Raw genomic sequence first — 85,158 nt, 5'->3', positions numbered from 1 at the left:
CTAAATGGCCAAAGCCCAGCCATTTAGGCTTTAAGGTCACTTACACTCCGATTTCTAAGCGCTCCTGCTCACGCTCACACAAAACTAGCGGTGCACTCCTAGTTCTGAGTACACCGCTTTTGAGGGAATCCCTTTTTCAGGGAGTTTTGAGCAACTAAGAAAAATTTGCTTACGAGGCATCATTTTAGCGGACCAATCTGGTAGCAGACTTGGTGTAGCGCTAAAAAATACCGAGAAAGTCGTGAGATAATTTTCACGATGATGTCAAGAGTTGAGCATGCCTTTAAGTGATGATGCGAACGTTTAAGGGGTTCCCTTTGGTTAACTTTCGGTGTACGATAGAACTCGTGACAAAATCTAGGAGTAGGTATCTGCGCGTTAAGTGCTGCTGGAACGGAATGTGAACGACAGACGAAGACGAAAGTCGCGGTGCAGATGCCGCATTCGCCTGATATTTAGGCGTCTCCGCAAAAAAGGAGATTGCAGCTTATGCAAGTTTTATCGTTTAGTAGTCCCAAGCTTTCCACTCGAAACATCGTGTATATGGCCATGTTGATGGCGATGCAGATTGTTTTGGGTCGTTTTTCTTTTGGTACACCATGGTTGAAGATTAGTCCGGCATTTTTCGCCACCATTTTGATGGGGTATTATTTCGGACCATGGCTGGCCGCGGGCGCCGCTGCCTTGAATGACCAGTTGTCGATTATGGTCTTCAATCCAGGCGCCAATTTTCCCGGGTTCACGTTTAGTGCCGCAATTGCTGCAATGATTTACGGCATGTTCTTCCACGGCAAGAAGGTAACGGTTATGCGGACGTTACTTGGTGTCGGGTTGGTGTTGCTGATCAGTAATGTCATTTTGACAACGCTGTGGCTGAACATGATGGGGACGCCTTGGCAGGGAATTATTTGGCCACGAACGATTAAGAACGTGGTCATGTTACCGATCCAGACGGCACTGTCTTATGGGACGTTAAAAGCCGTCGAACGGATTCGGCCGCATCTTTAATTGACGATTGTCTTTTAAAAAACGGTTAGATAAGCAGTGGCAAGTTTCTCGGTCATCTTCTAGGTGACTGAGAAGGTTGCTGCTGCTTTTTTGAGAGCGTGAACTGGCGCGGTTAGAAGTCGGAGTGTAAGTGGCCTTGGGCGTGATGGCCGGGCTTTGGCCATTGCGACCAAGGTCCTTACACGCAGACTTCTGCGCCAGAGAACGCGTTTTCTATGAGAGCCATCTGATTCGTCTGACTGGTCACTCACCGGATTAATTGCTAAAATAGGCGAATCAAAGTTTCTGGAAAGGAAGGCGGACGATGGATCTTTTATTGCTTGGTCTGGTCGCGGTCGCATTGGCCGGAACCGGTTTATGGGCGTGGTCCTTGGAGCGTAAAATTGTCGCTATGCAGCTGACGACGCACAAGATGATGTACCCGAATCAGGTACGTACTGGCCGGAAAACGTATGTCCGCAACTTATATCGTGAAAATGCTTTGGCGCAGCAGATCCGCCGTGTCGGACTGACAGGCAGTTGGATCAGCGGCTTAGCGTTCGCTTTTGCGATTGGGAATCAGTTTTACAACGAACTGAGTCACTTGCCGCTTATTAGGCGATTATATATTTTTACGGCAGATTATTTAACCACGCGCAATCAAGCGTTGTGGGTACTGGCCATCAGTGCGGTCGTTGCCGGGTTTGCCTGGATGTGGCTGGCAAAATGGTTGCACGATCAGCTGCTTGCTGCCAACAAGGCGACCGGGATCCAAAGTGCCGCGGACTTGTACTGGACGCCGGAAAATATCATTCATCAACGCTTATGGCTTAAGATTCTTTTACAGATTCTTTTAATGATTGGTAGCATTCTCATTTTGCTTGCGGCGTTGAACGGGGAACTGCCTAATCCCGGCGAAGCGTGGTTATCCTTGTAGTTGAGGGTCATGCTTGGGGTTCGTTTGGTTCGATGAGAGGCGGGCTGCTTAGCGGCCTGTATGCAGCCGCACGAATATACCACTCACGCTCTAAGGCCATTTGTGATAAACTATTGCCATGATTGTATCGCCGAAGGGAGGCCTGAATTATGCGATTATTAGCACTTGATACCTCAAATGAGGCGATGTCGGTTGCCGTGTTGGACAATGATCGGTTATTGGCGCAGACGACCATTAATCATGAGCGGACTCATAGTGAACAGTTATTACCGACCATTGATGATTTGGTTGCGGCAAGTGGCCTGCAACCTGAAGATCTTGATAAAATTATTGTTGCGGACGGTCCGGGTTCCTACACGGGCATCCGCATTGCCGTGACTACCGGAAAAACTCTGGCATACACGCTGAACATCGCATTGGTCGGTGTCTCCAGTCTAGAAGTGTTAGCGGCTAATATCACGGACACAAAAGCCATGATTGTGCCGATTATGAATGCGCGGCGCAACAATGTCTTCACAGGTGTTTACCAGTGGGACAAAGGCCAACTGATCAATGTGGTCACGGATCGTCACGTTCCGCTGACGCTTTTACTCACCGAGTTGACAACGTTGCGGCAGCCGGTCATCTTTGTCGGATCCGATGCAGCGATGTTTCGCGGACAGATTATCGAGGCATTGGGCGGTTTGGCTCATTTTGCCCCAGATTGGTTAAATCTGCCGCAAGCGTTACGACTGGGTCAGCTAGGCAAAGATTTACCACCGGTTTCTGTCTATGATTTTGTGCCGCGCTATTTACGCTTAACGGAAGCCGAAAACAACTGGCTTAAGGCGCATCCCGGCAAAGGACATGATGTTTATGTTGAGAAAGTTTAGGTCGTGGTTTGACCGCACGACGCCTGATGAACTGCAGTTTGAACCGCGGACGATCACTGTCCGGAATAAGGAATATTTATTACGACGCATGACGGAGGCTGATGTTGACGCAGCGTTGGCAATCGAGCGGCGGATTTATCACGATACGCCGTGGGATCGCTATGCGTTTTTCTCTGAATTACGCAAAGTGCGCCATTCGTTGTATCTTGCCGTTGAAGATGCCGGCCAGATGGTTGCGTTGATTGGCACGTGGTTTACAATGAGTGAGGCTCACGTTACCAATATTGCCGTTGATCCAGCTTACCAGCATATGGGGCTGGGTCGCTTTTTGATGCAGTTTATGATTGGCCGGGCCATTGAATACGGCAGTGAAAAGGTCACGCTTGAGGTTAGAACAAATAATGACATTGCCAAGCAGCTTTATCACTCGCTCGGTTTTCAAGATGGCAAAGTAAAAAAAGGTTATTATGTCAGCAATCATGATGATGCACTGGATATGTATCGGCCTTTGCCGTAACGTTCGGAACCATCATGTTTGTAGAGGAGAACAATGTGGCAGCAAGGGAATTGATCTTAGCATTTGAAAGCAGCTGCGACGAAACCAGTGTGGCTGTCGTTGAAAATGGTAACAAAATTTTATCGAATATTATCGCGACGCAAATCAAGAGCCACCAGCGTTTTGGCGGCGTCGTTCCGGAAGTCGCCAGTCGGCACCATGTCGAACAGATTACGCTGGTAACAGACGCAGCCCTGAAAGAAGCTGGGGTGACCTATACCGACTTAACGGCCGTAGCAGTCACATACGGCCCGGGTCTGGTTGGCGCACTGCTGATCGGTGTGACAGCTGCCAAAACGATTGCTTATGCCCATCACTTACCGCTCATTCCGGTCAATCATATGGCTGGGCATATTTACGCCGCCCGCTTTGTTAAGCCGCTAACCTATCCATTGTTGGCGTTGGCGGTTTCCGGTGGCCATACCGAGCTGGTTTACATGAAAGCCGCCGGTGAGTTCGAGATTATTGGTGATACCCGGGATGATGCCGCTGGTGAAGCCTATGACAAAGTGGGACGGATTCTGGGCATCCCATATCCGGCAGGGAAAGAAGTCGATCGTTTGGCACACTTGGGTCACGATACCTTCCATTTTCCGCGTGCCATGGATAAAGAGGATAATCTGGACTTCAGTTTCAGTGGCTTGAAGTCCGCTGTGATCAATACGGTGCATCATGCCGATCAAATCGGTGAAACGCTTAGTCGCGAAGATCTTGCGGCCAGTTTCCAGGCTGCGGTGGTGGATGTGCTGGTTCACAAAACCCAGAAAGCCCTGACAAACTATCCGGTTAAACAACTGATCGTGGCTGGCGGGGTAGCAGCCAATCAGGGGCTTAAAGAAGCCATGAACGAAGCGCTGGCAGTGCATTTTCCGGATGTGGACGTAATCGTTCCGCCGTTGCGCTTAACCGGCGATAACGGTGCCATGATTGGGGCAGCCGCGCATATTGAATTAGCCAAGCGCCATCTTGCCTCCGAGAATCTTAATGCGGATCCAGGCTTGAGCTTTGCCCATGCTTAGGGTCACGAGCAAACTATTAGCACTTTCGTTGACGCGGGTTCGTTGATTTAGTTAAACTTAACTTATCGATAAGTTTGTTAACGAAAGGATGATTCCCATGGCTGAAAAAACAATTATGTTAGTGTGCTCCGCCGGTATGTCCACTTCAATGTTGGTGCAGCGAATGAAAAAAGCAGCTGCAGCAGACGGTATGGACGTTGATGTTTTTGCCACTGCAGCGGCAGATGCCGACAATAAACTGGCATCGGAGCCAGTTTCGGTACTGATGCTCGGCCCACAAGTCCGTTTCATGGAAAGTCAGTTCAAAGCCAAAGCCGACGCTAAAAAAATTCCGATGGCCGTTATTGACATGAAAGCCTATGGGATGATGGACGGCGAGAAAGTTTTACAGCAAGCAATCGGGTTGCTGGATCAAAAGGTTTAAGTAAATGAATATAACAGTGTCTTGTCAAAAAACACGACAGGGCCGTCATTCTGTATGGACGTTCATGGTTTAGTGAATTCCAAACAATTCGAAAAAGCTTGGGCAATAAGTTCCAGGCCGTGCCAAACTCCACAATCTCCGGCCAGCTGGGGATGGAACGCTGTGGGCACGACTTTGAACCCGCAAAAACCGCGGTTTCAAAGCTCGGCCTTGTTGTAGGCGGGGCAAAGACCGCCCCACCAACAACAATTCCACGGCTGATCCCCATCTGGCCTACGATTGCTCCGCTTTGGCACTAATAGCTTAATAACCTTAATGAATTACCCTTGAGATAATAAAAGGTGAGCACTCCAAGCAATGGATGCTCACCTTTTTATATTGCCGCCATAAGTTACGATGCCACCTACTTGTCAGCAGTTTCCATGTCTTCAAGCTGAATGCTTTTTTCTTCCCAAGCATTCTCAACGTCCGTGGTTTGTTTTTGAACTTCTTCGAGCTTGGTTTGCAGCTTTTGCATTTTGACATAGTCGCTCAAAACATCGGGGGCGGTCATTTCTTTTTGGATCGTGGTCGCTTGGTCGCCAAGCTTCTGCAGTTGTGCCTCTAAGTCAGCAACTTCCCGCTGTAACTTACGGGTTGCGCGGGCATCTTCTTTGGACTGTTGATACGAGGTGGCGCCCGCGGTTTCGGTTTTGGCGGTTGGCTGTTCAGCAGCCGCAGCTTCGGCCTCTGCCTTGGTCTCGGCCAGCTTTTCCTGATAATAGTCCCAGTTGCCGAGGTAAGTGGTGCTGCCGGTCGGGGCGATCGCAATGACGTTGGTTGCCAGTTCGTTGATGAAGTAACGGTCATGGGACACGAACAAAACGGTGCCATTAAAATCTTTTAATGCCTGCTCAAGGACTTCCTTACTGTTGATGTCCAAGTGGTTGGTCGGTTCGTCAAGCACCAGAAAATTATCATGTTTGAGCGCTAACTTGGTCAACTCCAGCCGCGCTTTTTGCCCGCCGGATAAGGCACTGACCGGTTTTTGAATATCGTCTGGGCCGAACAAAAAGGCAGCCAGAACGGAACGGACGTCTTTTTCCGGCATCATTGGGTGCTCATCCCAGATTTCGTCAATCACGGTATTTTTGGGATTGAGTTGTTGGATTTCCTGGTCGTAGTAGCCGACATCAACGTTAGCGCCGAATTTTGCCGATCCAGCCAGAAACGGGATTTTGCCTAAAATACTTTTGAGTAAAGTCGATTTACCGACCCCGTTTGGTCCGATAATGGCAATCCGATCGAATTTATTGACTTGAAAATCGATAGGACCGGCCATCGGGTGATCCGCTTCATAACCCACCGTTGCCTGGTTGACTTTGAGCACCTCATTACCGCTTGGGCGCTTGGGTGTGAAGCTAAAATGCACGCTTTTGTCGTCACCGGTTGGTTTCTCCAGAACGTCCATTTTTTCCAATTGCTTGCGGCGCGCCTGGGCCTGCTTGGTGGTGCTGGCGCGGACAATATTCTTATCCACGAAATCCTGGAGCTTGGCGATTTCTTCTTGCTGCTTGGTGTACGCTTTCCAAGCCTGCGCCTGGCGCTCAGCCTTTTGCTTGAGATATCCGCTGTAATTGGTTTTGTAATGGGTCGCGTGGTGGTGATCCAGTTCGTAAATTTCGGTGACCACATGATCAAGAAAATATTGATCGTGGCTGACCGTTAAAATGGCGCCGGGGTAAGTTTTGAGATAGCCTTCCAACCAGCTGAGTGTTTCGATATCAAGGTGGTTGGTTGGCTCGTCGAGGATGATCAGGTCATGCTTTTCCAGCAGGAGCTTGGCCAAAGCCAGACGGGAACGTTCGCCGCCGGACAAGGTGCCGACCGGCTTGTCGTAAGTGTCTTCACCGAATTGGAAGCCATGGAGGACGGAGCGGATTTCGGCTTCATAGCCATAACCGTTTTGCTCGTTAAAATCGTGTTGCAACTGATCGTACTGTTTCATGGTTGCGGCAAACGCCGGCTTGTCCGCAATAAGTTTGGGATCACCCAGCTTAGCCTCTAAAGTATGGATTTGTCGCGCCATTGCTTGCAGCGGGGCGAAGACCGTCAACATTTCTTTGAAAATCGTTTTATCCGAATCAAGGCCGGAGTTTTGGGCCAAATAGCCAATGGATAGATTTTTCATGGTCGTCACCTGACCGCTATCCGGAGGCGCGATCCCGGTCAGGATTTCCAGCAGGGTGGTTTTACCAATCCCGTTGGGGCCAACAAGACCGATGCGCGCGCCGTCTTGGACTTCAAGATTCACATTGGCAAATAATTCGTTGCCGTTGAAGCTGCGGCTAACTTGTTGTGCCTGCAAAATGATCACAGGAATACCTTCTTTCACAATAATCGTTAAGACCTAATATACCATAGTTTTGTTCATGGGCGTGCGTTCCCTGATGATGCATTCGCACAATAAAATATGTTTGTGAAGATGTATCCGCTTGCGTTCAGGCCATAAACCAGCTAATATTAGCAGAAGATACTATGTTGGACAGTTCACATGTTCTGCATGGGAATACTTCTACAGGAGGCTTGCTTACATGGCGGAAACAATCATCCCCAAAGCAACGGCGAAACGCCTACCCGTGTACTACCGATATTTGAATTTCTTGGCGAATTCCGGGACAACCAAGATCAGTTCAACTGAACTGTCGGACGCGGTGAAAGTTGACTCGGCAACGATTCGGCGTGATTTTTCTTATTTCGGTGCACTGGGCAAACGCGGCTACGGCTATGACGTCAACGATTTGCTGAAATTCTTTAAAAAGATTCTGAATCAGGATCGGCTAACTAATGTCGGTCTGGTTGGTGTCGGCAATCTTGGCCATGCCTTGTTGAATTATAATTTTCGACAGGCTAACAACATTCGGATTAGTGCCGGATTCGATATCAACCCTGATTTAGCCGGAACCATTCAAAGTGGGGTACCAATTTATCCCATGGATGAAATGATTAAGCAAATTAAAGATCAGCAGATTGAAATCGTGATTTTGACGGTGCCAATTGATGCCGCCCAGCATATCACCGATGATTTGGTTAAAGCCGGGATTAAGGGGATCATGAACTTCACCCCGATTCGCATTTCGGTGCCTAGCTACGTGCGGGTACAAAATGTCGATTTGGCAACGGAACTACAGACCTTGATTTACTTCCTGGAACATTATGGGCCAACGCTCAACGAACCGGAAGCTTAACTGAAAAAAAGAAAATGCGTCGCCCATGACAGATGGACGGCGTTTTTTCTTGCGTTGTTGAGTGTACTATGTATAATAGTACACGTAGTACGAAAGGGGGCGCCGGAATGGCAACCGAGTCATATACTCATTTGGCGTACTATGAACGCTTGGTGTTGCAGATTAAGACCCGGATTCTACAAGGCATTATGCAGCCGGGCGATAAACTGCCATCGGTGCGGGAAATGGCGAAGCAAGAACAGCTGAATCCCAATACCGTCGCCAAAGCCTACAAGCAACTGGAGGCGGACGGCGTGATTTACGTTGAACCTGGGCGCGGCACATTTGTGGCTGAACCATTAAAACATGCGAATTCAAAAGCAGTGGCGGCGTTCCGCCCAAAGTTTGATGCAATTGTCGTGGAAGCACAAAGCCTGGGCATCAGTTTAGCGACATTGCAAGCATGGTTGGCTGAAAAGGAGGAGCATCGTGTATGAGTTTAATCGTGACTAAATTGCAAAAAAGAATCGCCAATCAGGAAGTCCTGCGCGATATCACGTTTTCGCTGGATCGCGGCCAGGTTGTCGGATTGGTCGGCCCAAATGGTATCGGCAAAACCACGATTTTTCGTACCGTCACCCGCCAGTATATCGCTGACGGCGGGACGGTCACGTTGGATCGGCATGATCTGACAAACGAATCACCGCAACAAGCAGCCATTTTTTACTTAGATCAGCAACATTTATTCTTTCGCAAGTATGCATTGGCCAAAATTGCGACAACGTATGCCTTGCTTTACCCTTCATTCGATCAAGCAGCGTTTCTGCACCTGATTAAAAAATTCGGGTTAACCGGTGGCCAACGGTTTCAGGGGCTATCCAAAGGGTATCAGGCGCTGGTCATGGTGGCGATGGCTTTGGCGAGCCAATCCCCGTATGTTTTTCTCGATGAACCATTCGACGGGCTGGATGTCTTGATTCGTGAGCGCATTGTCAACTTGGTGGTGGATGCGGTAGCCGATGGTCAGCGGACTTTTCTGATTGCGTCCCACAATCTCGCCGAATTAGACGGTTTATCCGATCGTGTTTTATTCGTCAAAGATGGCCGCATCAGCCGCGATCTTACGTTGGAAAATGTCCGTCAGCAAGCGGTGAAACTGCAGCTGGTATTCCGAACCAAGGAAATTCCGGCGGTGATCAAACAGCATGGCCGCATTTTAAACATCCGTGGGCGCGTCATTGAAGTCGTTTTTCCTGATTTCACACCAGATGTGCAAGCGGCACTGCAAGCTGAGCAGCCGGTTTTGAACGAAAGCCTGCCATTGTCGTTGTCGGATTTGTTTAAAGTTGAATTTCGAAAAAAACATGCGGAGGTGGGCTAGATGGGTGATCATCAGTTGTTGAAACTTGTTCGGATGAGGCATAAGGCGCTTGTTCGTGTGATGTTTGTTTTTGTTGTGTTATTAGCGCTGCTTAATACGGGTGAGTCGTTAAACACATATCACGAGCAACAAAAAAATACTATGACGTTCACACAGTTTATTGAGGAGAAAAAAAGAGCGGCTAAATATCATGATACAAGCCTTGTAAATGAAAGTTATGCAACTTACCTTAAGGAACAGCGTTATTTTGTTATGCCGCAACGCGATAAGCTTTATTCGTCTTTAGTGGTCGGACAAATCATAACGATCATCCATTATGCAATCCCATTACTGCTCGGATTAGCTATGGCTGGGATGGATCAGGCAAGCAGTTTTAATGTGGCCATGTTTAAAAGCCGATTTAAGCGAAGACAATTTTTTGCTGCCCGTTACTGGTATGGGCTGACGTGTTTACTCGGAACTACAACACTTGGCATCGGCATTCTTCTGCTTGGTATTTTCGCTGGCGTGCCGACCGAGTATGTTGGCATTAGCGGCTTGAATATTTTGGGCTTATTGATGATGAATCTGGCCATTGACAGCTTTTTGTTCACCGTTGGCATTGGCGTTGGCAGTATTTTTTCCACGTTGTTCGGCATGTTTGTCTTTGGGCTTTTTGGCGGGTGGCTTGGTGCCAGTGCGATTCAACGGTTCATGGTTTATAACGCTGTGAACCACCGTTCTTATTGGTCACTTTTACCGCGTGGCGATCAGTTATTCCTGCTCTTGTTTATACTGGCGTTAACGATTAGCGTGGCTGGGTACTGGCTCACTCGCTGGCTATTTGACCGGATTTCACTGGAAAACGAGGGCGACATCCTATTGTTGCCAAAACTCCGCTGGGTCATTTTTGTCTATGCCTTGATTGTTGTCCCTTTCAATTTTGGCGATTGGCTGTTCCAAAATGAATTGTTGTCCTACAGTGTCTCCATTATCGGTGTTCTCGCGCTCGGTCTCTGGTGGCTGCATCGCGAGCGTGCGCAAGAACAGCTGATGGTTCGATAGTTCTGAGCAGAGTTCTATGCCACTAAAAAACCGCCGCCGACGTCATAAGTCGGCAGGCGGTTTTTACTTGCAAGGAGGTTAACGATCATACGGTGTGAAGATAATGTAATTTTGATCGGTCGTCGCCTTGAAATCAAACTGGGTGTTCTTGGCATTTTGTTTGGTTTCTTCGTTGCTGATGGTTTCGGTTTGCAGGCCCAGTGCTTTGCGCAGCTTATCGGAAACCCGCTGCATTTCGGCATCTGAGGCGATTTGATAAGCACCGTCACCGACCCATGCATTAACCCCTTTGAGATGATCGGTTGTGATGGTTTTGGCAGCGCCGCGATAGTTCATGAAAATGCTTTGCATATCGGCAAAACTCAGATTAGTGGCAATGTTTTTGGAAATCGTATCCATGAGTTTAGTGAAGTTGCCAAGCGATCCGACAGAAACGGCTTTTTTCAAAATTGCTTTGATGACTTGTTGCTGGCGCTTTTGCCGGCCATAGTCGCCTTCCGGATCAGCGTGGCGCATCCGTGAGTAGGCAAGTGCCATGTTGCCATTTAAATGCATGCGGCCCTTTTTGAATTTCTGGTTGCCAGTGTATGGATCCTGGAATGAAAACGGAACATCAACGTCAATCCCACCGACCGCATTGACGACTTTTTCCAGCGCGCCCATGTTGATCGTCAGATAATAAGAAATCGGCACATTCACAAGTTTAGAGACTGTGTTGATGGCCATATCAGAACCGCCGACATTGTATGCAGCGTTGATTTTCTGCATATTGAACTCTTTGGTGCCAATCAATTCAGCAGCCGTATCGCGGGGGATGCTGACCATGGTGGTTTTGTTGGTCTTCGGATTGACGACGGCCACAATCATGGTATCGGAGTTGCCCTTTTCAACGCGTCCTTCAGCACCGGTGTCGACCCCGAGCAGGAGTACTGCAAATGGCTTCTTTTGGGCGATGTCCGTGCTGACGTGTTTGGTGGCATGGTATGTATTATCGATGGCATATTTTGCCTGGCTATAGAGGCGCAGGGCATAGGCGCCAACCGTAAACAGGCCGACAATGACGATTAAGCCGATGAGGCGTCCCCAGCGAAAACGTTTAGGCGGTTGACGGTGGCGGTGATTTGAACCGGTCTCCATTTTTAAACGGCTCCTTTATAAAAACATTATTTCCATTATAGAAGATTGAATGCGCCAACGAGATTAATATTCGATTACGTTTACAGCGCGTGGGCAATGTAATATAGCCAGACCACCCATAGTGCACCGACATGGGCGATGATGGCAGTGCTGATGGCGCCGGTGTGACGGTAATCATAGGCCAGAACCAATCCGACCAAGGTCGCGCTGAGCCAGTGGCCGCCTGGTTGAGTCACGGCAAATAACAGACTGGCGATCAAAGCGCCACCGAAAACGCCAGTGACATTAACCAGATTACCGAACAATACTTTACGAAAAGCCAGCTCCTCCAGAACGGGAATGGCGAGGCCGATTGCCAAAAAGTACCAGGGATTGGTGGTCATACTGGAAAGCTGCTGATGAATTTGGCTATTGGTTTGCGGCATTTTAAAAAGGATCATTTCAAGCCATGAGCCGACTAACTGAGCAGCCAAGACGCCGGCAATGCCGATGACACCCCAGAAAACGCGCTGTTGTGGTGCGAGGACGCCAGGGGCTTCAATCGCGTTGGCAATGACCAGTTGCCGTTCGCTATACGCCGCAGTAATCATTGCGATGACACTGATTAAGGTCACAATACCAAGGCTGAGCCGCCCAACCGGCATGAATTGGAAAATCAAAAGGTTAGCGATAAACGTGACGAGGTAAGCACCGACAACGGAAAAGGCATGTTTTTGCAGTGACATATAAGGGACTCCTTTGAAAAAATATCCAAAATTAGTATAACATTCCCGGGTTTTGGGGTTGCATTCACCCGGAAAACTCGTTATAGTTACTTTTGTAGTTAGCACTTAGACATAGCGAGTGCTAAATCAAAAAATGTAATGTGGAGGGATTGCCTTGTTAAAACCATTAGGAGATCGCGTGATTGTCGAGGTCGTTGAAGAAGAGGAACAGACTGTTGGCGGCATTGTCTTAGCCAATAATGCCAAGCAAAAGCCGCAAACCGGCAAAGTTGTCGCAGTAGGTGAAGGCGCCTTGACACCGGAAGGCAAGCGTCTGCCAATGGCTGTCAAAGTTGGTGATACTGTATTATACGACAAATACGCCGGCTCTGAAGTAAAGTATGAAGGTCAAGACTACCTCGTACTGCACGAAAAAGACATTATGGCAATTGCGTAAAAAATAATCGATCAATTTTGAGGTGAATAAAAACAATGGCAAAAGAAATTAAATTCTCTGAGGATGCACGTACCGCTATGCTGCGTGGCGTGGATCAGTTAGCAAACACGGTAAAAACAACTTTAGGACCAAAAGGCCGCAACGTTGTTTTGGATAAGAGCTATGGCGCACCGGAAATCACCAACGACGGTGTTACGATCGCCAAGTCAATTGACTTAGAAGACCATTACGAAAACATGGGCGCTAAGTTGGTAGCGGAAGTTGCATCCAAGACAAACGATATCGCCGGTGATGGTACCACAACCGCAACGGTTCTGGCACAAAGCATCATTCGTGAAGGTATGAAGAACGTAACTGCCGGTGCTAACCCAGTTGGCATTCGGACTGGTATCGAAAAGGCGACCAAGGCAGCGGTTGATGAACTGCACAAGATCAGCCACAAGGTTAACGGCAAGAAGGAAATCGCCCAGGTTGCTTCGGTTTCATCTTCCAATGAAGAAGTCGGCAATCTGATTGCGGACGCCATGGAAAAAGTTGGCCATGATGGTGTTATTACCATCGAAGAAAGCAAAGGGATCGACACTGAACTTTCCGTTGTTGAAGGGATGCAGTTTGATCGCGGCTATCTGAGTCAATACATGGTAACCGACAATGATAAAATGGAAGCTGATCTGGACGATCCATATATCCTGATTACCGATAAGAAGATTTCCAACATTCAGGATATCCTTCCACTATTGCAGGAAATCGTTCAACAAGGTAAGGCACTGTTAATCATTGCTGACGATGTTGCCGGCGAAGCATTGCCAACCCTGGTTCTTAACAAGATTCGTGGTACCTTCAATGTTGTTGCAGTTAAGGCCCCTGGCTTTGGCGATCGGCGCAAGGCACAACTGGAAGACATTGCAACCTTGACCGGTGGCACCGTGATCAGTTCCGATCTTGGCTTGGATCTGAAGGATACCAAGATTGAACAATTGGGTCGTGCCGGCAAAGTTACCGTTACCAAGGACAACACCACGATTGTTGATGGCGCAGGTTCCAAGGATGCCATTGCTGAACGGGTTAACATCATCAAGAAGCAAATTGACGACACAACCAGCGACTTCGATCGTGAGAAGTTGCAAGAACGTCTGGCTAAGTTAGCCGGCGGGGTTGCGGTTGTCAAGGTCGGTGCTGCAACCGAAACCGAATTGAAGGAACGTAAGTATCGGATCGAAGATGCTTTGAACGCGACCCGTGCTGCCGTTGAAGAAGGTTACGTTGCCGGCGGTGGTACTGCCTTGGTTGACGTCATCCCTGCAGTCGCTGCTTTGAAAGAAGAAGGCGACGTTCAGACCGGGATCAACATTGTTCTGCGTGCCCTTGAAGAACCTGTTCGCCAGATTGCCGAAAACGCTGGCCGCGAAGGTTCTGTCATCGTTGAACAATTGAAGAAGGAAAAGCAAGGCATTGGTTACAATGCTTCAACCGGTGAATGGGAAGACATGGCTAAGTCAGGTATCATCGACCCAACCAAGGTTACCCGTTCCGCATTGCAAAATGCTGCATCAGTTGCTGCTTTGATGCTGACCACTGAAGCGGTTGTTGCTGACAAGCCAGAACCAAAGGATAACAACGCGGGTGCTGCAGGTGCAAACCCAGCAGCTGGTGGCATGGGCGGCATGATGTAATTTCGTCCTATCCTTAAAAAGAAGAACACAAATAAAACACCAGCGAACTTTGCTGGTGTTTTTTATATGTGAGCGTGAGCCAGCCGATTTCTGGGCTAGCGAACGTATGATGGCACGTCTTTTGTACCCTTCAAACTCGTGCCAAGCGTTATCATAGGCATTGACCACCTTTCCTTGTTAAAATAAAATTGGTAAACAGTTAACGTTGCTATTTTTCCATGTCAAATAAGAGGGGACGAGTTATATGAAATTGATTCAAAATCCCATTCGGCTTAATGCCAGTTTACACAAGATGCTTCCGCACACCATGCGCTTTTTATACAGTCGCAAGCCAGTCAAGTATTTCGAACTTTACACGCTAGGATCGGTACATGTTTATTATGTGGAAGGATTCGACCAAATCGATATTGTCCTGACTCATGACAAGCGCACCATCAAAGATGCCGAAATTGATTTTGTCCTCGAGAAACTATTGCCAGACACACCAAAAACCGAGCTAAAAATCGACCACGCCGCCAAAAGCGAGATCGAACATGAAGTCCATCGTAAATTGAAGGTACATGATGTTGTTATTGTAGAAAAAGCGTCAGCGTGAACTGGCGCGGTTAGAAGTTGGCGTGTAAGTGGCCTCAACCCCAATGTTGTTTTTTGTCACTGGGATTGAGGCCCTTACACTTAAGTCTCTGAGCTGACAAATGCGTTATAAAAAACCGCAGTCAACGAAAACCCTTAGTCCCCAGATAGAGTGATGCCTGATCGTGGCTTTTTCCGAACCATACCCGCTGACAAATATCGATCCAACCGGTGTTTCTGGCGGCACATATAAGTTAAGATGAAACAAGGTAGGCGTAAGCCAAAATTTAGAGTACACTAATGCATGTTTGTTTACGATTCATTAAAATTTTTGAACCGGTGTGGGTTAATAGGAGTTTAGAAAATGATGCACTTGAAACGGCTGTTCATTGGTCGGCCTTTGAAATCTTCCGAGGAAGGTGGTCAACAGCTTAACATCTTCAAAGCATTGGCGATGCTGTCGTCAGATGCTTTGTCCAGTGTGGCTTATGGGACCGAGCAGATTGTCTTGGTCCTCACGACACTGTCGGCTGCGGCAATTTGGTATTCGTTACCGATTGCGGCGTTCGTTTTAGTCTTACTGATTTCGCTGACACTTTCATATCGGCAGATTATCCATGCTTACCCTAGTGGTGGCGGGGCCTATGTTGTTGCCAGCGAAAATTTGGGTCGCAATGCCGGTTTAACGGCCGGTGCTTCGTTGCTGATTGATTACATGCTGACGGTATCGGTTTCGGTTTCGGCCGGCGCCGAGGCGATCACTAGTGCGATTCCTGCGCTGTATGGCCATCAGGTGGCGATTTCGCTGATCATCATTTTTATCTTGATGGGCATGAACTTACGTGGCATGAGCGAATCGGCTAATTTTCTGATGATTCCGGTTTATCTATTTGTGCTTGTGATGACCGTGATGATCGTCTGGGGACTTTATCAGGTTGTCAGTGGTGCCATTCCGTATAAGGCAACTTCATTGGTCGGCGCAGCGATTCCCGGCGTGTCGATGGCGTTGATTTTCCGGGCGTTTTCCAGCGGATCCAGTTCACTGACCGGGGTTGAAGCGATCAGTAATGCGGTGCCGTTTTTCAAGTTGCCCAAGGAAAAGAATGCAGCCAAAACGTTAGCGATTATGGCTGGCATTCTGGGGTTCTTCTTTGCCGGGATCACGTTCTTGAACTACTGGTATGGTTTAGTGCCGATGGCGAAGGTGACGGTACTTTCACAGGTTGCCAAAGAAACATTTGGTGGCACCGGCATCATGTATTATGTCGTTCAATTTGCGACCGCGTTAATTTTGGCGGTTGCTGCCAACACAGGGTTCTCGGCTTTTCCGGTCTTAGCGTTCAACTTAGCGAAGGATAAGTTTATGCCGCATATGTACCTGGATCGCGGTGATCGGCTGGGTTATTCCAATGGGATTTTGACCTTGGCGCTGGGCTCGGCGGCGTTGATCACCATTTTCCAGGGATCCACGGAGCGTCTGATTCCATTGTACGCGGTCGGCGTGTTCATTCCGTTTACGTTGTCGCAAACCGGGATGATCATTCACTGGTTCCGGCACCGCGGCAAGGGCTGGATTGGCAAAACGGTCGCCAACCTTTCTGGTGCGTTGATTTCGTTCGCGATTCTGGTCATCTTATTTGCTTACCGGCTGTTTGATATCTGGCCGTTCTTCATCGTCATGCCGCTCGCCATCTTTATGTTTTACAAGATTCATGATCATTATCGTAAAGTGGCCGCGCAGTTACGATTGCCGGCAGATGTTGAGGAGCATGAGTACGATGGCAGCACCGTCATTGTGCTTGTCGGCAATGTGACGCGGGTGACCCGCGCCGCGCTGAATTATGCGCAGTCCATCGGCGATTATGTCATTGCGATGCACGTCTCGATGGATGAGAATCCGAATAAGGAAAAAGAAACGCAAAGCGAATTTCGGGCTGATTTTCCGGATGTCCGGTTTGTCGATATTCACTCGTCGTATCGTTCGATTGAAGCACCGACAATTCGCTTCGTCGACATCGTGGCGCGGAATGCTGCTAAACGCAACTTCACGACCACGGTGCTAATTCCGCAATTCGTACCGCGCAAAAAGTGGCAAAATATTCTCCATAACTAAACCAACTTCCGTCTACGCGCTGCGTTTGCAAGCCGCGAAAACGTGATTATTGCCACTTACAGTTATCATTTGAAGAAGTGACCGTTTAGGTAGGTTGGAGAGACATGCAATAGAGGCGGATGAATTCCATAGGTGTGGGTTCATTCGCTTTTTTGGTTTCTAACCGTGTCTATTTGCGCTCTGAAAACGCGCTCACTGGGCCAGAAACCTCCACATAAGGACCTTGGTCGCAATGGCCTAAGCCCGGGCCATCACGCCCAAGGCCACTTATGTTCCGGTTTCTAACCGGCCCTGTTCGCGCTCTGTTGACTTACCTGTTAAAATATAGGTTATAGAACATCAGAGATAGTCAAAGACAAAGGGTGAAGTTTGTGCCGCAAAAAACCAGTGATACGCCAATGATGCAACAGTATAATGCGATTAAGGCGCAGTATCCGGATGCATTTTTATTTTATCGAATTGGCGATTTTTACGAATTGTTCAACGATGATGCCATCAAAGGCGCACAGTTGCTTGAGCTGACCTTGACGGCACGGAATAAGAGTGCGGATGATCCGATTCCGATGGCAGGGGTACCGCATCATGCGGTGCAGAGTTATGTTGATATTCTGATTGATCATGGGTATAAAGTCGCTATCTGTGAGCAAATGGAAGATCCTAAAAAAGCCGTGGGGATGGTCAAGCGCGCCGTGATCCAGCTGATCACCCCGGGGACCAATGTTGACATCAAAGCCGGCGCCGCAAAGACAAATAATTATATTACTGCCGTTTTGCCACACGCTGGCGGTTATGCCTTTGCTTATGGCGATGTTTCCACCGGCGAGCTGAAGGTGACCGATCTCAAAAGTAAATTTGCCTTGGAAAACGAATTGAGTGCCCTCGCGACCAAAGAAATCGTGGTGCCGGAAGACCTGACTGATGATGACGCAGCCATGTTGAAAAAAGGCGAGCGCTTGTTGTCGGTTCAGCCTGACAGTCAGCCAACGAGTGAAGGCAGTTATGTGTCGCAAGATCTGACCGATCCCGCCGAAGCCGCCGTTGTGCAAATGCTGATGGCTTATTTGTTGAACACGCAGAAACGGAGCTTGGCCCATATCCAAAGAGCCGTGGCCTACCAACCGTCAGCGTATCTGGAAATGGATCAGGATGCCCGCAGCAATCTTGATATTCTGCAAAACAGTCGTACTGGGCGCAAAGGCGATACGTTATTGTCTTTGCTGGACGCAACGAAAACCGCGATGGGCGGGCGTTTGCTGAAGCAATGGTTGGAACGACCACTGTTAGATATTGGCGCGATCAGCGTACGACAAAATCAGGTTCAGGACTTGCTGGATCACTTTTTTGAACGCAGCGAGCTTCAGGAGCGACTAACCAAAGTTTATGATCTGGAGCGGTTAGCCGGTCGCGTGGCTTTTGGCACGGTTAACGGACGCGACTTGATTCAATTGCAAACCTCACTTGATCAGGTGCCGGCGATTCAGGATGTCCTAAGCAAGCTTGATGATGGCAGTTTTAAGGCACTTCGCGGTAAAATCGATCCAGTCAGCGATGTTGCTGGGTTGATTCGCCGAGCGATTGAGCCGGAGCCGCCAATTTCGGTGACTGATGGCGGCTTGATTTTACGCGGTTACAATAAGAAGTTAGACGAGTATCGCGATGCCATGAAGAATTCCAAGCAGTGGATTGCGGAACTGGAAGCATCAGAACGCAAGGCCACCGGCATCCACAACTTGAAAATCCGGTATAACAAGGTGTTTGGCTACTTTATCGAGGTTACTAAGTCCAATTTGGACAAGGTACCGGAAGGCCGCTACGAACGCAAACAGACGCTGACAAATGCCGAGCGGTTCATCACGCCTGAGCTGAAAGAAAAAGAGACCTTGATTCTTGAAGCACAGGAAAGTTCAACCGCGCTGGAGTATGATCTTTTTCAGGATATTCGCGATCAGGTCAAAGCTCAGATTAAACGGCTCCAAGCGTTAGCCGCCCAGATTTCGGCATTGGATGTCTTGCAAAGTTTTGCGACAGTGGCTGAAAACAATCACTATGTCCGGCCGACGATGCATGCCGGCACCCACGACATTAATGTTAAAGGCGGCCGACATCCGGTTGTCGAACACGTTTTGGGGCAAGACAGCTATATTCCTAACGATGTTATCATGGACCAGGATACGGATATGCTGCTGATTACCGGCCCTAACATGTCCGGGAAAAGTACCTACATGCGGCAGTTGGCGTTAATTGTGATCATGGCGCAGGCCGGATCATTTGTTCCAGCTGATGCTGCGGATTTACCGATTTTTGATCAAATCTTCACCCGCATTGGCGCGGCGGACGACTTGGCGAATGGGGAAAGCACGTTTATGGTCGAAATGCTAGAGGCCAACGCGGCACTGAGTCATGCAACGGCTTCGAGTCTGATTCTCTTTGATGAAATCGGACGCGGAACGGCGACTTATGATGGCATGGCGCTGGCACAGGCGATTATCGAATATTTGCATGATCACGTGCATGCCAAGACGCTATTTTCCACCCATTATCATGAACTGACCAGTCTGTCGGATTCATTGGCGAAGCTCAAGAATGTCCATGTCGGTGCGGTCGAAGAGCATGGCAACCTGGTTTTCCTGCACAAAATGATGCCAGGGCCGGCAGATAAAAGCTATGGGATCCATGTGGCCAAGTTGGCCGGCCTACCGCCAGACTTATTGGATCGCGCCGATACGATTCTGCAACAGCTTGAAGCCGCGACACCGGAAAAAACCGTGCCGGCAGCTGCAAGCCAAGTGACGGATCAACAATTGTCGCTTTTCGAGGAACCTAAACCGCAACCGAAGAACAGTCCGATTTTGGCGAAACTAGCTAAGTTTGATTTGATGGATGCGACGCCAATGGACGCCATGAATTTGATTTTCGACCTTCAGAAACGTTTAAAGAAGAAGTGATTTTATGCCAAAAATTCATCAGCTATCCGCCACGTTAAGTAACCAGATTGCTGCCGGGGAAGTCATTGAACGCCCGGCCAGCGTGGTAAAAGAATTAGTGGAAAACAGCATCGATGCCCAGGCAACCCAGATTGACGTGAAGGTGTCAGCAGCTGGCTTGCAGAAAATTCAGGTCAGCGACAACGGGGTCGGGATTGATCCTGACGATGTTGCGACCGCCTTTTTGCGCCATGCGACGAGCAAAATTCTGACGACGCGGGATTTGTTTAATGTGCATTCGTTAGGGTTTCGCGGTGAAGCTTTGGCCAGTATTGCGGCGGTTGCCGATGTCACGTTAACGACGGCGACAGATTCTGGCATCGGCGCCAAGATTCACGTGAAGGGTGGTAAAGTCGAGGATCAAACTACGGCGGCGCATCGCCGGGGCACGGATGTTGAAGTGTCTGATCTGTTCTTCAATACACCAGCGCGCCTGAAGTACATGAAGTCACAGCAGACCGAGCTGGGGAAAATTGTCGATATCGTTAGTCGGCTGGCCTTGGCTAATCCCAGCATTGCTTTTACGGTGTCGCACGATGGCAATATGGTCGTCCGGACTGCGGGTCAAGGCGATCTGCGGCAAACGCTTGCGGGAATCTATGGCTTGCCGGTTGCGCGGTCGATGGTTGACTTTCAGGCGCAGGATCTTGATTTTCAAGTGAGTGGTTTAACCAGTTTGCCGGAAACCACGCGGGCCTCGCGCAATTACTTGAGCCTAGTCGTCAATGGTCGTTATATCAAAAATTTTCAGCTCACCAAAGCCGTGATTGCCGGCTACGGTTCCAAACTCATGGTCGGGCGGTATCCGATGGGTGTCATCACGATTCAGATGGATGCAGCCTTGGTTGATGTCAACGTGCATCCGACGAAAGCGGAAGTGCGTCTGAGCAAGGAAGATCAGCTCAGCCATCTGCTGAGTGAAGCGATTCGGAGTCGGTTAGCAAAAGAAAATCTCATTCCAGACGCGTTGGATAACCTGCCTAAACGTGAGCACTATGACCTGGATCAGCTGGAATTAACGCTGAATAAAATCAGCCCGAAAACAGCTGCACCAACGCCGCCGCAGGGAACTGAACTACGCGAAGAAACCCATGACCAGCCTGTAAATACGCCTCAAGCTGGATCAACGCCGTCTGCCGAGACAGCGCCGGACTTAACCATGGATGATTTGGATGATCGGCCAATCTTTAGCGAACCGCAACGGCTGGCTGCGTGGGATCAGCGTTATCAGCAGTTGGATGCCAATGTAGCACCAGCGCTGGTGGAAGACTTGCCAGCGCAAGATCTGAAGCGGAACGAACCAGCTGAGCGATTTCCGGATTTAACGTATTTGGCGCAGGTTCACGGCACTTACTTGCTAGCTGAGTCCAGCGACGGTCTGTATATTTTGGATCAGCATGCCGCGCAGGAGCGGGTCAACTACGAATTTTATCGTCAGGAAATCGGCAAAGTCAGCACCGATCAGCAACACTTGTTAGTGCCGATTGTCCTGGATTACTCCGCCGCCGATGCGATTGATATTCGGACGCACCGCGATGTTTTGGAATCGGTCGGCCTGTATCTGGAAGACTTCGGCCAAAATAGTTTTGTAGTTGAACATCACCCGACTTGGTTTAAAGCCGGCCAGGAAGAGGATACGATCAAGGAAATGGTGGATTGGGTGCTGCGCGACGGTAAAATAACGGTGGCGGCGTTTCGGGAAAAAACCGCCATCATGATGAGCTGTAAACGGGCCATCAAGGCTAATCATCATCTGGACGACAAGCAGGCGCGCGCACTGATTCAAAAGCTGCCGCAATGCGAGAATCCGTTTAATTGCCCGCATGGTCGGCCGGTTCTGGTGCACTTTTCCAATACGGATCTGGAGAAAATGTTCAAACGGATTCAAGATAGTCATGAAAGCGGGGAAATGCAGGCATGATCATATTGGCAAGTCACTCACCGCGGCGGCAGGAATTGCTCAAGCGAATTATTCCCAGTTTTGAGAGCCATCCGGCCGCGATTAATGAGCGGGCGCTGCCGGTTTTAGCGCCGCCGGAATATGTCCAGAGTCTCGCGAAGGCAAAAGGCGAATCGTTGGTGCCCAGCTATCCGGGTGCTACGATCATCGCGGCAGATACTATGGTGGCGTTTCAGGGCAAATTGCTGGGCAAGCCGCATAGCCGGCAAGAAGCCAAGCAGATGATCACCGCACTTGGCGGCCAAACCCATCAAGTGTATACCGGCTTATGGGTACGTTTGGATAATGGCACGGTGCGCCAACAAGTCGTAGGCACCGATGTTACGTTCTGGCCACTTGAGGAAGCAGAAGTCGAGTCCTATTTGCAGGAAGATGCTTATCAAGACAAGGCCGGTGCCTACGGGATTCAAGATGCCGGAGCCTTGCTGGTTAAGTCCATTCACGGCGACTTTTACAATGTGATGGGTCTACCGATCAGCACGTTGTATCGCATGTTGTTGGCTTAGCTTATAAAAAGAATTCTTTGCCGTGCCAAACTCCGCAATCTCCGGCCAGCTGGGGCTGGAACGGGGTGGGCACGACTTAGAGCCTCTGCAAAATCGGCAGAGTCTCTAAGCTCGGCCTTGTTGTAGGCGGGGCAAAAGTCGCCCCACCAACAACAATTGCACCCCTGAGCCCCATCTGGCCTACGATTGCTCCGCTTTGGCACTACAATTCTTAGGCTTGTATAAATTGTCAATTGTCTATCCGAAAACAAAAGACAAATGACGCTCCTCCCGTGTGTGGGTTATAGGGCGCCATTTGTCTTTTTTGAATGCTGTCACTAATGGATTATTCAATATCTCTAACTCTTAGGTGATTTAACAACCTGCCAGTTGCTTGGTAGGGTGAAGGTGTAGACCTTGCCGATGGTTTTGCCTTGTTCCCCGGAGCCGGCAAACATGATGGCGGCAAAGACGTTGCTGTATTTGAGTTTCTGCTCGGTGACAGCGACTTGCGGAATGGTGCCGTGTTTCAGTTTCGTCTTGATGGTGGCACTTGGCTTGACTGTGTGATCGATGGCGTCGCCGGAAATTCGGTAGCGGTAAGCAATATGTTTTTTAGCCGTACCGATGGGCTGGCTGATAATCTGCAATTGGTCATTCATGGGTGCCAGTGGTTGCAACTCGGTGGTTTCGTCAATCGTAAAACCAACATGGTAAAGATCATTCACACTCAACAAAGCAATCGGGCCTAAAACCAGCAAGCCACTGACAATGATGGCTAATGGCCGCTGGCGGCTGGGTTTCATTAACACGACAGCCCAGAAAAAGGCGATGGCACCGATGATCAACAATAAGATAATCATGAGGCGTCCCTCCGATCCATGGCGTCATTTTTCAAGAAGAAGCTCAGTATTAAGCCTAGCGCTGCCATGACCAACGAAACGGCAAAAGCCGCCCGATAGCCAGCCAAGGTAGCCTGATGTAGCGCGTTGGCGTAATCAATTGGATCAAGGGCCTTGCCGCTAGCTGCCGGCGTTGCGCCCTTGGTGACGACCGACAAAACTGAGACCAGGATCGCAGTCCCGATCGATGCCGCCACTTGCCGAATCGTGTTGTTCACGGCCGTTCCGTGGTTGATTAAATGCGTTGGTAAGGCGTTCATCCCGGCAGTCGTGACCGGCATGGTGACCATGGTGATCCCGAACATCCGCACGGTATAAACTGTCGTGATATAAATCAGCGGCGTGGTTTCAGTTAACGTCATCAACGGCAAGGTGCCGGCGACCAGCAGAAACAGGCCAGCGACAGCCAAACGTTTGGCGCCAATTCGATCGAAAATCCGGCCGGTGATCGGACTCATGATCCCCATCATAATTGCCCCCGGGAACAAAATCATCCCGGAATGAAAGGCACTTTCGCCACGAATTGTCTGAATATACATCGGCAGCACCATTTCAACCCCGACCATCGACATAAAGGCGACCGCGGTCAAAATGACACTTAATGTGAAGGTCTTGGATTTAAAGACTCGCAATTCCAGTAGCGGTGTTTTGAGATGCAGTTGCCGCCAGCAGAACAAGGCGACAAAGATAATGCCAATCGCGAGACTGATCAGAACCTGAGTGTCCGTCCAGCCGGCATCGCCGACTGTTGAGAAGCCATACAATAAGCCGCCAAACCCAAGCGTCGAAGCAATAATCGATGGTACGTCGATCTTGGGATGTGACGTCGGCAAAACTTTCCGCATGCTGTAAGTGGCCAATAACACAACCCCGGCAGCAATTGGCATGATGACGGCGAATAACGCACGCCAGGTATGATGCAGCAAAATCCAGCCGGAAAGTGTCGGCCCGATCGCCGGCGCCAAGCCAATGACGATGCCGGCTAAGCCCATGGCGCTGCCGCGTTTTTCCGGTGGGAAGATGGTGAACATCACGGTCTGGAAGGTGGGCATGGACATGCCGACACCAATTGCCTGGATGAGACGGCCGGCTAGCAGCATCTGAAAATCGCCGGCAAGCCAGCAAATCAGCGACCCTAAGAAGAAAATGGTCATGGCGGTCAAATAAAGGTGTTTGACGTTGAATTTGTCCAACAGCCACGCGGAAACCGGAATCATGATGCCCATAATTAACATGAAGCCGGTTGTCAGCCACTGAACCGCGCTGGCGCTAATATGAAAATCAGCCATCAGTGTCGGATAAGCCGTGGTGAGAATGGTTTGAGTTAAGAAGGTCGTAAACGTGCCGATCAATAGGGTGATGACAAGTAGCAAACGATTATATGGATGCCCATTAACATCAGTTGGTGTCAACAAAATCGTGTCCTTTCTAAAAACGTTATAATCCAGTCTAGCACGTCAACAGCAGGTTTGGGTGAATGGCCTTCACAAAATCTTTAAAAAGGTATCAAAAAAACATCGTTGCGACTTGTTAGCCTAAAAGTAAGTTAATGAATACGGAAGGGGCGTTTCAAAACGTGAAAGTCCAATCGACGCATCAACGCATTGAATGGATTGATGTTGCCAAAGGCCTCGGAATCATTGCAGTTGTGTTGGGGCATTTCTATCCGCGCAATACAACGTTTTATGAAAGCTTATATTGGTGGCATATGCCATTGTTCTTTATGATTGGCGGTTTCTTCGTCAAGCCGACAACGTTGCCGACTTTAAGAGATTATCTGAGGCGCCGGTTCTGGCCAATGTTCAAGCAGTATTTTGGATACGGCGTGGGGCTGATTTTGCTGAATTTTGTGGTTGAGCAACGCACGCCTGCATTTACCCTGGATTATTTGCGGCGACTGGTTTATGGCGGAACCGAACTGAATGGTTATTTATCGGTCTTTTGGTTTATGACAGTTTATGCCTTCAGTAGTTTACTGTTTAGTCTATTACGTGGCTATATGCCAAAAGTCTGGCAAGAGGCGGTTTTAATGGCCGGACTTTTCTGGTTAGGGTTCAGTTATCCTAACGCTGAGGCAGCTTTAGGATTTCCGATTCCAGGCAACCTTGATTTAGTACTGGTTGCTTTGCCGTATATGTTTGTCGGCTGGTGGTTATTCCATTATGCCCGGCAAGTTGTCACCAAGCCGTGGTTTATGGTGGTCGCTGTCGGCCTTTTCGCAGTGCTGTTTACTGCGCAGTCGCGTGGCCAAATCGACTTTTTGCTTTATATGAAATCCCATCACTTAACTGATCCACTTCTGGCGGGATGGGCGCCAGTCATCATCTGCGGCGGTTTATTTGCTGGAGCCAAAATAGTGTCAGGAACTTTTGCAGGAAACTGGTTAGATCGCATTGGCCGTAGTACACTACCTATAATGTATGGTCATAAAGCGGTCGGCTATGTTTTGGAGAAGTTCGGTGATCCTAATATACTTGTTCTGGTGATTGCCGGTGTCACGATTCCTCTTTTCCTTGCTTATGCGGGCCGCTGCGTTCGGGAACGTTGGCAAGGTGGGGGATTATATGCGTTTAATTAAACGGTTATTGCTGGTCGTGGTGATTTTACTCGTTGGGCTGGCGCCAGGCACGCAATTGGTGGAAGCGGACACGACACCGACCATTTTCGTTCATGGTTATCGGGGTACGGCTTTTTCAACCAATCAGCTGATTGAAGGCGCCGAAGCTGCGGGGGTAGCTAAACGCAGTATGGTGATTACGGTAAGTCCAACGGGTCAGTTAGATGTTCGTGGTACGTTACACACCACTGCTGCGCCGATTATTCAAGTGATTTTTCAAAACAACACTGCTGGCGAGGAAGTAGATAGTCAGTGGCTGGCTAAAATTTTTACGATGCTGCATGAGCGCTATGGCGTGGTGAAGTTAAACGCCGTGGGTCATAGTATGGGTGCCTATGCCGTCATTGCGGCGGCGATGGCGCAAACACCGATTGAATTGGAAAAAGTCGTTGCGATTGCCGGCCCGTACGACGGCTTGCTCGGCTGGAATGACCAGCCACATCAGTTACAGCTTGCAGCAGATGGGCGGCCGAACCTGATTCGGCCTGAGTATGCGCGGTTATTGAAGAACCGCACGCATTTCCGCGCTAAGTCGGTGTTGAATATTTACGGCAATGTTCAAGACGGTACGGATACCGATACTGTTGTGAGCGTCAACTCTGCCTTGAGCTTAGGCTATCTGCTTCGTGGCCTCACCAAGTATCAGACACTTGAAGTCACTGGCCCCCATGCTCAACACAGCCAGCTCCATGAACACAATGTGACGGTCGACCGCGCGATGTTGCAGTTTATCTGGGGAAAATAGGGTTGGCCGTGAAGTGTGAGTTTGGAAAATGGTTTTGCGGCGATTTATCAGAGCTACAAAATGTTGCTGAGTCATAATTCATAGTTACAATAAAAAGGTGACCATACTCTGCAATAATGGTTGAGTATGGTCACCTTTTGTTTCCATGGGTGATTCAGTTGGGTTATTTATGATATGAGTGCCAAAGCGGAGCAATCGTAGGCCAGATGGGGCTCAGCTGTGAAAATCATTGTTGGCGGTTTACCGCCTACAATGAGGCCGAGCTTCGAGACCGCGTACTTTGCGGGCTCGAAGTCGTGCCCTCCGCTCTAGCTTCGCGTCGCCACCCCATCTGGCCGGAGATTGTGGAGTTTGGCACGGCAAAAAACATTTTCAGCCGCAAGACTTTAACGCTGCCAACTATTCCTGCTTCTTATCTTTTGCCTCTTTAACTTCCTCAGCAACGGTTTGCTTGACCGGCTTTGGATCCTGGGTGACGTCAAACCAGTTGGCGAAGCCGCGGGAGAAATCAGCGACGGTGAAGTTGAAGTGATCGATTTTGACTTTGTCATGCAACTTCAGATCGGGATGCGTTTCCATGATAAAGCCGGCAATGGTGATGATCTCGGAATCCGTGAACGCTTTGATATTAGTGTGGAAGAAACGTTCAAAGTCCCAGAGTGTCGTCTTGCCGCTGACCCGAAATACTTTGGGATCGTCGGTTTTCCGAATGTACTCGTCGGAGACATCGTCGATTTCATCTTTAACCGTACCAAACAGCTCTTCATAAATATCTTTATCAGTGACGATGCCGCTAGTGCCACCGTATTCATCGACGACCACAACAATTGGCGTTTGTTTCTTGATCATTTGCGTCAAAATATTGTGAATCGGGGTAACTTCAGGCACATTGATAATCGAACGCAGCAGCTTGGAGACTTTCACGGATGGATCGACTTGCCCTTGCTTGACGAGATCATAGATGTAGACATACCCCAGAATCTTATCTTTGTCACCGTTTGCCACAACCGGGAACCGGCTATAGCCTTGAGTTAGATAGTCGCGCAAGGCTTCCTTAACGGTGGTATTAATATCGATCACAAACAGGCTGGTACGGTCAACCATGATGTCTTTGGCCGTTTTGTCATTGAGCTCAAATGCCCGCTGCATATAAATGACATCATTTTGTTCCATGTCGCCGGAAGTAACAGCATTCTTACTAAGGTTCAGAATTTCGGCTTGGGAGAAGGCCTCGTTACCTTCATCGGCTGGCTTCATGCCCATCATTTTGACAATGCCGGTGGCGCTGACGTTCAGCAACCAGACAAATGGGAAAAACAAGATATGGAAGTAATGTAGCGGCGTCACAACCAGCATTAACGTTTTAATTGGATAATCAATAGAAATGTTTTTCGGAACAATTTCGGTGAGCACCACTTCCAAGTAGGTTAAAATAATAACCCCCAAAATAGCGCCGACCGCATGCAGGCTGCCATTTGGCAAACTTAAGTGGGTCAGGCCAAACAGATCAACCAGCAAGAATTCAACGGTGGTTTCCCCGATCCACCCTAAAATGATGCCGGCCAGTGAAACACCAACCTGGGTCGTTGACAGATACTCATTTAAGTTGTGAACCATGCGCAAGGCGCGCTCAATTTTCGCTTTGCGCCCAGTGCCTTTGTCGATCATTTCCTCCAAGGCACTTGGACGACTTTGAACCAGTGCAAATTCACAGGCAACAAAAAACGCTGCGAAGAAAAAGGTGACAAGCATCACCAATAAATTGGGGACGATTTGGCCACTTTCCATGTATTCCATTCCTCATTTCATGTAGCTTTACAAACTTAATTTTAACATTGAATGAGCCAAATGAACGATAATTCATCGATTGCTTCTATATTATGCGTTATGCTGGTATCAACGAGTATGCGATTCGAGGGGAGACGCCGAAATGGAACAAGTCAAAATGTATTGGGAAACAATGAAGGTTTTTAAAGTCGAGCCGGAAATGCCCAAAACCCAGCTGATTAGCAAACCGCTGCCACGGACACCGGCAACAGGGACGGAAATGCCGCAGATTGCGATTCGCAACGTGGATGTTTTTCAACTAATGAGTGAGTTGACTGGCAAAGTCGGCGTGATGAACTTTGCCAGTCCGGTTCATCCAGGCGGTGGTGTGGCGTTTGGCGCGCGGGCGCAGGAAGAAGCGATTGCGAAGGGAACATTTTTGGTGCCGGCGCTGGAACAGCACATGGCGGATTATTATGATCAGAACTGCAAACAGCCTAATCGCGGCCTGTTTAGCTCAAAACTTATTTATGCAGAACATGTGCGACAGGTTTTTGACGATCAGGGACGCCGTTTGCCAAAGAAATATGTCGATATCGTCACTGTCGCGGCACCTGATCGCCGCGTTGATCCGCAGCTGGATGACGCGACGGCTATGAATGACATTGCGTTTAAGGTTTTACAGACGCTGCGGGCGTTTAAGGCGCATGAAGTTGATCAGTTAATTCTGGGCGCATTCGGTACCGGCGTTTTTGGTAACCCAATCAAGCCAGTTGCCCGCGTTTTTCGGAAGGCGTTGTTGTTACCGGAGTTTGCCGGCGCATTCAAGCGCGTTTATTTTGCAATTTACGACCCGCAGATGAGGTCGATTAAGTCGTTTGCTGCTGCCTTAAAAGGTGAAGACGAATAAGGGAAGAAAGGAATTATCCGATGAAACTCACAGTCATGCAACACGCGGATGCTGAAGGCCTAGGGGTCATTCAAAACTGGGTCGATAAGCATTCAATCGAAACTGTCACTTACCGGCCTGATCAAGGTGATCCGATTGCGCAATTGAATCCGGCAGACATTGATGGCTTGATTGTGCTTGGTGGCCCCATGAGCGTCAATGACGATCTCGCTTGGCTAGCAGCCGAACGGATTTTGATTCGCAGTTTGAACAAACTGAATCGACCGGTTCTTGGCATATGCTGGGGGGCTCAGCAGATCACCAAGGCTTTTGGTGCCAACGTCTACCCGATGGAAAAACCGGAAGAAGGAATCGGCACGGTCAGGACCAGTGATGGGACGCTGCTTAACGTTTTCCATTGGCATGGGGAAGCGATGAGCCGATTGCCGGGCAGTCAAGTGTTATACGAAAATGACCAGGCACTTCAAGGGTTTAAATATCACGATCGGATCGTCGGGTTGCAGTTTCATCTGGAAGTGACGCCGACCATGATTACAGCGATGGGGACCGCTGCCGGTAAACCGCAAGGCCCGGTTAATGAAGCCATTTTGGCACCCGGACACAAGGTTCTTAATGGGATACTTGAGCAACTTTTTGGCTAAAAATGCGTAAAAACAACTTTTTATTGACGATTGACGCGAAAAATCAAGGTTATTCGCAAAGATTTTTTGAAGTTACGCTGAAAGAAAAACCGCGCTACAGCAGGGGTTTGCGGTTTTTAATGTTAAGGATGTAACCTAATGTAATCTTTTGTCATAGAACTTAACGTAACCGCAACACCGCGAATACATGTTCGTAATACTCACTGACTATACTAAGCCACAGTTAGTTAAGTCACCACATGAAATCAGGAGGAACTACGAACATGAAAAAGCTCTTAAGTACAGTATTATTCTCAGCCGTTGCATTATCCGCCGTTGCTTTGTCCAAACCTAGTCACGTTAGCGCAGCAACGAAAGATACTGATTCGACAACCGTCAGTGCACCAGCTAGTGATAAAACCGAAGCCAATGTTACCTATAATGGCGGCGCAACAACCGTTTGGACCTCACCGACAGTGGGACAACAAGCAAAACGTTACGTTACAACTGGCGAGCATCTTCAATTTGTTAATAGTAAAAAAGTTTATTCGGAAATTTGGTATGAAACTGCCGATCATGGCTGGGTTCCAGAACGCTACTTGAGCATCAATACCTTGCAGCAACTGGCACCGTTAACCCAGAAGGCTGACGCAAGCGCCGCACCGACGCAGACAACGTCACCAGCTGAACAGGCCGCTCAGTCAACTTCTAACAATGCTCAGGCGTCATCAAGTGCTGCTGCTCAAGATGCTGCAGCATCAAGTGCGGCCGCATCAAGTGCAGCTCAGGCAGCTGCCCAGCAACAGGCACAACAACAGGCTCAGCAAGCTGCTGCCGCTTCGCAAGCCGCTGCTCAGCAACAAGCTCAGCAATCGGCCGCTGCCCAACAGCAAGCACAACAAGCAGCTGCTGCTTCGCAAGCTGCGCTCCAGCAACAACAAGCTGCTGCATCTAAGGCTGCCGCTCAACAACAGCAGGCACAACAACCTGCCAGCCAGGCAACCGTTCAGACAACGCAGACAGCGGTTCAGACAGCTCAACCTCAACAGGCAACCCAACAACAAGCAACTAGCAACCAAGGCACCTTCAAGATCAGTTTCTATGATCCGTCTGTTTTAGGTAGCAACATGGGCTACAACGGTGTTGCCGCTAACTTAAGCGTCTTCCCTAAAGGCACCAAGTTACGCATCACCATGTCAAATGGTCAGGTCTTAGAACGGACCGTCAATGACACAGGTTCATTTGCAGCAGGCAACCCACGTCAGCTTGACGTTGCAATGCCAAATGATCAGATTCCTTCAGCAGGGGTTCTCTCTGCAACGGTTGAAGTGATTGGCTAAAGCGATTTGCCATTAACTTGATTCAAAAATAAACGCACTCGCAGTTTCCCGATACAGGGAAGCAACGAGTGCGTTTTTTTTGCAGAGCGTGAACTGGCGCGGTTAGAAGCTGGAGTGTAAGCGGCCTTGGGCGTGATGGCCCGGGTTTAGGCCATCGCGACCAAGGTCCTTATACGCAGACTTCTGCGCCGGAGAACGCGTTTAAGCCAGAGCGTGAACTGGCGCGGTTAGAAGCTGGAGTGTAAGCGGCCTTGGCGTGATAGCCTGGGCTTAGGCCATTGCGACCAAGGTCCTTATACGCAGACTTCTGCGCCGGAGAACGCATTTATGGTCGTTCATGGACTATCTGGGTCCCTGTCACGCTTTTGCGAAGAGTCACCGCACACGGGAACTCAGTAGCAAATAAAGTTGCGCAGCCTGAGTCAGCCGTTTATCGGTGACCTGAAACCAGCGATTAATCACCAGCTGGGAACTAATCAGTTCATCAACGGCAAGCTGGTCGCCAGTTGGCTGTTTAGGCGGCGCCACCGCTGCAATGAGCTGCCCTTTAGCGCTAAGTAATTGACTAAGTACATGGGTGATAGTGCGCAACTCGGCAGGGGATTGGTTAAATGCGCCGACAATCAGATCGTAAGGGCCGGTCAGCAGTTTTAACCAATGATCAGGCATGATGCGATAGCGCAGCCGATCGGAACTGGCCACTGCACGGGCACTTTGGATGGCAGCGGTATCGGTATCAATGCCCAGTACGGCCGCCGCACCATGGTTCAAGGCATAGCGGCAAAACCAGCCGTCACCACAATGAATCACAAGCACACGCAGATCCGTTACTGGCGGCATTTTCTTGACAAGTGCCTGCCACACTGGTTGATCGTCACCTGATTCGAATGGCATGTTGGGATTATCTTGCATATTAGGATAGGGCGTGTCCATAGGTTCACAACCTTTCACATTCATTATAGAGGAAAATGACCCAAGATGTCGGTTGATCTTGCAGGTTTGTCGGCGATGAGTTAACAGCTTAACGAGGCCTGATTTAACACAGCGGGGAGCTTGTCTAAGGAAACACTGAAAAAAGTTCGGAAAAGTTAAACAAAAGTATTGCATTCTGCTAAGAAACATGAGAATATAATAGACATGTTAATTGCCCAGTAGTTCAGTGGTAGAATGCTTGACTGTTAATCAAAGGGTCGCTGGTTCGAATCCAGCCTGGGCAGGACTGAGCTGTGAACGATATAAAGTTCACAGCTATTTTTTTGCAGATTTTCATAAAGATTTATCACTGCTGATTGTGTTCAGACTGGGTCCGGATTTAATGAAATGGGTTCTATTTTTTGAAGCTGACTAAGACTGGCATTCGCTCGAAAGAAAATATGATAACTATTGTTGCCTTGGAGTTCAGACAAAGGTTTATCATAAAGGTGTTGTTGAAGAACAGCGTCTGAATATTGATATTTCTTACAATTTTTAAGTTATTGATGATGAGTTCAAGTATGCCTAGTGAAACATCCAAATCGGAATGCATGACATTTTTCTGTATATCATTTGGGAATCGCAGGTTATTTGACAGTAGAAAAGGACTGAACTTATCTGGTACGTCCACAACATCAGTCAACATTACAGTCGTTGACAGAAACTGAAAGTTCGGTTCCACCGGTTTACCAAAAAATAAGGAGCAAGCTTTTATGGAAACAGTTAAATTAAACAACGGTGTCGATATGCCGATCCTCGGCTTTGGCGTCTTTCAGGTTACAGATCTCAATGTTGCTGAACAGGCAGTTTTGGATGCGATTGAATCAGGTTATCGGTTGATCGACACTGCCCAAGCATACGGTAACGAAGAAGCAGTTGGCCGAGCGATCAAACGTAGTGGTGTTGATCGTCAGGATCTTTTTATTACAACCAAGCTTTGGTTGACTGATACGGGATACGCGGCAACCAAGAAGGCGTTTCAAGCCTCGCTCGATCGACTGCAGCTGGATTATCTTGACTTGTATTTAATCCATCAACCTTGGGGAGACGTTCACGGATCGTGGCGCGCCATGGAGGAGTTGTATAAAGAAGGCAAAATTCGAGCAATTGGTGTGTCTAATTTTGAGCCGGATCAATTGACTGATATTGCAATTTTCAACGATGTGACGCCTGCGCTGAATCAAATTGAGGTTAATCCTTGGGATCAGCAACTTGAACCTGTCAAATTTATGCAAAACAACGACATCCAACCAGAGGCATGGGCACCCTTTGCGGAGGGGAAGCACGATATCTTCAAAAATCCGACATTAGCGGCAATTGGCGCCAAATACAACAAGTCAGTTGGGCAAGTCATTTTACGATGGCTGACTCAACGTGGTATTGTGGCAATCCCTAAATCCGTTCATAAAAATCGGATGATCGAGAACTTTAACATTTTCGATTTTAAATTGAACGATGATGATATGGGGAAAATTGCCGGCTTAGACATGAAGGAAAGTCAGTTCTTCGATCACCGTGACCCTGAGGCGCAAATGAAGATTGTTGGTAGGCGCATTAAATAAGACGAGGTGAGCTTGTTATGACGATTGATGAGGTTAGTAAGAAGTTTGACCTGACGAAAGACACGTTGCGTTATTGGGAGCGTATCGGGTTATTGCCCGATATTGCGCGTAACGCAAGTGGGTATCGTGAGTATGATGAACATGCGCTGAATTGGGTTTATTACATCATGATTCTTCGTAAAGCAGGGATGTCGATTGAGGCGCTTTCTGAATTTGTTAAACTTTTACGTGAAGGCGACCAGACGATTGCTGCTAGAAAGTCTTTGTTCATCGAACAGCGCGATCATTTAATGGCGCAGCGTGACAATATTAACAAGACACTTCGGTACCTAGACTACAAGATCGATCACTTTGAAGATCACATGCTTAGCTATGAAAACGAGAAATTGGCTTATGAAGGCAAATTGGCCGATGAAAAGTAGCACGGATTATTTTAGCTAAAAAACAGCTTTTCTTGAAAAAGAACACAAAAAAGACATGCTCTGAACGAATTTTGATGCTGCATGCCGTTACGGTATGGTATTCTAAGTAAAATATAGAACGGGAATGGTGACTTCATGCAAACAAAAATTCTAACACGTATGGGGCTATTATTGGCAGTCTTAATCGGATTGGCATTTGCGCCACCGATGACAGTTGGTTTTCTAGGTGTGCCGATTGTTTTGCAGAACATGGGCGTCATGTTGGTGGCCATGTTGTTACCGACACGGTCGGCAACGATCACAATTGGCATGTTGCTGGCTCTGGCCGCGCTTGGCTTACCCGTATTAACTGGTGGTCGCGGCGGTATCGCCGTCTTCATGGGGCCGACTGCCGGCTTCATGTATGGCTGGTTGCTAACACCGCTGGCCTATGCCGGCATTACCCATTACCTTAAGCAAGATTCTTGGGTGACCAAAGCCCTTGGGATGACGTTGGGCGGCGTGCTGCTGACGGAATTGTTGGGCGCCGCGTGGTTGGCTGCGACGACGAATATGACATTTGTTCCGGCGCTTTTGAGTGTTTTGATCTATATTCCAGGTGATCTGCTTAAAATGGCGCTCAGCGTTTTGGTGGTTCAACAATTAACGGCTGTGATGCCTGCGTTGAATTCAAAGTAAGCTAGTACAAAAAAGTACCTTGATTACCACCGTGTCAATGCATGGTGGGGAATCAGGGTACTTTTTTCGAACGGAGCTATGTTTTTGCAGGCTTTTAATCAACGAACAACAGTTCAAAAGCATGATCTTTTGTATTAATATTAACCGAAACGTGGCGATTGAGGTCACTCACGAGATTTCGGGCAAACGCCATTTTGGATTCAAAATCCTTCAACTTGGCCGTAAAAGGCACCGAATTGAAATCAAAGTTTTCGCCGATAAACGCGGCATCCGTGACATATTTAAGATTATTTTGATCGTGACGGCTGCCGGGTTTTAGAACAGCATCTAAATAACGGTACAATTCTGATGGCGAATAGTGTAACGGTTTAACCAGATCGGTTGTAATGTTGAAGTCTGGCGCATCATCGGCCATCTCTTCGTTGACCTGCACCTGTGTCAGTCCTTGATATAATTTCAATGTGGGCACCTCTCATTCTTATACTTTATTATAACATGCTCAGCGTTGGACGATTCGATCAATTGCTTTTTGAAACTCGGTGCGAGCTTCTTCGGTGGTTTCCTTAGCCTGGGCATTTTTCAAAAATGTCGTGAGTTCAGCTGTGGGAGCAGCGGCCAGTTCGCTAATAGCCCACGCGGCCGTTGCCCTGATCATGGGGCGGGGGTCGTTTTCAATGACCTCAAGTAGGTGCGGAACAGCACTGCGATCATGAAGGTTAACTAATGCAATGATGGCGTTACGCTGCAGCGGCTTTTTCCCGCGCCATGCCCCGGCCAGTTTACCGAAGCGGGTCTTAAAGCCTTTATTGCTTAGCGTTAGCATGGGAATTAATTCCGGCATCACGGTGTCGGGATCAGGTTCCATTTCGGGATGTATATGAAAATCTTTGCCTTTATTAAACGGACAGACCTGTTGGCAGATATCACAGCCGTACAAGACATTGCGAATCATCGGCCGAAATTCCGGATCCATGTAACCCTTTGTTTGAGTTTGGTAAGACAGGCACCGCTGACCGTTCATCCGCCCATCGCCTAGCAGTGCCTTGGGCGGACAAAAGTCAATACAGCGGGTACACGTCCCACATTGACAAGCCATCGGTTCATCCGGTGCGAATTTAATATTCGTGATGATTTCGCCTAAATAGACATAGGAACCAAATTCAGGCGTGATTAGCAGGCCATTTTTGCCGATAAAACCAAGCCCGGCGCGCTGGGCGACGGCGACATCGATTAATTCTCCAGTGTCGACCATGGATTTGAAGCGGATGGCTGTATCCGTCGCAGCCGTGTCTTTGATAAATTGCATTAATGCGTCCATCTTGCGATCCAAAACGGTGTGATAATCAATGCCCCAACTAGCCCGCGCAAAGCGACCGCGTTTAGGACCGGTGCGAGGTGGACGGTCATGAATTTTGGATGGATAAGCCAGCGCAATGGCAATGATACTCTGCGGCTGGTCAAAGATCTTGTCAGGATATAACCGTTCATCCAGATTTTGGTGTTCGAATCCGGTTGTATGGCCAGCGGCTTTTTGAGCCAGCAAACTGGGTTTTAATGCAGCAAAATCATCGGCTGTGGTAAAGCCGATTTTATCGATCCCCAAATCCTTCGCGTGGCTTTTGATCGTTTCCTTAAGATCCATGCCGCCAACCTCCTAACATTGATGATGTCATTATTTTAGCGAAACGGTGGCGGGAAAGCAAAATTGCAGAACGCTCCGACGCCTCTTAACGCGGTTACTGGCGCAGGAGCCTGTGTGTAAAGACTTCGGGCGTGATGGACAAAGACCATTCTTTGCCATTCGTACAATTGAGGGCCTAGTGAGGTTTTGCTTCCGATTTCTATAACGCGCTTGCAGTCGCAGAAATCTACGGGTATGGACCTTGAAATCCAAATGGCCTTGAAGCCCAGCCATTTGGGCTTCAAGGCCACTTACACTCCGATTTCTAAACGTTCCTGTTCGCGCTCACAAAAAAACGTTATCCAGCCATTGCCAGACAACGTTTTTCGTTAAAAGAACAGGAGGCGGAACATCGCTTTTTCACGACGCTGCTAACATATCGGAAAAATGTGAACAGATTGTGACGAATTTATCGCTAATTACTGAAGATAGAGTTCCCGGAGGTCGCGCTTTTCCGCCGGCGTGAGTTGCAGAGCGTCTTGCAGATAATTTTTCATGCCGCCGTACTCTTCGTCGATGGTCGCCAGTGCACTGTCGAGAAAGGCACCCGAAACGGTACCGAGGTCACGAATGTTAGCGAGCAACGCATCCGTTGCGCCGCGTTTGCGTGCCGCAGCAAGATTCTTTTCGACCATCGGCTGAATCAGGTCGTTGGTTGCCAAATAATCTTGCCGAATCGTATGACCATCGACCCCCAAAGCCGATAGCAGATAAACGGCGCCCATACCGGTACGGTCTTTACCTGCTGTGCAGTGGAACAGCACAGCGCCGTTTTCGCTGTCGTTACTTAACAGAATATCGAAAAATTGACGATAGGCTTTTTGGGCGGACGGCATTTTGACAATATCGGCGTAAGTTTTGACCATATTCTCGAAACCAGCGTGCGGATCGCGGGAGAAACTCTTTTGCAGGGCATCAGCCTGTTCGCTGCTTTTGGTTTCGTCGGTTGGGAAGACAGGGACGAAGTGGTATTCAGCGACGTTCGGATAGCGATCGGGCTCGGCCGCTTGTTCCTCGGGCGAGCGAAAGTCCACATCGGAAATCAGTCCATAATCGGCCAAATAATCCAAATCCTCATCAGATAATTCACTTAGTTTTGCCGAGCGGATAATTTTGTGAGATTTAATCACCTGGCCGGATTTGGTCCGATACCCGCCAAGCTCGCGAAAATTTAAGCCGTGTTTAATATTAAGAACATAAGGTGCCAAATTTAATTCCTCCATCGTGAAAACGTTTGACCCTAGTATACGCGACATTGATGGTGACCGGCAACGGGCTGAAGCGTTTTCATAATGACTAGATAAAAAGAGCCGCCCGCAGACGACTCCTAGTGTAACGCAAAGCAACTATTCTTCCGGTTGAGAAATAATTAAACCGGTAATGAAGGCTGCCACAAGGGACTTGGTTCCAGAACTAAGCGGGGAACCATTGTAGGTCAAAACGGAATTATTACCGATCAGATCTTCAATCCGAATGGTCGAACCCTCTGCAGCTGCTTTTTCCTGCTCTTTTTGTTTCGCGTACTTGTCAGGATATGCAACGCCTAACAAATCAAGCGGATCGACATCATAGTATTCAGCAAGCTTTCGAATACTGCGTTCGCTTGGAATTGTCTGATCGTTCTCCCACTTGGTAAAGCTTGCAGGGGACGTGTGCGTTGCCTTGGCAACTTCAACAATTGATTCGCCACGACTCTTACGGATTTGCCGCAAGACACTGCCAACACCATTTGTAATCATAAATTTCACCACGCTTCTTTTTTTCTTGTGTGACGCCGAATTCTTAAAAATTAAGAATACAAGCTTACTCACTATAATATAGCATCATTACGTATTAAATCAATCATTGAACCGCAAAATCAAAATATATTTAAATAAATTTTGATTGACGGTTCTTTGACCTGCCACGTTGACGCCTCAAGGTTGGTACTGATGTATATTTTACCATGGTATGGTGATCGATTACCATGTTAAGACCAAATTTATTTCTTGTATTCGTTTCCTCACCGTTCTATGCTTAAGTTAATAAGAAAGTTAGGATGTGAGCGGAATGGACCAAGAATATGATCGCTTACTTGTACCCGTAGATGGGTCAAAGGAAGCCGAGTTAGCTTTCAGTAAGGCTGTTAAAGTTGCGATGGCCAACCAAGCCCACTTGGATGTTTTGAATGTGCTTGACACCAAGCAGTTTATCGGCAGCTATGGCGGTATGATATCCGGTGATGCGGTTTATCAGCTGACGCAAGATGCGCAGGAATACTTAGAGAATTTGAAAGAAGAAGCTAAAAGTACAGGACTGACCGATATTGACATCCACATTCGTTTTGGCAATCCCAAGACGGTTATCGCCACTGACTTTCCACATGACCACCACAACGATCTGATCGTCATTGGCGCCACTGGGCTGAACGCAGTCGAGCGGGTGCTGGTCGGTTCGGTAACCGAATACGTGAACCGCACCGCGCCATGCGATGTGCTCATCGTTAAAACTAAATAAGCTTTTGGTAAGGTAGGCATCGGCGACGTTGAATCGCTGATGGTTACCTTTTTTTGGTGAGCGTGAACCAGCCCGGTTAGAAACTGGAGTGTAAGTGGCCTTGGGCGTGATGGCGTTCTTTGCCATTGCGACCGAGGTCCTTACACGCAGGTTTCTGGGCTGGCGAACGCGTTATGCCAATCATAAAGTTGAAAGCGTTACAAACAAATCCAATAACTTGAGAGTGACTGCTGGCATTCTGACAGATCGCGGCGTAATGTATCTATAACCAATTAGCAAAGATTTGGAGGTCATTTGGAAATGGCAGATACAAGCGATCGAACTGCAGAGGCTAAAACGGAAGCAGCATTGCGTCGCTATCAGGAACGCAAACGCTATACGGATTGGGTTGCCAAAATGTCACCGGAATTACGCGCTTATCATGATCATGAATGGGGCGTGCCGGTTCACGATGATCAAAAACTATTTGAGTTGTTATCGTTGGAAATTTTTCAGGCAGGTTTAAACTGGGAACTCGTGTTACGCAAGCGGGCTGCCTTCAAGGATGCTTTCCATCATTTTGATATTAAACAAGTGGCAGCGATGGATGAACCAGATGTGGATGCTTTGTTAAAACGTGCCGACATCATTCGCAACCGCATGAAAATTGAAGCGACGATTACCAACGCGCGCACTATTTTAAAAATTCAGGCCGAGTATGGCAGCTTAAATGATTATTTGTGGGCCTTTGTTGACGGCAAGCCATTGGTTAACCGCCCCAAATCACTAGCGGAGATACCGACTAAAAGCGCACTGTCGGTGAAGATTGCCAAAGATATGAAAAAACACGGCTTTGCCTTCGTCGGCCCGGTAATCGTGTATAATTATTTGCAAGGCACAGGATTAATTGACGATCATGTTGTTATGGAAGACTGATCCAATCAGCGCAAGAAGGGGCAAGGGCGTTGAAACGCATCCGCTTGTGGGGGATTTTTCTAGCCATCATGGGGTCAAGTTTTTGGGGTATTTCCGGCCCGGTAAGCGAGTCCCTGTTTGATAAAGGCATCAAGGTGTCTTGGTTAATTAGCTCGAAAATGCTGATTGCCGGTGTTGTGTTGATGGCGGTGGCCTTTTGGAAAGATCGGTCGGCCATCATGGCACCGTGGCGCAATCGGCGTGATGCGTTGCAGCTGATTATTTTTGTGTTATTTGGCATGATCGGCATGCAGTATATTTATTTTAAGGCCGTTGCCGTGGCGAATGCCGCAACCGCGACGATTTTACAGTATCTTTCACCGGTCGTGGTCTTGGTTTTTCTTGCACTTCGATTGCGGGAAAAACCGCGTCGGATTGATTTACTGACGATTGGCATGGCTATGCTGGGGACAGCACTAGTTGTGACTAAGGGCCGGCTGACACATTTGGCGATTTCCCCTTCGGCTTTCTTTTGGGGCATCATGGCCGCCTTGGCTGCAGCCGCGTATACGTTATTGCCGGCAGGACTTTTAAAACGGCACTCACCAATTGTGGTGACAGCCTGGGCGCAATTGTTAGGCGGATTCCTGGTTGATGCGTTTGATCCCTTTTGGAAACAAATACCGCATCTTGATGCCGCTGGCTGGGCCGGTTACTGGTTTATTGTGATTTTCGGAACGATTATCGCTTATTCGGTGTACCTTGCCAGCCTACAGTTTATTTCGCCAACAGCAGCAACCTTACTGGATGCGTTCGAGCCGTTGGGCGCAACACTTGTATCGGTAGCCTTCCTGCATATGCATCTAGGGTTTGCCGAAGTGCTGGGCGGGGTGCTGATTATTTTGACAGTTGCCATGATGGCAATTGTGACACCACGTGGACCTAAGCTGGAAAAACGACCCGATGAATGAACCATTTTTGATTTGAGAGTCAGTTGGTGATCAACAGCGGCTAAAACGTAAACGACCCTAGAGACTTGTTTTGCCTCTAGGGTCGTTTGATCTGAAGGCGATTGGACGAATCGATATCGCCAGTCGACAACTTTAACTTGCGTGTTTGACCAGGAGATTCGGCAGTGCCTGTTGGTGTTGGTTACGCCGTAATGCCAGGATATAGCCATTTTTTATGCGTAGTCGGTACGTGACAAATAATTGCAGTCGGATAGGGCGGCCTAAATAATCAATGATCGGATACGGTTTTTGATTGCTTAGCATCGTGCTCATCTCCCGACTCCATTATATAACTTGAAATGTCACAGGTTTATGACAATCACCTACATTAGATGGCGCGTCCATGCTATACTGGCGTATGAATCAGCAATGAAGATGGAGGCACAGTATGGATCAGTTTAGTATTAGTAATTTAGCAGACTGGCTTGAAGCGCATAACGATGAGCTGATGGCCAAAACCACCCAACTGGATCCCACGAAGGTATATGCCATTGTGGATTATTTGAAAGTGCTCAAAAAGCCGGCTGAGAAATACCTGCACATGAAACAGACCGACTATTACACAACTGAGTCAGATCACAAATTGAATCTACCAGACGATCAGGCACCCCTGACGGCTACTCACGATCGCATTATGGTCAATCACGTTGATGGCTCCATTAAAGATGATCAACTGAATTTTACATATAACCACGAACCGGTTTTCGATGGTGGTTATGCACCTCAACGCGATCTCAACATCGTGAAGTATGGGCTGGAGGTCATCGGAGCAGTCGCAACCAGTGGCCACATTGAGACGGTCAGCAAGGCCTTATCCCCAGACGCCGTTCTCACACTTGTGCTGGCAGCCACCGCATTCGCTAACCACCAGTCTTAAGACTACGCAGGCGTTGCCAGCCAGTCATGGTCGGTTAACTCATGATATTTTTTCGAAACCGGAACCCAGAGATGGGCTCTTAAAATAGCGCTGATGCTTTGCCAAAATGCAGGGTCGTCGCGCTGTTTTTTATTCGTTGTAATCGTAATGGGAACGCCGGTTTCAGTGATGGCGTTAATGTTAGGGTAAACAATTTGCTGCAACTGGGTTGCAATAAAGTCAGTTTGGTTAATCAACATAAGAATCATCCTTTCATTTGTTGATAAAACCAGCATAACCAGACCATGTGGTAATATCACGAATCAACCGGGATGAATCTGGGGAAAATTGATGATGAAGTTGTGGCTTTTCCCTTAAGTAATGGTTAAGGGCTTTAAGGAACAGACTGGCGGAGTTTGCGGTCTTAACCCAAATGCCTATCAACCTAAAGATAAGCCGCATAATCATGATGCAGCCGGTTGCGCAATGTTTGCTTGGCCGGTTCGGGAATGAACGCGGCGTTAATGGCGTTTAAATTGAAGGCCAAGAAGTCTGCAGCGGTGGTTTTAAAGTAGGTTTGATACAGTTCGTACTCGTGGGTCAGAGTCGTATTGGAAACAGTGCGGTTGTCGGTGTTGATGGTGATAGCAGCACCGGCAGCTTTGAGTGCTTGATACGGGAACTCATCTAGTGACCGGGCCGCTTTGGTTTGCAGGTTGCTGGTCAGGCACAGTTCGATCGTGGTATGGGTCTGGACGATCTTTTGAATGAGGTCTGGTTGATCGAAGCAGGCAGTGGCGTGACCGATTCGCGGAATGCCGAGGAAGATAGCTTCGGCAATATTTTGCGGACAGTGGCATTCGCCGGCGTGAAAAGTTAATGGAACGCCGAGCGCTTGCGCAGTTTTGATCGCCGGAGCGCACACGCTGGTGGGAAAATCAGCCTCGTTGCCGGCAAAATCGCCGCCGACCAACCCGTTACCTAGCAGCGCAGCATTGGCACGAAACATGGCTTGATTATCAGCATTGGGCAACTGGCGCATGCCGCAGACAAGCGCTTTAGCAACAATGTCGAACTTGGTCATGGCCTGGTGCAGACCTTCGATGACAGCCTCGGTTGCTTCACTTAAAGACAAGCCGCCGCTGATTGAGAACGCTGGGGCAAATCTGATTTCGATATACCGAACATTTTCTTCCGCCGCCTGGGCGACAACATCGAAAGCCGCCAATTGTAAAGCTTTTTTGGTCTGGAGCAGTGGGGCAACAAAGTCAAAAGTTTTGAGATAATCAGCCAGATTTTCAGAATCGGCCGGCGCCTGAACGACTTGGCGCAAGGCGTCACCGGAGGCCGGCAAAGGGCGATTGATCATTTTGGCGAGTTGGCGAATGCATCTTAGCGATAATGAGCCGTCAAGATGGCAGTGCAGTTCCGTTTTACCTAAAGCATGTAGCGTGTCGAAGTCCATCGGTTTCTCCTTTGTTAAAGCCTAGAATGACTTGAGTTTAACATAGGCAGCAGCTAACGCGTTACAATAGTTATAGGAACCGAATTAAAGGTAAGGGTGATAAAAGATGCGCATGGTCGATTTGATCACGAAGAAACGCGATCGAGGTGAGCTGACAAATGATGAGCTGACCTGGATGATTGAACAATATACTGCTGGCAAGATTCCTGACTATCAGATGAGTGCATTTTTAATGGCGGTTTACTTCAATGGCATGACGGATGCCGAACGCAACCATTTTGCGTTTGCAATGCTGCACTCCGGCGATGTTCTTGATCTCAGCGAAATTCCTGGCATTAAGGTCGATAAGCACAGCACCGGTGGGGTAGGCGACAAGATCAGTATTCCGTTGGCGCCGCTGGTTGCGTGCTTAGGCGTGCCGGTGCCGATGATTTCCGGTCGCGGGCTTGGCCATACAGGGGGGACGCTTGATAAGCTCGAGAGTATCCCCGGTTTCAACGTCACCGAAACCGAGGCAGAGTTTAAAAAGCAGGTGCAGACGATCCACGAAGCGATTGTCAGCGCTAGCCGCGAAGTTGCCCCAGCGGATCGCCGGATTTATGCGTTGCGTGATGTGACGGGCACTGTGGAATCGATACCACTTATTGCCGGCTCCATCATGAGCAAAAAACTGGCCAGCGGCACCAATGCCTTAGTCTTCGATGTCAAAGTCGGCAATGGTGCGTTCATGAAAACGATCAAAGATGCACGGGCCTTAGCCAAGGCTTTGGTTAGCATCAGCAAGAGTGCTGGCGTCAAAAGCGTTGCCTTATTGACTGACATGAATCAGCCACTTGGGATTACGATCGGGAATAGTCTGGAAATTGCCGAATCCATTGCGGTACTGAAAAATCGCGGGCCGCGTGATGTGCATGATCTGACCGTGGCTTTAGCAGCGCAAATGTTGGTACTAGGCGGCAAGGCACCTAACTTGGAAATTGCCAGCGGCTTAGCCGAAGACGCTTTGCGGGACGGGCGCGCTTTGAGTGCATTTAAGCAATTAATTCAAGCACAAGGCGGCGATCCCGCTGTCGTTGACGATCCGCGAAAATTACCGCAAGCCAAGTATCGGATTCCCGTGACTGCCGATGAAAGCGGCGTTGTCGATCAAATTGATACGAATGCGCTTGGCCTAGCAGCGATGCAGCTCGGTGGTGGGCGGGCCAAAAAAGATGACGTTTTGGATTTAGCAGTCGGATTGGTTTTGCACAAGAAACTGGGAACACCGGTGTCGAAAGGCGATACGCTTGTGATGTTGCACACGGATACGAAAAATGTCGCCGATATTGTTGGACTAGTCCAAAAAGCCTATCACATTGGCTCCTCAGCGCCGAAAAAGTCACCGCTCATTCATGAAATTATTCGCCCGTGACGTTTATTTTCACAAACAGATGGATTATTTCTACAGTCGTGAAAAAGATAGAAAACAGAACGTCTGGGAAGCGTTTGCGGACGGGCGTGTCGGCCAATATCATAACACCCTTGTGATTTGAAAAAATGTGAGAAGCATGATTTCCATCTTGTTTTTTGGGTTTTTGGTTTTTAAAAAATAAATATCGGGGTATACTTAGATTGTAATGAATCTATTGAAGGAGGAGAAACATATGCTAATGGCAATGGACGTATTATCGCTTGCACGTTTTCAGTTTGCGATGACGACCGTTTTCCATTTCTTTTTCGTGCCGTTTTCAATTGGTATGGGCCTTGTGACCGCCATTATGGAAACGCTATATGTGCGCAAAAAGAATGAGACATATAAGAAGATGGCCAAGTTCTGGGGCAAGATCTTCTTGCTCAGCTTTGCCGTAGGGGTCGTTACCGGCATTATTCAAGAATTTCAGTTCGGCATGAATTGGTCGAACTATTCACGATTCATGGGGGACATCTTCGGGGTGCCACTGGCGATTGAAGCGCTGCTGGCATTCTTTATGGAATCGACGTTCATCGGTTTGTGGATGTTTACTTGGGATCGCTTCAAGCCAGCTGTACATGCTATCTTTATTTGGATGACCTGGTTAGGTACCACGTTATCGGCAATTTGGATTCTTTCAGCAAATGCCTTTATGCAGCACCCAACTGGCTTTGCGATCAGTCAAACCACAGGACGGGTCAAGTTGGTTGACTTTGGTGCCGTGATCACGAATCCGCAGTTGTGGGTTGAATTTCCGCATGTTATCTTTGGTGCCTTCACTACAGCCGGGTTTGCCGTTGCGGGCATGGCTGCTTGGCGGTTACTGAAGAAGGATCAGGTCGACTTTTACAAGAAGTCACTTAAAGTCGGTTTGGTAGTCGGCACCATCGCTTCTGCGTGCGCGATCGGTTTTGGTGATTTGCAGACGCAATTCATTATCAAAGATCAGCCAATGAAGTTTGCGGCTACCGAAGGGATTTACAAAGATACCAGTGATCCGGCACCGTGGACGTTGGTTGAGTTGATCAATACCAAAGATCACACGACGAGTGGCAATATTGAAGTGCCATATTTGCTGAGCCTGTTGTCCTACCACAAAATGAACGGTTCGGTTAAAGGCATGGAGACGGCTAACAAAGAACTTCAAGCTAAGTATGGTAAAGACAAAGACTACTATGTACCGGTTAAGACCTTGTTCTGGAGCTTCCGGGTCATGGCCGGTGGCGGTGTTCTGCTATTCCTGCTTGGTGTCTTAGGTCTTTGGTTCGGTCGCAAGAAGAAGGATACGTTGTTGAATCAACGTTGGCTGCTATACATTCTCGGCTTTGCACTATGGCTGCCATTTATCATTAACACGGCTGGCTGGTTCATCACTGAGTTAGGTCGTTATCCGTGGGTTGTTTACGGATTGTACACGATCGCCGATGCGGTTTCGCCAACCACGACAGCCGGTCAGTTGCTGTTCACCAACATTTGCTACTTCCTGATCTTCACCTTACTCGGCGGTGTCATGATTTACTATTCACACCGCGTTTTGAAGAAAGGACCAGAAGGCGATTTGAACACCGATTATGGGGTCAACAGCGATCCGTTAGCTAAGGAGGCGTTCGCAAAATGAGCTGGTTACAGATTTTATGGTTCTTTTTATTGTTCGTCCTGTTCAGCGGTTTCTTCGTACTTGAAGGCTTCGACTTTGGCGTTGGCATGTCAACCAAACTGTTAGCGCGCAACACGAGCGAAGAAGATCAGTTGGTGGCAACGATCGGTCCGCATTGGGATGGTAATGAAGTTTGGCTGATCACCGCTGGCGGTGCGATGTTTGCTTCCTATCCAATGTGGTACGCAAGCTTGTTCTCCGGCTTTTACATCATGTTCTTCATCGTTTTGTTTGGGCTGATTGTTCGTGGTGTGTCCTTTGAGTTTGCGGCACACGCCGAGACCAAAACTGGTCGCAATATCTGGCGCTGGGCGCTGGCTTGCGGCAGTTTGATTCCGCCGTTTGTGTTAGGGATGATTTTCACTGCGATTATCCAGCCGCTACCAATTACCAAGGCTGGCGATGTTTATCCGACGTTGGGTAATCAGATTAATCTTCTGACCATCGTTGGTGGTGTCGCGGTGACGTTGATGATGCTGATGCACGGGTTGAACTTCATTCGCCTGAAGACAACCGGTGATTTACGCAAGCGTGCGCGCGATTGGAATAGCAAGCTGTATTATCTGCTATATGCCGGTGAAGTTGTATTCGCACTTCTGCTGTTCTTTATGACCGACTTCTTCAAGGAGCGTCCTATCAGCACGTTGCTGATTTTGGTTGTGATTGTCGGCTCAACGGTCGCTGCCCATATCGGGGTATTGAAGGATAATGAAGTGCTTTCCTTTGTCGGAAGTGCGATTGGACTGGTTGGCGTCGTTGGCGTCATCTTCAATGGCTTATTCCCACGTGTCATGATCGGGCAGGATGCAGCCATGTCCATTCTTGCAAAAGATGCCAGTGCCAGCTCCTTGACCCTCACCATCATGACCATCGTGGCAGTTATCCTGTTGCCAATTGCCTTAATCTACTTCATCTGGAGTTACGTTGTCTTCCACAAACGTATTCAAGCAAAAGGAGCGGTTAGTGAATGATCGATAAGACGCTCATGCGCTTATCGGGAATGAGGAAAACAATGACAATGCTTGCCGGGTTTGCGCTCGTGCAAGCTTTTGTTATTTTATTGCAAGGAAAGTTTCTTGCAGAAGGGATCGTCCATTCCTGGAATCGTCAAAGTTTAGCCGGGTTATGGATGCCTTTGGGGCTGTTTGCACTGGCATTTACCGTGCGGCAGCTCATTGTGTGGGTGCGCAATCGCATCGGTGCCCGCTTTGCCATGAAAGGGTCTGCGTGGTTGCAAGAACAATTGCTGAAGCACTTGTATGCATTAGGACCAGCGGCAGTGGCAAAAGAAGGCACCGGTAATCTGGTCACCATGGCGCTTGACGGCATTCCCGAAGCCGAAAATTATATTGAACTGATTTTAAACAAAATTCTCAACATGAGCATTATTCCATGGGTTTTGGTCGCCTATATCTGGTATGAAAATTGGTTGACCGGCTTTACCTTGCTGATTATGTTTCCGATCATCATCTTGTTCATGGTGATTTTGGGACTGGCAGCGCGTGATAAGTCGGAAAGTCAGTATGCCGGTTTTCAGAAAATGAGCAACCATTTCATTGATTCGCTGCGGGGACTCAAAACGCTGCAATTGATGGGCATTAGTCGCCAGTACGCCAATAACGTTTATGAAGTTTCGGAAGATTACCGGAAGCAGACCATGGGCGTTTTACGCATTGCCATGTTGTCGACCTTTGCGTTGGACTTTTTTACCACCTTGTCGATTGCGGTTGTTGCGGTTTTTCTTGGCATTAAGCTTATGGACGGTGGCATTCCACTATATCCAGCGATGGTGGCGCTGATTCTGGCGCCGGAGTATTTTATGCCGATTCGTGATTTCGGCACGGATTACCACGCAACGTTAAACGGTAAAAACGCGATGGCCGCGATCTGGAAGGTGATCGACCAGCCGTTGCCGACTGACACCAAGGTGTTGCCGGCGTTTGACGGTTGGCAGAATCAAGATACATTAACCATGCAGCATCTTGATTTCATGTACGACGATAAACGTGCAGGAATTCATGACGCCAATCTGCAGTTTACCGGTCCGGAAAAGGTAGCAATCATTGGGGCCAGCGGTTCCGGCAAGTCGACATTGTTGAATTTGATTGGCGGCTTTTTGCAACCGCAATCCGCAACGATCACTGTCCGGGGAACCAAGGTGCCGCATCTGACGCAGGCCGCCTGGCAGGATCATTTGAGTTATATTCCTCAGGATCCGTATTTGTTTGCGGATACCATTGCCGCTAACATTCGCTTTTATCGCCCCAGTGCTTCGGATGACGAAGTTCGGCAAGCAGCAGCGGCGGCAGGTTTGAGTCACTGGATCGAGACGTTGCCGGATGGGTATGCCACCCGCATCGGTGAAGGTGGCCGGGGAATTTCTGGCGGCCAGGCCCAGCGAATCGCGTTGGCCAGAACACTGGTTGACACCAACCGGTCGATCTGGTTATTCGACGAGCCGACTGCCCATTTGGATATTGAAACCGAAGCCGAGCTAAAGGAGACTTTGGTGCCGCTATTTAAAAATCGCCTGGTCATCTTCGCCACGCACCGACTGCACTGGCTCAATCAAATGGATCGCGTGATTGTCGTGGATGGCGGGCGGATCGTTGCTGAAGGAACACCGAGCGAGCTAGCGGCCCACTCTAAGCCATATCAGGCACTGGTACACGAAATGCGAGGTGAATTCAATGCATTGGTGGAAAAATGAACACTGGGTCCGGCCTGATCTAAAACGCTACCGGTGGCTACTGTTTTGGTCGCTGGTTCTTGGGGTCATGACGTTCGTGTTTGCTGGCGCGTTGATGTTCACCTCAGGCTTTTTAATTGATAAAAGTGCCACTAAACCCTTATTTGCGGCGATTTATGTGACCGTTGTCCTGACCCGTGCCTTTGGGGTTGGCCGCCCGGTTTTCCAATATGTTGAGCGTTTAACCAGTCACAACTGGGTGCTGCGGATTACCAGCCATATGCGCCGTAAGTTATACAAAGTGCTGGAAACCGATGCGGCATTTGTCTCGGAACACCACCAGACCGGTGATATTTTGGGATTACTGGCAGATGACATCGGCCACATTCAGAACCTCTATTTGCGGATGATTTTTCCGACCGTGGTTGGCGCTGGCTTAACGGTGATTGCCACGTTACTATTGGGCTGGTTCAACTGGGGTTTTGCGTTATGGATCTGCTTGTTACTACTGTTCCAGATCCTGATTCTTCCTTGGTGGGGGCTAGTGGTTGAACGCTTCCGCAAGGCTGAGCAAAAGCAACTGAACCATGATGCTTATGTATCACTGACGGACTCGGTGCTTGGCCTATCCGATTGGGTCATCACCCATCGTGGTCAGGAGTTTTTGGATCAAAGCTTGGCAGCACCGAAAAAACTGGCTGCTTCGACTGCAAAATCCAAACGTTTCCAATGGGGACGGGACTTTGTCGGCCAGTTACTCTTCGTGTTGATTACCATCAGTATGCTAATTTGGACCAACCTTGAATGGACTGGCAGTCAGGCAAGTGCCAACTGGGTCGGCGCTTTCGTACTGGTTGTTTTTCCGCTTGATCAAGCCTTTTCCGGCATTGCCCAAGGCGTCGGTGAGTGGCCGACTTATCGAGATGCGATCCGGCACCTCAATGATCTGCACCCGGTGACGCGGGCATTGCCCAAACAGCAACCGGTACCGACTAGTTTTAAAACCGTTCAGCTGAAGCAGGTTAGCTTCCGCTATACGCCAACCGATCCTGAATTGATCACCGATATCGATTTAACCGTTTACGCCGGCGAAAAAATGGCGATTCTCGGTCCCAGTGGCATGGGGAAAACGACCTTGTTGCAACTGGTCTTGGGTGACTTAACGCCGACAACCGGCCAAGTGCTGATTGACGGGGAGGATGTGCTGACCTATCAGGAACACCGCACGAATTTGTTCGCGGTACTAGATCAAAGTCCATTTCTGTTCAGTACGTCGATTATTAATAACGTCCGTTTGGGCAATGAAAATGCCAGCGATGAAGAAGTCGCTGCGGCGTTGAAAGCCGTCAAGCTGGACAAACTCATTGCCCAACTGCCCAATGGTATGGACAGCAGTGTCGAAGAAGCCGGCTTTGCCTTTTCCGGTGGTGAGCGTCAGCGGTTATCGTTAGCGCGGATTCTTTTACAGGATGCGCCTATCGTACTGCTGGACGAACCTACCGTTGGCTTGGACCCGATTACCGAACAGGCGCTGCTGGATACGACGTTCTCCGTTCTAAAAGGGAAGACCATTCTCTGGGTCACCCATCATCTGCAAGGTGTCAGCCAAACCGATCGCGTCGTCTTCCTGGAAGATGGCCGGCTGACGATGAATGACACGCCGCAGCATTTGGCTGAGCAGAATCAGCGGTATCAGAATCTGTATGCGCTGGATGCGGGGTTGCGGTGAGGCGTTTAAAAACTTCCTAGCAGTAAAAAAACTGCATCTAAACTTATTGGCGCAAACCAGCCGCATTCCTAGATTGGAGTGCGGCTGGTTTTTTCATATTTTTAGTTGTTAACGCGTACAATAAGAAACTGATAAACCGATTCGAGGTGACCTAACATGCACTGGCTAAAAAAATATGTACGACCACTGGATTATGTCATTGTGGTCATACTCTTCATAGCATGCTTCATTCCACTGGGGATTTTTTCGATGACCGAGGCGCATGTGAACGCGGATCAAAAAGTGGCGATTATTTCGATTAATGGTCACGTGAAGCGACGTGTTAAGCTGGATGCACATTCAGGCCACCAACAGTTTACACTGTATCCTGCAAAGGGGCAGTACAATGTTATCGAAGTTGATGGCACACGCATTCGCGACAAGGAAGATAATTCGCCAGATCAGATTGCGGTGCATACGGGCTGGATTAGCCAAATTGGGCAGCAAAGCATCTGCCTACCGCATAAATTGCTGATTGAAATCAAGCCAGCGCAAGGGAGTAAAGGCACTAGCGGCGATGATGGCGGACTGGTACACCCTTAATCAGTTGGCTTAAACGTTTACAAGCTGCTAAATGTGGTGCAGTATTTCAAAAATGTCTGCTTAAATATGTTTTTCTCATGGTAAACTGGAAAAACAATCTGTTGTTTAGCAGGTCGTTTGCGACACCGATGGCAGTCACAATGCTGCAGACTGATTGAAAGAAAAGAGGCAAGCTTTTTAATGCTGGGATTACTGAAATACGGACGTGACAAACTTGGGGCTGGGGTTATTGAAGCAATTTTTGATTGGTTACCGACAGTCCTGCCGATCATCATTGCGCTTGAATTGGCGGCAAATCGTGCGATGGAAGCAATCGTGATGGCCGGGGTACTGGGGGTACTTTGGCTAATTTATGTTATGGGTTATGAACGTTATCACCGTCATGACTGGGCCATGAGTGCCAAGCGTGAGCTGCGTGATCGTTATTTCGAAGCGCTTTATCAACGCAATGATGCCGCGGCCGCAACGGGTGAAGACAATGCGGTGATTCAACGTGATTTGGGTGGACTTAACAATTTGGATATGTTTTATAGCACGTTGTTTCCCACTTCCTTGCAGGCGATGATGACTTACCTGTTGTTGATCGGGTTATCGATTTGGTATCGCTCATGGCTGGCTTTGCTGCCGCTTGCCTGTGTCTTGTTGATTGGCTTTGCGATGATGTTTCTTGGCAAGCAAATGTCAGCACAAAATAAGACCCATCTGGCCGGATTTTTAAAAATGGGTGGGCGCTTTATTAACGATCTGCGCGGAATGAATACTTTGATCATGTACAATGCTGCCGACCGTTACGGGCAAAAGTTTGCGGACGATAGCGAATATTTTCGGCAGGCCACGATGAATCTTTTGAAAACCCAGTTGCAAGTGCTGTTCGTCATCAACGGTTTTGTTTATCTGACAGTATTCGTTGGTGGTTTTGTGACCGCACTTCAGCTCATTGGCGGCCAGTTACCAGCGGCCGGGGCGTTTGCCACTTGGTTTACGTTGGCCATGATGATGGTCAATGCCCGGCAACTCGGCTATTTCGTGCATGTTGTCAAATCAAACGGCCCGTCACTGGCCGCGATCCTAGGAACGATTGCCAAGGCCAAGGCGGCGCCGGCGACAGTTCGGATTACCGATAACCGTCCGCTTAAACAAATCACGCTTGATCAGGTGACGATCGGTTATGCGCCCGATAAACCACTTGTGACGGCCATCGATGCCACGCTGGAACCGGGCAAGTTATACGGCTTAGCAGGGGAAAATGGCACCGGTAAGAGTACGCTCATTCAAGCCATTTTAGGCCGCTTGGAACCTTTATCCGGAACGATTATGGCTGATAACACGGCTGTCACTGCGTTGAGCAACGCGCAGAAAGCGGCCGTGTTTGGGTACGTCACGGCAGATGAATACCTTTTTTCCGGCACCGTTCAGGAAAATCTGTTGTTAGGAAATCGATTTGGCGACACATGGCAACGGAAACTTGATGATTTGGGACTGATGCAGTTTGTCCCTAAGCTGGAAAAAGGGTACGACACGCAGGTGGGCGAAGGCGGTCGGCTGCTTTCGCCGGGGCAGCGGCAACAGTTGGCGTTTGCGCGTATGTTACTGGCGGACAAGACCGTTTACCTGTTGGATGAAATTACGTCCAGCATTGATAAAGTCAACGCTGCGGCGATTTTGGCGGCTGTTAAAAAGTTGAGCCAGGAGAAAATTGTTTTGTTCATTTCTCACAACCTCTCCGCCATGGCGCAGGCTGATGTAGTGTGGTTTATTCATGATCAACATTTGATCGTTGCTAATCATGAGCGGCTTTACCAGCAGCAGCCGGCGTATCGGCGACTGGTGGATAATCCGGAGACGATGCAGAAAGAGGGTGCACGCTGATGATCAGAGGGTTATTAAAGTACACCCATCATTTAACCGGCGCCATTGTGATCAGTTTTTTGATCGGCATGGTCGCCGAACTGGCCAAGGCAGTTGTCTTGATTCTTGCGGCGATGATGCTGTTTGATCCGCAACACGCGTCAGAGTTGCTGTTGCCAGGCGTCATCGCGGTCATTCTCTTGGGTCTCGGAAGTTTCGGCGAGCAATATGCCGGACATTTTGTAGCTTTTCATGTCCTAGCTGACTTACGCGGCGCGGTTTATCGGCAACTGGTACGATTGGCACCGGCAAAACTGGATACGCAATCGAGCGGTAAGTTACTCAAGTTAATTGGCAGCGACATCGAAGCGATGGAAATCTTTTATGCCCATACCATTGTGCCAGTCGCAATCGGGTTAACATACGGTCTTTTGATGACAGCAGTTTATAGTCGCGTCAGTATTTTGGCAGCAGTGGTCGCCCTGGTCGGTTATGCGGCCGTGGGCGGGCTGATTCCGTATGCGCGGCATCGGCAATTGACCGCTAAGACTCAGGCTGCTGATCAGCTGAAGGCGACCAACCAGCAGTACTTACTGGAATCGGTCCGCGGGATGGGCGCAGTGCGCCAGCTGGGCATTGCAAAAGAACGCATGGATCAAGGCAATGTCGGGTTTGACCGTGAAGCCGCTGCGTTTCAACAAGCGCAATTCAGTCAATTATTAAAAAATGTCGCTGCAACGTTCGTCATGGTTGCAACGTGGCTGTTCATGGTCTGGATAAGCGGCTGGCAGCAGGCAACCGCCTTACAGCAAGCAGTTCTAGCTATTTTTCCGTTGACGTTTGGTCCATTGCTCGCATTAAACAATCTTCCTGGATCCCTACTTAACGGGTTTGCGGCGGCTAAAAATCTATTCAGCCTACTGCAGGAGCAGCCGTTAATGGCAGCGCCGGCAACTGCAAGTCAAACAGTTGGTGCTATTAAGCAGATTCAGGTGAAGCAGGTTTCATTTAGTTATCCAGCGCGTCCTGAAGAAGTTCTAAACGACGTGACGCTGACCTTAAAGGCTGGCGAGATCACCGGCTTTGTAGGTGCCAGTGGGTCGGGTAAAAGTACGTTAGCTAAACTGATCATGGGTTGGTATCCGGTCACGAGCGGTCAGATTCTGATCAATGACACGGATCTTGCGACCATCAACCCCCAATTGCTGCGGGCACAAATTAATTATTTGCCGCAGACCGCGGTATTTTTCTCCGAAACGGTCCGTGATAATCTGACGTTACATGATTCGACGATTACGGATGATCAAATTTGGACGGTATTGGCGCAAGTTAAACTGAGTGACCGGTTAAAACAGGTTGCCAATGGACTGGATACGCAGATTGCTGCCGGACACGTGCCTTTTTCTAGTGGCGAACAGCAACGGCTCGAATTGGCCCGCGCCTTATTGCATCCTAGCAGCGTCTTGGTCTTAGATGAACCCACCAGTAATCTTGACACTGAAAATGAGCGGCTGATTCTGGATACGATCAAAGCCTATTATCACGGCATCGTCATTTTGATTTCACACCGCGCAGAATCGGCAGCCTATGCGGACCGGATTTATCGCTTCAGTAATCGGCAGGTTGTGGAAGAAAAGTAATTTGTGACCTGTTTTGCATCGAATGCTCATCGTGCTTCAATGGTCTTTCATAGAAAACAAAAATTCACCCTTTTGAGATAAGTTTGTCTTAGGGGTGAATTTTTTAATGATTCAAAATGATTTTTAGAATAATTTCGCACACTGTCAAAAATTCATATGAGATTCAGGACTCATCAAACTTCTTGACCCAAGCTTGAAAAACTTCGCTAATTCCTGTGCTAAAAAGGTTGAAGAATAGCGCATACCATTGGCAAGCCACGAGCGAATGACGCTGAGATAGACGGAGGGCACAATGTTTAACAACAGATCGCGTTCAACGACGGTCTTTTGTGGCAAACATTCGATGAGATGCTGTTGTAAAGCGTCTTCAGCCTGTTGTCTTAGACCTAAATGGTTGGGGTCATTTAAAATAAATGTATAGAGACGCGGTTCATTTGCCACAACTTTTAGTGCTTGTCCTAGGTCGTCGGTAAAGGCGGCTTCTTTAAAGGTGTTTTTAGAAAAGTAAAGTTCGGGGGCCATCGCAGCAATGATTTTAGTCATGCCGACTGCCGTCATTTGTTTAAGCAAATCGTATTTATCGACATAGTGAAGATAGAATGTCGAGCGATTAATTTTGGCAGTTTGGGCAATGTCATTGATGGTGATATTTTCAAACCCTTTTTGATTGATAAGGGAAAGAAAAGCCGCGTGGATAGCATCATTGGTTTTAACAACACGCAAATCGGTTTGATGCGACATTTAAGACACCTCTGTTGATTAATTCTGAGTTGGACGACATTGACAAACCATTTGTTGTATAAGCAACAAATGGCCGTCTGTTAAGCATTGTAGCCGTTTTATAACGGCATGTATAGTGGATTCAGCATCAAGAAAGGAACTTTATAATGCCAAAAAAATGGACGGTATCAGATTTTCCAGTCGGTCTTTATCAAGTGAACCATGATCAGAGTGTCAATTTCCAAATGAATCGGTTCTTTAACTGGTCAAATGATCGCGAAATGTTGCAGCAGATGAAACGTCTTGATGATCCTAAGCAAACTTATACCGAACTTGTTACAGCGTTCGAAAGCTCTGGCAAATCAGCACTAAAAAAGAATGAAAAGTTACACGCTGCGATGTACTTTAGACTAGCAGAATTTTACCTACCTTCAACCGATTCAGGAAAAATCAACCTGCGTCATCAATTTATCTCGCTGAGCAACGCTTATTACGGCATTACTGAAAAACAGCACTTTTTGATCCCTTATGAAAATGGGCACATGTCTGCCTACCGGATAACACCTTCAAATCCGCGGGGCACCCTTTTATTTTTAAATGGCTTTGATGGTGACATTGAGGAAGTGACCCGGCTCATGCTGGTCTTGCGTGACGCGGGATATGATGTCATCTATTTTGATGGCCCTGGCCAAGGTTATTGTTTGGAAGAGGAATATTTGCCGATGACGCACCAGTGGGAAAAACCGGTAAAAGCGGTGCTTGATTATTTTCATGTCGACAAGGCAACTGCTATCGGTATGTCGTTGGGTGGTAATCTTGCTTTAAGGGCAGCGGCCTTTGAACCGCGCATCAACCGCGTTATTTGTTATGATATTTTTCCCGACTTTTTTGATTGCTTGATGAATCAGTTACCAGCTGAGCTTAGAAAGAAATTCAACCGATCATTAGTAACCGAAGGGAATAAAGATCAGATTAATGGAATGGCTGACCAGCTCATGGCGAAAAGTTTAATGCTTCAATGGGCATTCCAACAGGGTATGAAGGTGATGGGAGTTGAGACGCCATTCGATTTTATCCAGAAAACGTTCAATTATACGACCGATAAGATTTCGCCGTTAGTTAAGCAGGATGTTTTATTACTTGCTGGAGCCAATGATCATTACGTCGCAAATGATCAGTTACCACGGCAAATTAGTACCTTAGAACATGTACATTCGCTAACAGCAAGGAGATTTACGGCAAAAGAATTTGCCAGCAATCATTGTCAGCTCGGCAATGTCGGGCTTGCATTGACAACCATGTTGAACTGGCTTGATCAGTTAGGCCAAGAAGAAGTTGACCTTAGTAAAATGAATTAAGATGTTTCCGTTGTCATTTTTCCAAAAGATTGTTAGCCTGAATTTGAACACGGATCAGCAAATGGTCTGACCGTCTTGGAGGAGGGCACGCCATGATCATTGAAACGATTCTTAACAATAATGCGGTTGTGGTTCGGCATGAGCAGCGCGAGACGATTATCGTTGAACGCGGTATCGGGTTTCATGCCAAAAAAGGGGAAACACTGACGTTGCGAGACAGCATGAAGGTGTACGTTCCGGAAGACCAAACCAAGTTAAAAATTGCGGCGAAAACGATTGCCAGCTTACCGAGCGAGTATTTGACGCTGGCGGCGCGGATTGTGCAAGAGGCAGAAGTTCAGCTGCAGACAACATTTAACAGTTATTTGCTGATTGAATTGGCTGATCATCTGCACTTCGCGGTAATGCGGTTGCATGACAATTTGTTATTGCATAACCGACTGTTGTGGGAAATTCAGATGGCCTATGAGCAAGAATATCGAATGGGCAAGTGGGCGTTGGAAGCAGTGGCTGAGCAGTTAGGCGAAACGTTGCCGGAAGACGAGGCCGGCTTCATCGCATTGAAGTTTGTCAGCAACGATCTCAATCATCAGCAGCCGGTTGATTCGTTGGCGTTTACGCAGATGCTGGCGAATGTTACGAAAATTATTTTCTATCGGCTGGGACTGGACATGAACACCAAAACACCGGAGTACCAGCGATTAGCGATTCATCTTAAGTTTTTCCTTCAACGGGTTTACGCGCACACAGATAAACAGGAAGCGAGTTACGACCATGCCCTGTTAGCACATTTGCAAGAAGATTATGTGCAGGCTTATCAGTGTATGGAGGATGTTGTTCAGTTCATCGAGCAGAAGGTCAACGTACCCGTTTCCAAAAACGAGCAGATCTATTTAACCTTGCATATTTCCCGATTAGCTGCCAGTCATGCGCAAAATTTAAAAAGTAGTTGACGACGGCTAATGAATCAGATAAGATGTGGTTATTGAAAGCGAATACAGTACCATCTGGCTTGTTACTATTGAATTAGGCAAAACCAGAAAGACTTGACTTAGGCACGCCCTAGGTTTCGTCTTTCTGGTTTTTTTATTGCCCAAGGTCTGGAGGAAAGAAAAATGGGAGAAGCAACACTGGCGAAGCAACTGTTGCAGTTGGTTGGCGGCAAGCAGAATATTGAACAGGTTTGGCACTGTGCGACGCGGCTGCGTTTCACATTGAAGGATCCGCAAAAAGCGGCCGCGGCTAAACAGAAAGTCGAGGCGTTGGACGGGGTCATCACGGTCGTGGAAGCAAGCGGCCAGTATCAAGTGGTCATCGGCAATAACGTGAGTGATGTTTATCAGGCAATTATCAAACTTGAACCGAGTTTAGGTAACAGTGCGCAGGCGGCCAATGACCAACCGCATGAGAAAATGACATTCAAACGCGCTTTCAATGGCTTACTAACTTTTATTTCCGGCGTTTTCACACCATTTTTGGGTGCGATGGCCGGTGCCGGGATTCTAAAAGGCTTACTGTCGCTGGCCGTGGCGGTTGGCTGGTTAACGACCAAAAGCGGCGCCTATCAGATTTGGTGGGCAGCAGCAGACGGCATTTTCTACTTTTTACCGATTGCGTTAGCGTTTACGGCCGCGAAACATCTGAAGGTGAATCCATTTGTGGCGATGGCAATTGCTGCCGCGATGGTTTATCCCAACATCGTCGGACTCGTTGGCAAACCGAGTATTGATTTCTTCGGCATTCCAGTGGTGGCGGCTAATTACACGGCCACGGTCTTGCCGATTTTGCTTGTCGTCGTGGTTCAGAAGTTTCTGGAACCATTTTTCAACAAGATTTGGCATCAGTCGGTTCGGAACATTTTGGCACCGTTATGTCTGTTAGTGATCATCGTGCCGCTGACCATGTTGGTGGTCGGACCGGTCAGCTCCATTCTCAGTAATGGTCTTGCTACGGCGATTGTGTCATTGAACAAGAGCGTGCCGGCTTTAGCGGGGATGGTTCTTGGCGGCTTCTGGCAGGTGTTTGTGATTTTCGGCGTTCATTGGGCCTTGGTGCCGGTCATGATGAACAACATTGCCCAGTATGGGACAGATCCGATGATGCCGATTCTTTTGCCGGCAGTTTTGGCGCAGGCCGGTGCGGCATTTGCGGTGTTCCTTAAAACCCGCGACGCTAAAATGAAAAGTCTGGCTGGTTCAAGCACGATTACGGCACTTTTCGGGGTCACAGAACCAACCATTTACGGGATCACCTTAAAATTGAAAAAGCCGTTTTATTGCGCGTGTGTTGCCGGAGCAGTTGGCGGGATTATCGTGGCCATGTCCGGCGCCGGTTCGAATGTAGCATCATTGGCCAGCATCTTATCGTTGCCGACTTATCTCGGTAAAGGGTTCGGCGTTTCGGTGATCGGCGATATTGTAGCCTTTGTTCTCGGCGTTGCCCTCACCTTGGTGTTTGGCGGGATTAACGCAGGCGTCAAAGAAGACAAATCGCAAGCTACCCAGATTGCCGCGGATCATGCAGAAACATTGGCAGCGCCGGTTAAAGGAACCCTGGTGCCGCTCAGCGAAGTGCCGGATGAAGTCTTTTCTTCGGGCACCATGGGACAAGGCATCGCGATTGAACCGGAGGATAACTTGGTCAAGGCACCAGTCGCAGGGACGATCAGTCTGGTGTATCCAACCGCGCATGCTATTGGCATCACGTCTGATAAAGGCGCAGAGATTCTGATTCACATTGGTGTCGACACCGTGAATTTAAAAGGCAAGTATTTTAAACCTTTGATTGAACAAGGACAGAAGGTGGATGTCGGTACGCCGTTGGTTGAATTTGATTATCAAGCGATTAAAACTGCAGGGTATGCGCCAACCGTGCTGATGATTGTGACGAACTCCGACCGTTATCAGGTTGAAACTCGAGCGGACGGGGCAACAGAAGACGATGCATTAATGACGCTAGCTTAGAAAGGATGGACATTTGACCATGACTTATTTGAATTTTCCTAAACAATTTATGTGGGGCGGTGCGACCGCAGCCAATCAGCTGGAAGGCGCCTATCGTGAAGATGGCAAAGGCTTATCGATTGCCGATGTCCTGCCCCAAGGAAAAGCGCGGTTTGATCTGGTGAATGAGCCGGATTTTGACTGGACCATCGATGAAAGCAACTATCGGTACCCGAATCATCGGGGGATCGATCATTACCACCATTTTAAAGAAGACATCAAGCTGTTTAGTGAAATGGGCTTTAAATGTTATCGCTTTTCGATTGCCTGGTCACGAATTTTTCCGGAAGGTGATGAAAAGACACCTAACATGGCTGGCCTGGCGTTCTATGATGCAGTGATCGCGGAGTGTTTGAAATATGGGATTGAACCGATTATCACGATTTCCCATTACGAGATGCCACTGCACCTGGTTACCAAGTATGGCGGCTGGAAGAACAAGCAGCTCATTGGCTTTTACAAGCGATTTGCCGAAACCGTCTTGACCCGTTATTTCAAACAGGTGAAGTACTGGATGACCTTTAACGAAATCAACAGTGCGCTGGCATTTCCGGTGATGAGCCAAGGCTTGGTGAACAGTAACGGTGCAGCTGATAAGCGCAACATTTTCCAAGCCTGGCACAATCAGTTTGTGGCTGGGGCCGAGGCGGTTAAAATCGGTCACCAACTGGATCAGGATCTTCAGATCGGCTGCATGTTGTTATACGCCACCACTTACAGCTATGACGCGAATCCGGCCAATCAGCTGGCGACGCTGCAACAAAATCAAGCATTCAATTTCTTTTGCGGCGATGTTCAGGTGCGCGGCGAGTATCCAGCTTACACGGATGCGTTGCTGGACCAATATGGCATCAAGTTGACCGATCTAGACTTTTCGGCTGCCGAGTTGGCACTGTTGAAGCAGTATCCGGTCGATTATATTGGCTTCAGTTATTACATGTCTGCTGTTGTCGAAACGGTTCAAAAGGATCATGCAGAAGTTGGCGGGAACTTGTTAAGCGGCATTAGGAATCCTTTCCTGGAAGCGAGTGAGTGGGGGTGGCAGATCGACCCAATCGGCTTGCGCATTGCCTTAAATCAGTTATCCGACCGTTATCGCAAGCCCCTGTTCATCGTTGAAAATGGCCTCGGCGCCGTGGACCAGCCGGATTCAAACGGCGAGATTCACGACGATTACCGGATTGACTATCTGAAGCAGCACATCGAACAAATCGGTGCGGCTATTCATGATGGCGTTGATGTCATGGGCTATACGCCATGGGGATGCATCGATTTGGTCAGTGCGTCAACCGGCCAGATGTCGAAGCGTTATGGTTTCATTTATGTCGATCTCGACGATGCCGGCCAAGGAACGCTTAAACGTTCCAAGAAGAAATCTTTCGACTGGTATCGGCAGGTGATTGCGTCTAACGGGGCTGATTTAGATTCCTAACTGACGGCTTGCGTTAGGGTGCCTGAGTCCAACTTGACAAGGTTAACGGTGTTATGTTTTAATATTAGTTATAGTGAATAGCAACGAATCGGTTGAGCGTATGCTTCAAGATGCCTTTCCTGGGGAAGAAAGGGCGTCGAGGCGTGCGCTCTTTTTGTGAGCGTGAGCCGGCGCGTTTAGGAGTCGGAGTGTAAGTGGCCTTGGTCATTGCGCCCAAGTTCCTTACACGCAGACTCCTGCGCCGGCGAACGCGTTATGGAGAGGCAGGTTTCAAATAGCCTAAGCAAGCAAAAAAGCGCCACCAACCGAATTCGAGAACGTATATCAAGAAAGGGATGACCATGAACAAAGTTTATTTAAAGCACAAAGAAGAAGTTTTAACCGCACTGACGACGAATCGGACACATGGATTAACGAGCGCAGAGGCTGAGGCGAGATTGGCAAAGTTCGGCCCGAACGCATTGAAAGCCGCGCCAACGATTCCAGCGTGGCGTCAATTTCTACTGACACTCAAGGAACCACTTGTCATTATTTTATTTGTTGCAGTCGGCTTGGCGTTGTTGAGTGCGGCGTATGATTTTTTTGTCACCGGTAATCATGGCCACGGGATGGCGGCGATTTATGAAAGTATTGCGATCTTAATTCTTATCGGCGTCAATTCCGGCTTGGGCTACTGGCAGGCGCAATCGGCTAAAAAGTCAATGGACGCGCTACGCAATATGGCGGATCATCAGGCGCGGGTGTTACGCGATGGCATTTGGGAAGATGTGCCGGTTGCCGAGTTGGTGCCGGGTGATATCGTTCGGGTACAGACCGGCGACTTTTTGGAAGCCGATGTGCGGTGGCTGCGGGTGGCCAATTTACAAACATCCGAGGCGCACTTAACCGGTGAAGCGGAACCTGTGAGCAAGCAATCCCATGCCTTGACTGAGGAAGTCGAACTAGGCGATCAGACCAACATGGGCTTTTCCGGTTCGATGATAACTGCCGGGAACGGATATGGCGTTGTGGTTGCCACCGGGATGGAAACCGAACTCGGCAAAATCGCCAAGTTGATGAATGACGTGCAAACGCAAAAGACGCCGATCGAGCGGGTCGTTCACAGTTTGAGCAAAAAGCTGATGATCGTTGCGATCGGGATTGTTTTCCTGACGTTAGGATTGGCCTTGTTTAAAGCCTATCAGCAAACCGGTAACCTCTCTTTTGAAATACTGGCAGCGTCACTGTCCACTGCGATTGCTCTTGCCGTGGCTGCGATACCCGATGCACTGCCGGCCGTTTTGTCGATTGTCTTAACCATTGGTGCAACCAAGCTAGCCAAGAATCAAGGCTTGATTAAGTCGCTGAACTCGGTTGAAACCTTAGGCGCCACGAATTATATTGCGTCCGACAAAACCGGCACGCTGACGAAAAACGAAATGACGGTGACGCGCTTTTTTGCTAACGGCGCGCATTATGAAGTCGAAGGTAATGGTTACGACACAACCGGTGATTTTTTACCAGTAGATGAGCAGGACACCCCTGCAGTTGAGCAGTTTTTGCAGGCAGCGGTGTTAAACAACGAAGCTAATGTCACGCAAGACGAAGATGGTCGCTCCCAGCCGTTTGGTAATCCGACCGACGTGGCGTTGGTCGTGGCTGGCGCAAAAGGTGGCATTGACCGGGCGACTTTGCTGGAAAAAACCGATCAACGTGACATTGACATTTTTCGGGTATTGCCGTTTGATTCAACGCGGAAAATGATGAGCGTTGTCATTAAAGAAAACGGTCAATTCAAAGTGTTAACCAAAGGCGCGCCGGATGTTATTTTGCAGAAAACGGACCAGGTGGTGGATCATGATCAGCTGGTGCCGATTGCAGATGCGCGGGCGGACATGGAAAAAGTGATTCTGGACTTTGCCAATGATGCGTTGCGAACCATTGCAATCACGGAACGGGCCATTGACGAATCGCTGGCGTTGCACGGTGAGACGGCGGAGCTGGAGCAACATCTGACACTGCTTGGAATCGCCGGCATCATCGATCCACCACGCCCGGAAGTGAAGCGCTCGATTCAGACGTTACACGCGGCTGGGGTAAATGTCGTCATGATTACCGGCGACCACGCAGCAACTGCGCGTGCCATTGCCTATAAACTGGGAATTGTTCAGAAAAAAGATGCCCAAGTTATTGAAGGTGCCATGTTAGACAAACTGCCTGATGCAGAGTTAGATGATGTGGTCTTGGAAGCGCGGGTTTATGCGCGCGTGTCCCCGGAGCACAAGCAACGGATCGTTAAAGCTTTGCAACGGCGCGGCCAAGTGGTTGCCATGACCGGTGACGGGATCAATGATGCGCCGGCGTTGCGCGCCGCGGATATTGGCATCGCCATGGGCATCAATGGCACCGAAGTCACCAAAGATGCGGCCGATTTGATTTTGCTCGATGATAAATTTACCACCATCGAAAAGTCAGTCGCAGCTGGCCGGACAATCTTCGGAAACATTAAAAACTTTATGCGTCATGAATTGACGACCAATGTTGCGGAAGTGCTGGCGTTACTGTTAGGCGTCATCTTGATGACCGGTCCCATTGGTCACGTCAGCGTAACTACACCAACGCTGACCGCACTCATGGTTTTGTGGGTGAACATGATTTCGGACGCGTTGCCAAGCTTTGCCTTAGCGTATGATAAACCACAAGCAGACCAGATGAAGCAAAAACCGCGTGATACCAATACTTCAATTTTAAAAGGCATGGTGGGCCGCATCTTCGTTCGCGGGACCGTCATGGGCGGTACGGTGTATGTTGCATTTATCTGGGCAGCCAGTGCCGGTTTACCAGCTGCTACAGCCCAGACGATCGCGTTCCTGACACTGGTGTTTGGCCAATTGTGGCACGTCTTTGATGCCCGAAGCACGACGACTTTATACCGACGCAATCCATTTAGCAATATCAAGTTGCTTGCTGCAGTGAGTTTTGCTGCCGTGAGTTCACTATTGGTCACTACTTTACCGTTTTTTAACGTGGTGATGGGTACCCAAATGCTGACATGGCAACAATATTTGCTAGTCACTGTGCTGCCGGCTATTCCTACGCTTGTACTTTCGGGAATCAAAGAGGCTTGGTTGGCAGTGGCTGGGAAAAAATAATCTCTTTTCAAATAAACTGGTGCTGATTGCATTAAGCTGCTCATTCAAGGGGCAGCTTTTTTCGTGCGCATTGGGGCTTCTCTACCGGAAAACAGCTTATGCTGCAAGATGCGAAACGGAACCCATTTTCATATTTCTAAAAATAAAATTGACTTTTTCCAGAAAACAGCAGTATTATATAGACCGGTTGTTATAATCTGGAGGTTAGCAATGAACACACGTGAAAAGTTAGTCGCGACAGCTGCGGATCTTTTTCAGGAGGAAGGGGGCAGGGCAACAGGATTATCAAAAATTCTGGCCGTCAGCGGGACCCCGAAAGGATCACTTTATTATTATTTCCCAGAAGGCAAAGAGCAGCTAATTAAAGCCGCGATTGAGTATGCGGGTGCGCAAATTTTGGCGCGGGTTAAACAAGCACTTGACCGGGATGCGGCGCCGGAAATTGCCTTGACCGGACAGCTGGCGGAAATGGCGGAGGAGATGCAACAGCATGGTCGGCTCAGTAGCCATTCAATCAGCCTGATCGCACTAGAAACTCGCGATGATCCGAAATTGCAGGCAGCTTGCAGTGCGGTTTATACGCAACTTGAAGATTTATACACCGACAAACTGGTTTCAGCGGGGATGTCAGTGGTCCCGGCGCGGCAACTGGGACAATTCGTTCAGGCAACGATCGAAGGCACCATTATGATCGCGACTACCAAAGCGAATCCTGACTTGTTACGGCAAACCGCGGCTCACCTGTCTTACCTGATTAAACAGGCACTGACGTCTTGAAAATGCCTGCCAATTGTTGATTGATTCGAAAGTAGAAAAGGAAGTTATTCATGCAATTATCACAAACAAAAGCAATGCCACAAGCACGCGTTCATATCGCGCATCCGGCCTTGGCCATGATTGGGCTGATGATCGGGGCATTTGTCGGCATGTTTTCAGAAACATCGCTTAATATCGCCTTACCTAGTCTGATGACGGCGCTGAATGTGTCACAAGGCACGATTCAATGGCTTGTCACCGGGTATATGCTGGTCATCGGGATCTGCATGCCGATTTCCAGTCTTTTGTCCAAATGGTTTAATACGAAAAGAATTATTTTATTCGCATTAGGCGCCTTTATTCTTGGCTCCGTTGTTTCCGCGATGGGCGCCAGTTTTGCCGTTGTCTTAATCGGTCGCCTTATTCAGGGCATTGGAACCGGCTTGATTCTGCCGCTGATGTTTTCGGTAGCGATGCAGATTTTCCCGCCGTATAAACTGGGAACAGTGATGGGATTGGCAGCACCGGTGATCATGTTTGCGCCTGCGATCGGCCCGACCATTACCGGACTCATCCTGGCCAAGTTTACCTGGCATGATATTTTTTGGTTATTTGTCCCGTTCTTGGTATTGGCATTTATTTTCACCTTAACGTCAATGGAAAATGTCTATCACCAAACCAAAACACCGGTTGACTGGATCTCGATTGTTGCCTCTTCGATCGGTTTTGCCGGGATTGTCGTTGGCACAACCATGGCGAGTGATTCGGGTTGGTTATCCCTCACAGTAGCGGTTTCACTGCTGATCGGTATTGCCGGTTTGGCGTTTTATACCCGGCGACAGTTGACGTTGAAAAAACCGATGTTGAACTTGCGGGTCTTCGCCAATAAACAGTTTACGGTTGGTACCTTACTGGTCATGCTGGATTTTGGCGTGATTCTGGCTTCGATGTATTTGTTGCCGATGTACCTGCAGCGCGTTATTGGCCTACCAGTCGCGATGACTGGTCTCGTGATGTTGCCAGGCGGGATTGTCAACGCCGCGGTTTCAGCGATTGCCGGCCGGATGTATGACAGTCATGGGGCGAAGTGGTTAGCCCGTGGCGGATTTGTGATTGCCATTCTCGGGATCCTGATATTGCTCAGCAGTGGGGCGCAAAGTCCGCTTTGGTGGATCATTTTGGGACATGTGACCTTAATGATTGGGGCGCCGCTTGCGATGTCCCCAGCGCAGACGTATGGGTTGAACAGTTTGAGCGGCGCCGAAAGTGCAGATGGCAGCGCCTTGCTGAACACCTTGCAGCAAATTGTCGGTGCAGTTTCAACGGCGGTTGCCACAAGCATGCTCGCCTTGGGTTCCGCTCAAGCAGCCGGACAATCAGGACTGACAATCGGCTCGCACTATGGTTTCGTGTTTGTCTTAATCCTTGCGGTGGTTGGTCTGATCGTTGCCTTCCAAGTTAAAAAGCCCCAAGTGAGTCGCGATCTTTAGTTTCATAAAAGCATTTAAGAGTTCCGGTAAGTGATTGCGAAAACAGTCGCCCTTACCGGAACTTTTTTACTATCAAGTCAACATGTTGTGAAGAGTGCTATGTCTAAAGGCTTCAAAAAATGTGTCCACCGCTAAGCATTGTCCGTGACTAATTTGTATACCATCTGTTATGCTTACTTCGTTGTTAGTAGACAGCGTCATAAGGAGGTCGATGTTTTGAAGAATCCATATGATTTTGATGTCTTGTACTTAGGTAGTGGGCATGGCGCGTTTGACGGGGCCGGCCCATTGGCAGCTTCGGGAAAAAAAGTTGCGGTGGTTGAAGGTGACATGATCGGCGGCACCTGCCCGAATTATGGGTGTAACGCGAAAATCACGCTTGATACGCCGGTGGTTTTGCAGCGGTTGGCAGAACGGATGCAGGGTGTTGTGTCTGGCAATATCAAGATCAACTGGTCGGCATTAGTGGCCCATAAACAAGCCGTGATTAAGCCGTTACCGAATGCTATTGGTACGGGATTAACCCAAAACGGCGTGACGATCATCCATGGCTATGGGAAATTTCAGGACGCGCACACGATTGTTGTTGGTGAAAAGACTTATACCGCTGACAAAATTGTCATTGCGACTGGCCAGCGCCCGCATCGCATCGATGTTCCGGGGACCGATTTAGCCCATGACAGTCGGGCCTTCATGGATCTGGACGTCTTGCCGAAGCGAATCGGCATTTTGGGATCTGGCTATATCAGTATGGAATTTGCGACGATTGCCAATGCGGCAGGCGCCGATGTCCATGTGTTGATGCATCATGATCGTGCTTTGCGGGAATTCCACCAGCCGTTTGTCGAAGATGTGATGGCCGACATGACGAAACGGGGCATTCAATTCACGCCGAACGCGGCGGTGACGGCGCTTGAGAAGACCGCTGATGGCATTGTGATTCATTATGGCGACAAGGGACAGTTAGTTGTCGATTGGGTGCTGGATGCAACCGGCCGAATCCCGAATGTTGAGCAACTGGGGTTAGAAAATGTCGGCGTCAAGTTTAACCAGCACGGGATTCTTGTGGACGACTATCTGCGAACCAATGTGGCCAATATTTATGCATCGGGCGATGTTTTAGACAAACCGCAACCGAAATTAACACCAACGGCCACGTTTGAGTCCTATTACCTTTACAAGTTGTTGAGTGGCCAAACGAGTGCGCCGATTGATTATCCGGCGATTCCGTCGACGGTTTACACCTCGCCAAGAATTGCCAAAGTCGGTGTGGCACCGGAAGCTGTCAAAGATGATACTTACAAGGTCGTGCACAATCACATTCCTGATGACTGGTATCACCAAACCGATCAGGAAACGGTGGGTGATAGCCTTTTGGTGTTCGATCAGGAACATCATCTTGTCGGCGCCACGGAGTACAGTGCTCAGGCCGAAGACGCAATCAACACGTTATTGCCGGCGATTGTCTACCATCTGAGTCGCGATCAGATGTGGCAAATGGCGCATATTTTCCCGGCTGAGGGTGCAGCAGCATGGCATAAGATTCGGTGATGTAAATAGTTTCTTGCCATGCCAAACTCCGCAATCTCCGGCCATCTGGGGCTGGAACGGGGTGGGCACGACTTAGAGCCTCTGCAAAAGCGGCAGAGTCTCTAAGATCGGCCTTGTTGTAGGCGGGGCAAAAGGCGCCCCACCAACAACAATTCCACCCCTGAGCCCCATCTGGCCTCCGATTGCTCCGCCTTGGCACTCATATCTTAATAACGCCAACGAATTATTCTAGAGAAAACAAAGTGGGCATACTCTCCGTCTATCATTTTTGGAAGTATGCTCACTTTTATATTGTGGCTGTTAATTATGTTTCAGACTTTTGGTCGCAACAAATCATATTTTCGGTTCCTAGTATACTGGATCGCAACTTAGGCGTAGGGCCGCAGCGTTAGAGATTCGGATCCATTTTGAAAGTCAGCTTCGATAAGCCGGTTCCCATCGTGATCAGCTTAAACAACAACTCGCGGGTGGCGTTGTTGTAATGTTGCGCAATCAGATGGTTTTGCTCGGTGAGATATTGGGTTAGATCCGAGCCGCTTATTTTGGCGGTGGCGGCGTCGACTTCGGCGATTTTGCGGCGGGCCCATTCGTTGAGCTCTTTTTGGTAGGCTAAGTCGTCTTCGATAAAATCGGCGTAATGGGACTCGACGACCATCGCTAGCGCTTCGTAAAGCCAGTATGCGGCGTTGAGATCCATTTTGGCCGGTAGCTCGTGGTAACTTTCATCGGTGTCATTGGCGTCGGTGAAGAAAGGAACATGTGGGCAGAAGGCGGGGATGCCAAAGCCGACCCACTGGACACCGGCAGCGGGGTGCTGATCGGCCGGACGCATTTGCAGAATGTGAGAGTTGGCGGTGCGGGATAGCGAAATGGCGCGATATGTTTTGCGGTCATGTTCGCTGCCGCTTCCTAATGGGTCGAACTGGGTTTCATTGAAGTGTGATTTGAGTACATATTGAATATCCTCAATCGAAATCTTGCGGTTGGCTTTGCGGATAAAAGGCAACTCCGGCGATTCCGGATCTTGGATAGTTTCGGGATTGAGGTAGCGTTGGGCGAACCAAACCCGCGGCGTGTTGTAATGATGATCTTTCTCGGTATCGGTGCCGAAGATGTGGCGGAAGTTCCATTGATCAGCATCAGGATTCAAGTTATGACGATCAACAAAATCCTGGATGCCGTCTGCCCACATGTAGTTGTCAGGATCGTTGAAATCGATCGTTTGAATGGCAACCTGATTGGCCGCAACCGCATAACAATCGTCGGGGATGCGGACGGCGACCCATTGATGGCCGGTCACGATTTCCATGTACCAGACTTCGTTTTGATCGTTAAACTGCACGCCGTTGCCTTCAGCCGATCCATATTGTTTCACGAGATCACCGAGATACCGGACGCCTTCGCGCGCACTGTTGATAAAAGGCAGGACTAGGGTCGTCATGGAATCCTCGGCTAAGCCATTTTTGACAAAGGGATCATAGGCGAGAACGCGTTCATTGGCATAAACACTTTCGGTGGCACTTTCGCCGACGTTTTTCTCGTTAAAGCCGTCTTCTTCGTTAGGGCCGGCACTTTGATCGGCATCAGGCGTTGCGGTGTAGCGGTAGCCGGTTTCCGGTAAAGGGACCGTTAATTGATTGTAGGGTGAGACATAAGTTTTTTTGCGTCCAGTGACGGCTGGCTGGACAATGAAGCGCTTGGGATAGATGGCAACAAGCCGATCTTCGTTGCGGGAGATATAAGTGGCACCGTCAAGTGAAGCTTTTTTGCCGACCATCATTGAAGTACAAGCAGACATTTCGATTCGATCAATCATTTTATTTTCCTCCATTTTTATGAGTGAGCGTGAACCGGCGCGCTTAGGGGTCGGAGTGTAAGCGGCCTTGGGCGTGATGGCCCGAACTTAGGCCATTGCGACCAAGGTCCTTACACGCAGACCCCTGCGCCGGTGAACGCGTTAATGTGAGCGTGAACCGGCGCGGTTAGAAGCCGGAGTATAAGTGGCCATCGCGACCAAGGTCCTTATACGCAGGCTTTTGCGCCGGCGAATGTGCTATAGAAAGTTTGGGTTGTGATCCAGCCGTTGAATTAAATGGTCCTTTTCAGCAATTTGATTGAGATAAAGGGCTAACCGCGCGTCACGCTGATCGTCGGCTTCTGGGAATTTCTGGGCGAGTTCTTTGCCAATCATGGCGGCGGTTCGGCGGCCATTGATTTTGCTAAAAACGAAGCTGCCATAAGCATCGAGGTGCAGGTAGCTGACTTCGGGAATTTTCATGTGCAGTACTTTCCGGCAAAACCGCTGAATGGGGTGGTTCTGCGGTCGGATAATGGTGACTTGGCCATTCTTTTTGGTGTACTGCACCCGCGGATTTTTTCGGTAAATGACCGTGGTGAGCATGTCAGTCTTTGTCATTGTCTAAACGCCTCCTACTCAGCTTGCTTCTTGGCTGCAGGGTGTTTGATGACCATTAATGGCACGATAATCGCTGCTGCCATGATGATCAGCAACACGACGGCCATGGCGTTGCTGCCGGCAAAACCAGCAGGAACCCGGTTTTGCAAGACACCGGTGACGTGTAAAATGATGCCGATTAAACCGATGATGGAACCGCCGGCAATCAGGCCGCTAGAAAGAGAGACCCCAGCGGATAGGCGCGTTTCGCGAAGCTCCTTGTTTTGCGTGGTTTTTTGGATGAAAAGCTTTAACAACGCACCGACCAGAATAATCGAAGTCGTGGAAATCGGTAGATAGAATCCTAGGGCAACGGTCATGATCGGCAGATTCAGCATCCAGCAAACAAGCGCCATGATGATGCCGACAATGATCATGATCCATGGCAGGTTACCCGATAAAATGCCCGTGGTCAGCGTGGCAATGAGGTTCGCTTGCGGCAGACCGAATGGCGGATCGGCACTTTTAACGGCCAGTTGCGGGGAGAGGATTACCGTAGTGCCGACAACAACGACGACACCGATGAGTGCGGCGAGAAGAAAATACTTCATCATTTCGGAGCGTCGACCGCCGACAAGATAATTGACTTTTTGGGTTTGCATATAGGCACCACCGACAGAAATCGCGGTGACAATGAAGACGCCGAACAACAGGAGAGTTTCGTTGTGGGTATTGGACGTCCAGCCCATCAGCGCAAACACCAGCGTCATGACAACCAGACTAGCGATGGTCATACCGGAAACCGGCGCATTCGAGCAGCCGATCGTACCGGCGAGCCGTGCCGAAACGATGACAAACAGCAAGGCCAAGACAAGCGACATAATGCCAGCCAAGATGGTAATCACCATGTTGCCGGTCAGAAAAGCACCGACGATGAAGATTGCGATGGTGGCAACCAAAAGCGCCATGATGCCCAGTGAATTCTTTTCTTCGCCACTGTTATTGCGGGCGTTGAGCGTTTTCTTGATGGATGTTACGATAACCGGAATTAACTTGATGGCGCCGATAATCCCGCCGCAGAGCATCATGCCGGCACCGATATATTTGGTATAGGAACCGGCCACGGTATCGATGTTCATCTGCGACATCAACATGTGGACGTCGTTCCAGACATGGGCGTGGCCGCCAGCCATCTGCGTGAAGTAAGCAATTAATGGCGTGATCGCAAAGTTAGCCAGTATCGAACCAGCAAACATGGTTAAGGACACATCCAAACCAACAACAAAGCCAATGCCGGCCAACATCGGATTGACTTCGGTCGAAATTTTCCAGCGGTATGATGTACTACCCACAAACGTCATCACACTGTTGACCCACCCAAAAACCTGCGTGGTGAGCAACGTGATCACGCCGCCAATGCCAAAACCGATGCCCATATGTTTCAGCGCGTCGCCACCGGCTTCACTGGCATCCAGCGCTTCGGAAATGGCAGTCGATTCCGGATACATGAGTTTACCGTCTTCTTCAACTAACAAATAATTCTCAACAAGGCTGGCCATGCCGACTGCGAATAAAACGGCCAGCGCACCGACGGCAATGCCGGCAAAAAAGTTAACCCGGCCGCCAATGATGATAATGGCTGGCAAGACATAAATCATCCCGCTGGCTATCGATTCACCGCCTGAACTCATCCCCTGGAGCAGATTCTTGCCAAAAAGTCCTTTTTTCTTGGCGAAAACGCCGACCAATCCTGATCCGATAATTGATCCGGGAATTCCGGCGGCAACGGTCAAGCCAGCCTTCATGCCTGAATAAGCTGTAGAAGCAGCAAAGATGGTCGCCAAAACGGCACCGATGATGAAAATAGCCGTGCTTCCGCCGCTATTTTCCTGTGTGCGTTCCGTGGCATACGGTACATATTTCGTCTTGGCCGCGGTTCGCTTCGAGATCGTCTTTTCCATTGTGTTACCCCCAATTAATGCGTGTTCTGGCGCCACAACATTTGCCCATTAGCCGTGATGAAAAGTTTTCCTTTCAGTCCGAGGCTAATTTTTGACAGACGGTTGCTGGCACCTTGACAAAAACATTAGCCGACAAAATGGCCGGTTGGATCATGGTCAAAGAAATGTTCAATATTTTGGGCGACTCGTTCCAAATCAACATTGCCGCCTGATACCAAAGCGACCACTTTTTTGTCAGTGAGCCATTTGGCAGCGATTTTGTGGGCTTCGAGCGCAGCGGTTGGCAACGCGCCCGCTCCCTCGGCAACGGTTTTAGCGCGTTGTAGGAGATCCTTCATGGCTTCAGCAATTTCTTCTTCCGAAACCAATACCATCTCGTCGACGAGATCGCTTGCGAGGCCAAAAGTGATATTACCGGGCATTGCCACGGCTGTTCCATCGGCCAATGTCGAGCCAGCGCACTGCCGCGTCAGGTGACCGGCTTGCAAGGAAGCAGTCATGCCGTGAACGTTTTCGGATTGCACCCCAATGATGTGAATCTGCGGATGGGCATGCTTGAGCGCAACGGCGATGCCAGAGATTAGACCGCCGCCACCAACTGGCACAATGACGGTATCGATGGTAGGAAGTTGCGTCAAAAGCTCCAGACCAATTGAGCCTTGGCCGGCAATGACGAGCGGATCGTTATAGGGATCGACAATCGTGAGGCCGTCAGCGGTCGCCTTTTTTTCCATAAAAGCGCGCGCTTCATCAAATGTTTGGCCAGCCAGGATCACGCGGGCACCATAGCCGCTGGTTGCCTGCTGTTTGGCGAGCGGTGCGGTTTCCGGCATCACGATGGTGGCGTTGATCCCCAATAAATGTGCGGTTAATGCAACACCTTGGGCATGATTACCAGCGCTGGCGGTGATGACGCCTCGCTGTTTTTCGCTATCGGTGAGGTGGTGGATCTTGTTGTAGGCGCCGCGAAACTTGAATGAGCCGGTCAACTGCATATTCTCAAGTTTGAGATAAACATCGCCGTGTGTGACGGTGCGACTGAGAAACATGGATTGGATCAGCGGCGTCACACGGCCGACCTTGTGAATGAGCTGACTTGCTTCCCGAATATCTTTTATCGTGACGGGTGAGGTCATCGTTAGCATCAAAACCACCTCCTAATTTCTGACCAGTACTTCTGTCAACGGTGTGAAAGGTAGTGACAACGAGTTGGCAAGGCTTTGATTCGTGATCTTGCCATGGTAAAGATTGACGCCGGATGCCAAGGCAGGATCCGTCGCAATTGCCTGGTCAATACCCTGAGTCGCAATCGCCAATAGGTAAGGGATGTTCCCACTTGCCAGCGCCAGCGTTGCAGTTCGTGGCACCGCACCGGGCTGATTCGGAACAGCGTAATGGATGACGCCGTATTTGGTAAACACCGGTGCCTCAATCGTTGTCGGCGCATCAATAGTTTCAACTGTGCCACCCTGATCAATGGCAACATCAACCAAGACGCTACCCGGTTTCATGGACTGAACCATCGCCGTTGTCACAAGCTTGGGTGGTTTAGCCCCCGGAATCAAAATCGTCGAGATGAACACGTCGGCCGTTTTAATCGCAGCGACAAGGTTTTCCGGTGTGGAAGCCAATACAGTCAGGTCTTGCCCAGCAAACTTTTGCTCAAGCCATGTGCGCCGCTCTGGCTTTAATTCGATAATGGTGACGTGGCAACCCATGGCCAACGCTAGGGTAGCCGCATTGAACGCTGCCGTGCCGCCGCCAAAAATCACGACAGTACCAGCTGCTACTTCTGGCGTGCCCGGTAGCAAAATACCTTCGCCGCCATGTTGTGCTTCAAGATAATAGGCCCCCATGATCACTGAACGCCGCCCGGCAATCGCACTCATCGGCTTTAGCAAAACCAGTTCACCGTTTTTGACAATCGTCTCGCCGCCAATCGCCGTGACGCCAGCAGCTTGCATGGCGTGGACGGTTTCCGGCGCAGATGCTAAGTGCTGAAAACCCCAAATCACCTGACCGGACTTGAAATACTGATACTCTTCAGCATCCGGTTCCTTCACCTTAACCACCAAGTCGGCATCCCAGCTGGCCGCATGGCTGACTAACTTACCGCCAGCGGCTTCATAATCCGCATCCGCAAATCCGGCCCCGATCCCCGCAGCATGTTCAACCCAAACCTCTGCGCCGGCCGCGGTCAATTTCTTCACATTGGCAGGCGTTACAGCAACCCGGCCTTCGCCAGCCTTTTGCTCTTTAACAACCCCAACACGCATGTTGATCCTTCCTTTCTCTTACACTCATATGTTAAATACTTCACAGTTGTCAAAACAACAGCTATGTGACAACTCTCACAAAACAAATGTTAGCGCTTACGAATTTCCGCGGAGAATCTCATGGATCACTTAATTGGGATTTTGAGAAGTGCTCATAAAAGAACAGGAAATAAGGGTAATGTTTGCTAAATGTAGTGTTGATATTAAGCAGGAAAGTAAGAGACCTTGATGACTAATAACTTTAATTGATATTGAAGTAATTTAAAGTGAGGCAAGGGTGGCAAAATGAGACAGCAATATGATGACATTTAAAACGGAAAGAAGACGGAGATATGAAATTCAAGTATATTGTGAATGCTTGAATAAATGAAAACAGCTATCACGTGCCGATTTTATTTTCAATCTTGAAAAGACACTTGTTTACAAATGTTGAACCATTCTCATAATGTTCTTTTGACTCGTTTTTAGGTTTTATAAGTGCTCATCTACAAAGCCCCGTTTAAAATGCCGCGTGGATGCAAGCATCAAAAAAGTACCGGTGTCTCCACTGAAATCGGAGATCTCGGTACTTTTGGAAAAGGCGGCAGTTTGTCAATAATATTGAAACATTAAAATTCTCTTTTGTCGTACAGCACAGTGCTTATCCACCAAGAGAATGCAAACAGAAGTACTAGAACAACGGCCATTAACCCAAGCCATGGGCGCATCGAAGTTAAGGTGAGGTTCAGACTTCTTTCCAGGAAAATGACGATGACCAAAACTAATGTGACAGGCAAATAGGCGGCAAGTGGTGCTCGTTGGTAACCTAAGAAGATCATGATCGGGAACGATAACATTATTTGAAACAAGACGAGACCGGTCCCGAAAAGTAGTATCCCCCAAAAGGATTGAGCGTCGCGAACAGGATTGAATCGAGCTATGGTGCCAACGCCAATAATTAACATGGCTAATCCATCAATCAGAATGGTAACGATTAAGCCAAAGAGATAATGACTTGCGACAATCGTATGACGCTGAATCGGCAGCATTGCATATAACTTTTCCAAGCCACTGCGGTCAGTGCTGATAAATGGCAAGATCAGAATACCAATGCTGGCGCCAATAATGCCTCCAGCTAGTGGCGTGGACAAGTCACCGTTTAAAAAAACCAGTCCCAATGTGATGACTAGGGCGAGCATCGACCCCCACCGATATCGACTGTTACCAGCAAACAACGAACTCAAATCCAAGCTGACAAGTTTAACAAGATCATGCATGCGGCCGACCTCCTTTACCAAAAGCAATCATCAAGGACTCCAAGTCAACTGGTTCCTGAACGATGCTGGCTGGCAAAGTAGCTATCTGATCGGTAGGCCAGATACCAGCAAAACCGACCACGCTGCGTTGAAGGCCGATAATATTAGCTTGAATGGCCGGCGTTAAGTCATTAGGCCCGCCTTTAATCATGACATACCGGTCGAGTAGTTCGTCTAGTGAACCGGTAAAGGTGACTTTACCCGCTAATAAATAAGTGACATAGTCCGCCACCTTCGCCAGCTCAAGGACATCGTGAGTCGAGATCAGAACACTTCGTTGCCCATCACTAATGAAATCCTGCAAAATGCCGATTAATTCATCGCGAGCAATCGGATCCAGGCCCGAAGTCGGCTCATCTAGAATCAGTAAGCGAGGATGATGAGCGAAGGCTGCTGCTAATTGGAGTTTGATTTTGGCACCCGTGGATAAATCACGATATTTGGGTTTGGTAGGAATCGCAAAATCTTGGAGGAGTTCCTTAAACTTGTCTGGGTCCCAACTGGGAAAGAAAGGACCGACGTAACGACTCACGGTTTCTGCGCGCCATGAATCAGGATAAACCGGACCGTCTAAAACGATCCCGATTTGATCCCGAACGGATTCCCGGCCTTGCGGTGTTGTCTGACCAAGTAATTCAATCTGGCCGGTATCCGGACGAATCATATCCAGAATGGCTTTGATGGTCGTTGTTTTCCCCGCACCATTGGGACCGATGAACCCCATGATATAACCGGCAGGAAGCTGAAAGCTAACATCGGCCAGCTGAAATTCTGCATATTGTTTGTTCAGATTTGTGACGGTAAGTAAATCAGCGCCCATGATCGGTCTCCTCTGCTTGTAATAAGGTATCCAGCATGGTGTGTAGCTCGCTGGGGGCAATATGCGCCATGTTGGCAGTATCAATTGCCTGATTGAGTGAAGCTTCAATATCTCGTAGGGCATTTTCCCGAACCAGCGCACTGTCTTGGCCTAATACATAAGCACCTTTTCCTTGGACATTGGTGATAAAGCCGGCTGCCTCAAGTTCGTGATAAGCCCGCGTGGTGGTGATGACGCTGATACGCAAATCCCGTGCAAGGCTGCGAATGGATGGCAATTGCTCATTGACTTTTAACTGACCAGAAAGGATCGCGGCTTTAACCTGATCTTCGATTTGCTCATAGATCGGTTTGCCCGATTGATTTGAGATGACGATCCGCATGGCTGACCTCGTTTCATGACTTGATCGGATTATTTTTGCGGGCGGTCCGTTGCAACTGCAGCGAGCGCTTGAACGCTTTTAAAATGCCGCCATCAGAATAGCTTAACACATTCGTCTGATAAAGCTTGACTGTCAGCCAGGTGAAGATGATTAAAAAGATCAGATTAATGCCGAATGCCGACCATGCAGCGAGCGCACTAACCTGGCCCGCGCCAAGGCGTACCGGCATCATCATGGTCGAAAGAAACGGGACGTAGCTGGCGATATTAAGGATAGGCAAGGTGCCGGAACTAACAATTAAGGCACCGAAGTAACCAACCATACCAAGCATCACAATTGGCGTTGTTGCCTGGCCAATCTGTTCCTGATTTGCGACCAGTGAACCGGTGAGTGCAGCTAAGACGGTATACGTCAGCGTGCCCACAAAGAAGAAGGCAAGACTGAAAATCAGCATGTTCGGGGTAATACTACTTAGGTTCATTTGACCGATCAGTGAAGACAGCGGGTTTGAAGGCAACTGGCGCAAGATGACCATGCTGGCGAGTCCCACCACTGCGTAAATTGCGATTTGCGTTGCCATTAACGCCAAGATTCCCAGTAACTTACCGAAAAATTGTGCTTGCGGCGTAATGGCCGTTAAAATCGATTCTTCAATTCGCGAGCCTTTTTCAGTGCCGATTTCCTGGGCCATCATGGAAGCGTAGCTAATCACGAACGTATAAATCAAGAGACCGACAATAAATCCGGCTGCCGAGCCTGATGCCTGGCTCTTGGCGGAGCGGGTCACCAACTTGCCGTTATCAACTGTGACATTGTTAGTGGTGAACTTCGGTGTGGCAAAAAGCTGCTGCAGCTGGGCAGGCGTTAGGTTCAGCTGCGTTGCGACTTCCTTGGTGTGTGCCTGGGCAAGGATCGTTTGCAACTGGTTACGATCAATACTTTCCCCGTCCGTCCGTTTCATTAGGCTGGCTTCCAAGGTCGGATGGTTGGTGATGGTTAACACCCCGTCAAGTTTTTCAGCGGCTAAGGCACTTTTGGCTGCGCTGGGGGTCTTGTAACTGATGTATTTTTGATCGTCATTGCTGTTGGCTTTAAAAGTCTGTGTCAGCGCAGGACTGGACGTTACCACGCCGATACGGGTCGTTTGGTTGGTTTGGTTCATAAGCCAGAAAACGCCGCCAAAAACTGCTGCCAGAACTAACGGACCAAGAACGATCCAGAGCCAGGTTTTACTTTTGAGATTTTTGAAGAAAACTTGACGGAAAATAACATCCATTTTTTTCATGGCTTAGGCCTCGACTTTCATGCGGAAAATTTCGTCTAGAGAAGGTGCTTGTTGGCTAAACTCGGGAATGTAACCTTGATGGGTTGCAGCGGCGAAAATATCGCGGCCAACCTGCGGATCATTGAGCTTCACCAAGAAGCCGCGCGATTGCGGGGTGACAGACACAACGCCCGGGAATGCTTGGAGTTCTTGCTGCGTCAGAGGCGACTGGATGTGTAGTCGGGTTTGGCCAAATTGTTCGCGAATGGCGTCAAGTTTGCCGGATAAGACGACTTCACCATTTTTTAACATGACTAGTTGATCCGAAATGGCCTCAACATTGCCCATATCATGACTTGAATAAATAATGGCACTCCCGGCATCCCGCAACCGCCGAATCCCGGCTTCGAGTAAGCTAGCGTTCACGGGGTCCAATCCTGAGAATGGTTCGTCCAAAATGATGAACTTCGGCATGTGAATCATGGCAGCAATGAGTTGGACCTTTTGCTGGTTACCTTTGGACAGGTCTTTAATGAGATCGCTTGATTTACCCTTGACCTGAAACTGATCTAGCCATTGATCGAGGTTAGCCATTGCTTCGGCACGCTTCATGCCGTGCAGTTCGGCGAAGAAGCTAATCTGATCAGCCACTGTCATTTTGGATAAAGCCCGCGTTCCTCAGGGAGATAGCCGATCATTTCCCTGTTGAGTTGCGTCAGAGGCCGATCTTGCCAGGTCACCGTGCCGCTATCTGGCTGCAATAAATTTAGCAGCATTCGAAAAGTGGTCGTTTTGCCGGCTCCGTTTTGACCGATCAGACCCAGGATTTCCCCTGGGCGAACGGACAGTGAAACGTTGCGAACGGCTGTTGTTTTGCCAAAATGTTTGGTTAAGTTCGTGACAGTGAGCATGGCGCGCATCTCCTTTAATGTGTCTATACTGTATATGTATGATATGCACAGTATAGGCAGTGGGGTGATAAAATGCAAGCTCTTATTAGTTTTGATACAAAAATATCCCCAAAAGCTGAGACTCCACTTTTGGGGACAGGTTTATTTAGGCGAAAATCATTGACACTTGGTTAGCGGAGGCCGTGAATCACTATTCAGCCTGCTGTGCCGCATGCGATAGTGACATAACATCACGGACAATCATCAGTTCTTCATTAGTCGGAATGACCAGCGTTTTAACTCGGGCACCTGAAGCAGTGATGTCGCCGGCCTGATGGCAAGTTTGCTCATTGCGTTGCAGGTCAATGCGGGCGCCAAGATAATCGAGTGATTGCATGACCCGAGCGCGAACGGCACTGCTGTGTTCGCCAATGCCGGCAGTGAAGACCAGCGTATCAACGCCGTCCATCAAAGCAGCATAAGCACCGACATATTTGACGATGCGATTGACAAAAATATCCAGTGCAAGTTTGGCGCGGGGATGTTGTGGTGCCGCTTCTTCAAGATCGCGCACGTCATGGCTGATGCCGGAAATACCACGCAGGCCAGATTGGGTATTCAGAATGTCAATCATTTGATCAACATCGGTAATGACCAATTTTTTCATCAGGTAGGCGATCAGCGAAACATCAACGTCGCCGGAGCGGGTGCCCATCGTGACGCCGGAGACCGGAGTGAAGCCCATTGACGTATCGATGGATTTTCCATTTTCAATGGCGGTAATGCTGGAACCGGCGCCAAGGTGCATGACAATCATGCGCATTGATTCAAGCGGCTTGCCAAGCATTTTGGCTGCATGGGCACTGACATAGCGAACACTGGTACCATGCGCGCCGTATTTGCGAACGCCGAATTTTTGATAGTATTCGTAAGGAATGCTGTAGAGATAATTAACGGGTTTCATGGTTTGATGGAAGGACGTGTCAAAAACGGCCACTTCAAGCGCCCAAGGCATCATGGTGCGGAAAATCTCGATGCAATCCGCTTCGACCGGGTTATGCAACGGCGCATAATCGCGCAAGGCCCGAATCTGTGCCAGCACCCGGTTATCAATCACAATTGGTGCGGAAAATAGTTCGCCACCAGCCACAACTCGGTGACCGATGCCGGTAATTTCATTAAGGTGATGCACGAGGCCAAGCAATTGAAGGTCGGCAAGGGTGTTTGCGACCGCTTCTCGGTAATTGTGGATAGGGGTCGTGCTTTCATATACTTGATCAGTGCCATACTTAATTTTAACAGTAGAGTTTCGTAAAATATCAGTCGCGCCTTCTGCAAGTTGGCGTTCACTTGGCATGTCAAACAGTTTCCATTTAAGGGATGAGCTGCCGGCATTGATAGAGAGGATTTTTACCATGTTTGATCACTCTTTCACGATTGCTATATCAGTATCATACCACTGAACGGGGGTTATGTTTGTGAAATATTATGCAAATTTGTTTTTTAGATACATCTTAGTTTCATATCACATGTTTAAAAAGACTAAATAATGAGCTGCAACCCATCCCAAAAGTGTCTCTCAACCTTGGCGGGTTACAGCTCATTTTCTGTTTTAATGGTCAATTTTTAAAATTGGCTAGGCATCAATGTTGGCATGGCCGATCCAAAAGTACAACGCAGCCGGCGAAGACTTAATGCTTTTTGAAAACTTGGATACGGTGTCCGGTGCTCGGCGAGATGTCGCTGCCGCAACCACTAATGACTCCGCTTCAACATTTGCTGGGTCAGTTTGACTAACGCCGATTTAGTGGCTGATGTCGGGAAAGGTGCCAGTGCCGCAACAGCACGATTGGTATAAGTAGCCGCCATTTGTTGGGCGTGCGGCAGGCCATGGGTGCGCACGATCGCGGCAATTTTCTCCGCATTGGCCGCAATGTGGGCGGCATCTTGGGTTAGCGGCGCCAGTTGATCCGGAACGATCTGGTAGGCATAGATTAATGGCAGCGTGACGATACCATTATGTAGGTCTTCAAGAGCCGGTTTGTTGAGCGTTGAGCTTGTCTGCGTGTAATCCAACAAGTCGTCGATCATCTGAAAAGCCATGCCGAGTTGTCGGCCAAAGCGATAGGCGGCCTTTTTTTGCTCTAGCGACAGATGGCCGATGACGGCGCCTGTGTAAGTTGATAACGCAAATAAGGCAGCAGTTTTGCCCGCAATGGCACTGAGGTAAGCATCAATGGTAGGAATCAACGGGGCGCTTGGCCCATTTTGATCCACTTCGCCCATGAAAATGCGCTTCATAATGCGGGCATTGGCGCCAAGGTCGACAACTTCCGGATTTTGTTCGCTGAGCAGTTGAAAATAAATGGCAAACAAAAAGTCGCCGGCATAGATGGCTTCGCGATTGCCGGATTCAGCTGAGACAGTTGCCATGCCCCGGCGAATATCGGCATGGTCCAAAACATCGTCATGGACAAGCGTGGCCAGATGCAGTGCCTCGATCGCCGCGCCAGCCGTCACAAGATCACCGTTGTCAGGTTGGCCGAAACGCGCTAGCATAAGCATTAGCCCGCTGCGCAACATTTTGCCGCCAGCGTTGATTTGTTGCTGAATGAGGGTATGTACTTGCGGCTCGCGCAAAACGGCGACCTGCTCCAGTCGTTGTTGGATTTGTTCGAGTTGGTGATAGACCGTGGGGAATCGGTGCCACAGGGGATGAATCATGCATTTTCTCTCTTTCCTTAAAGACATATTTACTCTACTGTACCTGATTCTTAAAAGTCAATTATTGGAGGTTGGGTTATGTCATTATCTGTATTTCTTGAGTTGGTTGAGATTAAGGCGAAAACGGCATCGGTGTTCCCGTTTCTTTTAGGGACGTTGTATGCCTGGTATCACTATCATACGTTACATATTCCAGAGTTGCTGGTCTTCTTTGTTGCGATGCTTTTATTCAACATGTCAGTCGATGCCAACGACAATTATCAGGATTATCGGCGAGCGGAGCGGACAGAAGCGTTGCATTTTCGCGAAAAGACCAACATCATTGGGGTGCATCATTTAAATCCTAGCATGATTGGCTGGATGGTGGTTGCCATGATGGCTACCAGTGCCGTTCTGGGTTTGTGGATGGTTAGTCGTACCGGGTGGCCGCTACTGGTGATGGGGTTGTTTAGCTTTGCGGTTGGTTACGGCTATGCTGGTGGGCCGCGGCCGATTTCGGCGACACCTTATGGCGAGTTTTTCTCCGGATTTACGATGGGTTTTGTGATTTTTCTGATCGCGGTTTATGTCAATGTCTTTAATGTTGCAGATTTTTCATGGTCGTTGGTTTTGTCGGTTTATCTGGCCAGCGGTTTGGCGCAGTGTGCGATTTCGGCACTGCTACTGGCGAATAATATTGCGGATCGGGAAGAAGACGAGACGCTCAAACGCCGAACGATCGTGCATTACCTCGGCCTCGACCGCAGTATCATTTTCTTCTATGGTTTGTACACGGTGGGTTTCCTGATGCTCATTGCGTCGGTACTGCTTGGTCTATTGCCAGAGCTGACGTTGCTCACCTTGATAACCATCCCATTTGTCATTAAAAATGCGCGGGGCTTTGCTGCTAATCCAGTGAAAAAACTGACCTTCCCCAATGCGATCAAGAATTTATTTGTAACGACCTTGGCCCAAGTCATCTTCCTGGCATTAGGTGTCTTTTTAAATATTTGAAGCTCACACTCGGTTCTTGAGGGGAGGCCGTCATGAGTATCACGATTCGTCCATTTGTTAAAAAAGATCTCGGTCGCTTTATTAACGCTGTAGCACCACTATTGCCGGCATCAGCGGTAAATTTTGCTTTGATCACGGATACGCACGATAAGGCTAAGTTTGCAACCACTTATTATGGGCCAACCGGTTATTGGCACGTACGCGAGCAGGGGTGGCTGAGTACCCAGTTGCCGCTTGCACTGCGGGTTCACTTAGGCGATTTGGTTGATGGGTCGGAATCGCCGTGGCTGACAAAATTGCGGTTGCGCAATATCATGGCCGATTATCGCCGCGGCCAGGTGCCGTTTCTGGTCACCAAAGGCAATCACGATGACAATGACAAGTTTGCCGAAAAGCAGCCGGGTCATCGTGGCAGCTTTTTGCCGGATGTGGCGCAGCAGCTGATTTTTGCTGCCGATGCGACTCAGCGCCAGGTTGCGGTTTCGCGTGAAGGTTTGCTTGTACAAGACTTTCCCGGACTGCGCATCATCGTTTTAAATACGGCAGATGTGCCTTTACATGACGGTCGTAAAATCTATGACGTTAAAAAGACATTGGCTGTCTCATTTGCGCAGTTGCGTGATTTTGTCTTAGCGCTAAAAGGTACCCAAAGCCGTGACGTCTTGATCATGAGCCACGCGCCGGCCATGAAGCAAAATGGGCAGCCTGCCCTGAAGTTCAACGGCCGCGCGGTGCACGAGTTGCTGCGGGCGTTCAATTTACATGCCAGTGGCTTGCTGAACACAGGCAAAACGCCTGAGTTCGGCGGGCAATTACGGTTTGATTTTACCCAAACAACTGGGAAAATCATTGCTTATCTGGCGGGGCATTACCATCTTGAAGCCGATTATCAAGTGAATGGTATTCATTATAGCTTGCAGAATACCAGTGCCTTGATGGGACGGCATCATGGGCTCACCACTAAATTCAATCGCCGTTACGACCGGCGCTTCGGGATGCCGAGTGAATATGCCGGGTATGTTGTCAGCGTTGATGGTCAGCGGCGGCTTTTGAGTCTTTATGGCTATGGGGCAGCGACTCGTGTCCGGCGGTTTGTTTACTAAATCTTTAGAAAATTTTGCCGAAAAATCTGGCCATTTCGGTTGTCAAGATAACGCTTACATGTTACACTGTATTTGAAGTTAAGGAAGAACCAAAGGTCGATGCAGGAACCGAGAATCACGATCCTTTGTCTAGCAGCACAAAGACGAACCGGCTCGAAAGTGTGTGTCGCAAAGCACGAGAAAAGCGAATAGAGCACTGGTGCAGTAAGTATCTGCGCCACTTATCGTAAGATTCATGTTCCACAAGATCCAAAGATGAACACACATGGAGGTATGAGGCTTATAAACAGACTCAGTAATCCAAGCGGGACAATGAGCTTCCCATAGATGTTCAATCGGGTGTGTCGTAGGACCACCAAACAACGCCAAGTTATCTGGCAACATCATTTCAACACTCGTCGTTCCGTACAAGTGAATAAGTTTTTTGTAGAGGTGTCGCAGTATTAGATTTATTGAAGAGGGTTTTACAATTAGCACCAGTAAATGTAACAAAACTGCTGCATCGGTCAAATCCTTAACTTAGGAGATCCAGGTTCACCTGTAGGAATCTGGGTCTCTATTTTTTTGGCTC

At 48.8% G+C, this 85,158-nt stretch carries 72 protein-coding genes, 1 tRNA gene, 2 pseudogenes and 1 riboswitch; of the genes and pseudogenes, 48 read left to right on the top strand and 27 right to left on the bottom strand.

Annotated elements, in window-relative coordinates; translation table 11 throughout:
• Positions 1-357: 357 nt before the first annotated feature.
• Positions 358-452: riboswitch (THF riboswitch) on the top strand.
• A gap of 37 nt (positions 453-489) precedes the next feature.
• From GSO_RS10725 to GSO_RS10695, 6 genes are all read left to right on the top strand, one after another.
• Entirely contained in the window at positions 490-1,008 is a 519-nt protein-coding gene (locus tag GSO_RS10725; protein ID WP_010492005.1) for a folate family ECF transporter S component, read from the top strand.
• Between the two features lie 304 nt (positions 1,009-1,312).
• Positions 1,313-1,924 carry a hypothetical protein gene (locus GSO_RS10715; protein WP_010492004.1) on the top strand — a complete coding sequence of 204 codons (612 nt, stop codon included), beginning with the start codon at positions 1,313-1,315 and terminating at the stop codon, positions 1,922-1,924.
• Between the two features lie 149 nt (positions 1,925-2,073).
• Positions 2,074-2,796 (top strand): tRNA (adenosine(37)-N6)-threonylcarbamoyltransferase complex dimerization subunit type 1 TsaB, encoded by a 723-nt coding sequence (tsaB, locus tag GSO_RS10710; RefSeq protein ID WP_010492002.1) that lies wholly within the window; start codon positions 2,074-2,076, stop codon positions 2,794-2,796.
• Complete coding sequence (gene rimI / locus GSO_RS10705) at positions 2,780-3,313, top strand: ribosomal protein S18-alanine N-acetyltransferase (RefSeq protein ID WP_010491999.1); 534 nt, start codon at positions 2,780-2,782, stop codon at positions 3,311-3,313. Before tsaB ends, rimI begins: the two co-directional genes overlap by 17 nt.
• Positions 3,314-3,348: 35 nt before the next feature.
• Positions 3,349-4,371, top strand: a complete 1,023-nt coding sequence (gene tsaD / locus GSO_RS10700; RefSeq protein ID WP_010491997.1) for a tRNA (adenosine(37)-N6)-threonylcarbamoyltransferase complex transferase subunit TsaD — start codon at positions 3,349-3,351, stop codon at positions 4,369-4,371.
• Positions 4,372-4,468: 97 nt separating this feature from the next.
• Complete coding sequence (locus GSO_RS10695) at positions 4,469-4,795, top strand: PTS sugar transporter subunit IIB (protein ID WP_010491995.1); 327 nt, start codon at positions 4,469-4,471, stop codon at positions 4,793-4,795.
• A 403-nt stretch (positions 4,796-5,198) separates the two neighbouring features.
• Here GSO_RS10695 and GSO_RS10690 read toward each other — a convergent pair whose 3' ends face one another.
• Entirely contained in the window at positions 5,199-7,151 is a 1,953-nt protein-coding gene (locus tag GSO_RS10690) for an ABC-F family ATP-binding cassette domain-containing protein (RefSeq protein ID WP_010491993.1), read from the bottom strand.
• A gap of 217 nt (positions 7,152-7,368) precedes the next feature.
• Between GSO_RS10690 and GSO_RS10685 the strand changes: the two genes are divergently transcribed.
• The 4 genes from GSO_RS10685 to GSO_RS10670 all read left to right on the top strand — a co-directional run bounded on the left by GSO_RS10685 (position 7,369) and on the right by GSO_RS10670 (position 10,426).
• Entirely contained in the window at positions 7,369-8,022 is a 654-nt protein-coding gene (locus GSO_RS10685) for a redox-sensing transcriptional repressor Rex (protein WP_010491991.1), read from the top strand.
• 107 nt (positions 8,023-8,129) lie between these two features.
• Entirely contained in the window at positions 8,130-8,498 is a 369-nt protein-coding gene (locus tag GSO_RS10680) for a GntR family transcriptional regulator (protein WP_010491990.1), read from the top strand.
• Complete coding sequence (locus tag GSO_RS10675) at positions 8,495-9,382, top strand: ATP-binding cassette domain-containing protein (protein WP_010491988.1); 888 nt, start codon at positions 8,495-8,497, stop codon at positions 9,380-9,382. Before GSO_RS10680 ends, GSO_RS10675 begins: the two co-directional genes overlap by 4 nt.
• Positions 9,383-10,426 carry a hypothetical protein gene (locus GSO_RS10670; protein WP_010491986.1) on the top strand — a complete coding sequence of 348 codons (1,044 nt, stop codon included), beginning with the start codon at positions 9,383-9,385 and terminating at the stop codon, positions 10,424-10,426.
• Between the two features lie 78 nt (positions 10,427-10,504).
• Here GSO_RS10670 and GSO_RS10665 read toward each other — a convergent pair whose 3' ends face one another.
• Together GSO_RS10665 and GSO_RS10660 are read right to left on the bottom strand one after the other, a co-directional pair.
• Positions 10,505-11,563, bottom strand: coding sequence for an LCP family protein (locus GSO_RS10665; RefSeq protein ID WP_010491984.1), 1,059 nt, complete (start codon positions 11,561-11,563; stop codon positions 10,505-10,507).
• 80 nt (positions 11,564-11,643) lie between these two features.
• A complete protein-coding gene (locus GSO_RS10660) occupies positions 11,644-12,288 on the bottom strand; it encodes a CPBP family intramembrane glutamic endopeptidase (RefSeq protein WP_010491982.1) in 645 nt (214 codons plus the stop codon).
• 154 nt (positions 12,289-12,442) lie between these two features.
• On the opposite strand from GSO_RS10660, the gene groES reads away from it, so the two are divergent.
• From groES to GSO_RS10625, 7 genes and pseudogenes are all read left to right on the top strand, one after another.
• Positions 12,443-12,724: a co-chaperone GroES gene (gene groES / locus GSO_RS10655; RefSeq protein ID WP_003567052.1), complete on the top strand. Its 282-nt coding sequence runs from the start codon at positions 12,443-12,445 to the stop codon at positions 12,722-12,724.
• 35 nt (positions 12,725-12,759) lie between these two features.
• A complete protein-coding gene (gene groL / locus GSO_RS10650; protein ID WP_010491955.1) occupies positions 12,760-14,397 on the top strand; it encodes a chaperonin GroEL in 1,638 nt (545 codons plus the stop codon).
• A 244-nt stretch (positions 14,398-14,641) separates the two neighbouring features.
• Positions 14,642-14,992 (top strand): DUF1827 family protein, encoded by a 351-nt coding sequence (locus GSO_RS10645; RefSeq protein WP_010491953.1) that lies wholly within the window; start codon positions 14,642-14,644, stop codon positions 14,990-14,992.
• Between the two features lie 342 nt (positions 14,993-15,334).
• Positions 15,335-17,164 (top strand): annotated as a pseudogene (kimA, locus tag GSO_RS10640) (potassium transporter KimA).
• 290 nt (positions 17,165-17,454) lie between these two features.
• The gene (gene mutS / locus GSO_RS10635; protein ID WP_010491949.1) at positions 17,455-20,028 is read left to right on the top strand and encodes a DNA mismatch repair protein MutS; all 2,574 of its coding nucleotides are present in this window, start codon (positions 17,455-17,457) and stop codon (positions 20,026-20,028) included.
• A gap of 4 nt (positions 20,029-20,032) precedes the next feature.
• A complete protein-coding gene (mutL, locus tag GSO_RS10630) occupies positions 20,033-21,988 on the top strand; it encodes a DNA mismatch repair endonuclease MutL (RefSeq protein WP_010491947.1) in 1,956 nt (651 codons plus the stop codon).
• Positions 21,985-22,533: a Maf family protein gene (locus tag GSO_RS10625; RefSeq protein ID WP_010491945.1), complete on the top strand. Its 549-nt coding sequence runs from the start codon at positions 21,985-21,987 to the stop codon at positions 22,531-22,533. Before mutL ends, GSO_RS10625 begins: the two co-directional genes overlap by 4 nt.
• Before the next feature lie 338 nt (positions 22,534-22,871).
• Here GSO_RS10625 and GSO_RS10620 read toward each other — a convergent pair whose 3' ends face one another.
• Together GSO_RS10620 and GSO_RS10615 are read right to left on the bottom strand one after the other, a co-directional pair.
• Positions 22,872-23,375 carry a DUF4811 domain-containing protein gene (locus GSO_RS10620; RefSeq protein WP_010491943.1) on the bottom strand — a complete coding sequence of 168 codons (504 nt, stop codon included), beginning with the start codon at positions 23,373-23,375 and terminating at the stop codon, positions 22,872-22,874.
• On the bottom strand, positions 23,372-24,829 hold the full coding sequence (locus GSO_RS10615; RefSeq protein WP_010491940.1) for an MDR family MFS transporter: 1,458 nt from the start codon (positions 24,827-24,829) through the stop codon (positions 23,372-23,374). The genes GSO_RS10620 and GSO_RS10615 overlap by 4 nt, the downstream gene beginning before the upstream one ends.
• A gap of 161 nt (positions 24,830-24,990) precedes the next feature.
• Between GSO_RS10615 and GSO_RS10610 the strand changes: the two genes are divergently transcribed.
• Together GSO_RS10610 and GSO_RS10605 are read left to right on the top strand one after the other, a co-directional pair.
• A complete protein-coding gene (locus GSO_RS10610) occupies positions 24,991-25,992 on the top strand; it encodes an acyltransferase family protein (protein WP_029345583.1) in 1,002 nt (333 codons plus the stop codon).
• Positions 25,979-26,776, top strand: coding sequence for an alpha/beta hydrolase (locus GSO_RS10605; RefSeq protein WP_010491937.1), 798 nt, complete (start codon positions 25,979-25,981; stop codon positions 26,774-26,776). The genes GSO_RS10610 and GSO_RS10605 overlap by 14 nt, the downstream gene beginning before the upstream one ends.
• Before the next feature lie 399 nt (positions 26,777-27,175).
• Here GSO_RS10605 and GSO_RS10600 read toward each other — a convergent pair whose 3' ends face one another.
• Positions 27,176-28,564, bottom strand: coding sequence for a hemolysin family protein (locus tag GSO_RS10600; RefSeq protein ID WP_010491934.1), 1,389 nt, complete (start codon positions 28,562-28,564; stop codon positions 27,176-27,178).
• 142 nt (positions 28,565-28,706) lie between these two features.
• Between GSO_RS10600 and GSO_RS10595 the strand changes: the two genes are divergently transcribed.
• From GSO_RS10595 to GSO_RS10585, 3 genes are all read left to right on the top strand, one after another.
• Complete coding sequence (locus tag GSO_RS10595) at positions 28,707-29,453, top strand: TIGR02452 family protein (protein WP_010491932.1); 747 nt, start codon at positions 28,707-28,709, stop codon at positions 29,451-29,453.
• A 20-nt stretch (positions 29,454-29,473) separates the two neighbouring features.
• Positions 29,474-30,094: a type 1 glutamine amidotransferase gene (locus GSO_RS10590; RefSeq protein ID WP_010491930.1), complete on the top strand. Its 621-nt coding sequence runs from the start codon at positions 29,474-29,476 to the stop codon at positions 30,092-30,094.
• 263 nt (positions 30,095-30,357) lie between these two features.
• Positions 30,358-31,413 carry an RlpA-like double-psi beta-barrel domain-containing protein gene (locus GSO_RS10585; RefSeq protein WP_010491928.1) on the top strand — a complete coding sequence of 352 codons (1,056 nt, stop codon included), beginning with the start codon at positions 30,358-30,360 and terminating at the stop codon, positions 31,411-31,413.
• 375 nt (positions 31,414-31,788) lie between these two features.
• Here the strand turns inward: GSO_RS10585 and GSO_RS10580 are convergent, their stop codons facing one another.
• Positions 31,789-32,346 carry a class I SAM-dependent methyltransferase gene (locus GSO_RS10580; protein ID WP_010491926.1) on the bottom strand — a complete coding sequence of 186 codons (558 nt, stop codon included), beginning with the start codon at positions 32,344-32,346 and terminating at the stop codon, positions 31,789-31,791.
• A gap of 212 nt (positions 32,347-32,558) precedes the next feature.
• Between GSO_RS10580 and GSO_RS10575 the strand changes: the two genes are divergently transcribed.
• The 4 genes from GSO_RS10575 to GSO_RS10555 all read left to right on the top strand — a co-directional run bounded on the left by GSO_RS10575 (position 32,559) and on the right by GSO_RS10555 (position 35,047).
• Positions 32,559-32,630, top strand: a tRNA-Asn gene (locus GSO_RS10575).
• A gap of 468 nt (positions 32,631-33,098) precedes the next feature.
• Positions 33,099-33,947 carry an aldo/keto reductase gene (locus GSO_RS10565; RefSeq protein WP_010491922.1) on the top strand — a complete coding sequence of 283 codons (849 nt, stop codon included), beginning with the start codon at positions 33,099-33,101 and terminating at the stop codon, positions 33,945-33,947.
• 17 nt (positions 33,948-33,964) lie between these two features.
• The gene (locus GSO_RS10560) at positions 33,965-34,369 is read left to right on the top strand and encodes a MerR family transcriptional regulator (protein ID WP_010491921.1); all 405 of its coding nucleotides are present in this window, start codon (positions 33,965-33,967) and stop codon (positions 34,367-34,369) included.
• A gap of 135 nt (positions 34,370-34,504) precedes the next feature.
• Entirely contained in the window at positions 34,505-35,047 is a 543-nt protein-coding gene (locus GSO_RS10555) for a biotin transporter BioY (RefSeq protein ID WP_010491919.1), read from the top strand.
• Positions 35,048-35,141: 94 nt separating this feature from the next.
• Here the strand turns inward: GSO_RS10555 and GSO_RS10550 are convergent, their stop codons facing one another.
• The 4 genes from GSO_RS10550 to GSO_RS10535 form a co-directional block, all read right to left on the bottom strand.
• Positions 35,142-35,507, bottom strand: a complete 366-nt coding sequence (locus GSO_RS10550; protein WP_010491917.1) for a hypothetical protein — start codon at positions 35,505-35,507, stop codon at positions 35,142-35,144.
• A gap of 39 nt (positions 35,508-35,546) precedes the next feature.
• A complete protein-coding gene (gene queG, locus GSO_RS10545) occupies positions 35,547-36,689 on the bottom strand; it encodes a tRNA epoxyqueuosine(34) reductase QueG (protein WP_010491915.1) in 1,143 nt (380 codons plus the stop codon).
• A gap of 458 nt (positions 36,690-37,147) precedes the next feature.
• Entirely contained in the window at positions 37,148-37,936 is a 789-nt protein-coding gene (locus GSO_RS10540) for a tyrosine-protein phosphatase (protein ID WP_010491913.1), read from the bottom strand.
• Between the two features lie 138 nt (positions 37,937-38,074).
• Positions 38,075-38,467: a helix-turn-helix domain-containing protein gene (locus GSO_RS10535; RefSeq protein ID WP_010491911.1), complete on the bottom strand. Its 393-nt coding sequence runs from the start codon at positions 38,465-38,467 to the stop codon at positions 38,075-38,077.
• A gap of 310 nt (positions 38,468-38,777) precedes the next feature.
• Between GSO_RS10535 and GSO_RS10530 the strand changes: the two genes are divergently transcribed.
• From GSO_RS10530 to GSO_RS10515, 3 genes are all read left to right on the top strand, one after another.
• Positions 38,778-39,224, top strand: coding sequence for a universal stress protein (locus GSO_RS10530; protein WP_010491909.1), 447 nt, complete (start codon positions 38,778-38,780; stop codon positions 39,222-39,224).
• Between the two features lie 300 nt (positions 39,225-39,524).
• Positions 39,525-40,139, top strand: coding sequence for a DNA-3-methyladenine glycosylase I (locus tag GSO_RS10520; RefSeq protein ID WP_010491907.1), 615 nt, complete (start codon positions 39,525-39,527; stop codon positions 40,137-40,139).
• Between the two features lie 29 nt (positions 40,140-40,168).
• On the top strand, positions 40,169-41,089 hold the full coding sequence (locus tag GSO_RS10515) for a DMT family transporter (protein ID WP_010491905.1): 921 nt from the start codon (positions 40,169-40,171) through the stop codon (positions 41,087-41,089).
• Between the two features lie 132 nt (positions 41,090-41,221).
• Here the strand turns inward: GSO_RS10515 and GSO_RS15925 are convergent, their stop codons facing one another.
• Positions 41,222-41,401: a hypothetical protein gene (locus tag GSO_RS15925; protein WP_032958531.1), complete on the bottom strand. Its 180-nt coding sequence runs from the start codon at positions 41,399-41,401 to the stop codon at positions 41,222-41,224.
• 115 nt (positions 41,402-41,516) lie between these two features.
• Between GSO_RS15925 and GSO_RS10505 the strand changes: the two genes are divergently transcribed.
• The gene (locus GSO_RS10505; RefSeq protein ID WP_010491900.1) at positions 41,517-42,005 is read left to right on the top strand and encodes a hypothetical protein; all 489 of its coding nucleotides are present in this window, start codon (positions 41,517-41,519) and stop codon (positions 42,003-42,005) included.
• Between the two features lie 2 nt (positions 42,006-42,007).
• Here GSO_RS10505 and GSO_RS10500 read toward each other — a convergent pair whose 3' ends face one another.
• Both GSO_RS10500 and add read right to left on the bottom strand, forming a co-directional pair.
• Positions 42,008-42,244 (bottom strand): hypothetical protein, encoded by a 237-nt coding sequence (locus GSO_RS10500; protein WP_010491898.1) that lies wholly within the window; start codon positions 42,242-42,244, stop codon positions 42,008-42,010.
• A gap of 185 nt (positions 42,245-42,429) precedes the next feature.
• Complete coding sequence (gene add / locus GSO_RS10495) at positions 42,430-43,449, bottom strand: adenosine deaminase (protein ID WP_010491896.1); 1,020 nt, start codon at positions 43,447-43,449, stop codon at positions 42,430-42,432.
• 106 nt (positions 43,450-43,555) lie between these two features.
• Here add and GSO_RS10490 point away from each other — a divergent pair, with 106 nt between their 5' ends.
• The 8 genes from GSO_RS10490 (at position 43,556) to GSO_RS10455 (ending at position 55,044) form a co-directional block, all read left to right on the top strand.
• Complete coding sequence (locus tag GSO_RS10490) at positions 43,556-44,860, top strand: pyrimidine-nucleoside phosphorylase (protein WP_010491894.1); 1,305 nt, start codon at positions 43,556-43,558, stop codon at positions 44,858-44,860.
• Positions 44,861-45,092: 232 nt separating this feature from the next.
• Positions 45,093-46,517 carry a cytochrome ubiquinol oxidase subunit I gene (locus GSO_RS10485; protein WP_010491892.1) on the top strand — a complete coding sequence of 475 codons (1,425 nt, stop codon included), beginning with the start codon at positions 45,093-45,095 and terminating at the stop codon, positions 46,515-46,517.
• On the top strand, positions 46,514-47,527 hold the full coding sequence (gene cydB, locus GSO_RS10480; protein WP_010491890.1) for a cytochrome d ubiquinol oxidase subunit II: 1,014 nt from the start codon (positions 46,514-46,516) through the stop codon (positions 47,525-47,527). Before GSO_RS10485 ends, cydB begins: the two co-directional genes overlap by 4 nt.
• Complete coding sequence (gene cydD, locus GSO_RS10475; RefSeq protein WP_010491889.1) at positions 47,524-49,266, top strand: thiol reductant ABC exporter subunit CydD; 1,743 nt, start codon at positions 47,524-47,526, stop codon at positions 49,264-49,266. The genes cydB and cydD overlap by 4 nt, the downstream gene beginning before the upstream one ends.
• A complete protein-coding gene (gene cydC / locus GSO_RS10470) occupies positions 49,247-50,974 on the top strand; it encodes a thiol reductant ABC exporter subunit CydC (protein ID WP_010491887.1) in 1,728 nt (575 codons plus the stop codon). Before cydD ends, cydC begins: the two co-directional genes overlap by 20 nt.
• A gap of 156 nt (positions 50,975-51,130) precedes the next feature.
• Entirely contained in the window at positions 51,131-51,556 is a 426-nt protein-coding gene (locus GSO_RS10465; protein WP_029345581.1) for a NusG domain II-containing protein, read from the top strand.
• Positions 51,557-51,736: 180 nt separating this feature from the next.
• The gene (locus tag GSO_RS10460; protein WP_010491883.1) at positions 51,737-53,425 is read left to right on the top strand and encodes an ABC transporter ATP-binding protein/permease; all 1,689 of its coding nucleotides are present in this window, start codon (positions 51,737-51,739) and stop codon (positions 53,423-53,425) included.
• A complete protein-coding gene (locus tag GSO_RS10455; protein WP_010491881.1) occupies positions 53,425-55,044 on the top strand; it encodes an amino acid ABC transporter ATP-binding/permease protein in 1,620 nt (539 codons plus the stop codon). Before GSO_RS10460 ends, GSO_RS10455 begins: the two co-directional genes overlap by 1 nt.
• A gap of 144 nt (positions 55,045-55,188) precedes the next feature.
• On the opposite strand, the gene GSO_RS16235 is transcribed toward GSO_RS10455, so the two are convergent.
• A complete protein-coding gene (locus GSO_RS16235; RefSeq protein ID WP_162097790.1) occupies positions 55,189-55,767 on the bottom strand; it encodes a TetR/AcrR family transcriptional regulator in 579 nt (192 codons plus the stop codon).
• Between the two features lie 164 nt (positions 55,768-55,931).
• Here GSO_RS16235 and GSO_RS10445 point away from each other — a divergent pair, with 164 nt between their 5' ends.
• The 8 genes from GSO_RS10445 (at position 55,932) to GSO_RS10410 (ending at position 68,484) form a co-directional block, all read left to right on the top strand.
• A complete protein-coding gene (locus GSO_RS10445; RefSeq protein ID WP_010491877.1) occupies positions 55,932-57,122 on the top strand; it encodes an alpha/beta fold hydrolase in 1,191 nt (396 codons plus the stop codon).
• 92 nt (positions 57,123-57,214) lie between these two features.
• Complete coding sequence (locus GSO_RS10440) at positions 57,215-58,075, top strand: PRD domain-containing protein (protein WP_010491875.1); 861 nt, start codon at positions 57,215-57,217, stop codon at positions 58,073-58,075.
• Between the two features lie 162 nt (positions 58,076-58,237).
• The gene (locus GSO_RS10435; RefSeq protein WP_010491874.1) at positions 58,238-60,085 is read left to right on the top strand and encodes a beta-glucoside-specific PTS transporter subunit IIABC; all 1,848 of its coding nucleotides are present in this window, start codon (positions 58,238-58,240) and stop codon (positions 60,083-60,085) included.
• A 19-nt stretch (positions 60,086-60,104) separates the two neighbouring features.
• Positions 60,105-61,556 carry a glycoside hydrolase family 1 protein gene (locus GSO_RS10430; RefSeq protein WP_010491871.1) on the top strand — a complete coding sequence of 484 codons (1,452 nt, stop codon included), beginning with the start codon at positions 60,105-60,107 and terminating at the stop codon, positions 61,554-61,556.
• Positions 61,557-61,897: 341 nt separating this feature from the next.
• Positions 61,898-64,687, top strand: a complete 2,790-nt coding sequence (locus tag GSO_RS10425; RefSeq protein WP_010491870.1) for a cation-translocating P-type ATPase — start codon at positions 61,898-61,900, stop codon at positions 64,685-64,687.
• A 210-nt stretch (positions 64,688-64,897) separates the two neighbouring features.
• Complete coding sequence (locus GSO_RS10420) at positions 64,898-65,464, top strand: TetR/AcrR family transcriptional regulator (protein WP_010491868.1); 567 nt, start codon at positions 64,898-64,900, stop codon at positions 65,462-65,464.
• A gap of 50 nt (positions 65,465-65,514) precedes the next feature.
• Positions 65,515-66,933: a DHA2 family efflux MFS transporter permease subunit gene (locus tag GSO_RS10415; protein WP_010491866.1), complete on the top strand. Its 1,419-nt coding sequence runs from the start codon at positions 65,515-65,517 to the stop codon at positions 66,931-66,933.
• Positions 66,934-67,149: 216 nt separating this feature from the next.
• Positions 67,150-68,484 carry a dihydrolipoyl dehydrogenase family protein gene (locus tag GSO_RS10410; protein ID WP_010491864.1) on the top strand — a complete coding sequence of 445 codons (1,335 nt, stop codon included), beginning with the start codon at positions 67,150-67,152 and terminating at the stop codon, positions 68,482-68,484.
• 388 nt (positions 68,485-68,872) lie between these two features.
• On the opposite strand, the gene GSO_RS10405 is transcribed toward GSO_RS10410, so the two are convergent.
• The 12 genes and pseudogenes from GSO_RS10405 to GSO_RS10345 all read right to left on the bottom strand — a co-directional run bounded on the left by GSO_RS10405 (position 68,873) and on the right by GSO_RS10345 (position 82,491).
• A complete protein-coding gene (locus GSO_RS10405) occupies positions 68,873-70,300 on the bottom strand; it encodes a C69 family dipeptidase (RefSeq protein ID WP_010491862.1) in 1,428 nt (475 codons plus the stop codon).
• Between the two features lie 237 nt (positions 70,301-70,537).
• Positions 70,538-70,900, bottom strand: coding sequence for a PqqD family protein (locus GSO_RS10400; RefSeq protein ID WP_010491859.1), 363 nt, complete (start codon positions 70,898-70,900; stop codon positions 70,538-70,540).
• A gap of 14 nt (positions 70,901-70,914) precedes the next feature.
• The gene (locus GSO_RS10395) at positions 70,915-72,840 is read right to left on the bottom strand and encodes an OPT/YSL family transporter (protein ID WP_010491857.1); all 1,926 of its coding nucleotides are present in this window, start codon (positions 72,838-72,840) and stop codon (positions 70,915-70,917) included.
• Positions 72,841-72,965: 125 nt separating this feature from the next.
• Complete coding sequence (tdcB, locus tag GSO_RS10390; protein ID WP_010491856.1) at positions 72,966-73,985, bottom strand: bifunctional threonine ammonia-lyase/L-serine ammonia-lyase TdcB; 1,020 nt, start codon at positions 73,983-73,985, stop codon at positions 72,966-72,968.
• Between the two features lie 12 nt (positions 73,986-73,997).
• Positions 73,998-75,116 (bottom strand): alanine dehydrogenase, encoded by a 1,119-nt coding sequence (gene ald / locus GSO_RS10385; RefSeq protein WP_010491854.1) that lies wholly within the window; start codon positions 75,114-75,116, stop codon positions 73,998-74,000.
• 608 nt (positions 75,117-75,724) lie between these two features.
• Positions 75,725-76,372 (bottom strand): ABC-2 transporter permease, encoded by a 648-nt coding sequence (locus tag GSO_RS10380; RefSeq protein ID WP_010491852.1) that lies wholly within the window; start codon positions 76,370-76,372, stop codon positions 75,725-75,727.
• The gene (locus GSO_RS10375; RefSeq protein ID WP_010491850.1) at positions 76,365-77,231 is read right to left on the bottom strand and encodes an ABC transporter ATP-binding protein; all 867 of its coding nucleotides are present in this window, start codon (positions 77,229-77,231) and stop codon (positions 76,365-76,367) included. The genes GSO_RS10380 and GSO_RS10375 overlap by 8 nt, the downstream gene beginning before the upstream one ends.
• Positions 77,221-77,613, bottom strand: a complete 393-nt coding sequence (locus GSO_RS10370; protein ID WP_010491847.1) for a GntR family transcriptional regulator — start codon at positions 77,611-77,613, stop codon at positions 77,221-77,223. Before GSO_RS10370 ends, GSO_RS10375 begins: the two co-directional genes overlap by 11 nt.
• A gap of 13 nt (positions 77,614-77,626) precedes the next feature.
• Positions 77,627-78,898, bottom strand: a complete 1,272-nt coding sequence (locus tag GSO_RS10365) for an ABC transporter permease (RefSeq protein WP_010491845.1) — start codon at positions 78,896-78,898, stop codon at positions 77,627-77,629.
• 3 nt (positions 78,899-78,901) lie between these two features.
• Positions 78,902-79,788 (bottom strand): annotated as a pseudogene (locus GSO_RS15915) (ABC transporter ATP-binding protein).
• 190 nt (positions 79,789-79,978) lie between these two features.
• A complete protein-coding gene (locus GSO_RS10355; RefSeq protein ID WP_010491844.1) occupies positions 79,979-81,184 on the bottom strand; it encodes an acetate kinase in 1,206 nt (401 codons plus the stop codon).
• Between the two features lie 338 nt (positions 81,185-81,522).
• Positions 81,523-82,491 carry a polyprenyl synthetase family protein gene (locus tag GSO_RS10345; RefSeq protein ID WP_010491841.1) on the bottom strand — a complete coding sequence of 323 codons (969 nt, stop codon included), beginning with the start codon at positions 82,489-82,491 and terminating at the stop codon, positions 81,523-81,525.
• 78 nt (positions 82,492-82,569) lie between these two features.
• Here GSO_RS10345 and GSO_RS10340 point away from each other — a divergent pair, with 78 nt between their 5' ends.
• Together GSO_RS10340 and GSO_RS10335 are read left to right on the top strand one after the other, a co-directional pair.
• Complete coding sequence (locus tag GSO_RS10340) at positions 82,570-83,484, top strand: 1,4-dihydroxy-2-naphthoate polyprenyltransferase (protein ID WP_010491839.1); 915 nt, start codon at positions 82,570-82,572, stop codon at positions 83,482-83,484.
• A gap of 32 nt (positions 83,485-83,516) precedes the next feature.
• Positions 83,517-84,587 carry a metallophosphoesterase family protein gene (locus GSO_RS10335; RefSeq protein WP_010491836.1) on the top strand — a complete coding sequence of 357 codons (1,071 nt, stop codon included), beginning with the start codon at positions 83,517-83,519 and terminating at the stop codon, positions 84,585-84,587.
• The last annotated feature ends 571 nt before the right edge of the window (positions 84,588-85,158 follow it).

Origin of the sequence: Lacticaseibacillus zeae DSM 20178 = KCTC 3804 (assembly GCF_000260435.1) — a bacterium.
GTDB lineage: Bacteria > Bacillota > Bacilli > Lactobacillales > Lactobacillaceae > Lacticaseibacillus > Lacticaseibacillus zeae.
This window is presented reverse-complemented; position numbering and strand designations above follow the sequence as displayed.

Coding starts and splice junctions, on each gene's coding strand:
- GSO_RS10725 (WP_010492005.1), top strand. CDS start 490: ATGCAAGTTTTATCGTTTAGTAGTCCCAAGCTTTCCACTCGAAACATC.
- GSO_RS10715 (WP_010492004.1), top strand. CDS start 1,313: ATGGATCTTTTATTGCTTGGTCTGGTCGCGGTCGCATTGGCCGGAACC.
- tsaB (WP_010492002.1), top strand. CDS start 2,074: ATGCGATTATTAGCACTTGATACCTCAAATGAGGCGATGTCGGTTGCC.
- rimI (WP_010491999.1), top strand. CDS start 2,780: ATGTTGAGAAAGTTTAGGTCGTGGTTTGACCGCACGACGCCTGATGAA.
- GSO_RS10695 (WP_010491995.1), top strand. CDS start 4,469: ATGGCTGAAAAAACAATTATGTTAGTGTGCTCCGCCGGTATGTCCACT.
- GSO_RS10685 (WP_010491991.1), top strand. CDS start 7,369: ATGGCGGAAACAATCATCCCCAAAGCAACGGCGAAACGCCTACCCGTG.
- GSO_RS10680 (WP_010491990.1), top strand. CDS start 8,130: ATGGCAACCGAGTCATATACTCATTTGGCGTACTATGAACGCTTGGTG.
- GSO_RS10675 (WP_010491988.1), top strand. CDS start 8,495: ATGAGTTTAATCGTGACTAAATTGCAAAAAAGAATCGCCAATCAGGAA.
- GSO_RS10670 (WP_010491986.1), top strand. CDS start 9,383: ATGGGTGATCATCAGTTGTTGAAACTTGTTCGGATGAGGCATAAGGCG.
- GSO_RS10665 (WP_010491984.1), bottom strand. CDS start 11,563: ATGGAGACCGGTTCAAATCACCGCCACCGTCAACCGCCTAAACGTTTT.
- GSO_RS10660 (WP_010491982.1), bottom strand. CDS start 12,288: ATGTCACTGCAAAAACATGCCTTTTCCGTTGTCGGTGCTTACCTCGTC.
- groL (WP_010491955.1), top strand. CDS start 12,760: ATGGCAAAAGAAATTAAATTCTCTGAGGATGCACGTACCGCTATGCTG.
- GSO_RS10645 (WP_010491953.1), top strand. CDS start 14,642: ATGAAATTGATTCAAAATCCCATTCGGCTTAATGCCAGTTTACACAAG.
- mutL (WP_010491947.1), top strand. CDS start 20,033: ATGCCAAAAATTCATCAGCTATCCGCCACGTTAAGTAACCAGATTGCT.
- GSO_RS10625 (WP_010491945.1), top strand. CDS start 21,985: ATGATCATATTGGCAAGTCACTCACCGCGGCGGCAGGAATTGCTCAAG.
- GSO_RS10620 (WP_010491943.1), bottom strand. CDS start 23,375: ATGATTATCTTATTGTTGATCATCGGTGCCATCGCCTTTTTCTGGGCT.
- GSO_RS10605 (WP_010491937.1), top strand. CDS start 25,979: ATGCGTTTAATTAAACGGTTATTGCTGGTCGTGGTGATTTTACTCGTT.
- GSO_RS10600 (WP_010491934.1), bottom strand. CDS start 28,564: ATGGAAAGTGGCCAAATCGTCCCCAATTTATTGGTGATGCTTGTCACC.
- GSO_RS10595 (WP_010491932.1), top strand. CDS start 28,707: ATGGAACAAGTCAAAATGTATTGGGAAACAATGAAGGTTTTTAAAGTC.
- GSO_RS10590 (WP_010491930.1), top strand. CDS start 29,474: ATGAAACTCACAGTCATGCAACACGCGGATGCTGAAGGCCTAGGGGTC.
- GSO_RS10585 (WP_010491928.1), top strand. CDS start 30,358: ATGAAAAAGCTCTTAAGTACAGTATTATTCTCAGCCGTTGCATTATCC.
- GSO_RS10580 (WP_010491926.1), bottom strand. CDS start 32,346: ATGGACACGCCCTATCCTAATATGCAAGATAATCCCAACATGCCATTC.
- GSO_RS10565 (WP_010491922.1), top strand. CDS start 33,099: ATGGAAACAGTTAAATTAAACAACGGTGTCGATATGCCGATCCTCGGC.
- GSO_RS10560 (WP_010491921.1), top strand. CDS start 33,965: ATGACGATTGATGAGGTTAGTAAGAAGTTTGACCTGACGAAAGACACG.
- GSO_RS10555 (WP_010491919.1), top strand. CDS start 34,505: ATGCAAACAAAAATTCTAACACGTATGGGGCTATTATTGGCAGTCTTA.
- queG (WP_010491915.1), bottom strand. CDS start 36,689: ATGGATCTTAAGGAAACGATCAAAAGCCACGCGAAGGATTTGGGGATC.
- GSO_RS10535 (WP_010491911.1), bottom strand. CDS start 38,467: ATGATTACAAATGGTGTTGGCAGTGTCTTGCGGCAAATCCGTAAGAGT.
- GSO_RS10530 (WP_010491909.1), top strand. CDS start 38,778: ATGGACCAAGAATATGATCGCTTACTTGTACCCGTAGATGGGTCAAAG.
- GSO_RS10520 (WP_010491907.1), top strand. CDS start 39,525: ATGGCAGATACAAGCGATCGAACTGCAGAGGCTAAAACGGAAGCAGCA.
- GSO_RS15925 (WP_032958531.1), bottom strand. CDS start 41,401: ATGAGCACGATGCTAAGCAATCAAAAACCGTATCCGATCATTGATTAT.
- GSO_RS10505 (WP_010491900.1), top strand. CDS start 41,517: ATGGATCAGTTTAGTATTAGTAATTTAGCAGACTGGCTTGAAGCGCAT.
- GSO_RS10500 (WP_010491898.1), bottom strand. CDS start 42,244: ATGTTGATTAACCAAACTGACTTTATTGCAACCCAGTTGCAGCAAATT.
- add (WP_010491896.1), bottom strand. CDS start 43,449: ATGGACTTCGACACGCTACATGCTTTAGGTAAAACGGAACTGCACTGC.
- GSO_RS10490 (WP_010491894.1), top strand. CDS start 43,556: ATGCGCATGGTCGATTTGATCACGAAGAAACGCGATCGAGGTGAGCTG.
- GSO_RS10485 (WP_010491892.1), top strand. CDS start 45,093: ATGCTAATGGCAATGGACGTATTATCGCTTGCACGTTTTCAGTTTGCG.
- cydB (WP_010491890.1), top strand. CDS start 46,514: ATGAGCTGGTTACAGATTTTATGGTTCTTTTTATTGTTCGTCCTGTTC.
- cydD (WP_010491889.1), top strand. CDS start 47,524: ATGATCGATAAGACGCTCATGCGCTTATCGGGAATGAGGAAAACAATG.
- cydC (WP_010491887.1), top strand. CDS start 49,247: ATGCATTGGTGGAAAAATGAACACTGGGTCCGGCCTGATCTAAAACGC.
- GSO_RS10465 (WP_029345581.1), top strand. CDS start 51,131: ATGCACTGGCTAAAAAAATATGTACGACCACTGGATTATGTCATTGTG.
- GSO_RS10460 (WP_010491883.1), top strand. CDS start 51,737: ATGCTGGGATTACTGAAATACGGACGTGACAAACTTGGGGCTGGGGTT.
- GSO_RS10455 (WP_010491881.1), top strand. CDS start 53,425: ATGATCAGAGGGTTATTAAAGTACACCCATCATTTAACCGGCGCCATT.
- GSO_RS10445 (WP_010491877.1), top strand. CDS start 55,932: ATGCCAAAAAAATGGACGGTATCAGATTTTCCAGTCGGTCTTTATCAA.
- GSO_RS10440 (WP_010491875.1), top strand. CDS start 57,215: ATGATCATTGAAACGATTCTTAACAATAATGCGGTTGTGGTTCGGCAT.
- GSO_RS10435 (WP_010491874.1), top strand. CDS start 58,238: ATGGGAGAAGCAACACTGGCGAAGCAACTGTTGCAGTTGGTTGGCGGC.
- GSO_RS10430 (WP_010491871.1), top strand. CDS start 60,105: ATGACTTATTTGAATTTTCCTAAACAATTTATGTGGGGCGGTGCGACC.
- GSO_RS10425 (WP_010491870.1), top strand. CDS start 61,898: ATGAACAAAGTTTATTTAAAGCACAAAGAAGAAGTTTTAACCGCACTG.
- GSO_RS10420 (WP_010491868.1), top strand. CDS start 64,898: ATGAACACACGTGAAAAGTTAGTCGCGACAGCTGCGGATCTTTTTCAG.
- GSO_RS10415 (WP_010491866.1), top strand. CDS start 65,515: ATGCAATTATCACAAACAAAAGCAATGCCACAAGCACGCGTTCATATC.
- GSO_RS10405 (WP_010491862.1), bottom strand. CDS start 70,300: ATGATTGATCGAATCGAAATGTCTGCTTGTACTTCAATGATGGTCGGC.
- GSO_RS10400 (WP_010491859.1), bottom strand. CDS start 70,900: ATGACAAAGACTGACATGCTCACCACGGTCATTTACCGAAAAAATCCG.
- GSO_RS10395 (WP_010491857.1), bottom strand. CDS start 72,840: ATGGAAAAGACGATCTCGAAGCGAACCGCGGCCAAGACGAAATATGTA.
- tdcB (WP_010491856.1), bottom strand. CDS start 73,985: ATGCTAACGATGACCTCACCCGTCACGATAAAAGATATTCGGGAAGCA.
- ald (WP_010491854.1), bottom strand. CDS start 75,116: ATGCGTGTTGGGGTTGTTAAAGAGCAAAAGGCTGGCGAAGGCCGGGTT.
- GSO_RS10380 (WP_010491852.1), bottom strand. CDS start 76,372: ATGCATGATCTTGTTAAACTTGTCAGCTTGGATTTGAGTTCGTTGTTT.
- GSO_RS10375 (WP_010491850.1), bottom strand. CDS start 77,231: ATGGGCGCTGATTTACTTACCGTCACAAATCTGAACAAACAATATGCA.
- GSO_RS10370 (WP_010491847.1), bottom strand. CDS start 77,613: ATGCGGATCGTCATCTCAAATCAATCGGGCAAACCGATCTATGAGCAA.
- GSO_RS10365 (WP_010491845.1), bottom strand. CDS start 78,898: ATGAAAAAAATGGATGTTATTTTCCGTCAAGTTTTCTTCAAAAATCTC.
- GSO_RS10355 (WP_010491844.1), bottom strand. CDS start 81,184: ATGGTAAAAATCCTCTCTATCAATGCCGGCAGCTCATCCCTTAAATGG.
- GSO_RS10345 (WP_010491841.1), bottom strand. CDS start 82,491: ATGATTCATCCCCTGTGGCACCGATTCCCCACGGTCTATCACCAACTC.
- GSO_RS10340 (WP_010491839.1), top strand. CDS start 82,570: ATGTCATTATCTGTATTTCTTGAGTTGGTTGAGATTAAGGCGAAAACG.
- GSO_RS10335 (WP_010491836.1), top strand. CDS start 83,517: ATGAGTATCACGATTCGTCCATTTGTTAAAAAAGATCTCGGTCGCTTT.